This window comes from Bdellovibrio bacteriovorus, assembly GCF_001592755.1.
GTDB lineage: Bacteria > Bdellovibrionota > Bdellovibrionia > Bdellovibrionales > Bdellovibrionaceae > Bdellovibrio > Bdellovibrio bacteriovorus_E.
Map to the genome: position 1 here is coordinate 115,344 of NZ_LUKF01000016.1, position 115,343 is coordinate 230,686.

General features: G+C 46.3%; 103 protein-coding genes and 1 tRNA gene (1 of these 104 only partly in view). 54 read left to right on the top strand and 50 right to left on the bottom strand.

Translation table 11 applies throughout. The features are described 5' to 3' along the window. Positions 1 to 238 precede the first annotated feature (238 nt). On the top strand, positions 239 to 757 hold the full coding sequence (locus AZI85_RS10245) for a GNAT family N-acetyltransferase (RefSeq protein ID WP_063243986.1): 519 nt from the start codon (positions 239 to 241) through the stop codon (positions 755 to 757). 1 nt (position 758) lies between these two features. Here AZI85_RS10245 and AZI85_RS10250 read toward each other — a convergent pair whose 3' ends face one another. Then, positions 759 to 1,424: a DUF4336 domain-containing protein gene (locus AZI85_RS10250; RefSeq protein WP_063243987.1), complete on the bottom strand. Its 666-nt coding sequence runs from the start codon at positions 1,422 to 1,424 to the stop codon at positions 759 to 761. Positions 1,425 to 1,444: 20 nt separating this feature from the next. Further along, a complete protein-coding gene (locus AZI85_RS10255) occupies positions 1,445 to 4,264 on the bottom strand; it encodes a hypothetical protein (RefSeq protein WP_063243988.1) in 2,820 nt (939 codons plus the stop codon). A 154-nt stretch (positions 4,265 to 4,418) separates the two neighbouring features. Between AZI85_RS10255 and AZI85_RS10260 the strand changes: the two genes are divergently transcribed. The 3 genes from AZI85_RS10260 to AZI85_RS10270 all read left to right on the top strand — a co-directional run bounded on the left by AZI85_RS10260 (position 4,419) and on the right by AZI85_RS10270 (position 8,871). After that, a complete protein-coding gene (locus AZI85_RS10260) occupies positions 4,419 to 5,885 on the top strand; it encodes an anion permease (protein WP_063244339.1) in 1,467 nt (488 codons plus the stop codon). A gap of 150 nt (positions 5,886 to 6,035) precedes the next feature. Next, the gene (locus AZI85_RS10265; RefSeq protein ID WP_063243989.1) at positions 6,036 to 8,186 is read left to right on the top strand and encodes a VTT domain-containing protein; all 2,151 of its coding nucleotides are present in this window, start codon (positions 6,036 to 6,038) and stop codon (positions 8,184 to 8,186) included. Continuing rightward, positions 8,176 to 8,871, top strand: coding sequence for an endonuclease/exonuclease/phosphatase family protein (locus tag AZI85_RS10270; protein WP_063243990.1), 696 nt, complete (start codon positions 8,176 to 8,178; stop codon positions 8,869 to 8,871). The genes AZI85_RS10265 and AZI85_RS10270 overlap by 11 nt, the downstream gene beginning before the upstream one ends. Here AZI85_RS10270 and AZI85_RS10275 read toward each other — a convergent pair. Further along, complete coding sequence (locus AZI85_RS10275) at positions 8,868 to 9,623, bottom strand: class I SAM-dependent methyltransferase (protein WP_063243991.1); 756 nt, start codon at positions 9,621 to 9,623, stop codon at positions 8,868 to 8,870. The two genes, AZI85_RS10270 and AZI85_RS10275, sit on opposite strands and share 4 nt — an antisense overlap. Positions 9,624 to 9,780: 157 nt before the next feature. Continuing rightward, complete coding sequence (gene mtnN, locus AZI85_RS10280; protein WP_063243992.1) at positions 9,781 to 10,506, bottom strand: 5'-methylthioadenosine/S-adenosylhomocysteine nucleosidase; 726 nt, start codon at positions 10,504 to 10,506, stop codon at positions 9,781 to 9,783. 177 nt (positions 10,507 to 10,683) lie between these two features. On the opposite strand from mtnN, the gene AZI85_RS10285 reads away from it, so the two are divergent. The 6 genes from AZI85_RS10285 (at position 10,684) to AZI85_RS10310 (ending at position 15,343) form a co-directional block, all read left to right on the top strand. Then, positions 10,684 to 11,055 carry a response regulator gene (locus AZI85_RS10285; protein ID WP_063243993.1) on the top strand — a complete coding sequence of 124 codons (372 nt, stop codon included), beginning with the start codon at positions 10,684 to 10,686 and terminating at the stop codon, positions 11,053 to 11,055. 57 nt (positions 11,056 to 11,112) lie between these two features. Further along, a complete protein-coding gene (locus AZI85_RS10290; protein WP_063243994.1) occupies positions 11,113 to 12,564 on the top strand; it encodes a DNA-3-methyladenine glycosylase 2 family protein in 1,452 nt (483 codons plus the stop codon). Then, on the top strand, positions 12,561 to 13,049 hold the full coding sequence (locus AZI85_RS10295; protein WP_063243995.1) for a methylated-DNA--[protein]-cysteine S-methyltransferase: 489 nt from the start codon (positions 12,561 to 12,563) through the stop codon (positions 13,047 to 13,049). Before AZI85_RS10290 ends, AZI85_RS10295 begins: the two co-directional genes overlap by 4 nt. Before the next feature lie 40 nt (positions 13,050 to 13,089). After that, positions 13,090 to 14,112, top strand: coding sequence for a hypothetical protein (locus AZI85_RS10300; protein WP_063243996.1), 1,023 nt, complete (start codon positions 13,090 to 13,092; stop codon positions 14,110 to 14,112). A 130-nt stretch (positions 14,113 to 14,242) separates the two neighbouring features. Beyond that, positions 14,243 to 14,770, top strand: coding sequence for a hemerythrin domain-containing protein (locus tag AZI85_RS10305; protein WP_063243997.1), 528 nt, complete (start codon positions 14,243 to 14,245; stop codon positions 14,768 to 14,770). 3 nt (positions 14,771 to 14,773) lie between these two features. Continuing rightward, a complete protein-coding gene (locus AZI85_RS10310; protein WP_063243998.1) occupies positions 14,774 to 15,343 on the top strand; it encodes a cysteine hydrolase family protein in 570 nt (189 codons plus the stop codon). On the opposite strand, the gene AZI85_RS10315 is transcribed toward AZI85_RS10310, so the two are convergent. Continuing rightward, positions 15,340 to 16,290: a YeiH family protein gene (locus AZI85_RS10315; protein ID WP_063243999.1), complete on the bottom strand. Its 951-nt coding sequence runs from the start codon at positions 16,288 to 16,290 to the stop codon at positions 15,340 to 15,342. The two genes, AZI85_RS10310 and AZI85_RS10315, sit on opposite strands and share 4 nt — an antisense overlap. 103 nt (positions 16,291 to 16,393) lie before the next feature. Here AZI85_RS10315 and AZI85_RS10320 point away from each other — a divergent pair, with 103 nt between their 5' ends. The 4 genes from AZI85_RS10320 (at position 16,394) to AZI85_RS10335 (ending at position 21,041) form a co-directional block, all read left to right on the top strand. Beyond that, positions 16,394 to 16,912 (top strand): PepSY-associated TM helix domain-containing protein, encoded by a 519-nt coding sequence (locus AZI85_RS10320; protein ID WP_063244000.1) that lies wholly within the window; start codon positions 16,394 to 16,396, stop codon positions 16,910 to 16,912. 111 nt (positions 16,913 to 17,023) lie between these two features. Continuing rightward, entirely contained in the window at positions 17,024 to 18,568 is a 1,545-nt protein-coding gene (locus AZI85_RS10325) for a hypothetical protein (protein WP_253720943.1), read from the top strand. Positions 18,569 to 18,599: 31 nt separating this feature from the next. Continuing rightward, entirely contained in the window at positions 18,600 to 19,205 is a 606-nt protein-coding gene (locus AZI85_RS10330) for an energy transducer TonB (RefSeq protein WP_253720944.1), read from the top strand. 21 nt (positions 19,206 to 19,226) lie between these two features. Beyond that, positions 19,227 to 21,041 (top strand): TonB-dependent receptor plug domain-containing protein, encoded by a 1,815-nt coding sequence (locus tag AZI85_RS10335; protein WP_063244001.1) that lies wholly within the window; start codon positions 19,227 to 19,229, stop codon positions 21,039 to 21,041. On the opposite strand, the gene AZI85_RS10340 is transcribed toward AZI85_RS10335, so the two are convergent. The 3 genes from AZI85_RS10340 to AZI85_RS10350 all read right to left on the bottom strand — a co-directional run bounded on the left by AZI85_RS10340 (position 21,042) and on the right by AZI85_RS10350 (position 25,341). After that, positions 21,042 to 22,568 (bottom strand): chemotaxis protein CheW, encoded by a 1,527-nt coding sequence (locus tag AZI85_RS10340; protein WP_253720945.1) that lies wholly within the window; start codon positions 22,566 to 22,568, stop codon positions 21,042 to 21,044. 13 nt (positions 22,569 to 22,581) lie between these two features. Continuing rightward, positions 22,582 to 24,306, bottom strand: coding sequence for a methyl-accepting chemotaxis protein (locus AZI85_RS10345; RefSeq protein WP_081110981.1), 1,725 nt, complete (start codon positions 24,304 to 24,306; stop codon positions 22,582 to 22,584). Between the two features lie 288 nt (positions 24,307 to 24,594). Beyond that, positions 24,595 to 25,341 carry a murein L,D-transpeptidase catalytic domain family protein gene (locus tag AZI85_RS10350; protein WP_063244002.1) on the bottom strand — a complete coding sequence of 249 codons (747 nt, stop codon included), beginning with the start codon at positions 25,339 to 25,341 and terminating at the stop codon, positions 24,595 to 24,597. Between the two features lie 359 nt (positions 25,342 to 25,700). On the opposite strand from AZI85_RS10350, the gene AZI85_RS10355 reads away from it, so the two are divergent. Continuing rightward, positions 25,701 to 26,924 (top strand): hypothetical protein, encoded by a 1,224-nt coding sequence (locus AZI85_RS10355; RefSeq protein ID WP_063244003.1) that lies wholly within the window; start codon positions 25,701 to 25,703, stop codon positions 26,922 to 26,924. A gap of 2 nt (positions 26,925 to 26,926) precedes the next feature. Here AZI85_RS10355 and AZI85_RS10360 read toward each other — a convergent pair whose 3' ends face one another. The 5 genes from AZI85_RS10360 to AZI85_RS10380 form a co-directional block, all read right to left on the bottom strand. Then, on the bottom strand, positions 26,927 to 27,637 hold the full coding sequence (locus AZI85_RS10360; RefSeq protein WP_063244004.1) for a hypothetical protein: 711 nt from the start codon (positions 27,635 to 27,637) through the stop codon (positions 26,927 to 26,929). A gap of 1 nt (position 27,638) precedes the next feature. Continuing rightward, positions 27,639 to 30,380 (bottom strand): PKD domain-containing protein, encoded by a 2,742-nt coding sequence (locus AZI85_RS10365; protein WP_063244005.1) that lies wholly within the window; start codon positions 30,378 to 30,380, stop codon positions 27,639 to 27,641. A 173-nt stretch (positions 30,381 to 30,553) separates the two neighbouring features. Beyond that, positions 30,554 to 32,422, bottom strand: a complete 1,869-nt coding sequence (locus tag AZI85_RS10370) for a sensor histidine kinase (RefSeq protein WP_081110982.1) — start codon at positions 32,420 to 32,422, stop codon at positions 30,554 to 30,556. 67 nt (positions 32,423 to 32,489) lie between these two features. Next, positions 32,490 to 33,896 carry a DUF1254 domain-containing protein gene (locus AZI85_RS10375; protein WP_063244007.1) on the bottom strand — a complete coding sequence of 469 codons (1,407 nt, stop codon included), beginning with the start codon at positions 33,894 to 33,896 and terminating at the stop codon, positions 32,490 to 32,492. Between the two features lie 75 nt (positions 33,897 to 33,971). Further along, positions 33,972 to 35,405, bottom strand: a complete 1,434-nt coding sequence (locus tag AZI85_RS10380) for a L,D-transpeptidase (protein WP_063244008.1) — start codon at positions 35,403 to 35,405, stop codon at positions 33,972 to 33,974. A gap of 204 nt (positions 35,406 to 35,609) precedes the next feature. Here AZI85_RS10380 and AZI85_RS10385 point away from each other — a divergent pair, with 204 nt between their 5' ends. Beyond that, a complete protein-coding gene (locus AZI85_RS10385; RefSeq protein WP_063244009.1) occupies positions 35,610 to 36,314 on the top strand; it encodes a JmjC domain-containing protein in 705 nt (234 codons plus the stop codon). Positions 36,315 to 36,467: 153 nt separating this feature from the next. Here AZI85_RS10385 and AZI85_RS10390 read toward each other — a convergent pair whose 3' ends face one another. The 5 genes from AZI85_RS10390 to AZI85_RS10410 all read right to left on the bottom strand — a co-directional run bounded on the left by AZI85_RS10390 (position 36,468) and on the right by AZI85_RS10410 (position 42,482). Continuing rightward, positions 36,468 to 37,010, bottom strand: a complete 543-nt coding sequence (locus AZI85_RS10390) for a hemerythrin domain-containing protein (RefSeq protein WP_063204750.1) — start codon at positions 37,008 to 37,010, stop codon at positions 36,468 to 36,470. Positions 37,011 to 37,083: 73 nt separating this feature from the next. Then, positions 37,084 to 37,938, bottom strand: coding sequence for a cyanophycinase (locus tag AZI85_RS10395; protein WP_216635863.1), 855 nt, complete (start codon positions 37,936 to 37,938; stop codon positions 37,084 to 37,086). Then, complete coding sequence (locus AZI85_RS10400; protein WP_063244010.1) at positions 37,898 to 39,055, bottom strand: amidohydrolase family protein; 1,158 nt, start codon at positions 39,053 to 39,055, stop codon at positions 37,898 to 37,900. Before AZI85_RS10400 ends, AZI85_RS10395 begins: the two co-directional genes overlap by 41 nt. Further along, on the bottom strand, positions 39,056 to 41,734 hold the full coding sequence (cphA, locus tag AZI85_RS10405) for a cyanophycin synthetase (RefSeq protein ID WP_063244011.1): 2,679 nt from the start codon (positions 41,732 to 41,734) through the stop codon (positions 39,056 to 39,058). It abuts the gene before it with no gap. Positions 41,735 to 41,933: 199 nt separating this feature from the next. Further along, positions 41,934 to 42,482: a hemerythrin domain-containing protein gene (locus AZI85_RS10410; protein ID WP_063244012.1), complete on the bottom strand. Its 549-nt coding sequence runs from the start codon at positions 42,480 to 42,482 to the stop codon at positions 41,934 to 41,936. Between the two features lie 158 nt (positions 42,483 to 42,640). Here AZI85_RS10410 and AZI85_RS10415 point away from each other — a divergent pair, with 158 nt between their 5' ends. Next, entirely contained in the window at positions 42,641 to 42,844 is a 204-nt protein-coding gene (locus AZI85_RS10415; protein ID WP_155723992.1) for a hypothetical protein, read from the top strand. Between the two features lie 33 nt (positions 42,845 to 42,877). On the opposite strand, the gene AZI85_RS10420 is transcribed toward AZI85_RS10415, so the two are convergent. Genes AZI85_RS10420 through AZI85_RS10430 form a run of 3 tightly spaced genes read right to left on the bottom strand, consistent with a single transcriptional unit; the run spans position 42,878 to position 46,499 of the window. Continuing rightward, positions 42,878 to 44,047 carry a zinc-dependent alcohol dehydrogenase gene (locus AZI85_RS10420; protein WP_063244014.1) on the bottom strand — a complete coding sequence of 390 codons (1,170 nt, stop codon included), beginning with the start codon at positions 44,045 to 44,047 and terminating at the stop codon, positions 42,878 to 42,880. Positions 44,048 to 44,058: 11 nt separating this feature from the next. After that, positions 44,059 to 44,625 carry an SRPBCC family protein gene (locus AZI85_RS10425; RefSeq protein WP_063244015.1) on the bottom strand — a complete coding sequence of 189 codons (567 nt, stop codon included), beginning with the start codon at positions 44,623 to 44,625 and terminating at the stop codon, positions 44,059 to 44,061. A 23-nt stretch (positions 44,626 to 44,648) separates the two neighbouring features. After that, entirely contained in the window at positions 44,649 to 46,499 is a 1,851-nt protein-coding gene (locus tag AZI85_RS10430) for a glycoside hydrolase family 2 protein (protein WP_063244016.1), read from the bottom strand. A 176-nt stretch (positions 46,500 to 46,675) separates the two neighbouring features. Here AZI85_RS10430 and AZI85_RS10435 point away from each other — a divergent pair, with 176 nt between their 5' ends. The 7 genes from AZI85_RS10435 (at position 46,676) to AZI85_RS17870 (ending at position 55,818) form a co-directional block, all read left to right on the top strand. Then, positions 46,676 to 47,860: a glycosyltransferase family 1 protein gene (locus AZI85_RS10435; protein WP_063244017.1), complete on the top strand. Its 1,185-nt coding sequence runs from the start codon at positions 46,676 to 46,678 to the stop codon at positions 47,858 to 47,860. A gap of 30 nt (positions 47,861 to 47,890) precedes the next feature. Then, positions 47,891 to 50,032 (top strand): dTDP-4-dehydrorhamnose reductase family protein, encoded by a 2,142-nt coding sequence (locus tag AZI85_RS10440; RefSeq protein WP_063244345.1) that lies wholly within the window; start codon positions 47,891 to 47,893, stop codon positions 50,030 to 50,032. Between the two features lie 9 nt (positions 50,033 to 50,041). Then, positions 50,042 to 51,190, top strand: a complete 1,149-nt coding sequence (gene glf, locus AZI85_RS10445) for a UDP-galactopyranose mutase (protein WP_063244018.1) — start codon at positions 50,042 to 50,044, stop codon at positions 51,188 to 51,190. An 11-nt stretch (positions 51,191 to 51,201) separates the two neighbouring features. After that, positions 51,202 to 52,224, top strand: a complete 1,023-nt coding sequence (gene galE / locus AZI85_RS10450) for a UDP-glucose 4-epimerase GalE (RefSeq protein WP_063244019.1) — start codon at positions 51,202 to 51,204, stop codon at positions 52,222 to 52,224. A gap of 8 nt (positions 52,225 to 52,232) precedes the next feature. Next, positions 52,233 to 53,339 carry a Gfo/Idh/MocA family protein gene (locus AZI85_RS10455; RefSeq protein ID WP_063244020.1) on the top strand — a complete coding sequence of 369 codons (1,107 nt, stop codon included), beginning with the start codon at positions 52,233 to 52,235 and terminating at the stop codon, positions 53,337 to 53,339. 39 nt (positions 53,340 to 53,378) lie between these two features. Further along, positions 53,379 to 54,128 (top strand): hypothetical protein, encoded by a 750-nt coding sequence (locus AZI85_RS10460; RefSeq protein ID WP_063244021.1) that lies wholly within the window; start codon positions 53,379 to 53,381, stop codon positions 54,126 to 54,128. 310 nt (positions 54,129 to 54,438) lie between these two features. Then, the gene (locus tag AZI85_RS17870; RefSeq protein ID WP_253720946.1) at positions 54,439 to 55,818 is read left to right on the top strand and encodes a murein L,D-transpeptidase catalytic domain family protein; all 1,380 of its coding nucleotides are present in this window, start codon (positions 54,439 to 54,441) and stop codon (positions 55,816 to 55,818) included. Between the two features lie 60 nt (positions 55,819 to 55,878). Here the strand turns inward: AZI85_RS17870 and AZI85_RS10470 are convergent, their stop codons facing one another. The 5 genes from AZI85_RS10470 to AZI85_RS10490 all read right to left on the bottom strand — a co-directional run bounded on the left by AZI85_RS10470 (position 55,879) and on the right by AZI85_RS10490 (position 61,634). Further along, entirely contained in the window at positions 55,879 to 56,565 is a 687-nt protein-coding gene (locus tag AZI85_RS10470) for a response regulator (protein ID WP_063244022.1), read from the bottom strand. A gap of 22 nt (positions 56,566 to 56,587) precedes the next feature. Continuing rightward, positions 56,588 to 59,077: a response regulator gene (locus AZI85_RS10475; RefSeq protein ID WP_063244346.1), complete on the bottom strand. Its 2,490-nt coding sequence runs from the start codon at positions 59,075 to 59,077 to the stop codon at positions 56,588 to 56,590. Positions 59,078 to 59,152: 75 nt separating this feature from the next. After that, positions 59,153 to 59,965 (bottom strand): TIGR02285 family protein, encoded by an 813-nt coding sequence (locus tag AZI85_RS10480; protein ID WP_063244023.1) that lies wholly within the window; start codon positions 59,963 to 59,965, stop codon positions 59,153 to 59,155. Continuing rightward, positions 59,962 to 60,453 carry a Cys-tRNA(Pro) deacylase gene (gene ybaK, locus AZI85_RS10485; protein ID WP_063244024.1) on the bottom strand — a complete coding sequence of 164 codons (492 nt, stop codon included), beginning with the start codon at positions 60,451 to 60,453 and terminating at the stop codon, positions 59,962 to 59,964. The genes AZI85_RS10480 and ybaK overlap by 4 nt, the downstream gene beginning before the upstream one ends. A gap of 47 nt (positions 60,454 to 60,500) precedes the next feature. Continuing rightward, complete coding sequence (locus tag AZI85_RS10490) at positions 60,501 to 61,634, bottom strand: CapA family protein (protein ID WP_063244025.1); 1,134 nt, start codon at positions 61,632 to 61,634, stop codon at positions 60,501 to 60,503. 150 nt (positions 61,635 to 61,784) lie between these two features. On the opposite strand from AZI85_RS10490, the gene AZI85_RS10500 reads away from it, so the two are divergent. Further along, the gene (locus AZI85_RS10500) at positions 61,785 to 63,005 is read left to right on the top strand and encodes an MFS transporter (RefSeq protein WP_081110985.1); all 1,221 of its coding nucleotides are present in this window, start codon (positions 61,785 to 61,787) and stop codon (positions 63,003 to 63,005) included. Here the strand turns inward: AZI85_RS10500 and AZI85_RS10505 are convergent. The 4 genes from AZI85_RS10505 to gloA form a co-directional block, all read right to left on the bottom strand. Beyond that, a complete protein-coding gene (locus tag AZI85_RS10505) occupies positions 62,938 to 63,627 on the bottom strand; it encodes an AlkZ-related protein (protein WP_063244028.1) in 690 nt (229 codons plus the stop codon). The genes AZI85_RS10500 and AZI85_RS10505 overlap by 68 nt on opposite strands. Next, positions 63,611 to 64,024 carry a hypothetical protein gene (locus AZI85_RS10510; protein ID WP_063244029.1) on the bottom strand — a complete coding sequence of 138 codons (414 nt, stop codon included), beginning with the start codon at positions 64,022 to 64,024 and terminating at the stop codon, positions 63,611 to 63,613. Before AZI85_RS10510 ends, AZI85_RS10505 begins: the two co-directional genes overlap by 17 nt. Positions 64,025 to 64,115: 91 nt before the next feature. Continuing rightward, positions 64,116 to 64,862, bottom strand: coding sequence for a monofunctional biosynthetic peptidoglycan transglycosylase (gene mtgA, locus AZI85_RS10515; protein ID WP_063244030.1), 747 nt, complete (start codon positions 64,860 to 64,862; stop codon positions 64,116 to 64,118). A 10-nt stretch (positions 64,863 to 64,872) separates the two neighbouring features. Next, on the bottom strand, positions 64,873 to 65,349 hold the full coding sequence (gloA, locus tag AZI85_RS10520) for a lactoylglutathione lyase (RefSeq protein WP_063244031.1): 477 nt from the start codon (positions 65,347 to 65,349) through the stop codon (positions 64,873 to 64,875). Between the two features lie 185 nt (positions 65,350 to 65,534). On the opposite strand from gloA, the gene AZI85_RS10525 reads away from it, so the two are divergent. The 4 genes from AZI85_RS10525 (at position 65,535) to AZI85_RS10540 (ending at position 68,291) form a co-directional block, all read left to right on the top strand. Then, positions 65,535 to 66,284, top strand: coding sequence for a DUF4360 domain-containing protein (locus AZI85_RS10525; protein ID WP_063244032.1), 750 nt, complete (start codon positions 65,535 to 65,537; stop codon positions 66,282 to 66,284). A gap of 69 nt (positions 66,285 to 66,353) precedes the next feature. Next, on the top strand, positions 66,354 to 66,947 hold the full coding sequence (locus AZI85_RS10530) for a DUF4360 domain-containing protein (protein ID WP_063244033.1): 594 nt from the start codon (positions 66,354 to 66,356) through the stop codon (positions 66,945 to 66,947). Positions 66,948 to 67,040: 93 nt separating this feature from the next. Then, positions 67,041 to 67,523, top strand: coding sequence for a hypothetical protein (locus AZI85_RS10535; protein ID WP_063244034.1), 483 nt, complete (start codon positions 67,041 to 67,043; stop codon positions 67,521 to 67,523). Positions 67,524 to 67,601: 78 nt separating this feature from the next. Then, positions 67,602 to 68,291, top strand: coding sequence for a hypothetical protein (locus AZI85_RS10540; RefSeq protein WP_063244035.1), 690 nt, complete (start codon positions 67,602 to 67,604; stop codon positions 68,289 to 68,291). 16 nt (positions 68,292 to 68,307) lie between these two features. On the opposite strand, the gene AZI85_RS10545 is transcribed toward AZI85_RS10540, so the two are convergent. Next, complete coding sequence (locus tag AZI85_RS10545) at positions 68,308 to 69,492, bottom strand: RtcB family protein (protein ID WP_063244036.1); 1,185 nt, start codon at positions 69,490 to 69,492, stop codon at positions 68,308 to 68,310. A gap of 43 nt (positions 69,493 to 69,535) precedes the next feature. Between AZI85_RS10545 and AZI85_RS10550 the strand changes: the two genes are divergently transcribed. Further along, positions 69,536 to 70,381 carry a substrate-binding periplasmic protein gene (locus AZI85_RS10550; protein ID WP_063244037.1) on the top strand — a complete coding sequence of 282 codons (846 nt, stop codon included), beginning with the start codon at positions 69,536 to 69,538 and terminating at the stop codon, positions 70,379 to 70,381. Here the strand turns inward: AZI85_RS10550 and AZI85_RS10555 are convergent. Continuing rightward, positions 70,287 to 70,934, bottom strand: a complete 648-nt coding sequence (locus tag AZI85_RS10555) for a DsbA family oxidoreductase (protein WP_063244038.1) — start codon at positions 70,932 to 70,934, stop codon at positions 70,287 to 70,289. The two genes, AZI85_RS10550 and AZI85_RS10555, sit on opposite strands and share 95 nt — an antisense overlap. 29 nt (positions 70,935 to 70,963) lie before the next feature. Here AZI85_RS10555 and AZI85_RS10560 point away from each other — a divergent pair, with 29 nt between their 5' ends. After that, the gene (locus tag AZI85_RS10560) at positions 70,964 to 72,004 is read left to right on the top strand and encodes an FUSC family protein (RefSeq protein ID WP_063244039.1); all 1,041 of its coding nucleotides are present in this window, start codon (positions 70,964 to 70,966) and stop codon (positions 72,002 to 72,004) included. Here the strand turns inward: AZI85_RS10560 and aspA are convergent, their stop codons facing one another. Together aspA and AZI85_RS10570 are read right to left on the bottom strand one after the other, a co-directional pair. Continuing rightward, positions 72,005 to 73,426 carry an aspartate ammonia-lyase gene (gene aspA, locus AZI85_RS10565; RefSeq protein WP_063244040.1) on the bottom strand — a complete coding sequence of 474 codons (1,422 nt, stop codon included), beginning with the start codon at positions 73,424 to 73,426 and terminating at the stop codon, positions 72,005 to 72,007. 9 nt (positions 73,427 to 73,435) lie between these two features. Then, positions 73,436 to 74,470 (bottom strand): MBL fold metallo-hydrolase, encoded by a 1,035-nt coding sequence (locus tag AZI85_RS10570; protein WP_063244041.1) that lies wholly within the window; start codon positions 74,468 to 74,470, stop codon positions 73,436 to 73,438. 108 nt (positions 74,471 to 74,578) lie between these two features. On the opposite strand from AZI85_RS10570, the gene AZI85_RS10575 reads away from it, so the two are divergent. Further along, positions 74,579 to 76,129 (top strand): ArnT family glycosyltransferase, encoded by a 1,551-nt coding sequence (locus AZI85_RS10575; RefSeq protein ID WP_253720948.1) that lies wholly within the window; start codon positions 74,579 to 74,581, stop codon positions 76,127 to 76,129. 279 nt (positions 76,130 to 76,408) lie between these two features. On the opposite strand, the gene AZI85_RS10580 is transcribed toward AZI85_RS10575, so the two are convergent. The 4 genes from AZI85_RS10580 to AZI85_RS10595 form a co-directional block, all read right to left on the bottom strand. Continuing rightward, entirely contained in the window at positions 76,409 to 77,077 is a 669-nt protein-coding gene (locus AZI85_RS10580; RefSeq protein ID WP_063244043.1) for an energy transducer TonB, read from the bottom strand. Between the two features lie 119 nt (positions 77,078 to 77,196). After that, on the bottom strand, positions 77,197 to 78,018 hold the full coding sequence (locus AZI85_RS10585) for a penicillin-binding transpeptidase domain-containing protein (protein WP_063244044.1): 822 nt from the start codon (positions 78,016 to 78,018) through the stop codon (positions 77,197 to 77,199). A 451-nt stretch (positions 78,019 to 78,469) separates the two neighbouring features. Then, positions 78,470 to 79,633: a DNA topoisomerase VI gene (locus AZI85_RS10590; protein ID WP_063204787.1), complete on the bottom strand. Its 1,164-nt coding sequence runs from the start codon at positions 79,631 to 79,633 to the stop codon at positions 78,470 to 78,472. Positions 79,634 to 79,641: 8 nt separating this feature from the next. Then, a complete protein-coding gene (locus AZI85_RS10595; protein ID WP_063244045.1) occupies positions 79,642 to 81,399 on the bottom strand; it encodes a DNA topoisomerase VI subunit B in 1,758 nt (585 codons plus the stop codon). A 213-nt stretch (positions 81,400 to 81,612) separates the two neighbouring features. Between AZI85_RS10595 and AZI85_RS10600 the strand changes: the two genes are divergently transcribed. Continuing rightward, complete coding sequence (locus AZI85_RS10600) at positions 81,613 to 84,831, top strand: beta strand repeat-containing protein (protein ID WP_216635864.1); 3,219 nt, start codon at positions 81,613 to 81,615, stop codon at positions 84,829 to 84,831. A gap of 94 nt (positions 84,832 to 84,925) precedes the next feature. Further along, positions 84,926 to 87,424 (top strand): WD40/YVTN/BNR-like repeat-containing protein, encoded by a 2,499-nt coding sequence (locus tag AZI85_RS10605; protein WP_063244047.1) that lies wholly within the window; start codon positions 84,926 to 84,928, stop codon positions 87,422 to 87,424. A gap of 4 nt (positions 87,425 to 87,428) precedes the next feature. Here the strand turns inward: AZI85_RS10605 and AZI85_RS10610 are convergent, their stop codons facing one another. From AZI85_RS10610 to AZI85_RS10620, 3 genes are all read right to left on the bottom strand, one after another. Beyond that, positions 87,429 to 88,103: a hypothetical protein gene (locus tag AZI85_RS10610; protein WP_063244048.1), complete on the bottom strand. Its 675-nt coding sequence runs from the start codon at positions 88,101 to 88,103 to the stop codon at positions 87,429 to 87,431. Positions 88,104 to 88,290: 187 nt separating this feature from the next. After that, the gene (locus AZI85_RS10615) at positions 88,291 to 89,391 is read right to left on the bottom strand and encodes a hypothetical protein (RefSeq protein ID WP_063244049.1); all 1,101 of its coding nucleotides are present in this window, start codon (positions 89,389 to 89,391) and stop codon (positions 88,291 to 88,293) included. Positions 89,392 to 89,487: 96 nt separating this feature from the next. Further along, complete coding sequence (locus AZI85_RS10620; RefSeq protein ID WP_063244050.1) at positions 89,488 to 89,805, bottom strand: HNH endonuclease; 318 nt, start codon at positions 89,803 to 89,805, stop codon at positions 89,488 to 89,490. 116 nt (positions 89,806 to 89,921) lie between these two features. Between AZI85_RS10620 and AZI85_RS10625 the strand changes: the two genes are divergently transcribed. Together AZI85_RS10625 and AZI85_RS10630 are read left to right on the top strand one after the other, a co-directional pair. Beyond that, positions 89,922 to 91,064: a cyclic nucleotide-binding domain-containing protein gene (locus AZI85_RS10625; RefSeq protein WP_063244051.1), complete on the top strand. Its 1,143-nt coding sequence runs from the start codon at positions 89,922 to 89,924 to the stop codon at positions 91,062 to 91,064. Position 91,065: 1 nt separating this feature from the next. Continuing rightward, positions 91,066 to 91,755, top strand: a complete 690-nt coding sequence (locus AZI85_RS10630) for a PilZ domain-containing protein (RefSeq protein ID WP_063244052.1) — start codon at positions 91,066 to 91,068, stop codon at positions 91,753 to 91,755. Positions 91,756 to 91,773: 18 nt separating this feature from the next. Here AZI85_RS10630 and AZI85_RS10635 read toward each other — a convergent pair whose 3' ends face one another. Then, positions 91,774 to 92,181 carry a GFA family protein gene (locus tag AZI85_RS10635; protein ID WP_063244053.1) on the bottom strand — a complete coding sequence of 136 codons (408 nt, stop codon included), beginning with the start codon at positions 92,179 to 92,181 and terminating at the stop codon, positions 91,774 to 91,776. Positions 92,182 to 92,268: 87 nt separating this feature from the next. Between AZI85_RS10635 and AZI85_RS10640 the strand changes: the two genes are divergently transcribed. Together AZI85_RS10640 and AZI85_RS10645 are read left to right on the top strand one after the other, a co-directional pair. Further along, complete coding sequence (locus tag AZI85_RS10640) at positions 92,269 to 93,006, top strand: helix-turn-helix transcriptional regulator (RefSeq protein ID WP_063244054.1); 738 nt, start codon at positions 92,269 to 92,271, stop codon at positions 93,004 to 93,006. Positions 93,007 to 93,115: 109 nt separating this feature from the next. After that, positions 93,116 to 93,496, top strand: a complete 381-nt coding sequence (locus AZI85_RS10645) for a BON domain-containing protein (RefSeq protein ID WP_063244055.1) — start codon at positions 93,116 to 93,118, stop codon at positions 93,494 to 93,496. Positions 93,497 to 93,526: 30 nt separating this feature from the next. Here the strand turns inward: AZI85_RS10645 and AZI85_RS10650 are convergent, their stop codons facing one another. After that, positions 93,527 to 95,476 (bottom strand): LTA synthase family protein, encoded by a 1,950-nt coding sequence (locus AZI85_RS10650; RefSeq protein ID WP_253720949.1) that lies wholly within the window; start codon positions 95,474 to 95,476, stop codon positions 93,527 to 93,529. A gap of 80 nt (positions 95,477 to 95,556) precedes the next feature. Between AZI85_RS10650 and AZI85_RS10655 the strand changes: the two genes are divergently transcribed. The 5 genes from AZI85_RS10655 (at position 95,557) to AZI85_RS10675 (ending at position 99,635) form a co-directional block, all read left to right on the top strand. Then, on the top strand, positions 95,557 to 95,769 hold the full coding sequence (locus AZI85_RS10655; RefSeq protein WP_253696357.1) for a BolA/IbaG family iron-sulfur metabolism protein: 213 nt from the start codon (positions 95,557 to 95,559) through the stop codon (positions 95,767 to 95,769). A 20-nt stretch (positions 95,770 to 95,789) separates the two neighbouring features. Further along, on the top strand, positions 95,790 to 96,092 hold the full coding sequence (gene grxD / locus AZI85_RS10660) for a Grx4 family monothiol glutaredoxin (protein ID WP_063244056.1): 303 nt from the start codon (positions 95,790 to 95,792) through the stop codon (positions 96,090 to 96,092). A gap of 1 nt (position 96,093) precedes the next feature. Then, positions 96,094 to 96,303 carry a YgaP family membrane protein gene (locus AZI85_RS10665; protein ID WP_063244057.1) on the top strand — a complete coding sequence of 70 codons (210 nt, stop codon included), beginning with the start codon at positions 96,094 to 96,096 and terminating at the stop codon, positions 96,301 to 96,303. 8 nt (positions 96,304 to 96,311) lie between these two features. Then, positions 96,312 to 97,694: an FAD-binding oxidoreductase gene (locus AZI85_RS10670; protein ID WP_063244058.1), complete on the top strand. Its 1,383-nt coding sequence runs from the start codon at positions 96,312 to 96,314 to the stop codon at positions 97,692 to 97,694. Between the two features lie 171 nt (positions 97,695 to 97,865). Then, the gene (locus tag AZI85_RS10675) at positions 97,866 to 99,635 is read left to right on the top strand and encodes an NHL repeat-containing protein (protein ID WP_063244059.1); all 1,770 of its coding nucleotides are present in this window, start codon (positions 97,866 to 97,868) and stop codon (positions 99,633 to 99,635) included. 12 nt (positions 99,636 to 99,647) lie between these two features. Here AZI85_RS10675 and AZI85_RS10680 read toward each other — a convergent pair whose 3' ends face one another. Both AZI85_RS10680 and serA read right to left on the bottom strand, forming a co-directional pair. Continuing rightward, on the bottom strand, positions 99,648 to 100,820 hold the full coding sequence (locus AZI85_RS10680; protein ID WP_063244060.1) for an amidohydrolase family protein: 1,173 nt from the start codon (positions 100,818 to 100,820) through the stop codon (positions 99,648 to 99,650). 69 nt (positions 100,821 to 100,889) lie between these two features. After that, on the bottom strand, positions 100,890 to 102,095 hold the full coding sequence (gene serA, locus AZI85_RS10685) for a phosphoglycerate dehydrogenase (RefSeq protein WP_063244061.1): 1,206 nt from the start codon (positions 102,093 to 102,095) through the stop codon (positions 100,890 to 100,892). Positions 102,096 to 102,232: 137 nt separating this feature from the next. Here serA and AZI85_RS10690 point away from each other — a divergent pair, with 137 nt between their 5' ends. The 5 genes from AZI85_RS10690 (at position 102,233) to AZI85_RS10710 (ending at position 107,058) form a co-directional block, all read left to right on the top strand. After that, entirely contained in the window at positions 102,233 to 103,591 is a 1,359-nt protein-coding gene (locus AZI85_RS10690) for a sigma-54-dependent transcriptional regulator (RefSeq protein WP_063244062.1), read from the top strand. Then, complete coding sequence (locus tag AZI85_RS10695) at positions 103,591 to 104,535, top strand: phosphatidate cytidylyltransferase (RefSeq protein WP_063244063.1); 945 nt, start codon at positions 103,591 to 103,593, stop codon at positions 104,533 to 104,535. The genes AZI85_RS10690 and AZI85_RS10695 overlap by 1 nt, the downstream gene beginning before the upstream one ends. Next, a complete protein-coding gene (locus AZI85_RS10700; RefSeq protein ID WP_063244064.1) occupies positions 104,532 to 105,308 on the top strand; it encodes a lysophospholipid acyltransferase family protein in 777 nt (258 codons plus the stop codon). Before AZI85_RS10695 ends, AZI85_RS10700 begins: the two co-directional genes overlap by 4 nt. Then, the gene (locus tag AZI85_RS10705; RefSeq protein WP_063244065.1) at positions 105,289 to 106,197 is read left to right on the top strand and encodes an MBL fold metallo-hydrolase; all 909 of its coding nucleotides are present in this window, start codon (positions 105,289 to 105,291) and stop codon (positions 106,195 to 106,197) included. The genes AZI85_RS10700 and AZI85_RS10705 overlap by 20 nt, the downstream gene beginning before the upstream one ends. A gap of 114 nt (positions 106,198 to 106,311) precedes the next feature. After that, on the top strand, positions 106,312 to 107,058 hold the full coding sequence (locus AZI85_RS10710; protein ID WP_063244348.1) for a YihY/virulence factor BrkB family protein: 747 nt from the start codon (positions 106,312 to 106,314) through the stop codon (positions 107,056 to 107,058). On the opposite strand, the gene AZI85_RS10715 is transcribed toward AZI85_RS10710, so the two are convergent. The 4 genes from AZI85_RS10715 to AZI85_RS10730 all read right to left on the bottom strand — a co-directional run bounded on the left by AZI85_RS10715 (position 106,967) and on the right by AZI85_RS10730 (position 109,190). Next, entirely contained in the window at positions 106,967 to 107,995 is a 1,029-nt protein-coding gene (locus tag AZI85_RS10715; RefSeq protein ID WP_063244066.1) for a phospholipase D-like domain-containing protein, read from the bottom strand. The two genes, AZI85_RS10710 and AZI85_RS10715, sit on opposite strands and share 92 nt — an antisense overlap. A 127-nt stretch (positions 107,996 to 108,122) precedes the next feature. Continuing rightward, positions 108,123 to 108,199: transfer RNA gene (locus tag AZI85_RS10720), tRNA-Arg, on the bottom strand. Between the two features lie 105 nt (positions 108,200 to 108,304). Beyond that, on the bottom strand, positions 108,305 to 108,685 hold the full coding sequence (locus AZI85_RS10725; protein ID WP_063244067.1) for a hypothetical protein: 381 nt from the start codon (positions 108,683 to 108,685) through the stop codon (positions 108,305 to 108,307). Between the two features lie 94 nt (positions 108,686 to 108,779). After that, positions 108,780 to 109,190 carry a bacteriohemerythrin gene (locus AZI85_RS10730; protein ID WP_063244068.1) on the bottom strand — a complete coding sequence of 137 codons (411 nt, stop codon included), beginning with the start codon at positions 109,188 to 109,190 and terminating at the stop codon, positions 108,780 to 108,782. A 275-nt stretch (positions 109,191 to 109,465) separates the two neighbouring features. On the opposite strand from AZI85_RS10730, the gene AZI85_RS10735 reads away from it, so the two are divergent. Together AZI85_RS10735 and AZI85_RS10740 are read left to right on the top strand one after the other, a co-directional pair. Beyond that, positions 109,466 to 109,993, top strand: a complete 528-nt coding sequence (locus AZI85_RS10735; protein WP_063244069.1) for a YceI family protein — start codon at positions 109,466 to 109,468, stop codon at positions 109,991 to 109,993. Positions 109,994 to 110,126: 133 nt separating this feature from the next. Next, positions 110,127 to 110,825: a pirin family protein gene (locus AZI85_RS10740; protein WP_063244349.1), complete on the top strand. Its 699-nt coding sequence runs from the start codon at positions 110,127 to 110,129 to the stop codon at positions 110,823 to 110,825. Between the two features lie 596 nt (positions 110,826 to 111,421). Here AZI85_RS10740 and AZI85_RS10750 read toward each other — a convergent pair. Then, complete coding sequence (locus AZI85_RS10750; RefSeq protein ID WP_063244071.1) at positions 111,422 to 112,342, bottom strand: LysR family transcriptional regulator; 921 nt, start codon at positions 112,340 to 112,342, stop codon at positions 111,422 to 111,424. 220 nt (positions 112,343 to 112,562) lie between these two features. Between AZI85_RS10750 and AZI85_RS10755 the strand changes: the two genes are divergently transcribed. From AZI85_RS10755 to AZI85_RS10770, 4 genes are all read left to right on the top strand, one after another. Further along, a complete protein-coding gene (locus tag AZI85_RS10755; RefSeq protein WP_063244072.1) occupies positions 112,563 to 113,042 on the top strand; it encodes a carboxymuconolactone decarboxylase family protein in 480 nt (159 codons plus the stop codon). After that, positions 113,042 to 113,527, top strand: a complete 486-nt coding sequence (locus tag AZI85_RS10760) for an RrF2 family transcriptional regulator (protein ID WP_063244073.1) — start codon at positions 113,042 to 113,044, stop codon at positions 113,525 to 113,527. Before AZI85_RS10755 ends, AZI85_RS10760 begins: the two co-directional genes overlap by 1 nt. 225 nt (positions 113,528 to 113,752) lie before the next feature. Then, positions 113,753 to 114,301 (top strand): manganese efflux pump MntP, encoded by a 549-nt coding sequence (locus AZI85_RS10765; RefSeq protein WP_063244074.1) that lies wholly within the window; start codon positions 113,753 to 113,755, stop codon positions 114,299 to 114,301. 112 nt (positions 114,302 to 114,413) lie between these two features. After that, a protein-coding gene (locus AZI85_RS10770) for a BamA/TamA family outer membrane protein (protein WP_063244075.1) crosses the window boundary here: on the top strand, positions 114,414 to 115,343 show its 5' portion. It continues 849 nt past the right edge of the window; 930 of the gene's 1,779 nt are visible here — the first part of the coding sequence; the start codon lies at positions 114,414 to 114,416; the stop codon falls past the right edge of the window.

The following is a 115,343-nucleotide window of genomic DNA, read 5'->3' on the forward strand; positions in this document are numbered from 1 at the left end:
CCTTTCAGAGCAAAAATTCGACAGTCAGAATAATGCCACACGCTGAGTAAATATTCATTTGATTTGAGGGCAGAAAGGACAAACCCACTGCCACGGTGGCAGTGGGTTTTAAAAAACTTGGCAGGAAGAAATAGATAATCTGGGTAAACCATCCTCGGCGGCAAACTGTCGTCGCCTTGATGTTTACGCGTAAAGGAAAATTCTTGTATTAGATACTAAACCTCGATAAACCCTTTGCATGAAGAATCAAAACTTCGATTTTCAGCCCACTCTGACTGGAGAGCTTCTCAAGGTAAGACCTTTAAAAAGCAACGAGTTCGACTTGCTTTTTGCCGTCGCTTCGGACCCTTTGATTTGGGAACTTCATCCTCAGCGTGAACGCTACAAGAAAGAAGTCTTTGAAAAATTCTTTGAGCTGGCGATCAAATCTGGCGGGGCCTTCGTCATCGAAGAAAGTGGGAAGGCCGTGGGTAGTTCACGCTACTACGATTATCGTCCCGAGCTTTCTCAGGTCGCTATCGGATATACCTTTTTGGCAAGAGCTTATTGGGGCGGACTCTACAATTGCGACCTAAAAAGGATCATGCTTCTTCATGCATTTAAGTTTGTCGACAATGTGATCTTTGAAATCGGCGTAAACAACCTTCGATCGCGCAGGGCCATTGAAAAATTGGGCGGCCGCCTAACAGGTCACGTGGATCTTGATGGTACTCCGCACGTCGTGTACACAATCACGAAGAGCAGTTTTAATTTTTAAATTAAGAACCAGAGCGACCAAAAACCTGTGTCATCATAGCTTTGCCACCCGTTTCCACGATTTCACCGTGGGCCAGGATGACGCGATCAAAATCAAAAGATAAAACTTTATCCAAGGATCTGTAAAAGGCGGTCTTATCTTTAATGAAAAGACGTTTTTCTGTTTTCGTCCAGCCAAAGTGTCGATAGCTTCCCAAAAGAGTCAAAAAGAACTTCGTCATTGCGGAATCGGAATGTTGAAAATTTGTCGCAAGATCCGAAACGATAAGACTTTTTGTTTTAGGATGATAAAAGACCACTTCATTATAAAATGGTGCGCCTTCGATAAATACGTGATGCAGGTGCGGGTTCCACGGAAAACTTTGTTCGTTGCTAATGACACCGTCAAATTTAAAGTCGCTTCTTTTCTTATCTAATTCAGGCGCACAGAATACAGCGGCTTCGGGAAAACGCTTCTTGAAATCCGCAATATAAAGATGATGCATTTTATTGGGGGCTACGGCCCATCGCACCCTTCCCGTAGCCTGTAGGTCACTGGCAAGATCATCCGTTAATTTGATCGGAGAATGAACGAACACATTTTCGTCCAGACGAACCGCCGTCATGCGAGCGCCGATTTTAACACCATAAAATTTAAGGTCTTGATCTTTAGTCCAAACGTCTGCCATTGACGGTCCTCCATAAAAATTTAGAATCCAAGTGCGGAGGCCAAGAAGAATTGGCCCATCGTTTTGTCATCTTCAAGTCTTTGCAGAACGCGCACTCCGAAAGTCATCGGTAAGAAGCGCAGAATCTTTGATTCAAAATACATCTCGGCGCCATAGCTGTTCAAGGTGGCATTAACATCTTCATCTTTCACAAAAGTCGAATCAAAGAAAGCCGTAGAATAAAGGCGGCGTAGGTAATACCAGCCGCCAAAATTCCAATCAGGATAAGCTAGCGGCACAACGTAGTTCCCCGAGACCTTTTGATAAAACGGGACGTTTTCATAGTCATATCCACGGGAAAACACATAACCCACTACTGTTTCATCGGGAAGAAAACGATACGAGGTCAAGGAAGCATCCTGCTTCTGCTCATCATACGTCACCATAAAGCCGTCGTTATCAGCAAAGGCCGGGGTATTTAAAACGGCCTTCTGGAGCACACGATAAGAAGACATCATCGAGTTGTCGGGTTGATCGGCATCATCATAGCGAATTGTGTAATTTAAAAGCCAAGGAGCAATGATAGAACGCGCTTTAAGACTTTTATTCCAAGTTAAACTTACTACCGAAGAAGTTTTATAGAAGAACGAAGTTTCATCTTCGTTCACGACATCGTTAAACTCATACGACGAAGTGTCCGTGTAGGCGGCACTTCCACTCAAAACCCCCGTGAAATTATAAAGTCCCCACTTTTTAATATAAGGAAGAAGAACCCCCAGTCCGGCCGTATTCTCTGTCCACTCTACTTTGTCATCCGTGTTGAAGTCTTCAACAGAGCGGCCGCGGTTTTCCACTTGCAATCGGAAAATCGGATAGTACTTTTTAATATCAAAGTTCAAATCAGCGAAAGCTTTTCCCTCTTCCGCACTGGATCCCAGAGTCGCTGAAAGACTTAAAGTGCGAAGATAGTTATCGGTTTGTAAGCCGAGCCCGCCGCCGCGACCAACATTAAGGCCCCAGGTATGAGGAATGAATAACTTCTTATCAAAGTCAGGATAGGGCTGCGCCTGATATTGATCTGCATTCTTCGTATAAAGATCGGCTTGATCCGGGAATGCCTGGGGTGCAAATCCATTGTAGTTATCCGAAGGGGATGCCCCTAAGTACTTAAAATCAACCAACTGCGCTGCTTCGAACGCCCCACAAGATGAAAGAGGTGCTGTTGAAACCACCGAACCATAGGTATCTTGATTGCTATAATAGAAATTTTCGCCATCAGATGAAGGCGTGTAGGCCCCTAGCTTCGTCGATGTACAACGAGCAAAACTTTGTCCATCATACTTAAACACTTCCGTGTGACCTTGATATTGCCCCTCGAAAAGCAACTGCCCCTTGGCATCGACAAAAAGAGAATGCAGCATATTGCGGGACGGAGGCAGAATTTCTTTCGTTATCTTTTGCGTTTTTAAGTCCACGATGACCAAGGACTTTAAGCCGGTCTTACCGCCAAGGATCACGACGGCGTTGGCATCATCAAGGTATCTCACTTCGGCCACTTTCGATTCAGGAAGCGCAAAGGATTGCAGAACTTTTCCATTCAAATCAAATTCGGTGATATGCCAGGTTTGATCCGTTTTAAAACGAGTTGTGATAATTTTCGAACCCGCCTTATTAAAGCTCGGATTGTAAATGCGTTCTCCATCAGTGACCTGTTGCTTCTTTCCCGATTTTAGGTTCAGCACCACGAGGTCTGAACTGCCTTTGTGTCCGTAACGTTCGTCGGGAAGAAATTGCGTGTACACCGCATGATCAGCCGTCAGATCAAACCCCATGATTTCGCGATTGTACGGAAATTCCGCCACAACATGTTCTTCACCACCCGCTTGACGAATCAACTGCGGGTGCGTGTCCAAGGTCTGACGGATGAAGTATAAAGAGTCGCCGACTTTATAAGGAGCAGAATGTTCGCGAAAATCCTCTTTCGCCTCCGCACCTGGCATGTCGTCCTTCCACTTCGTGCGAAGATCGTTCATAGCCTCGTTGTAAAAATCCTGGAAGCTTTGGCCTGTTACGTTTTTAAATGCGACATACAAACGCAAAGGAATCGGAAGTCTTGAAACTTCGCGAATCACGTTTTCCCAAATGTCTTCTCCATACTTTTGCGTTCCGTAAGAAATCAAGGCATAGCCGTACACATATTGATTCGGCAGATCCGTCCGATAAGAACCACTTAGGAATTGATCATAGGTGGGAATTTTATCACTAAGGACCAAAGCTTTTAATCGCGCCATAAAACGAGGGGAGCGCCCCCGTCCTCCGTCAGTGTACTTCGTTTCCGTCCATACGGCGTCCCCTTCAAAATACCAAGATGGCAAACTCATCGCCATGGCCAATTGCTCGCCGAATTCACCCATCAAGAAATAAAGAACGCGCGTCCCATGTTGATTGAAAAAATCAAATTGATTGACGTGGCGGTATTCATGAATTGACAGCGTTTGATACCATTCTGTCGAACCGACATAAGGAAAAAACATGGAAGACGTAAACCACTCACTTCTTCTAGGCGCCAAGGCCACATAGCCATTCGGCTCCGCAACTTCAGAACGAATCACAAGATCAAACTTCTTCGGCGTTTCGATGCCGTAGGTGTTTCCTACGACGCGCGAATAATGCTCTACTAGATTTGCGATATAAACGGATTCGACTTGCAGATAATCAGGATAAATAACTCGGACAGATTCGTTCTCAATAGAGTGCCACTGAAGATGTGGCGAGCTCTGCGCCAAATCAGGAATCACATCCACCGCGAAGGCTGTGGATGTCAACAATACAAGGGATGCCAAAGACAAAACAAATCTCATGAAACGTCCTTCCAATTATCAAAAACGCTAGTGTCTTTTTTGTTTAAAAGCACGCACCTTTTATAAGGAAAGCGTTGGTGTCATGGCGGTTTTCATTGAACTCACGGCATCACTGCGTCAGGATAAAAGCATTGTGTTTATAGCTGGAGGCCCCATGAAACTTCCTCACGTCAAAGTTGTTCCCGCCGTCATTGCCTTTATTGTGACATGCATCTTCTGGTTTGTGATTGCGCCGCCAGAAGGGGTCGACATCAATGCTTGGAGGTTGTTAGGTATTTTTGTAGGCACGATTGTCGCCATTATTGGAAAAGCCCTGCCTATCGGAGGCGCGGCGATGATCGGCATCCTGCTAGTCGCCATCACTCAAGTCACGAACCCTGGCAATCCAGGAAAAGCCATGGCCGATGCCTTAAGCGGTTATTCAAATACCTTGATCTGGCTGATCGGGATTTCATTTTTTATTTCTCGCGGATTTATCAAAACGGGCCTGGGCGCTCGTTTGGCCTATCACTTTGTTAAAATGTTCGGAAAAAAAACTTTAGGCATTAGTTACGGTCTTTCTTTCGCCGAACTGGTTTTGTCGCCGGTCATGCCAAGCAACACCGCTCGTGGAGGTGGTGTGATGTACCCGATCAATCGCTCGATCTCTGAATCCATGGGCTCTTATCCTGACGAAACTTCTCGCCGTAAACTGGGAGCTTTTCTAACTTTGGTGGCCTATCAAATCAACGTCATCACTTCCGCGATGTTTATCACCGCCACAGCGCCAAATCCGCTGGTCACTGCGGGCATTCGTGACGTCGCAAAGATCGACGTTTCCTGGAGTGACTGGGCCATTGCCGCTATCGTGCCGGGGATTTTAGCGATCTTGATCATCCCGTTTGTTCTTTACAAACTTTATCCACCCGAAATTAAAGAAACTCCCAATGCAGCTGAATACGCGAAAAAGAAACTGCAAGAAATGGGACCGATTAAACTTGAAGAGTGGATCATGATCGGCGTGTTCTTTTTACTTCTTTTTATTTGGGCGGGCGTCCCGAAGCTGATTTCATCAAGTCCTCTTTTTGATATCGATCCCACGGCAGGGGCCTTTGTAGGTTTAAGCGTTTTGCTATTTTCAGGTGTTCTGACATGGGACGATCTTCTTAAAGAAAAAGGCGCGTGGGATACAGTCACTTGGTTTGCGTCGTTAGTTATGATGGCCACGTTCTTAAACAAGCTCGGCATTATCGCGTGGTTTTCAAATACTGTTCAGACCGATATTGCGAAAATGGGCTTGGGTTGGGTTGAAGCCTCGGCCATTCTGATCGTGTTGTATGTTTACATCCACTATCTTTTTGCAAGTAACACGGCTCATATCTCGGCTCTCTTCGCGTCTTTCTTTGGAGTGGGTGTGGCGCTGGGGGCTCCTCCGTTAATGTTTGGTTTGTTCCTGGGTTTTGCTTCCTCACTTTGTGCTTCCATCACTCACTATGGAACGGGATCGGCGCCCGTTCTCTTCGGAGCTGGTTACGTCAGCATGGGAGAATGGTGGAAATGGGGCCTTGTCGTGAGTATCCTCAATCTGATCGTGTGGGTGATCGGATGTGCGGGTTGGTGGAAAGTTTTAGGTTATTGGTAAAACTCAAAAAGGCGCAGCGCACACTGTGCCTTTTTTATTCTTGTTGAAATGCAAGTTGAGAACTTCCTCTCGTCACGTCGCCCTTGTCAAAATACTCAGCCTCGCTGAGGCCAAATCCTTGTTAGCATGAAGTTCTTAAAAGGAACGTGAATGAGAGGCGATCTAGTTAAATCGTCAGAGAGAACTATTTTTCGTCCGGGCCATAACTGTTGGCGCGTGGATCTTTTTCGCCATGCCACTGTTTTAATTGATTGCGCGGATTTTTACCGGGCTTTGCACTACGCCTTCAGCAAGGCCCAGAAATCCGTTTTCATCATAGGTTGGGAAGTGGACAGCAGCATTCGCCTGCTTCGCAAAGAAGACGAAATGAAAGCCTCGCGGCCGTCGATTCTTGTCGATCTTCTGGCTCAAAAAGCTCAAGAAAATCCGCATTTGCAAATCTATATTCTTCCCTGGGATTCTTCGATCGTTTTTTTAGGCGAGCGAGAATTCATGGGCGAATACACTTGGGCGAATAAGGGGCTTGAAAATATTCACTTCTGTTTGGATCAGACGATCCCCTTGGGTGGAAGCCATCATCAAAAGGTCATTCTTGTTGACGACGAAATTGTTTTTTCCGGTGGTATGGATATCGCCCGTCAGCGCTGGGACGAACGCTCGCACCACATTTACGAGCCCGAACGCTCGGATGCCAATGGTCCCTACGGCCCCTATCACGATGTGCAAATCATGATGGACGGACCGATTGTAAAGCACTTTGCCGAACTGGCGCGACATCGCTGGTTGCAAGCGGCAGGCTATGAAGCCCTTCCTTACGAGGGAAAGTCTGGCAACTCTTCACATCTTTCCCAAGTCTGGCCCATTCAGTTTGATTTTTCTTTTACGGATATGGGAGCGGCGGTCGCACGCCCTCTTCCCGCCACTGAAGAGGATGCAGGTTCGCGCGAGGTCTTTAACATGTACATCGACCTCATCAATCAGGCGAAAGATTTTATTTATATCGAAAATCAGTTTTTAACATCGCAAGAAATTGCTGTTGCTCTTAACGACCGTCTTCGTCGCGAAAAAAATCTGCGCGTGCTTTTGGTAAGCTCTTATGATCCTCAAGGAGTTTTTGAAACAGAAGGGATGTGGGCCAGCCGCATCGACTTTAAAAGAAGTGTGGAAGACGGCATTGCCAAGGGCCGAGTGCAGTTTGCCTGCTCGGGCGTTATGAATGAAAAACGCAAAATCATTCACAAACGCATTCACTCTAAAGTCCTGGTGATTGATGACCAATTCATGGTCGTAGGATCTTCTAATTTAACCAATCGTTCGATGACCTTTGATAGCGAATGCGATCTGATTATTCAAGCCCACGACACCGAAGAACGTCGACGCATATTGCACTTTCGCAACGACCTGATTGCCGAGCATGCCGGACGAAAAATTGAAGACATCGAAACCATTTTAAAAGAACCGTACTCATTCAAAAAGCTCATGCTTCCCTGCCAACCCGGAACTTATTGCCTTTTTGAAATGGACGATGAACAGTTCACCACTCAGAATTTTAAAAAGATTGCCAACAGTGTCGCCGATCCTCAGGTGAGTGAGGGAAAAGCTCTTTTTATATTTCGCAATCCCAGTAAATACATTGTACCGCTGGCTTTATTTTTAATCGTGATTGTCAGTGGCCTGGTCTGGTTCATCAATGAACATATGTCATGGTTCAGTCCTGAATCCGTCGAGCGATTCTTAAGGACCGCGCGCAAGTCGCCATGGGCTTTGTTTTTAGTGTGGGGAATCTACATTGTCGGCGGATTTATTTTATTCCCGGTAACACTCATGTCTTTAATTACAGCAGCGGTATTTGGATCCATTTTAGGTCCTCTTTATGGAATGTCCGGAGCTCTGATCAGTGCTACGATTATGTTCTATTTAGGGCGCTGGATGGGACATCGGGGACTGAAGGGTTTTCTGGGAAACCGCTTACGCAAAATGGACCATCAATTTCGAGAAGCCGGTGTCATCGGTGTGACAGTTCTAAGAATGATTCCCGTGGCTCCGTTCAGTATCGTCAATATTGCGGCAGGAATTTCTTCCTTACGTTTTTCAGATTTTCTTATTGGAAGTTTTTTTGGCTTTCTTCCCGCATTTATCGTCAAAGGCCTGGTCGGAGATTCGATCACGCAAATATTCCTGCACCCCACCCCGCACACGGTGGCCATGTTGGCCTTAGGTATTCTGCTTTGGATGTTGCTTGTTGTGGCTTCTTATTTTCTGACCCGATGGTGGCGCAAAAGGAAGCAATATGATTCTTAGAATCGTCACCTATAATATCCATGGTGCACGAGGTATTGACGGTAAAAGAGATTACCTGCGTATCGGACTCTTTTTAAAACATCAGAATATAGATGTCGCTTTGATTCAGGAAATGGACACTCGTTTTCAAGATCGGGATTCTGTGACCGATGTTGAAGAATTAAAAACAGACCATTTTAAAACTTTTATCGCCGCACCCACGATGGAAAATTCGTTGGGCTGGTATGGTAATGCTATTTTATCACGCTTTCCTATTAAGAATCACAACGTCATCGACATCAGTGCTCCGGGACGCGAGCCACGCAATATTTTGGAAGTTTTTTTAGACACTCCGAAAGGCCCTTTGCACGTGGTAAATACGCACAAGGGTCTGAAACCCTCCGAACGCAATCAGCAAATGAAGAAACTAAATGACCTTCTTGCTAGAAAAAGCGAGGTCCCTTTGATCGTTGGTGGAGACATAAATGAATGGCAGACCTATTCTGGCGCGCTTAAAAAACTAAATACGGCTCTTCATCCGATTCCTTCGGGGCCGACATTTCCCACCCGTGCGCCTTTTTTACGACTGGATCGAATGTGGTGTCGTCCATCAAATTTAGTTCAAAGCTCTGAAGTCTTAAAAACAAAAGAATCCAAGTTCTTTTCCGATCACTATCCCTTGATGGCAGAAATTCAAATCTACTAGCGCGCGAACGCGCTAGTCAGGACGAGTTTCAATCTTGCAGGTCCATGGCCCGCAGGGATTTCAAGTTTGTTCATCAGGATTTTGAAGCCTCTGGACATCACTTCTAAACGGATCTCTTCGGGAGGAGCGATTCTTTTTTGAGCTGTCCAGAATTTGCCTTCCATGGCCATAACTCCCGGAATGTCACACTCAGGTGTTTGTCTCCACAACACATAGTTATTATCTAAGCGCACAGACTCGAAACTGTCTTCAGGATCGTAGTTTTCTGTCCAAACCTCCGTCGTCAGAACAAACTTCCCGCCCGGCGCTAAAGAATTGCGCACCGAATTTAAAAACTGCGCCCTCTCTTGGCGGTTCACGATGTTCGCAAGACACTCACGATCGTGAATAAGATCGAACTTTTCGCGAAGCTCTTCAAGACGAGTCACTCCATTCACACCGAAAGCGATGTCCAACTCTTGCGCCAAAGCCAATTTTTGAACTACCGAAATCGAAGAACGGTACACATCATAAGCCGCGACACGAAATCCCATTTCCGCAAGCGCCATGGCCGCAACTCCACGGCCCGATGAAAGATCCAAAGCCTTGCAACCAAAGGCCTGTGGATAGAACTCCGTCACTACTTTTTGCAGATGAGTGACCGCGTCTCTTTCTGACAAACCACCCAGCATCAGGATATTGTCTAAAGATGTGCTTCCAGGAAGAACAGGAACTGCGTTTGTGTTAATGTAACCTTGATATAGTGCTTTCATATTTGCCTCCAAGTCAGTTGATACCAGACTTAAAAGCACAGGCAGTGCCACGAGGGTTTCGGTCTATAAACGAATAGGATGAACTTGAGTCCTCACCTGTCGAAAGCCCGACAGCGTCTCATGCCGAGACCTCGGTACCTGCCGAAGACTCGGCAGATTAAAACTCTTCAAGATAGGAAACCAACTCAGCACACTTCAAGGCGCTTGATTTAAGAAAGTCCATATATTGATCTGTGGCTTGAGCTTGAACTGTATCCGCCACCGTTTTGACGATCGCAAAAGGAAGGCCTTGTTTCTGACAGATGTACGCGATGGAGCAGGCCTCCATATCGACCAGCTTCGCGGAAGGAACTCGCGACTTCAATAAATTCTTTCGTTCTAACGATCCCACAAATTCACTTCCGGATAACAAGTCACCGCGGAAAACACGGAAAGATTTTTGCCTAAGATGTGTTTCAAATTTTTTATTCAACTCCGAATTTGTCGGCATGAAGATGCTTTTTCTATTTTCTGCGGATACCGAGAGATGCAATTCTCCGCAAGCCATGATTTCCGTACGATCCTCGAAGGTGCAAATAGCATCGTGTTGCACCACCCTTTCTGCAATGACGATGTCACCGATTGAGAGCTCGATATCTAGGCCTCCGCCAAGACCCAACATCAGAATATCGTCATAGGCGGAGTCCGCTAAGATTTGCGTCAGAGTGATAGCTGCATTAATAGGCCCAACGCCGGTCTTCGCCAAAGCAATCGAATTTTGACGGTTGGATTTTTCCCACAGAGTTATTGAGGAGTTTTTAAGTTCACGCGATGTAAAACCCTCTTTGGCGACGAGTTCTGCAAATTCGCTTTCCATGGCTGCTAATACAAGATGCTTTTTCATAGGGGGAATTTTATCAAAAAATTGCGAAGCTTTATTGAGACAATGTCGCGCGTCATTTTGCCATCTATGTCAAAAGTCATTACATAAATGAAACAACTGAAAGGAACCCTTCCCTTCACCGGACTTCACTGGCAAACATTTTCAACAAGTAAGAAAATTGTCCTCAGGAGGACTAGCATGAGCGCAAAAAAAGTATTGATTATAGAGGATGCTAAAGACTTGCTTATGCTTTACAAACGCTATTTGCAAAGTTCTGATATTGAGATTGCAACTGCGACCTCGGCTCATCAGGCTTTGGATTATTTAGCGAACAACACTCCCGACCTTATCGTTATGGACCTTACCTTTCCCGATATGTCGACCATGGATTTTTACGAAAAACTGGCGGCCATCCCCGAAATCGATTCTGTGAAGAAAATTCTAGTTAGCGGACGTGATGACCTAAGCACTTGGTTGGATGTGTTCAATGCGGAAGAGGGGCTACGTAAGCCCGTCGAACGTGCGGCAATCACGAAAGCCGTTTCAGACAGTTTAAATAAAACCCTCTAGGGCGATAATGTCCGAAAATAGCCACATTTTACTGATAACTTAGGATATAGTGTCCTTATGAAAAAGGACGATATCTTTTATCAAGCCATGCTCGCCCGAGATCCCCGCTTTGACGGGAAGTTTTTTATCGGCGTAAAAACCACCGGCATTTATTGTCGTCCTATCTGCCCGGCAAAACCCAAACGCGAAAATGTCGAATTCTTTTCAAATGGCCTGCAGGCTGAAAAAGCGGGCTACCGTCCTTGTCTGCGCTGTCGACCTGAAAGTGCGCCGCATTCACCAGCTTGGGTGGGAAAATCGGCTGTCGTCCAAAGAGCGGTGAAGGTTTTAAATGCCAAAGAAAGCTTGTCCTTTAATGAAGACGATTTTGCAGCCCAGTTTGGAGTCACAGCCCGACATCTGCGTCGTCTTTTTATGGAAGAAATTGGCAAAACACCAAAACAGCTTTCTTTTGAAAATCGTTTAAATCTTGCGCGCAAGCTGATCGTCGAAACCTCGTTACCTATTACGGAAGTGGCCTTCGCTTCAGGATTTGAATCGATCCGTCGTTTCAATGATGCGTTTAAAGATCGTTTTAAAAAAGCGCCTCGAGAAATTCGTCGCAATAAAGTCGCCCCTGGCGCCGGAATTAGAATCAGTCTTTCTTACCGTCCCCCATTTGACTTTCAAGGACTTTTGACTTCGTACCGGAATCATCGAGTGGGAAACCTAGAATGGTTTCACGAAAACACCATGTATCGCCTGGTGGCTTTGAATGGTCACGTGGGTGTCATTGCTATTTCCGACAACCCTGAAAAATCCTGTCTTCAGCTTGAAATTGATTTTCCCGACACGGCTCAGATTCCGGCAATCATCTCTCGCGTTCGTCATCTTTTTGATTTGGATTCAGATCCGGTGATGATAGCCAACACTTTAGAAGCCGATTCTGGAATTAAAAAGATTCTTAAAGTCTCTCCAGGGATTCGTCTGCCTTCGGGTTGGGACCCGTTTGAAATTGCTGTGGCGACAATCCTTGGACAGCTTGTCAGTGTTAAAATGGGTCGAGAGCTTGTGCACGATCTTATTGAGATTGCGGGTGCAGAGAGTGACTTTGAAAAAGAGGGCAGAAAAATAAAACTCTTTCCGTCGGCCAAAGACATCATCAATGCAGATCTAACTAAGTTAAGGACGACCCAGGCGCGCAAGCAGACTTTGATTGAATTTTGTAAAGCCGTCTTAGAAAAAAGAATTTCTTTATCCCCCACTCAAGATGTTGAAATCTTTATGAAGGATGTGCAAAAGCTGCGGGGCATTGGCCCATGGACAGCACAATATATGGCACTTAAGGCCCTTAGACATACAGACACTTTTCCGGCCAGTGATTTGATTTTAGCGCGCACCTTGAAAATTCACGATAGGAAAATAATTGATCAGATGAGCCCTTGGCGTGGATATGTCGCCGCCTTGTTTTGGAAAAACTACTCTTTGGAGTTGACGAAGACAGCTCTACAAAAAAGGACAAAATCATGAATTCGCGAAAACAGTTTTTAATGAAATCGACCGTGGGCCCTTTGCATATCGTGGCGTCCGAAAAAGGTCTGCAAGGTATTTTCTGGAAAAAACAGGATTTACCCTTAGATGCTTTAAACGATATAAAACATCCGGCGGTGCAATTTATTCTGAAAACTCAAAAGCAAATCGAAGAATATCTCAGGGGCGAACGTCAGGATTTTGATATCGCACTCGATATCATCGGAACGGACTTTCAAAAGAAAGTATGGGAACACCTTCAGAAAATTCCTTATGGTAAAACTTGCTCTTATAAAGAAATTGCCGTGGCCCTGGGGGATGCTAACGCCAGTCGCGCCGTGGGCACCGCTAATGGTAAGAACCCGATTTCTATCATCGTCCCTTGCCATCGCGTGATCTCTTCAGATGGCACATTGGGAGGCTATGCAGGGGGACTTCCCACAAAATCTTTTCTTCTTAATTTGGAGCAGAGGTTTTGCAATTAAACATGTTTAAGATCGCACCTTCCCCTTCCATAATGGGTGCATGCTACAGACTGAAAACCTTAATAAAATCTGGCTGAATTTATCAAAAAACTCTTCCTTAAAAAAGAATGTGCAAGAGGAACTTGCAAGTCTTTTTAATGAAGCCGCGTATCGGGAGTGGTGGAAAACAGAGCCACGCACACCCTTTGAATTCAGCCGGCCAGATCTGTACCCGACGCTAAAGCACGTTGGATTTATCGCCGGTGAAAAGCTGCAAGTGAAGGTCAACCAAATCGGGTCTCGCATGTTTGTCACGGATGGAGCGTGGGTGCAAAATCCTATGCGAGTTTTTCCGGATCCAGATGAAGCACTAGTTCTTTTAAAACATGTCGAAAAAAAGGGTCTACACACCTGGGCGGATTGGGTGATCGATCCTGCCGCGGGCTGCGGGCACACGCCGTTAGGTTTTCAAGGTCCCGCAAAAAGAATTTTCTGTGATGCGAATGCGCGAGCTCTCACCTTTGCTTCCTTAAATGCCTTGATCAATGATCTTGCTTCAGAACATTGCTTCGGCCTTTTAAATGACATGAATCGCAAGTTTCCTTCCCCCCTTCGTCTGCAAGGAAAAACCTTGTTCTTAACAAATGTTCCTTTTGCCCCGGCACCAGATGACAGTTCTTTGGCGCTTAATTCTGGCGGAGGAGAACACGGCGCAGATTTACAGATCGCTTCCTTCGAGCTTGTTAAAAAATTTTCTGAACAAAATTCCGTCCCGGTCCGTGCCTGTTTTCTGACTTGGACCTTAGGTAGCGCGGACTCCAACGAATGGGAAGTGCCTCGCCTGTGTCAAAATATTTTTCCGAAGGCGAAGATCCAGTGGACACTCGAGCAACATGATTACGATGCGCCTGACTTACCAAACCCGGCCCCTTTACGATTGATGCTGCGTCATTTAGCAAGATCTCAGTATGTCGTGTCGCATGGAAATAAAACCGTAGAAACCGCTTACGAAAACTTAGCCGACAAACTGCAAGCGCAAGGCTTTACTCACATCGCTTACGGTTTTTTAGACTGCGAGTTGTAAAGGGAAAATCACCACAGGACGGGTGAAGAAAACCCCGTCTGAAAATCGACGGCAGTTTCAATTGGTTTTCGAGTGCGACTTTGTTGGCATCTCTATTGCTGCTTAAGTGTCTATACTTAAGGAGGATCCTATGAGTAAAAAGCAAACGAAAATTTCCTCTGGAAAAAACAGCGATCTCGATATTATCGAAATGATCTTAGAGGACCACAAACCTCTTAAAGAGCTTATCGAGGTGATGAAAGATTCCGAAAAAGAATTTGAGGAACGACAAGAGGCGTTTGCCCAGTTTGCTCCGCTTTTAATCTCTCACGCAAAACCCGAAGAGCAATCTCTTTACCGCTATATGAAAGGCGATGAAGAGCTTCGTGAGGGTGGCTTTGAAGGAGATGTCGAACACCAGCTGGCCGATCAAATGGTCGAAGAAATCATGCGCACGGAAGATGAAGATTTGTGGAGTGCCAGAGTCAAAGTTTTGGCGGAACTTGTAGAACATCACATCGAAGAAGAAGAGGAAGAACTTCTTCCTGATTTTAGAAAACATTCTGAAAGCCGTGATCGTGAAAGACTGGGACAGCTGTTCTTAGAACTTAAAACTAAAATCCTTGAGCGCGGTGGCATGGACGCGCCTCATGAACGAGATTCCCACGCTCGTCACTAATATATGAAACCCAACGACGAGAGCCGTCGTCATTCGACGGCTCTTCTTATCATCGATATGCTCAATACTTTTGATTTTCCTGAGGGAAAAGATCTGGTGCGTTTTACCGTCCCCGTTGCTAAAAAAGTCAAAGCTTTGAAGCAGAAACTCAAAAAGAAAAAAGTTCCGGTTATTTACCTGAATGACAACTTCGGCCAATGGCGTTCCGATTCCAAAGAAGTTTATTTGAATTGCGCGCACGAAGCCTCGCGAGGCTCAGAGATCGCCAAGATTTTAAAGCCCGATGATGATGACTATTTTATTTTAAAGCCGCGACATTCGGGATTTTACTGTACGAACTTGGACATTCTTTTAGAAGATCTGGGCGTAAAAAATTTGGTGCTGACCGGAGTCGCCGGAAATATCTGTGTTTTCTTTACGGCCAACGACGCGCATATGCGAGGCTTTAAGATCTGGGTGCCGAAGGACTGCATCGCCTCCAACACCAAGAAAGACAATGACTTTACCTTGGAACAGATGTCGCTCGTCTTAGGAATCAAGACAGCAGCGTCAACAAAAGCCATTCCTTTTTAGCGAATCCAATTTTCTAAGATCGCGCCCAAAGAACTCGTTGCCATGATAATCCAAAGAACCACGCCCATAACAAAAGGTTTGATGCCCACACTCTTCACGGTTTCACGAGTGAGATTGGCGCCGATCAAGAATAACGTGAGAACTAAAAGACGTTTTGCCACCCATTCAATTCCGTGACCTACAGGTTGCAGTGTTGGCACCCAAGTCATGATTCCGGCCATGATTAAAAAACCTAAAATAAACCAGGGGCGCTTCGCTTTGGCTTCACCCGCCTCTTGCCCTTGGTTTTTATAAAGAAGACCAATTCCCAAAGCGATAGGCACAATCCATAAGGCGCGAGCGAGCTTCACTGTGGTTCCGACCTCTAAGGCATGAGGGCCGTATTGAAGGCTCGCCCCAACAACCGAACTTGTGTCGTGAATAGCCAAGGCACTCCACAGTCCAAATTGAGTTTCGTTCAAATTAAAATAATGACCAATGTGGGGAAAGATAAAGAGAGCTAAAGCATTTAATAGAAACACAGTTCCCAATGCCACGGTGACTTCCGGCGGGCGCGCGCGAATCACTGGAGCCACAGCAGCAATCGCACTGCCTCCGCAGATCGTGGTTCCGACAGTGATTAAGGTCGACGTGTTTTTTTCAACCTTCAAGAAACGTCCAATAATTGTTCCTAACAAAAGGCCAAAAGCAATTCCCACAACCGTGTATCCGATGCCGCGAACACCCACTTGACCTACAGTGATTAAGTTCATGCCCGCGCCCAAGCCGACAACTGCGATGCTTAAAAGCTGTGACGTCCAGGCCTTCGTGCGATTTTGATAAGGATTTCCCAAGGTCAATGCCAAGGCCATTCCGGCGATCAACGCCACCGCTGAAGACACTTGAGGAAGAAAACAAAGGACGGCGAACAAAGGGAATAAAATGCGAGCTATATTATTAGAATTCATGAATGTGATCGTGCCTCCTTATGATTGAACCTGCAACATCGCATTTCGTTTTCATTTAGAATTATTGCTGTTCCGCGACGGCAAGCTGCTTTATGAAACCGCTATGAAGTTTTGGCGCAAATATCACAGATGGATTTCTATTTTTATCACTCTTCCCTTTTTGATGACGATCGTGACGGGAATACTTTTACTTTTTCGCAGCAAGATTGAATGGATCTCTCCAAAAATGCCTGCACCCGCAGCAAAAGAAATGACGATCTCGTTTTCAGATATTTTAAAAGCCGCTCAAAGTGTGCCCGAGCTGCAAGTCTCGACGTGGAATGATGTGGGTCGCATTGATATTCGCCCCGCGGCGGGCGCCATCACTGTTCGTTCAAAACACACGGATTATGAGATCGGTGTGGATGGCAGTTCCGGAGCGGTTTTAGGCCTTGCGAAACGCAACTCCAGTCTTTTGGTACGTATTCATGAGGCGACTTATTTTGGCTTGGGAGATCTGGGTCGCTTCGGGATCGCTCTCCCCATGGCGCTGGGAGTTCTTTTTCTGACTCTTTCTGGAGTCGTGATCTTCTTTCAACCGACCCTCGCCAAACGGAAAGCAAAAAAAAGGGCCTCTGTCTAAAGATCAGACGGCGGCTTGTCTTGAGTTCAAATATACCTGGTTATCGCGGGCTTCATTTTCGGCACGTTCTTTGGATCTAAGCTTCCGAATAAAAATTTTCGGGAGCTGCACGTGAAACGACCCTTTATCTATTCATTAGCTTTAGCCTTGGTTTTCGTCGGCTCGGCCTCGTGGGCGTCGGCACCACGCTGTGATTCCATTTTCCTTCCCAGTGTTTGGTCAGAAAACGGCGGAAAGCCTTTTCCTGATGATTTGATTTCATTGCAAAAGATCGCGCACGAACAGCGCGAGGCCGTCAAAGTCTCTGAGTTTTTAATGCAGGAAATGCGCGCAAAATCACAAACGCTGAAGTCCGAATACAAAAACAAAGTTGTTGAACTGGATGTATTATGCCTTGGTGCGGGACCTCAATGCGCAGCCGCTTCACTCGTCTTAAAGAATACCAAACTGCGCAGCCTGGTCGTCGAAAAGACAGATTTAGTGGCCAAGACTTTCGCCGAAAAAGATTTTTACATCAACAGTCTTGAAGCTTCCCGCGTTTCTATGCACGATTTCCCGGGTGGCCACGGAAGCCTGGCTCACTTTACTTCTCAAGGTTATGCACACTCGTCTCAACTGGCAGCGCATATTCAAAGCCAGCAGTATGTTTCTAAAATTCCAGTTTTATTAAAAACGGAAATCATCGCTGTGAAGAAAGTCCAAGAAGGAGGACGCACGATTTTAGAAGTTCTTACGAACGACGGCATCACTTTCCGCACAAAAAATCTTCTTTTAGGAACGGGTTTAGGAGAGATCGGCACAAAAGTAAAAGATGCCGGTTATCAGAAAGACTTTGCGCATTTCCTGACTGCACATGAAGTTCAAAAAGACTCTTTGCTTCCGATCATGAGCACAGATGCATTTTTGGTTTCTTTAAAAGAAAACCGTTTGAAAAAACAAAATGTGCGTGTGCCTCGCGAAATTATTTTGATTGGCAATGGCGATGGCTCGCGTATCGCCGTGGAAGCCCTTAATGACAAGCACGTGTCTTTACCTGATGGCTTTAAAATTCATTGGATCGGCAATAACTTTAAATCGGCGGAAGAGTACGTGGCAAGTCAAGCCGGTTGGGATCGCTACGTTGATAAGATAGTTCCTCACTATGAACAAGGTCGTATCACCGGCGTTCCGGGTCACGTTGAAAAGGTGGAAGTTTTATCGTCGGGCCGCTATCGTGTCACGGTGAAGGACGCCAAGAATAATATCGTCAGCCAAGCCGAGGGCGATATGATTGTGGATTCGACGGGTTATACCAATCTGAATGGCAAGCTTCTGACCGAGGCCGTAAAAACACCAGAACTTGTGGATGTTGTCGGGCCCTTAAAAGAACTAGGTCTTACGGAAACAGTTCTTGCGCGTCAGTTTCAAGAAGTCGGTGGCGAAAAACTTCCCATCTATGCTGTGGGACCCGCGGCAGGAAGTTTGGCTAAAGAAACTGAACTCGTTAATTCTCCGAATAAAAATCCGGTCGCGATTTTCAACACGGTGGCACGCACGTCTCAGTTTGTATCGCAGCTCTTGGGTGTGAAGGCATTGGAAAGTCGTCGTGGCGACCGTGACGAGCGCCCCTCAACAAAGTCGGCTTCAGAAATTATCCAAAGTTTGAAAGGCATTTGACTTCACATTTTTTTGTGAGAAGTTCAAAGGGTTGAAACTTTCATATTGGATTATATTATCAGTTGTCTTGCATCTCCTGGCTGTCACGGCCTTGCACTGGAGCTCAGCCCCAGTGCCTTTAGATGCCATTGAGGTCGTTGATCTGACGGTGCTGAATATGCCGCGAGGAAGCGATACCGCTTCGAACAAACTGTCGTCTCCGTCCCGTCCTCCAATAAAAATCAATCCTTCCGTAAACGCTCCGTCTTCAGAAAGTGCCGATGCAAAAACATCCTCTTCGGATGGAGCGCAAGAAGGTCCGTCCAATCCGACCTCCACCTCGGGCAGTGAGTTCGGTGGAGGAACAGCGAGCTATAGCGAAATCACGCGGTTTCCTAAGGTCAAAAAAGAAATCAAAGCTCAGTATCCTGAAGAAGCTAAAAAATCAGGCATCGATGGCCCGGTGGTATTAGAAATCATCATCGACAAACTGGGTCAAGTGCGTGAAGTGCAGCTGATAAGTGGGCCGGGACATGGCTTGAATGAATCGGCTATCGAAGCTTTAAAAAAGTTCGAATTTCAACCAGCTTTCAAAGGCGAAGAATCTGTTGCCGTCAAGATCCGCTACACCTATAGATTTAAGTTAGAAGTCAATTAGTCCGCTTAAAGGAAAACATCTGTGAAATACTCAAGCCTGATATTATCCGCGCTTTTGGGAGTGTCTGCCCAAGCGCAAGAAAGCATCCCGTCTTTTGAAACTGTTGTCGAAGACGTCGTTTTTAACACCTCCAACAAAGTCGTTATCGATGAAGAGACTATTAAAGAGTCTCGGGCTCCGAACATCACGACTTTATTATCAAGCCAAGCCAATATCACCGTCACAAGCACACCGTTTCAACCGAATTCGATTTTTATTCGTGGTGGTGACTCTAGTCATGTGATGATCATCGTCGATGGCGTTCCCTTCTATGATGCTTCGACAATCCAACGTACTTTTAATTTGAACTCGTTAGATATTAAATCGGTTCGCCGTATTGAAATCATCAAAGGCGGACAGACTGTTCTTTACGGTGGACAGGCATTAAGCGGCGTCATCAAAATCGACACCATTCCTCAAGAATTTAAAACCAAAACCGGGCTTGAAGGACAAATCGGCACGCAGAACTTCCGTGATATCACGGCGGTGCACACCGAAGCCTTGGATGACAACAATGCCTTCATCATCCGTGGCCACGGAGCTTGGAGAGATGCTGAGTCCCCGGTTTTAGGGTCGTCAGAAACTTACGCTCGCAACAACTGGAACGCGGAAGGAGCTTATGCTTGGAAAGGCGCCGTTGAAGGAAACCTGAAAGCGATGTTCCTTCAGGATTTGAATGAATCGCCAGCCTCAAGCCGTGTGAACAACCGCATTTACGATACCGTCGACTTTGACCAGTTCACTCGTCAAATCGGTGTTTCGTCCAATTTGCGTTTTACCCAAACACCTTGGGAGCCCCGCTTAGCTTTAAGCACGCAGAATAGTTTGCGCGATTATGATTGGCCTACGGTGGTTCCGGTCGACAACCCGACGGGAACAGAAGAAGACTACGGCGCAAATCTTCGCACGGTGCGCTTGGATTTTACTCCTTATAAAGGAGACAATCTGACCATCATCGGTGGCTTGAGTTATATTTACGAAGATTTTGTGTTTAGAAGTAAAGGCGTTGAGCAGGTCAATACTTTCTCTGAACAAAGAGGTCTTTTCTTAAAAGGTGATTACGCCTGGAATAAAGATTTTTCTTTAGCTGTCGGCGGACGCGTTGAAAACTGGAGTGATCAAGATCCCGTGGGTACGTATCAAATCGGTCTGACTTTATTCGAGCACACGAAGCTTGAAGTCGCGTCAGGTTACAAGATCCCATCTTTGTTCCAATTGTACTCGCGTTACGGTAATCCCGACTTGAAAGCTGAAAATGCCAACCAGTACAGTCTTATGCAAGAATGGAATATCAACGAAAGCCAAAATCTTTCGGTGACTTTGTTTTATTCTGAATTTTCAAATCTTCTGCAGATCACCGGGGCTCCGGGCAATATGAAATACAACAACGTCGCAAAAAGTGAAACACGTGGTGTTGACGTGGCTTACACGATTCGCCCCTTTGCAGAGGCGAGCATCGTGGCTACCTACGGATATCAAGAACCTCGCGATTTAGAAAACGACCGTTGGTTGCTTCGTCGTCCTTTAGTGAACGGAAGCCTTAGATACCTTCAAGGCTGGGGCAAACATTCAGGCTCTGTCGAGTTGATAGGGGCTGGCACTCGTTCAGACTTTGGGGCTACAGGCATTGTGACTTTACCAGGCTATGTGACCGCGAATGCCGCTTATTCCTATGCCTTTAATGAGAGACTAACGATGTACACGCGTCTCAATAATCTAGCGGACCGCTATGAAGAAACTTATACATATTATTCTGAAGGATTTAACGGTTCTTTAGGAGCGGAATACTGGTTCTAGCTAAGAGGCCGCGGGAATTCCCGCGGCTTGTGCTTCAATTTTTTTGATGAACTCGGCCACTTCAAAAATCATCAGAGTGCGTTTGTTCCCTAACGCATCATTCATTTCAACGACTTCTTTAATATCCCCTTGCAGATCTTTGTTGGCCTGCGGAGTTAAAACAGCCGGAATACGCAACTTCATTCCTTCATCCAACGTATTAATAGCGTCGACTTCGTCCACCAACAGACCATATTTCGCCTTCTCACCTTTAATAACCAGAATGCGCGACTGACTGCGATCCGTTAAAGCTGTCATTCCATAAAAGACCCGTAAATCGACAACCATCACCACTTCTCCGCGCATGTTCATCATGCCCGCGACGTATTCGGGATAGCCTGGGGGACAGACCATGTCGTCCGTATACTTCGCGATTTCATCCACGGCCCCTAAGCGCGTGGATAGCATGTGTTTTAGCTTAAATGACAGGTATGGTTTTCTGTCACTGGCTCTTTTTTGGTGTGCTTCCTTATCTTCGTCCTTTTTTCCGTACAACGTTTGATGACCCTTGGTGATCGCCACTATTTCCTGATCAGAAAGAATCTTTGTTTCTTTCAAAAGCAAGATGTGCAAATCCGGCTGAGGGCACAACAAGCCTTGCATCATCTCTACTTTTTCTTGCTTAAACATGGGAACCGGCAAAATGTCTTCTTCAAAGAAAGCCACGATACTGTCTACGCTATCGACTAAGAAACCGACTTGAATTTTTTCAAGCTTCAAGATCACAATGCGCCGCTCGTCTAGCTCCGCACCGATGTCGGCCTTAGGAAGCTTTAGAAACATTTGAAAATCCAAAATAGGAATGATCGAACCCCGCAAGTTCACCATGCCGATACAATAGTCAACGGCAAGCACGCTGCGTTTGATTTCTGGAACCTTGATGATTTCACTAATACCTGCGATCTTTAAACCGAACTCCAGGCTGCCGGATTTAAAGGTGATACATTGAGCTCGTCTGGATTTCTTTTTTGCCGTCTCCGTCTGTACGGATGTTTTTGCCTGCTCTAAAATTTGGGGAATATTTTCGATTTGGATTAAAAGTGCCGGATCAATAATTTCAATGATGCGATCCCCGCCATTTAATTTTAGAACGCCTCTCACGACAGATTTAGAACCTTCTATTCTTTCATCCATCCAAGATATATTTTCTTCGCTGACATTGAGCATTTCGGAAGTGGCGTCAAAGAGCAGCCCGATACGTACTTTATCGATATTGACGATGGCGACTTTTTTATTTTCCTGCACTTCACTCGTAGGCAGATCCAAAAGTTTTGCCATATCCACGATGGGCGCCACGAGACCACGAAGATTGAAAAGTCCCGTTAAATACTCCGGCGCCAGCGGTACGCGAGAGACTTTATCCGGGAAGTTCACCACCTCTTGAAGAGAAGAAATGGAAACCGCCAGTTCTGTAGTACCTAAGCGGAAGGATGCGAACATCTGTGTGCTCGTCATCCTTTGCTTTTTTAAGGCAGATACTTCATCCATTCTCTATCCTTGATTAAACCACGAATTTAGAAACTGTCTTATTCAATTCTTCAGACTCTTCAACCAGGGCCTGCGTCGAATTTGCAATCGACTCTGCCGCTGCGGTTGATTTTTCGGATTCGGTAGAAATATTTTGGATGGCGATACTGATGTACTTTGCAGCACTTGATTGCTCTTCGGCGGCGGCATTCACATCTGAAATCGACATGGTTGTCTTTTCGATACCCGCGACGATTTTACCGAAAGCTTCGCCGGCTTGTTTTGAAATGGAGCTACCCTGTTCAACGCGCTTCACGGACTCATTGATCAGCTTTGAAATCTCTTTCGTTGCTTGAGAAGATCTTTCCGCAAGTTTACGGACTTCGTCTGCAACTACTGAAAATCCTAAGCCGTGCTCACCCGCACGCGCGGCTTCAATCGCTGCATTGAAGGCCAAGAGATTTGTTTGGCTGGCGATCTCGCTAATGACTTTGATGATTTCGCTGATATCTTCCGACGACTTGTTGATTAACTCCATGGCTTCAATGGACTTCCCAATCGCTAGGTTGCCCGCTTCCGCTTCTTTTTGCGTCACCTTCGCCAAATCATTAGCCTGACGAGTGTTGTCTGCAATAGAGGCGATCGAAGCTGTAAACTCTTCGATGGAAGCATTGATTTCTTCGACGGTAGACCCTAGTGTAGCCGCGCCTACAGCGACAGAGGAACTTTGTGTCGCGATCACTTTCGATGACGACCCGAAGTTATTGGCTGATGTCACGACTTGGGAAACCACGCTTCGTAAGTCCGACATCATTTTCTTTAAACCATTTGCTAGTTGTCCGATTGCATCCTCGGAATTGACAGTGATCTCAGTGGTAAGATTCCCATTGGCTGCGGCATTCACCACCGTTAAAAGTTGATCCACCTTTTCTTGGTCTTCTTGAGCTTTGCGTTTCACCGCCTGCTCAAGCTCAACTTGTTCTGTGATATCAGATGCAAATTTCACGACTTTATAAGGTCGGCCATTCACATCCATAATGGGATTGTACGTGGCCTGAATCCAGATACGTTTTCCACCCGCACCAATACGAAGATAGCGGCCTGAATCGAACTCCCCGCGATTGAGTTTCTTCCAGAAATTTTCGTAGTCCGTGCTGCGCGCGTATTCAGGCTCACAGAACATACGGTGATGCTTGGTCACGATTTCTGGAGAACTATATCCCACAGTTCTAAGAAAGTTTTCATTGGCACAGATGATCGTACCATCCATATTAAATTCGATGACGGCTTGAGCTTTACCGATGGCAACGATTTTGCCTTCGTATTCGGCAGTTGCCATTTTTGCCTGGGTCACATCCGTTGCGAATTTTACAACTTTATACGGTTTGCCATCGGCATTGAAAATAGGATTGTAAGAAGCATTGATCCAAATTTCTTTGCCACCTTTACCGAAGCGTTTGAATTCACCCGCAACAAACTGGCCCTTCGCCAGGGTTTGCCAGAAGGCTTTATATTCGGGAGTTTTAGCGTATTCAGGATCACAGAACATAGAGTGGTGATTATTTTGAATGTCACTTAAAGAGTATCCTACCGCCCCTAAAAAGTTATCATTCGCATTTAAAATGGTTCCGTCTAGATCAAACTCAATCACCGCTTGCACGCGATGGAGCGCCTTAATTTCCTCTTTAAGCAGAGTCAGTTCGTCAACGCTTGAAGTGTATGAAATAGTGTCTTCTGCAAGTTTCCTAGCAACGCTCATGAGGTCTCCCGTTTATTATTTGTGTTCGATACTTATTTCGGTAGCCTGGGGAATTGCTAAATCATTACAGAAAGCCGAAGATCACTTTAATCGTATTTGGCGAAGTCTTATGAAATTGTAAGTAAGTTCCTGTTTCAGAAACTCTGACATGTGAATTACCTCACGTTCCACGATTAAGATTCTGTTCATTTTTCTTAACAACATGCAAGGGTTCGCAAATAAAAAACGGAGACCGAAGTCTCCGCTTTTTATTTTATAAATGTCGAATCACTTTATTTGATCGCGTATTTATTTGACCGCGTAGATCAAGCTTCCACCTTTGATGTAACCAATCACGTTTTTCAAATTCTGCATAGATACTGCCGGACATCCCCAGCTTCTTCCTTGCTTTACGTTCGTGTCCTGAACATAGTTAGCACCGTGGATAACAACCGCGCGAGAGCGAGCTTTCGAGTTCGTTGAAGACAATCCGTCAAGACGAAGTGAAAGTCCGTGACCACCTTGATATGTTTCAGCTGTGCGATAGAAACCAAGTGAACTGGCATGCGCGCCGGAAGTATTGCTGAACGTTTCTGCATAGCCGTCATGGTTCGCATCAGATCCTTTACCATGAGCCACACGAATCGCCCACACAGCACCCGTCTTCATAGAAATAATGTAGAAACGAGGCTCTGAAGAGTGCTTCGCAAAATCAATCACCGATACATAGTTCTGATTTTTGAAGTTGCTTTTATTCGCATCGAAGTAAACCAAGGCTTTTGCCAAAGCATCCGTACGAACCATACGAGTTGGATCTACGAAATTGTACTTCTGCAGAATACCTTCGCGCTGAGAATCAGAAAGGCTTTCTGAAGCATCGCGAGGGATCGTGGCATTCGCACCAGGATTATCAACGATTTGTTCCTCTGTAGTGTCATCTGGCAGGGCTGCTTCACTGCCGCCATTTCCCGCACAAGCTGCTAGGGATAATAAAGAAGTTACCAATAGAGTTGTTGTGAAACGAGAAAAGAACGATTTGTTAACAGTCACTTGCATTCAACCTCCAAAGTTGTGTGTGATGTGCATGAACAAACCTTAGCGGATGAAAATTACTTCGCAGAAAAAATCGTTACTAAAACACAAAGAATAGGACTAAGTGCCGAGTGAATTTTGAGAGGCATTTTAATAACGCCGCTTTTTTTGTGTGATAGCAAATTTCACTCTGTCAAACCGCAAAGAGACTCTTGTGAATTGACACGGATTTCATGGAAAAATTCGCGTAGTTTTCTCGGGAAATTAAAAATCCTTCGCCGGAATTACCCATTCAGTGTGGAAAGTGGAGTGAATTCTCAATCTGACACAGCAATCATCTTCAGCACCGTCATAGTGAACCGAAAAGCCTTCATGGGGAATTTATGAAAACCGTGGTGACATTTTTATCCGTTCTGTCTTTGTCGTTATCCTCGGTGGCGGACCCTTCGGCCGCTGTCGGCGTCGCATCTGCAGTGGAGCCTTTAACTCCTGATGAGCTTGTCGCTGTCGGCCTTGAAGAAGTGCCGGTCAATCTCAAAGCCATCATCAAGAAAATCGAAGCTCTTCCCGCGTCGGTGGCGGCCATGGATCCGGGTGCAGTCCTACAAATTCCCGAATTCGCGTCTTTCCAAAAGGGTTTTCAAACGTACGAAGCCCATCGTAAAACTTGCATCAACGATCAAACGCGGGCCGCGAAGCTATGCCGAGAGGAAACTTCTCCTAATCTGCAAACAACTCTTCAAGGAGTGAACCTGGTTTTAGCCGGCGTGAACAGCCTCGCGGTGAACGACGCCTGTAAGTCTTTTTCTAAAGCGATGACTTTGGCTCAAGCCGGTATCACGGCGTATACGGTTGCGTGCGGAGCCATGCAAAAGAAATGTGACATGTCCTGTTCAGCGGCTGCAAGTGGCATGAAAGAGATGATTCAAGCTCTGCATGTTTCCAAAGCGACGTGTACACCTGGTCAAACCGGCGCAGGTTGTACTGAGGGAATGAGCCAACTAGAGACCCTTTACAATAAAGCCTATACAGAAATGAAAAAAGAAATCAGTCTGCAAAGCAAAAAGACTTTGCACTCGAAAGAGCAGCTTTGCAAAAAAACCTACGGCCTGCTTTTGGCTTCCTCAGCGGCTTCTTTGGTTTCTATCGTGTCCTCTTTAAAGCAAGGTAAATCCTGCGATGAAGAATCAAACGGAAGCGAAGGCGGCGGCGGTGGAACAGCGGCCGTTGTGGTAAGTGAAAAACAAAATACCTCGTCGTCTCAATCTGCGACACCTTTCCAAACTGCCACAACGCCCGCAAGCACAACGGAAGTTGCGGCCAGCGCACCAACAACTCCTGTTGCCTCTGCGAGTCCTGAATCGGGGAATAGGCCCTCAGACACGGTACCGGTTGATGCGCCCAACTCCCGCAGAGAACTGGCTTCAGCGACAATAGAAACTGCTCCACCGCAAGACTCGGAGTTAAGAAAGTATTTACCTGGCGGCAGCAAAGCCGCTGCCTCCGTCGCCAAAGACCCGCACCCGGATATTACCAGCGCAGGCGGTAAAACGAATTTTGAAAAAATGCGAAATCGTTTTTGGGAGTTAGGGCTGCAAGGCGATTAAGATTACTTGCGAAGTTCCAAAGAGGACTCTGCTAGATTATTTTCCTGTTGGTAGCGAACATTTTCCCAGATCTTTTTACTGACCGGTCCTGGCAGCAGTCTTTCAATCTCGGACTTCTTCTGAGGTTGCAAGGCCGACCATTGATAAAGCACCTCGGCCTTCACTTCACCTAAGGACTTACGGGCTTCCAAGTTATTTGTTTTGTCTTCGATGTAGCCGTTGCTGACAACGTCTTTCAGAACTCCTAAAGCTTCACCATGGGGCGAATCTTGCAGAGACTCTAAAAGAAGATCTAAAGCCACATTCTGTAAAATCACTTCGTCCACAGTCAGCGCCGGGGCCTGTAAAAGATCACTGAGTGACGAAATCACTCGATGATTTTTTAGCAAGTCCTGACGCTCTTTCTTTTCCGCTTCATCCAAGAAAACTTTGCGATGCATGCGGTGAAAGGCACTGAGTTCTTTTTTATAAGCATAGTCTTTCCAGACCGGAGCACTTTCACCCTTACGGGCCTCAGGAACTACCGGCGTTGGATTTTGCACCACAGCCGTAGGCCCTTCTGAAGCCGGAGACGCTGGCGCCTCCGGAGAATGCTGCTCAACACTTGGCTTTTCATTGGGCGTTTCTTTCTTAACAGAAAGAGAAGTCATGACTAGCATGACTCCTCCGACTGCAACCGCCCCCACCGCAATGGCTAGCTGTTTTTTATTCATCTTAGAATGCTCCGCGAGTGAGAGTTTTTCTGAACAAGGATCTATTCAACTCTTTCGCACCGTCATTTTGGAAGTAAGCCGAACCATTCAAGTATCCATTTAACACCAGGATATTGTGATGGATCGCTGTCGACTGTACGAAGATGTTATAAACCTTGCCCGTGTGTTTCATTGGAGTGATCGACACGATCTCATCCAACACACCACCCAATTGCACGAGGTCCTCACCGACTTTGAAGTCTTTTGCTGACTGCATGAAGCCGTTCGACGCTACAAGTGGATGATTTGGGGTTACCTTGATTGAGCGGCCTGACTTCATACGCATCAACAAGATGTCGTGTTCAGTATCAAGAAGCTCAGTCACCCACTGATCCACTTTGGTTTTTTGGATAGCTTTACTTCCCATGCTTTGCGCACTTTGCAATGAGGCTACGAAGGCATAATTCTTCGTCAAAGCTTCAATGAATGGGACGTATTTCATATCCGTGTTACCGGCCTCTTGAGCCAGGATCAACTGTTCAGGAGTCGCACATGAAGACACACACACTGTCGCTACGTATACTGTAGATGGCATTGTACATGCTGCATTTTTTGAAGTCGGTGCAATCCATGGTTTTTCTGGGTTGTAAGCACGATCCATGAATGTTGGATACAAGTGCTGACCGCTTGAATTCAGAGCCACAGATGTCTTACCTGATTTCACTTTCACGTCATCGAATTGAGCCAGGAATTCTTTAATGATTGGCAATTGATCCTGACATTTCACCATCCACTCATAACGGCCTTGTGCTTGAGAATTGCTTAAGCTGTCTTGTGAGCAACGTCTTGCGACGTAGTCGCGGCAGTAGCTTTCAGCCACCCAAGGACCATATTGAGTCTCTGTGCCTTCCAACTGAACTTTGTGATCGATACAAGCGTAAGTGCTGACTTTCGTCACATCACGTTTATTAACAATCACACCGATCTGGTTGGCAGGACATGTCTGTGAACTATTGGCCTCTTCAACGGAAGTCGAAGATTCCTGTCTGCGAACGGCTTCTGGGTTGCCGTCACAAACTCTTTCTTCCACTGGCATTGCTTGGCCGGTACAACGTTCGTTACCGACTTGTGTCCCTTTATCATCGACACACACGAAGATACGTGACTGTTTACCACCACAATCTGCAGAGCAGGCTGTGAAGTTTTCTGTCGGAACGTATTTATATGTAGGACATGCACCTGGAGTCTTAATAGAACCCTGGTGAGTATTTGAACTTACGATTTGACCGTCTTTACAAGTTTGATCTGAAACTTCTGTGAAGATATCAAAGAAACCTGTTTCACCGAAAGCACAAGTCAATGGAACTTTCACCTCCCCAGTCACAACATCTGTTTTCACAGTGCCATGGGAACCGAAGTCACCACAACCATTGTGACAAGAGTTTTGATTGAAGGTATCGGATCCAGAAAGAACTCCGTTATTACAAACTCTTTCTTGAGACACGCTCGCGCAAGAGCCCGCAGGAGTGCTTGTCGAGTACAATACTTTTGATCCACCATGAGGAAGAACGCTTCCATCTGGCAATCTGCAAGATTGGCCTTCACAAGAACCTTCATTAGTAACTTCTTTTGAGCGAGAGATTTCCACCCAGCTCAACTTTTCGCCACTCAATTGACATTGTTCTTTGATCACGTCACGGTAAGAAATTTCTTTCGTACCATTTAATCCGCAGGCCACAGTCTCTGAATAGATGTCACCTTGAGATTCACGGATTTGATCTTTCACTTGGCATGAACCTGGAACTTCGGGTTCTGGCGTTGGTTCTGGTTCAGGCTCTTCAGTTCCTTTAGTCACCGTGATGGAATGTTTCAAGTTGAAAAGAACTTGGTTTGTGTCGCCTTTTAATAGAACAGCGCTCACTTCAAAAGTGCCTTCAGCTGCATATGTGTGCTGAACATTCTGACCGGAAGCAGATCCGCCATCACCAAATGTCCAACGGATGGCACCCACTTGGTCCGCCAAACATTGAGGCATATATAGTGACAAGCTGACCGGAGAACCGACTTTGGCTTCAGAAGGACCTGAAATCGCCGCCGCTGCCGTACAAACCACTTCGTCTTCTTCTTCAGAAATGACGATGGTTTGTGAAAGCATTTTTTCACCACCCGGATTTCCAACTACCAACACTTTTACTGTGTATGTACCTGGTTGAGCGTAAGTATGTTGGATGGCGTCCATAGAACTCACCGAAGGAGTTCCGTCACCAAATGTCCAATAGGCATCTAAAAGAGTCATATTCTCAGGAATGCCCACATCAAATGTCACCGGTTGACCGGCTACACCTACTGTAGGAGCGATCATCACAGGTTCACTGGCGACAACCACTGTTTTAAAAGAGACTTCTTGAGAGGTCGTACCACTCACGTCTTGAACTGACGCCGTCATCACGTAGGTACCGGCCTTTTTATAGACCGATGTTACGCTGGTCGCTGTTCTTGCTGAGCCCCCTGCAGCTTTCCACACAACTTCTTGTGCACTATCGCAGGACAATTGCTCGTTGAGCTTATATCGGATCGCTTCGTTGGTCTGACCTACCGACTCACCCTCGATTTTAAGGTTGGCCGTACTGACCTTTTGCGAACCCGGTTTGCAGGTCAGCGTGGAACTGGATAGATCCATCACTTCGCTGCTCTCTTGAGCCTTCTGACACCCCACCGACAGTAACAACAATCCTGTTGCAACTAAACGCATCCCTCTGTTCATGGAAAACTCCTGGGTTGGTAATTCTTATGTTTAATTCTCAACCCAATCTTCGTGCGGTCTCAACTTTTTTAGGGGTGTTGGATCATCATGACTTAGTGGACTCTCTAAAGATTTGACGCTTTAAAAAGGATTTTTAGAAGTTCATTTTTTTGTCGAAAGTTTGTTCAGGCGCTCTATGTCGTCGAGAGACGTTTGGGGAAGAGCAAAGTCACTGTCGTCCCGGAATCCGCTGCTGCAGCGGAATGCACGGATTCCACTTCAATAACACCATCAAAGAGGCGCATATAATCGCTGACCAAAGTGGTCCCCAGTCCGGTCCCGGTTTCGTTGGCGGTGCCTCGTCGAGAAAAGAGCTTTTTTCCTTTAAAGATGTTTTCAAGTTCTTCAGGAGGGATACCAATTCCTTCATCCTTCACCATAACACCGATGTGCTCATCGCGCTCGACATAGGCTACAGTGATGGACTTTCCTGAAGCCGAAAACTTAATGGCATTGGAGAGAAGATTTAAAAGAACCTGATTCACTAAGGCCGAGTGATCCGCCTTCACGCATTTCCCCGCAGGGACATGACAACGGATCTGTATGTTTTTGTTTTCTAGCTGCCAGGTGCAATGTTCAACAGCCTCTGCACACGCTTCGCTAAGGTCTACAGACTGCAACGGGGACTTGGACTTTAAGGAATAGACGACTTCTTCATTGCGAACAGAATGAAGAATTTTATCCAGGCGTTGAATGGAAAGATTGATCTTTTGGGCGTGTTCACGAACTTTGGGTTGTTCAGTCAGCTCTTCTAGCATCTCAGAGTGGTACATCAAACCTGAAACCGTATTAGCGACATCGTGAGAAAGAACGCGAACCAAACGGTGATAGCGCTCTTTATCCCCGGCCGCTTGCTGCGCTTGGCGTTTTTCACGATCCAGGGTTTTTAGTTTGTATGCGAGTCCCAAAGAAAGAACCAGCATTTCGCCAAGGTTTGCAAAAAGCAAAGAGTACTGGGTGACGGAATTGTATTTCACAATCCCGTGTAACGAGGCGATCCAGAAGAAGGTCCCGATAAAGACCACAAGCCAGCTTGCCAAGAAATAAAGAGCTAGTTTGTTTTTAAATTTCAACAGCGAATAAACACCACAGAAAATAAAAAACAAAATCGCCCCGGCTATCGAAAGATCAATCCAGTATCCAAAGATAAACAATTCACGATGCGTCGGCGCAAAAAAGCTTGCGAGGATGGTCACGATAGCTAAACCGCAAAAAAACCCGGTTCCGTAGTAACCTACAGAAAAGCTTTTTGAAATATTCAAAAACCTGCGAACGAAGACTGACGCGGTAAATAGAGAAATGGAAGAAAAGAGCATCAGGTAGTTCGAAAACACAAAGGCATTTGTAGGAATAAGATACGCATCGAAAACACCATGAAGCACCATGGCTGTCACGCCGAAACTCAATGCAAAGACAGCGTAACTGATGTGGTCTTTCTGAGATGTCGCCAGACCAACAAAGAAGTTATAAATAACCAAAGAAAGAATGCCGCCAATATAGAAAAAGAAAATCGCCCTTGCGGTTTCTTCTGAGTTCAAAAATGTCGCCTCGTCGGTGACTTGTACTTTTGTACTCAAGGCATGATGTGAACTTCTTTTAAGATAAAGCACTTCTTCGCTGTTGGGCGCGAGCTCCAGAGGAAAGGCTCCCAGTCTTGAAGGATAAAGACGTCGACTTAATGGAACACCCGGACCTGATATCTGCGCGATGCCATCAGCGCCATATAAAGAAAGCCGACCCGCTAAAGGAGAATCTAAAAAGAGAATTTTCTTTTCCGTCGTAGGTGAATCATTTCGCAGTTTGATTTGGATCCAGAGATCTTCAGCACTGTAACCCATCGCCAGTTCAGGTTCTCTTAAGTCCACGAAAGAGACATCCGCAGGATTTTCCACCTGAGGAGAACTCGTACCCATGGCTAAATTCATTTGAATGCTTGCAAATGCGTTCACTGAAAAGATCATTAAGAACGCAAAGATGTAATACCGAATTTGTACCCGCGACATGTGGCACTCATTATTGTTTGCGAAGTGATCTAGGTCAACACATCTCCACCGTCGCTTAAACAATCTTCTATTTTTTCGAAAGTGCGGATGGATTTACCGCTGTCATTGCGGGTTTTTTCCAAAGTCCTTCTTGTGCTTCTCTTGTTGGCGCGTACATTCTTAGTACGGCCACAAATGGCCCTGGTGGGGCTGGCAACCAGTTGGCTTCTTTCGCTGTTCCAGGTGAATGTCTTTGAATATACACGGTTAAGCCTCCGTCACTATCGCGCTTTAATTCTGAAAGCGTTCCAGAGTTGATCGCGTAACGGTTCAGGGAGTTTTTAGCCAGAAATAAATTTTCGTCATACATCGTTAAAGACCAAAAAGCTTTTACCGGCGGCAGATTGTTTTTCGTAAATCGCAAAGTATAATTGTATTTCGAAGCATCCAGTCTTTCACCGTCGTTGATTTCGTCTGTTCGCCAAGCCACTGTCACCGCTTCTTCGCGGGAACTCCCATAAAGACCCACGTACGCACCGACGGCACGGTTTAAATAATTCTCTTTAAAAAATTTCCGAGATCCATAAAGGTTGCGTGTGTCGACTGTATTATGGGCGACTTCTTGAATCTCCGCCAAACCTTCCGCGAAACCTTTACGAAGGGCCGCACGTTGTTCGGGATTCAGTCGTGCAAGTTCAAAAGATCCTCCCGGAATCAGTCCCAGACTTTCAAAATCCGCGCGCAATGCTTTTTCACTTTTTAAAACAGGCGCCAGACTGAGAACGAAGTTAAACGCCGAAAAATAAGAATCCGGATCGTTCTTATCTAAGACCGGCGGAAAAACCACAGAAGGTTTTTTCGGAGGAGGCGCTGTCTTTTGATAGGCGCTTAAAGGTAAAGCCCGGTACTGCGACTGCAAAGACAGCACAGTCTCAAGATCTTCGGAATTTATTATTTGCATACGAAATAAAGCCAGAGCAAATTCGGTTTCCACTTTGATGACTCGACGAAATCCCGCGGTGCTGCCACTCCATTGCGGGCCTACAACCAAAAACGGCCCCTCTTCACGGCCATCTTTACGAGTGCCAACATAGTCCTCATTATAGGTGTAAAGATCTACAATTTGGACGGAGTGATAGCGATCCTTCGTGATCTTCGGAAGGGAAATGACAAAAGGTTCTGCTCGCAGGTCCATCAACAGATAGCCGTAACCGACATCCAGATTTAACGAAGGCACACGGAGGTTCGCATTCGGGACGGAGGCCGTTGTTCGCAGCGTATTCACCGAGGCTTTAAAGGATTTTGAGTCTCGATTGTAAAACTGGTCGTAAATCACTCGGGCATTTTCAACCATGGGATAGGCATAGATTGTGGCTTTCTTAGCAAGCATTTCTAAGTGACGCGTGCGAGCGTCTTCAGACTGAGCGTACACAATGCTCGGGAACAGAAACGTCATCACCACCAGCCACATCGCGCACCCCCACACGATATTCATCCTAGCGGCAAAAAAAAAGAGGAGTCCAAAGACTCCTCTTCACACTGAGATTATACACTCACCTGCAGACAAACATTATTTGCCATTTACCGGCGGAATAACGTAAGAGCCCGCACGAGCCGTCAAAAATTCAGGCACGGAGTTTCTGAAATCCGCTAAACCGCTTGTACGAACCGCGCCGTTTGTCGCTTGATAGCTGGGATGGGCGTAATTCGCGAAACGACCTTCATCAATCAGGAAGTAACCGCGGAAGTTCGTGCCATTTTTAACTTTGTCGTCAATCTCGTAACGGTCTCCGGACTTACCAGAAGCCGCTGACTTCGAATAATCCAGCGGTGCCACCGTTGGATAACGATCCACTTCATAAACACCTTGCTCAATCAGATTCACGTTCAGAATCGCACGAATACCTTGAGCACGGATCGTCGCTGCATCCGAAGTCAAACCATTGGATTCGCCCGCGCCATTCGTCAACAGCGTGTATTGCCATTTATACGAAGACGTTTGATTCGCGTAACGACGGTAAGGATAACCTTCACGAGTGGCCTCACGCGCATACACGCGATAAACATCTGTTCCTACAGGCAAAAGATGTCTCATGTAAGCCACCGCACGATTTTCAACACGCGTGCAACCATGAGAACCTGGATTAGCGAAGAAGTTGATCATTTTGCCACGAGTAATTTCAATTGGTTTAGAGCCATCTTTACCCCAACCCATTGTTCCGTGGATCCACTGATAGTTCACGCCACCGTTTTCACCTTCTGGAGTGAGCTTGGCGGCATACCAACCAAAGGCACCATAGGTGGATTTCTTGCCTTGATCGTTTTTAACAATCCATTTTTGCGAACCCATGTAAAGACTCATGCTGTCTGTGATAGGTTTTGGAATTGTGCTGATGTCTTGACCTTTCGTATACCAACGCGGATAAAACCCGAGACCATCTTGATAGAACTTCACCCACTCGGAAATCTTTCCATGTCCTACCCATGTTTTATAAGCGTTGGGATCTTGATCGGAACCTTCTTCAGGACGACCTACGACCATGTCTGTTTCCATCACCAGAGTATGCGGGCAATCCGGCGTGACCGTGCAACGCTCATAGACGCGCGTTTTTTCCGTCGCTACGTTTTGAATCACAAAATACTTAGACAAAGGCAGAACAAATTCTTTTTCTGACAAATAGTCTTTAGAAACATACAGCTCACCTTGATTTGTGATGCTTGAAGACTTCACGATCTTCACTTGTACCAAGGGTGTTGCGGCATTAAGCAGGTCATACACTTCGACGATGTCATTGCGATAAAGCTTGCCAACAATATTACCAGGTGCGGTCGAGTTGCTGGAGCGAACATTCAATGAGTCCGCTGAAATGTAATAGCGTTTTCCTACAACAAGTTGGTCTTTAGAAACCGCCTGTTGAGTCCCTGCTGATTGAGCGTAGGTGACCGCTCCCGCAGCCGTCACAACGAATGCTGCCAGTGCTGCATTGATCAATGATTTTTTCATGTCATCTCCATTTAATTGCACATGGAGGCAAAGCAAGAAACATGGCACGGCTGAAAACCAACCAGTTGGAATTCATGCCCCAGCTCCCCCTTTTTACATGAAGTAATTCCAGGGACTGCCCTAAATTGTAATTAACCGTAATTTGTACTTTCTCGGGTCCCCGATTATTCAATGATTTCCGCTTTTAGACTGAAGGACGCTTTGATGTCGATTCTGGAACAACTCCTGTCTCCCATGACTCTGTCTGATTTTTCGACAACTCATCTTTTTCGTGAGCCCTATGCTGCTCCCGAAAAAGCGTCCTTTCTTCGCAACAGTCTTTCGTGGAACACACTGAATGAAATCCTTTATACCGGTCACAAAAACTGTTGGCTTCCCTTGCAAGGAAAACTCCCATTGGATGAGGATCTTTGCACAGGACAACTCACCTTTTCCCAGGCTCGCAAAGGCTTTGAATCGGGGCGCACTGTTTTGGTTCGTCATGCCGAGCAGGCTCATCCTCTTTTTGCGGCTTTGGCAAAAGACTTTTATCGACTGTTTAACGATCCCGTGGATGTGCAGCTTTACTGCACCCCTGCCGGACAAGAAGGTTTTGATTGGCACTATGATTATGAAGATGTCTTTGTTATTCAAAGTGAAGGTGAAAAAGAATTTCGTCTTCGCAAGAACACGGTCAATCCAGGCGCATCGATAAAGAAAACTTCGCAATTGGAAGACCTGAAAAACGAAACGACTCGCGCCGAACTGCGCTGCTATTTAAAACCCGGAGATTGGTTGTACATTCCTGCGGGCTATTGGCACAAAGCTATGGCACTCACAGATTCCTATCACATCTCAGTCGGAGTTTTGATGGGTCAGGATAAAAAACCTAACGTCGGAAACCTCCACCTCCGAAGCAGAGCCTTCTAATGCAGCCCCGCATTTCCTAAGAAAGCTTCGAAGTGACCCGCAGGACTAGAAATCAAAGAGGTCTGCGCCGAAGGGAAAAAAAAAAGTAAAAGAAAAGTTCGCAAAGCCGCGCAAGAAAGGGCGGTCCTTATCTTGCGCATTTTAAAATAGGTATTATTGAATATGACGGTTGTTATTATTGCGAAGCGCATCGGACATTTCCGGTGGCATCAAGTTCGTGATCATATCCAAGGTTGTTCCCATGAATCCTTTCTCACTGACTTCCATCTTCATATCCAAAAATTCATCCGTCATAGCTTCAGCCTCTTCATCAGTAAAAAGACCTTGGGCGGTGGTGAACATATGTCCTTCTTCTTCTTGAATATGATGTTCCAAAGATTGACGTAACTTTCGCGCCGTCGCCTTCCAAGGCAGATTGGCCTTGTCCTGCACTTGCAACACACGCAAGAGACCTTCGGCCTCCATGTGTTCACGATAAGCGTGCATGGCTTCATCCTTGGATGCTTCTAGCATACGCAGGGAATTGTAAAGCACCGCTTCTTCGGCACGCGCGTGGGGAATCAGCGCTTCAACGATCTGTTCGATTAAATCCGATCGTTCTTTCGAGGCTTCTCGAGTCTCGTCGAGCTCAAGCAAGCGCGCTAAAAGTTCTTTCACATCATCATGATCCTTACGGAGAGCTTCGTAAATAAGCATAGTATCCTCGCTTTAAAAATTAATGATTCAACCGCCCCTATTCGGAGGCAAGTCCGGCGTCATCTATCCTGTGCTAAGACAGGGAAAGTGCCGTGCGTTTTTTCAAATCAAAGACTTCGGGCTCGGACAGAACATGTAGCTTCACATCGTGAATCGACATCGTCTGGTCCGCAGAGGCCTCAGAGATATTCGTATAAGTGACCCCGCGACCGTCCAAAACATAAACCGCATTTTCACCCATGATGCGGAACTTTTCATTTTCAACAATGATGGCGGTGCCTTCATCAATTCCAATTCCTAAAACACCGGGATTAAGAGCGACCGCCCCTAAAAGTCTTCCGATACGCCCCCGTTGCGCGAAGTGCTGATCGATGATCAGGCTTTCCACAAATCTCATTCCCGGCGCCATCATCCAGTTTCCGACTTTGTGAGACTCGGCGTTTTCCCCGCCTACGAGCATGATTTCACCCATGACGCTAGCGCCGGCTGAAGTTCCCGCGAGAGTTCCGCCTTTTTTAAAGACGTCGATGATGTAATCCATCACCAAAGTACCACCGAGTTTACTAGTGAGTTTTAATTGATCCCCGCCGGTGAAAAAAACCACCTTTGCTTTATCAAACATTTTTTGCAGATCCATGTTGCGCACTTCTTCAGGTTGATTGCAGTGAAAGTGCTCAATTTTTTTGACACCGAGTTTTTTAAAGATCTCTCGATATTCGGGAAAGACTTCTTCAGGCACTTCGCTGGCCGCGGTGATAACAATCAGTTTTCCGCCATTCACTCGAGCGGCTATTTCTTTTAAGATTCTTTTTTCTCCTGTTTTATCCTCACGTCCTCCAATGATGATCAGGGTTCCGTGAGGATGGAGTACTTTGACATGTCTGGCTTCAGATCGGCGGATCTTTTTCTTTGCGGATTCCATAAACATCAAATTCCCTTCTTGATTCAGGAGGTCTGTTAATGAAATTTAATTTTCCATCTTTCATCAGGATCTGTCCTCGGGAAATAACATGTTTCATCTCAAAGGTTTCTTTATTAAAGACAGCGATGTCCGCGTCACAACCCACGACCAGTCGCCCTTTGCGACTGAGCTTAAGAGCCTGGGCCGTGTTACTAGTGAAATGCTTCAGCAGGTCCTCAAGCTTAAAACCGTGTGTAAGAACACCCGCCTTCAGTTCGTACCAAAGATCCGCGGGAGGACCTTTGCTGGCGTCAGACGACACAGTCAATTGATCCAAAGGTCCTTGAAGGTCCAAGTAAACTTGATACCAGTAACTGAAATCTCGGTCCCATAAATCCAAGTCCACATAGCAACCCCTTCGCGCCATCTCGACAGCTTCTTTGATCAGAGCTTCGCTGCGACCGATATGGGTGATATGAAAATTGGCAGGCAAGACAACGTGTTTTTCCATGAGATCGCGCAGAGTCTGCATACGCCGAACACCATCGCCGACATGAATATGAGAAACTCCGGGTTTATTGGCCAACATACCGCCGACATAGGCATCGATGCAGGCTTTCGCTAGATCTTTGATATCTGGCTCCGGAGCGCGACGATCGGCAATGGCCAGCTCTCCCACTCCGATGACCTCAGGAATAAAAATCAGATCGTTACGGACTGAATCCGTCAAAGTTTTCGGAGGACAATCATAGCCGCCCGTATAACAGTAAGCCGTCAGGCCTAATTCGTTAAAGGCTTTACATCGCGCAATGAGTTCAGGCATGGACTTCGTCGTGGTGTCCACGCCGATAGTGCCAATTAAAGTCGTTACTCCGCCAGCCACGGCCTCGGAAAGCAGAATACTCATGGACTGTGAATGAAAGCCTCCGATTTCGCCGCTGCCTCCGGCCAAATGCAAATGCGGGTCAATCAATCCTGGAATCAAGTAACATCCTGAGCAATCCAAAACTTCAATATCAAGATCTTTCACTGTGCCGACTTCCAGAGTTCCGATTTTACTAATACTAGTTCCTGAGACAAAAATATCTTGTCCCAAAAACTGTGCACCATCGAAATACTGACCATTCTGCAAATAGACGAACATTTACTGCCACGCTACGTGTGAGTCTTCCTGGAAAGGTCTTTCTTCAGGCTGCGGCAGTGTCAAAACGGAAACGGGATCGTATTCGCGCATGGCTTTCATAACCGCACTGATGTCCTCGTAAAGAATCACAAGAATTTCATCTTCCTGAATTTCTGAAAGGCCTTGGCTGACCGCCTCTTCTTCTTTCAGGCAGATCTCGTGTTCCAAACCCGGGAAGTCTTTGTTGTACATTTCGCTGATAAGCTGGGGAAGCTCCCCCACACCACGCCCACGAAGATCGGCGTCGTCACGTAAAATAACTTTGTCAAAGTACTCGGCGGCCTTTCTCGCTCCTGAAAGAATCAGCTCTGTCGTACGGTCCCCTGGTAATCCCAGGACGACGGTCTTTTTAAAGTTTGTCCAGCGACGAAGCATTTCACCGACGTGGGTGATGGCATCGGCATTGTGACCATAATCCAAAATCGCATATCCCGCTCCGACACGATAAAGATTTAAGCGGCCTTTGTTTTCTGAAGCGGGATGGAAGTTTTGGATGGAATCTAAAATTCTTTCTGCGGGAAGGCCCATAGCAATACCCGCCGCCAAAGCCGCCAGAATATTTGAAATTTGGAATTCGGCCATGCCACCTAAAGTGATCGGCATGTCACTGGCATAGGCCAGGCTTTGCACTCGCCCCTTATAAGACATGACGAGGTGACCATCTTCCAACCAGCAGGCGTCTCGTCCCATCGCCAGTTGTTCGGCAAAAGCAGGACTATCCGGTTTCGTGGAAAAGAGGATGATATTGCATCCATGTTTTTTTACGCGGTTGTTGTTGATCAAAGACAGACAGTGTTCGTCATCGGCATTCAGCACCAGAGTGCCGCCGCGACGGACTCGTTCCGCAACGAGAGATTTAATCCATAAAATATCTTCGACGGATTCAATACCGTCTTGCCCGATATGATCTGCACGAATATTCGTGATAATACCAACATCGGACCAATCATAGGCTAGGCCCCCGCGCAAAAGACCGCCACGCGCTAATTCCAAAACGGCGCAGTCCACAGCTTGATCACTTAAGACCATGTCTGCGGAAAGAGGTCCCGAGCAATCACCCGAACAAATTTTCTTTTCACCAATCCAGATTCCGTCTGTATTCGTCATGCCGACGCACTTTTTTCCATTGTCTGACATAATTTTGTGCAACAGACGTGCGACCGTGGTTTTCCCATTAGTTCCGGTCACACTTATAATCGGAATACGGGCCTCTTCTTCATTCTTATACATCATATCCACAATCATGGAACCGACATGAGGCTCATCTTCCTTTTTTCCCAAGAGGTGCATTCGCAAGCCCGGACCCGCATTCACTTCAATAACGACAAGTCCACCTTCAACAATGGGCTTGGTGATGTCTTTTGCAATGATATCGATACCGCAGATATCAAGGCCTACCAGTCGAGCGATACGCTCACAAAGAATGCGAACTTCCGAAGAGGCCACATCCGTCACGTCGATCGCCGTTCCGCCGCTGGAAAGATTGGCATTTCCCCGCAAAGTGATTTGTTTTTTTGCTTCTGGAACACTTTCTAAAGTCAGACCTTGTTTTGCCAAATATTGAATCAGAATCGGATCGACGACGACTTTTGAAAGATAGCTTTCATGTCCATCACCGCGCAAAGGATCTCCGTTAAGCTTTTCAATTAATGTCGAAATCGAACTTTGACCATCCCCGATAACAAAAGGAGGCACACGCTCTGCCGCCGCCGCGAACTTGCCATCAATGACGAGCACACGATAGTCACGACCTTGCTGCATTTCTTCAATAATAAAACGGGAGGAAAGATCTTTCGCATTCTTGTACGCTTGTTTCAGCTCTTCGACATTCCGAAGATTCAGATGAACTCCCTCCCCGTGATGTCCGTCAAAGGGTTTTAAAACGTAAGGGGCTGAGAGGCCTTCGATCGCAAAGGCAATTTCTTCTTCGTCATAAATGGTTACGCCATGAGGGACCGGTATCAGGGCCCGACGCAGAAGAGATTTCGTCATCTCTTTATCCTGTACCAAATCCGCCGCGATCAGACTTGTGCGGTCCGTGATCGCGGACTGAACTCTTCTTTGCTTCACTCCGTATCCCAGCTGGATCAAACTTTCAGAGCCAATGCGCTTTGTGGGAATTTTCTTCTGACGTGCGGCCTTTAAAAGGCAGTCAGCACTTGGACCTAAAGCACTTCGCTTGTGTGCTTTTTTAATATTGTTTAAGAAATAAGGCAGGTCGACACTCGTGCCATGCAACACATCTTCGACTAAATTGAAAGCCGAACGCAGACATTCCACCATTCCGCCTTCGTTATCAAAGCGAATGATAACATCATAAAGGCCCGGCGTACCGGCATAGCGAGACTTTCCATAGGTGACATCCATTCCACTCATCGTAGAAAGCTCTAATGCCACATGCTCGATGATGTGAGCCATGTACGTGCCTCTCTCAAGGCGTTGAAAAAAGCCGCCAGGGATACCCGGAGAACAAGTGTGATCGTAAAGACTAGGAAGAGCCGCTTTGAGTCCATCGACAAAGCCGGGAATTTCATTGCTGGGCTTATCAGTCCATTCTTCAAGATTCACTTTCATGACCATAACGGGAAGATGATGATAAACATTGGGACCATAAATCGGTTTAAAACTGACGATTTTCATGAAGTAGCTCCATATTGCAACCATTACAATTAACACGTCGTTTTGTAGGCAAGCCAATAGCCGATCTTAAAATTTCTGACTTTTAATTACGCCCCGAGTTTTTTCATTGTCGTTTGTCCACACTGTTTTTTTTCGCTTGATTCGGGACAAAATACTTTCGCAAAAAGCCGTATTGCCAAAAGGCAATACGGCGGTAAATTTAGATTTGTCTTTGATGAGTGCTCGAGTGGCTGCGCTTTTCTGCCATCGGATGCATAAGAATCTCGATATCCTCTTCCAGAGCTTCTTCCACTTTAGATTTGTACTTATCTTTCATTTCTTGCATGTCTTGAGCGATCTGCTGTTCTTGTTCTTTCGTGAACCATTTTTTTGCTTGAGGGAAGATTTCTCCCTCCTCTTCTTCAACGTGATGTTCAACGATTTCGCACAGTACTTTTATTTTTGCCTTCCACTCTTCTTCCTCTGCATCCATGCGAGAAAGCTCATTCAAAAGAAGTGACATCACGTGATGTTCTTCTCCACCTTCCCAAGCTAATTCTTCGCCTTCTTTTTCTTTGGCCGCTGTTTTTAGAGGCTCATAGAAAACTTGTTCTTCGGCTTTAGCGTGGGCTGTAAGTTCGGTTTTCAAAGTGTCAAAAAGATGTTCGGCTTCGGCATATTCTTCGCCGTCCAGACAGTCCTCAATTTTTTCAAAAAGCTTTTCGACTTCGCGGTGGTCTTTTTTTAGCATGTCGTAAATGCTTGCCATATTTACCCCCCTTTTTTCCTATAAACACAACAATACCTGTTCAAAATGTGAGTGAGCACATCCTGTGTCGAATGACCTGGCCGTTTCCGTGTCTTCGTCGAGGGGAAAAGACGAAGAGATTTGATAAAATGAATATTGATAAAACAACAGGAGGTCTTATGCATACCCATGGAAGATCCGTGAAAGGGCACATCAAAGATACAGAACGCGATAAAAAGCGGGACAGTTATCAAACCACTGGCGGAAGACAGAATATGCGCCAAACCCCTGAAAAGAACACCCACAATTTCACTCGAGATGATTTGGGCTATAGCGACCGGGACACGCGCGGTTACGACAAACATCATAAAGGAAATTATTAAAAAAAAGCCCGCGGTTTTCGCGGGCTTTCTGATTTAGTTTTTGATGACAACCTTGACACAGCTGTCTTGTTTATCTTTAAACATTTTATAGGCGTCAGGAGCTTGATCAATGGAAATGCGATGAGTGATCAAGAATGAAGGATCCACGCGGCCTTGAAGAATCAAATCTAAAAGTTCCGGCATATACTTTTTAACGTGAGTTTGTCCCATCTTCATCGTCAAGGCTTTCCCAAAAGCCGCTCCCATAGGAACTTTATCAAGAAGTCCACCATAGACACCGGGAATCGAAACCGTTCCTCCTTTACGACACGCTTGTATCGCCTGGCGAAGAGCAACCGGTCTATCTGTAGTCATCTTCGCCACCATTTTCATATGTTCGTATTTACTGTAAAGATCTGTCCCGTGCGCTTCCATTCCGACAGCATCTATACAGGAATCGGGACCACGTCCCCCGGTCATGATATTCAAAGATTCCAGCACGTCGACTTCTTCATAGTTTAAAGTTTCGGCGTTGCACACTTCGCGTGCCATGCGCAAACGCTCCGGCACGTGGTCAATAGCGATCACACGCTCGGCGCCTAACAGATAGGCACTTTGAATGGCGAACAGTCCGACGGGGCCGCAACCCCAGACGGCGACAGTGTCACCTCTTTGAATATTGCAATTCACAGCAGCCATGTAGCCGGTTGGAAAGATATCACTTAAGAAAAGTAATTTATCGTCGTCCATATCTTTAGGGACGACCAACGGCCCGACGTCACCGTAAGGAACACGAGCGTATTCCGCTTGGCCTCCGGCGTAGCCACCGTACATGTGCGAATAGCCAAAAAGGCCGGCGCCTCCATGACCGTAGACTTTTTCTGCGACTTCCGGTTTCGGATTGCTGTTATCACAAAGGGAGTAATCTTTGCGCTCACAGAAAAAACAATGACCGCAAGAAATATTAAAAGGCACAACGACTTTATCGCCGATCTTTAAGTTTTTCACGCTGGGCCCTAGCTCTACGACTTCACCCATGAACTCATGACCTAAAATATCGCCTTTTTGCATTGTCGGAATAACCCCGTCGTACAAATGCAGATCTGAACCGCATATCGCAGTGGAAGTGATTTTCACCACGATATCACGAGGGTTCAGAATGCGCGGATCCGGAACTTTTTCTACTTCCACGTGGTTGCTTCCTTGCCAACAAACTGCTCTCATCGGAGCCTCCTTTAATGAAGTGCCGTTTTAGTTTCGTGTTCTCGATTGTTGCCTGCAGACTGCCCTTCCACTGTTGGAATCTCTCGGGCTTCAAAAAGGGCGCGCAGTTTAAATAAATTTAAACGCAGGTTTCGGCCCGGACTTTCACCAAGAAGTTTTTCAAAGAGCTCTGTGATTTTCCCCCCGGGAAGATCATAAGCGAGCTTCACTTTCACTTGGGTGCCTCGCCCATATGGCAGCTCTAAAAACTCCACTCGTCCCGAATGCTGAAGGTCTTCGGTGGCTCCCGTGGATTTCCAGGCGATTAAAGAAAAAGGCACTTCTTGAACAATCTCACAGTCCCATTCGATCGTCTTTTTGCCTTTCAGGGCTTTCCACACCCAATGGGATTTCGTCTCTGAAGTCACGACGACGGATTCTAACTGATCCGTGAAAAGAGTGAAGTGAGTCACATCCCGCCAGAAGTTGTAAAGTTCCTGCGCGGAAGCTTTGATGGTGATCGCCTCTTCGGTGTAAATGTCATCCGGTAAGGTGTTGACACGTTGGCTTTCCTTGGAGCTGACTATTTCTTTTTCCATGACTTCTCCTTTCTTAAAGAGAATTAAATATCTAAATCAGGTTCTGGGGGCGGAAGCGGCGGCGGTTGCGGCGTTGATAACAGCTCGCCTCGCGTATATCCGGCACCGCGTGTGGCCCGCGCCATCGCATTGATCGAAAACTTTGGTGTGCGATCGGCCTTAAAAAGTCCGTTCGCCTCTTGAAATGTATCGGTGAACTGCGTGTAACAGAAACCGCAAAAAAGTTCGATGCGATGAATAGCGTCCATCAACTTTTCATACTTTCTTCTAAATTCTCCCGACGATTGCACCGAAGAGTAACCCCACGTCGAGGTGCACTCAGAAGGATCGACAAAAGCAATCCCGCCAAACTCGGTGATCATCACGGGCTGTCCTCCATGCGGATAGCCTTCCACGGTGAGAACTCGGCCCCCGGGACGATACTTCGTCAGTACATCACCGATATTTTGGTGAGACGTGTATTTTTTTAAAAGCCGCTCCGGCTGATCATCATAGTCATGAATTCCTAAAAGATCCGTCGCCGTGCTTTCCCACCCGTCGTTGCCGATACAAGGCCGCGTGGGATCCAGAGTTTTCGTGATATGGTAAAGAGCCTGCACGCAATGTTGATGACTTTCCTTTTCGGCGAGGTCCGGCACCCCCCAGGATTCGTTAAAAGGCACCCACAAAATCACGCTGGGATGATTCATATCGCGACCGATGACTTCGACCCACTCTTTCAGAATTCTTTCAACGGACTCGTGCGTGAAGCGGTAAGCACTTGGCATTTCTCCCCACACGACAAGTCCCAAAACGTCCGCCCAATAAAAGAACTCAGGATCTTCAATTTTCTGGTGTTTACGAACACCATTAAATCCTGCGGCTTTGATCAATTCGATATCTAGTTTCAAAGCTTCCGACGACGGAGGCGTCATAAATGTGTCTGGCCAGTAGCCTTGATCCAAGACCATACGCAGATAATAAGGACGGCCATTTAACATAAAGCGATCGCCGTGAAAGGCGACACTTCGCAAAGCGGTGTAGCTTTTCACTTTATCTAAAAGAAAATTACGATCCCACAGTTCTACATGAACGGTGATAAGTGTGGGCTTTTCAGGACTCCATAAAAGTTCATTACGGAAGTCATCAATACCAGGATCCGAAAAAGCAATGCGACGATGCACTTCTTTGTGAACAACGTCGTAGGAGTCTTGTGCTAAAAGCTTGCCTTCACATTCCATGCGCACGCGCACTTGAAGTCCATCAGCACAAGGACCTGTGACAAAGACTTCGCAGCCCACTTCCCATCTTTCAATCAATGGAGTCAGACGCAGCTTTTCTATATATGTCTCAAAGACTTCTTCAAGCCACACCGTTTGCCAAATTCCGCTGGTGCGTGGATACCAGATGCTGTGCGGATCTTTTTGCCAATCCTGCTTGCCACGAGGTTTCGCGAGATCAAAAGGATCATCATCGGCACACACCGAAATCACTTGATCGCCGCTGTCACTGAGGGCTTCGGTGATATCCAGAGTAAACGGAGTGTGTCCACCTTCATGACAACCCATGTACGAGTTGTTCACCCAAACTTTGGCTTGATAATCAACGGCACCAAAATGCAGTAAGATGCGTTTGCGCGCAATTCGTTGCACTTCAAAACGGCGCTGATACCAACATCGCGGATGAAAGCCCGTGTCGCCAATGCCACTCGCCTTACATTCGGGCACGAAGGGAACCTGGATCTTTAATGGCCATTCTTTAATTTGTGACGGATGTGAAAAGGCCTGTGAGTCATCAAATAAAAAAGACCAAGTGCCGTTGAGTGACATCCAATTACTTCGTTGAAAGTTTTTTCGGGGATACGGATCTAAGGTGATTTCATTTCGTTGTGGCATGAACCCTCCGCGTTAGCTAGAGCGCAACTGTTTCTAAATATGAAAGGGTGTTGTCGGTTTCGCACTATGTATTTAGGCACCGGCCCCGGAGACCTTTTGAAAGCGTGTTCAGATTGGCTTCAAAATAAAAATCACCAAAAAACATTTATCCCTTAACAACTTCCGAAAGGTGCAACATGAGTCTTACTTGTGAAGCTTCAGACTTGCTTGTGTTCTCTCACTTACGCTGGAACTTTGTATTCCAAAGACCCCAACATCTTATGTCGCGTTTCGCGACCTTTCGTCGAGTGTACTTCATCGAAGAGCCCATCTTTCACTCTAATGATGAAGCAGAACTAGAGCTGCATCAGTCCAAAGAAGGAGTGACGGTAGTCGTTCCTCACCTGCCAGAAAAAATCGGATCTAAGGATCATGACTTTGTTCTGCAAAAACTTTTGGACAACCTGATGAATGAAGAAATGATTGAAGAATATGCGGCCTGGTACTACACGCCGATGGCGCTGAACTTCAGTCGACATCTTTCTCCAGCCGTGACCATTTATGATTGCATGGATGAACTATCTAAGTTTCACGGTGCTCCCCGCGAGCTGATTGACCGAGAGCAAGAGCTTTTGAAAAAAGCCGACCTGGTGTTTACAGGCGGCTATTCGCTGTATGAAGCCAAAAAAGATAAGCACGACAATGTCCATCCCTTCCCCAGTGGAATTGACGTTCATCACTTCAACACCGCTCGCGGAAACAAGAACGACCCTGAAGATCAAGAGCATATTCCCCATCCACGCATGGGTTTCATCGGGGTTATTGATGAAAGAATGGACATCGAGCTGGTTCGCAAAACGGCGGAACTTCGCTCGGACTGGAACTTCATTATGATCGGGCCGGTTGTAAAAATAGATCCAGCAAGTTTACCGAAGCTTCCCAATATTCACTATCTCGGTAAAAAAGATTATGCGGATCTTCCTAAATACATGGCGGGGTGGGATTGCGCCTTAATGCCTTTTGCCCGCAATGAAGCGACTCGCTTTATCAGTCCGACTAAAACTCCAGAATATCTAGCGGCCGGATGTCCCGTGGTTTCCACACCTATTCGCGATGTCGTAGAACCTTACGGCAATCGCAGTTTGGTCGCGATTGGCGAAACCGCCGAAGAATTCGTCGCTCACATTGAAGAGGCTTTGGATCGCAATAAGTATGATGCCGAGTGGTTAGGAACTGTCGACGAGTTTTTAAAAGACATTTCTTGGGACGAAACCTGGAAGAAGATGGCGCACTTAGAAACCCATCACGCGCGTTTGAAATCCATGCCTCCGGGAATGACGAATCCTGAAACAATGAACATCAACTTTTTACGGGGAATGTGATTTGTGACCAAACCAGAAATTTGGATAGGTATGGAATGCACGTTGAATCGAGTGGGCAATCGCTATTTCAACCAACTTGATTACAACGGACATCTCTTAAGAGACAGCGATCTGGATATGTTTGCGCAACTTGGAGCTCAACGTATTCGCTATCCTTGTGTGTGGGAACAGGTCTCAAGCAAAGAAGGCGTCTATAGCTGGCACGGCATGGACCAGCGATTGGACGCTCTTCGCAAGCGAGGACTCGTGCCGATTGCAGGACTGCTTCATCATGGAAGCGGCCCGCTTTTTACGAATTTGTTGGATCCCCAGTTTCCCGAAAAATTCGCACGTTACGCGCGTGACTTTGCCACTCGTTATCCTTGGATCAATGACTATACTCCGATCAACGAAATTCTGACGACTTCAAGATTTAGCTGTTTGTACGGGCATTGGTTCCCGCACCGACACGACGACCGCAGCTTTACGAAGGCGCTGTATTTACAATGCAAGGCCACTTCACTAGCTATGCGGGAAATCCGAAAGATCAATCCCCAAGCGCGCCTGATTCAGACTGAAGACATGGGGCGCGTTGAAAGCACCGAGCTGCTTCGCTACCAGCGCGACTTTGAAAACAATCGACGTTGGCTGAGCTTTGACCTTTTAATGGGAAAAGTAGATTCATCACATCCGCTCTATACATATATAAAAAATGGTGTGACCGATGCGGAACTCAAATGGCTGCAGGACCACCCTTGTGTTCCCGACATTTTAGGCATTAATCACTACCAGCTCAGCAATCGCTATTTAGATGAGCGCCTCGAGTTTTATCCTTCATTTCTTCATGGTGGGAATCATCTGCACGCATATGCCGACGTTGGCGCGATTGATACGGGACAACTGGTATCGGCCTCGCCCTATGAAATTTTCAAAGAGGTGTGGGAGCGCTACAAACTGCCAATAGCTGTCACCGAAGCCCACACACGCGGCTATCGCGAAGACCAGATGTTGTGGTTGTCAGAGATTTGGCAGGCCACCACAAAACTTCTTGCGGAACGAGCCGATGTTCGCGCCGTGACGGCTTGGAGCCTGTTGGGCACATTTAATTGGAATTCGCTCTGCACACGTGATGAACGATTTTATGAACCCGGCGTTTTTGATCTTCGCACTCCCGATGGAAGCCCTCGTCCCACCGTTCTAACCAAGATGGTGAAGTCACTTTCTGAAACGGGATCGTTTGAACATCCTTTATTGAATGAATCCGTGCGCTGGCGAAATCCTTCGCGCGCCCTCTATGCGCCGGCGTCCCTTTATTCTGAGCTTTCGACTCCGACGAAAAATCGCAAGGCCGTTTTAATCACCGGTGGTCGCGGCACCTTAGGCCGCGCGTTTGCTCGCGTTTGCGCTATTCGCAATATTCCTTATTTTTTATTAGATCGCAGCCAGATGGATATAACAAACCGTGAAAAGGTGCGGGAAACCTTGAATGACATTAAACCTTGGGCGGTTATCAATGCCGCCGGATACGTCAAAGTAGACCGCGCGGAATTTGAAGCCTTGAAGTGTTTTAAAGAAAATGTCGAAGGCCCGCGTATCCTGGCTGAAGAGTGCGCCAAAGACGGCATCGCATTTCTAACATTTTCTTCCGACATGGTTTTTGATGGACTGCAAGAAAACCCCTACCTTGAAAGCAGTCGAGTTTCTCCATTGAACGTATACGGACGTTCGAAGGCGCAGGCCGAAGAAAAAGTTCTGACGGCCAACGAAAGTGCGCTGGTGGTTCGCACCAGTTCTTTCTTCGGGCCCTGGGACGAATACAACTTCATCACTCGCTGTCTTAAAACGGTGAACCGAAATTTGAATTTCTATGCTCCGGAAGACACGAAGGTGTCCCCCACTTATGTTCCTGATCTGGTGAATGCCAGCTTAGATCTTTTGGTCGACCAAGAAAAAGGGTTGATCCATTTAACAAACGACGCGGACGTCAGTTGGTCGGACTTTGCAGCAATGGCAGTAAGTCACCTTCCAGAAAATAAGTCCGACTACATTATTAAAAAGTCCTATCAAGAATTGGGAGCGGTCGCACGAAGACCTCTGCACAGCTCGCTAAGCAGTGAACGCTTTCGCATTCTGCCCCCTTTGGAAGAAGCCTTGGATAGATACTTTCAACAACTGGAAATAGCGATTCTATAAGGAGACGACATGAAAACGGAAATAGGAATTGCCGGAGCCGGTTTCGCCGGAGCAGTTTTAGCTCGAGAGCTTGCAGAAACCGGTCGCTTCAAAATCACAGTTTTTGATGAGCGCGAACATATCGCGGGGAATTGTCACACCGTGCGTGACCCCGAAACCGGCGTCATGGTGCATGAATACGGCCCTCATATCTTTAATACCAGCCGTCAAGATGTCTGGGACTATGTCAATCGTTGGTCGAATTTCATTCCGTTCACAAATCGTGTGAAGGCTTTCACCGAAAAAGGCGTTTTTTCACTGCCAGTGAATCTTTTGACTATCAATCAATTCTTTCAAAAAAAGATGACTCCTCTTGAGGCTGAAGAGTTTATCAAAGAACAAAGCAAGAAAGATATTTCTGAACCCCGAACATTTGAAGAACAAGCCTTGAAGTTTTTGGGACCGGATCTTTATCACAATTTCTTTTATGGCTACACAAAGAAGCAATGGGGTGTCGAGCCTACAGAACTTCCCGCCTCCATCTTAAAGCGCCTTCCGGTACGCTTTAATTACGACGATAACTACTACAACCAGAAATATCAGGGTATCCCTCAAGAGGGATACACCGTCATTGTGCAAAAGATCCTCGATCACCCCGCAATCGAAGTTCGCCTGAAAACCCGTCTTTCTCCGGAAGATAAATCCAAGTTCCATCACATCTTTTGGAGCGGCCCGATGGATGGGTATTTTAAATTCAAATTAGGACGCCTGCGCTATCGCACGTTGAAATTTGAACGCTTTACGGCCGAAGGAGATTTTCAAGGAAATCCTGTTATTAACTATTGCGAAGAAAAAGTGCCTTACACTCGCATCACAGAGCACAAGCACTTTGCTCCGTGGGAAGAACATAAAAAAACCGTGTGCTTTAAAGAGTACAGCGCTTTATGCACGGAAAAAGACACTCCCTATTATCCTTTGCGGCTCTCTGAAGATATGTCGCTCCTGAAGCAGTACATGGAGCTTGCGGAGTCCGAAAAGAATGTGACCTTTATTGGACGCTTGGGGACCTATCGCTATCTCGACATGCATGTCGTGATTGGTGAATCGCTAGATCTTGCCAAAGTGTGCTTAGACGAAAATATAACAGAATGGCCCCGCTTTAGCCATTCTCCGATTTAAAGGAGGAAGATATGCGTGTACTAGTTACTGGCGGCGCCGGTTACATCGGAAGTCACGTCGTTCGCCAACTCATCGAGGAAGGACATCAGGTGCTGGTCCTTGATGATCTTTCAGAGGGACATTTAAAAGCGGTTCACCCGGAAGCTTTATTTATTCCCGGGAGCACCGCGCACTCCGAACTCTTAGTTAAGACTTTTCAAGAATATAGAATTGAAGCCGTCCTGCACTTTGCTGCAAATATCGAAGTCGCAGAAAGCGTCGAAAATCCCTACAAGTACTATCACAACAACGTCGCCAACACGCTCACTCTTTTGCGAGCCATGCATGATGCCAAAGTTGAAAAGCTGGTGTTTTCATCCACGGCCGCAGTTTACGGCGAACCTCAAGAAATTCCCGTCGAAGAACATCACTTGCGTCAGCCCGTAAATCCGTATGGCAAAAGCAAAATGATGGTGGAAATGATTATCGAGGACTTTGCGAAAGCCTATGGTCTTCAGTACGCCGTCCTCAGATACTTCAACGTCTGCGGCGCGGCTCCGGACGCCTCTATCGGCGAAGATCATCCACATGAAACTCATCTGATCCCGCGTATTTTAAAATCCGCGCTGCAGGCAAAGCCCGAGGTTAAAATCTTTGGCACCGATTACCCTACACCCGATGGAACCTGTGTCCGTGATTATATCCACGTCATGGATTTAGCGACAGCACACACCTTGGCTTTAACCTCACTAAGACCTGGCAATAGCGAAGTCTATAACATCGGAAGTGAAAAAGGATTTTCCGTTCGCGAAATCCTGCAAGCTTGCGAACGAGCGACGCAAGTCGAATTTATCGTCAAAGAAGAAAAGCGTCGGCCCGGCGATCCGGCGGTCCTCGTGGCCAGCAGTCAAAAGATTCAACGCAAATTGGGTTGGCAAAGAATGTATCCGCATATTGACACGATCATTGCTCATGCCTGGAACTGGCATCGCACTCATCCCAACGGATACAGCGAAAAACATGCGGAATTCAAAACACAGTATCAACAACTCTAGGAGGAGTTATGAAAGAAAATCAAAAGATCCGTTATGCCGTCGTGGGACTGGGCCACATCGCGCAGACGGCGGTTTTGCCCGGATTTAAAAATGCAAAAAATTCTGAACTGACCGCTCTTGTTTCGGGTGATGAGACCAAATTAAAAAAATTAGGTAAGAAATATAAAGTGGAAAATCTTTATCACTATGACGACTACGAAGAATGTCTGCGCAGTGGTTTGATCGACGCCGTTTACATTGCAACTCCAAACGTGCATCATCGCGAGTTCGCGGAAAAAGCGGCTTATCATGGCATTCACGTCCTGACGGAAAAACCGATTGCGACCACGGTTGCCGATGCTGTCTCAATGATGCGAGCCGCTGATCGTAATGATGTGAAAATGATGGTGGCGTACCGTCTTCACTTTGATCCAGCCAACCTAAAGGCCATTGAGATTGCACAAAGTGGCAAGTTGGGTGAACTGCGCATTTTCAATTCTCTTTTCTCCTATCAACTGACAGATCCTACAAACATTCGTTTGCAGGCGGAACAAGGTGGCGGACCCCTTTTAGATATCGGTGTTTATTGCTTAAATGCCGCTCGTTACCTTTTCCGGGACGAGCCCGTAGAGTGCTTTGCCTGGACAATGAATAGCTCGGATGAACGCTTTAGTGAGGTTGAGGAGATGATGGCGGTAACACTGCGCTTTCCTGAAACTCGCATTGCCACTTTCACGATTAGTTTTGGCGCCTCTGACACTTCGTCATTTGATCTTGTCGGTACTAAAGGCTGTCTGCGTTTGGAACATGCTTACGAGTATGCCGAAGACATGGAATTGACGACGACAATCAATGGCAAAGAGAAGTCCTACACTTTCAAAAAACACGATCAGTTCGGTCCAGAGCTGGAATACTTCTCCGAATGTATCTTGAAACACAAGCAACCGGAACCTTCCGCTGAAGAGGGACTTCTTGATATTAAGATTATTGAGGCTCTATTTGAATCAGCGCGATACGGTAGACCAGTCAAACTTGACTACTTCAAAAAAATGACTCGCCCATCGGAATCGCAAAAGATTAAAAAACCGGCTCGCGCGGAACCCGATGTCGTTCACGCCCGCAGCCCCCACAATTAATAACTTGGCTGAAATTTCAGCCATAACAAGGAGGAAGACATGGCTACTAGATCAACCAGCTCAAGGAGCTCATCAGGCCGTAGCTCAACTGGCAGAACTCGTTCTTCGTCGTCTGGTTCGGGCTCTCGCTCGAGCACATCATCTTCACGTTCCGGCGGATCAAGTTCCCGCTCGGGAGGTGAATCCACTCGTCGCGCTTCGGGAAGCTCGTCGGGTCGCGGATATGAAGATATCTACGAATCTCGTGGTGGCGGGCGTGGCTCCTATGAAGACTATGGTGGCCAAGGTTCTCGCCGCTATCAAGATTACGGTAGCAGAGACGACATGTATGAGTCTCGCGGTGGTGGTCGCGGTGGTTCTGACGACTACGGCAGAGAAGAATACGGTCGCTATGAAGGCTCACGCAACTATGGCGGTGGTTATGGTTCTGAAAGAGAACCTTCTCGCGGTTACGGAGGCAGTGAGCGCTGGAGTGAAGAACGTGGTTCTTCCAGAGGCGGCTCAGGTCGTTACAGCGATCAAGAGCGTGGCATGAGTCAACGTCGCTATTCTGAAGATTATGATGATGAACGCTCTTCACGTTATGGTCGTGGGGGTTCCAGCTCAAGCCGCGGTCAAGGCACGAACTATAGCAGTCGTGACTTTGACGATGATCGCATGAGCAGAAACTTCAGCGACGATGATGAAGATACAAGATTCGGTCGCAGCAGCCGTTGGGAAGACGAAGATGACGACATGGATGACTATGACGAGGTCAACCGCAGTCACCGTTCTTCAAACACGTACTAAGATTCTTCGCGCAGGAAGACCTAAAAAAATAAAATAGGTCTTCCTGTCGCATCAGCCTCAATTTGAAAACGACATCGTTTTCAATTTTCCACCTTCTTCGGTTACAATTTGGAACTAGCCACAAGAACCGCTCCCCGTGCGGATTCCAAGCCGTTCTCTTTTCTTCCACATCATTCGTCGGGTTTCTTACAAAAGAAGGTCGAGCTTCTTAAATCTCTCGTCCTGATTTTTAAGAACTCGTAACGTTTTTTACACAGTCTGGGTAAGTCCTCCGCTAGTGTTTGTTAACGCACAAATTCATGGAGGAATAATGCCAATTAGCAAAAAGAAAACATTATTCTCACGTTTCAGCACTGCGCTTTTAACTACATCTCTGCTTGCGATGGTTGCCTGTAGCAACGGCGGTGGCGGAGGAGAAGTGACTCTCCCCGATGACCCAACGTCCGAAGGAGCTGCGGAATCTCCTTCAGGTACGGTCGAGAAACCGATCACCGAGACACCTGGAAGTGTCACCGACTCGCAAAGAGAAGCGATTCTTAAAAATTACGATCACGTCGATCCTTCGCATATTGTCCCTTATAAATCTCTGGAAGATGCTCTTGTCTATTTCCACCAGAATAAATCCAGATTCTCGAACCAAAATTATCTTTCCATTATCAACTTTGGCCAAAGCTCAAAAGAAAAACGTTTCTATATCATTGATATGAAAACCGGAAGCGTATGGGCGATGCATGTCGCTCACGGAAAAGGTTCAGATTCAAACCACGATGGCATCGCCGAAAAATTCAGCAATGTCTCTGGTTCCAATGCGAGTTCTTTAGGTATTTATAAAGCGGCAGAGTCTTACAATGGCAGCAATGGTCTTTCGTTGCGCCTAGATGGTCTTTCTTCAACGAACTCCAATGCTCGCTCGCGCGCGATCGTCATTCACGGCGCAAACTATGTTCAAGAGTCCAATGTGATTCAAGGACGTAGCTGGGGATGTCCTGCCGTGGCAATGGAAAATCGTGATGCCGTCATTAAGTATCTTAAAGGTGGCAGTATGGTTTACGCCGTTGTCGATACAGGTGGTACGGAAGCTCCCTCAGTTCCGTCGGTTCCTTCTGACGGCACTTATGCCATGCATGCACTTTCTTGGGAGACTTCAAGCAATCCAGAAAGAAAGCAATGGTCGCAGTACCTCATGAAACTTCTTTTGAACGACTGGAGTTCCTTATTAAACGGCGCCAGCGACATGAAAGATTTCTGTCCTCGCTACGCCTCATTGAGCAATCATGACCGCGCTAACGTGTGGGCCCAGCTTTTCTCAGCAATGACGAAGTTTGAAAGTAATTACAATCCACTTTCCAGAATGCACGAGACAACAATGGGAACAGATCCTATTACTAAGAAACCCGTGTATTCTGAAGGACTGTTGCAGCTTTCGTATCAGGACATCACAGGCTGGAATTTCTGTAAGTTTGATTGGAATAAGGATAAAAATTTAAGTGCGACAAGCCCTAAGAAAACAATTCTTGATCCTTATATCAACCTTCACTGCGGCGTCGGCATCATGGCAAAACAGGTGGCACGCAAAGGTGTCATTAAGTTAAGTACAGGTGCTTATTGGGCGGTGATTAAAACAAACAGTAAGTATCAAAAAATCAGTCAGATCACTTCGATGGTCAGAGCACTTCCGCTTTGTAAATAATCTGTCGAGATCAAACCTTGATAACCACCGCTGGGGCCCCATTTCGGGGCCTTGGCTTTTTTAGTAGCTGCGTTTTGAACGAATCCAAAGACGGATGGGCGATAATTCCTTTTCTGTGATACCCACAAAGTGAGCATGAATCTTATATAACGGCTCAGCTCCTGCCAGCTCTTCGCAAGAATCAATTCGCAACGGAATTTTTGGAATGCCAATTTCTTCAAATAAAGGCGAATTCACTCGCAGGATTTTCCCAACGGGGACCGCGGTCGACGAAGAGATCGTGACACCCAATTCAGACAAAGCGGTGATCTCCGTTTTTGTTTCCCATTCCGCCTTGAAGCTGACGCTGGCCGAAGAAAATTGGATTGTATCTTCAGGCTTTTTCACAAGGAGATTACGAATCTTTGCCAAAAGAAGCTCAGGATCAATGGGTTTTACAACGTAATCATTCACACCCGACTCAATCCCTTTTTCAATATCCGATTTCTCTCTTTTTCCGGTCAACAAAATGACGGGAGTTTTTGCTAAAACAGGTTGTTTACGGATCGTACGGGTCAATGCGTACCCGTCGCCACTTCCTGGCATCACGGCGTCAGTGATGACTAAGTCAAACGTACTTTGCGCCAAGGAATGCAAAGCTTCTACGGCATTAGTGCATGCGGTAACAAGATGTCCATCTTTGCCGAGAAGCGCTTCCAGTGTTAACAAAACACTTCTTTGGTCGTCTACGATTAGAATTTTTGCCATCGCTTCTCCTTCCTGCCCTGATTTAGGCGGCTTTCTTTTCTGCTAAATATGTTTTGAGTTCATTTAAAGAGGCGGCGAATTGTTCTTCAATCTGCGTGATGAAGTCTGCCGCCAACGAAACCTCGGTCAATTGCTCAACGCTTGCGCAAAGTTCTGCCAACCTTTGCGCGCCTAAAGTGGCCGCCGCCGATTTTAAAGCGTGGGCCGCCTCACTTAATCCCGTCACATCAAATTCTTGAAATGACTTTTTCATCGAAGAAATCAAACTTGGGGCAGAGGATTCCAGATCCTCGATCAATACCGCCACCAGATTTTGATCTTTGACGACGTAACTTTCCAATTGTTCTAACGCTTTTAAATCCAGGGTGTTTTCCTGAGTCGGAAGCCAGCGTTGCAGAACCTCTAATAGATGTTGAAGCTCAATAGGCTTCGCTAAAAAGCCATTCATGCCTGACTCTGAATAATTCGTTTTATCGGCGCCGCCAGCGTCTGCAGTTAAAGCAATAATCGGAGTCTGCCCTTTTTCGCCTTCCAGCTGACGAATTCGCTTCGTCGCCTCATATCCATTCAGCACCGGCATCTGGCAGTCCATAAAGATCAAATCATATTTCTGATTTTGGCATTTTTCGAACGCCACAAGACCGTTACTAGCTAAGTCGACCTCTAAGCCTAATTTTCGCAGGTAATTCTGTGCAACACGCTGATTGACCACCTGATCTTCAACGACTAAGACCGAACCTTTAAATACTTTTGCAAATTTCGTATCGCTAAAGCGAGGAATATCCTGTTCATTGGCTACAGGTAAAATCACCGTGAACCAGAAGTTCGACCCCAGGCCCACGACGCTTTCAACTCCGATCTCTCCTTGCATCAGATCCACAAGCTGTTTACAGATGGAAAGTCCCAGTCCGGTTCCACCTGCTTTGGCGCCATTTTTAGTTTGGAAATATTTTTGAAATAAAGAGCGACGTTCTTCTTCTTTAAGACCCGGGCCCGTGTCTTTCACTTCAAATTTCAAAACGTACGAAGCCCCTTGCGGAACGGCGCTGATATCCAAACTGATGAAACCTTTGTCCGTGAATTTCACGGCGTTTCCAATAAGATTTACTAAAATCTGACGAAGGCGTCCCGCATCCCCGACAAAGTGTTTCGGCATTTTGTCCGAGACATGCATCTTTAAGCCCACGTTTTTTTCTGCAACGGCGGCCTTGAACATCTCGGTAATATCGCGCACCAAGAATTTTAAATCAAAAGCTTGCGGGTCTAAACTCACCTTCCCGGCTTCGATTTTTGAATAATCTAAAATATCATTGATCAACATCAACAAAGACTCTGCAGATCTTTTAACCGTGCCCACATATTCTTTTTGCTCTTCATTCAGCGGTGTATCCGCAAGAAGAGTCGTCATCCCGATAACACCGTTCATAGGCGTACGAATCTCGTGGCTCATGGCTGCAAGGAAGTCCGACTTTTTTAAAGAAGCTTCGAGGGCGGCTTCTCGTGCACGAGCCCATTCCTGCTCGATCATTTTTCGGCGACTGACATCACGGAAAACAACCAAAGCCCCGGCGATGCCGCCATCAATATCATTTAAAGAACGGCTGCTCAGAGAGATATACGTCCCTTGAGGATGCGTTTCGTTTTGTACAAAAATCTCAAGGTCATCGACTTGTTCTCCGCGCAAAGCGCGATAGAAAGGAAGATTTTTCTGGGTGTAAAGCTCCCCGCTTGTGACATTGAAAAAACCGATTTCTTCGACACTGACTTCTGTGGCTACTTCCTTCACATGAGTGCCGATGATTCTTTGTGCCGCGGCATTGTAATGTGTGAAGTAACCTTTATCATCCGTCACCACCAACGCTTCGCTCATGCTATTTAAGATCGTATCCAAAAGGATCGAGCGCGTTTGCAGGGACGCTGCCAAAGTTTGCTGCTTGCGCACTTCCTGCTTTTGCCACAGACGACTGAAGATCAATAAGGACACCAAAAGCCCGAGCACGGCCCATAAAAACTCAATTCGTTGCCATACCGGCCCCGAGGAAGAGTTCAGAGGAAATGTCTTCGTCACTTCGGTTAACACAGAAGCACTTGCAGGCACGCGCACCGCGCGCCCTTGTTGTCGTTCAATGAGTACCTTATTTACTGATTCAAAGTGAGCGTGCAAGACCTTGTTGAGTTGAACGGCTTTCTTTTGCAAACTCACTTCACCGACCACAAGCTTCGTCAGCAAGCCCATTTGATAATTCAGCAACAAAACTTGTTGGTTATAGTCTGCCAGATCCTGCGCTTTACGATGATGAATAAAAAGTTTTTCGGAAGCTTCAGCGCGTTCAATGATTTCAGTGATCTTTTGCAACGTAACGACGACTTCGGGGGGTGTTTCTTTCGCAGAAGCCTTTGTTAGAAAGTGTGGATTTTGATAAAGATAAACTCCCAGCGCACAGAACAGAACCAGCGACAGTTCCACGCCCCATCTCGCCACGAAAGTTTTAAAAAACGATGCTGAATTCATAAGCATCTTTTCGGCTTCTTACGTCTTAAAATGAAATGTCTGCGGGCAATCTAGACCTAAGCCAGAGGACTCATTTTACTGAAGGCTTTTATATTTCTTTTGCGCATCCAGGGAGTAGTAACGGTTGTAGACTTTGATGAACTCCTCATCCAGTTTATGTTGCTTGCGCAAGCTCTCGGTCTTCGCAATCACTTCCTTGCCGAATTCAGACTTTTCACACCCCACTCGGGGGTCTAGGACTTCAAGACCGTCCTTAACAAAATAGAACGTGAATTTATCACTGTCGGCTTCAAAGGGATAGCCTAGATAAACGTCAATTCGGCCCAGCCCCAAGAGGGCTTTCAACTCGTGATCAACGTTCAGGCTTTTCTTCTCCACAAGTTTGACTTCATTTTTATGGGCTAAGCTAGCGTTGATTTTCTTTCCGTAAAATCTTTCAGCAACTAATCCCAAAGTCAGACTTTCATCTTTAAGAATACGATCAAAATCCACTAAGCCCGGTTTTACCACGTACTTTAGAATCTTCGGGTCATCTTTCCGCGCAATCACGCCAGCGGGATATCCTTGCAGCAATGGAGTCCCAAATTCGATAAACTTCGAGCGCTCCGGATTTTTTAGAACCATCAAAGAGCACACTTTCATCTTCTTTTTCATTTGCTGCAAGATGCGCAGAAAAGGCACCTCCACCACTTGATGCTTGTACTCTGGCATGTGAGCCGTTAGCAAGCGGTGGATCTCGACCATGTACCCCGGAGGACTGGCGCGAAATTCTACGGCGGGTGGCAGTTCAAAGAACAACCAGTAAATCGTTTGCGTGGTTTTTGCCGGCACTTGCGCTAAAGCTGAAAGAGAACTCAAGATTATTAAAAGCGCGGCGCAGATTCTCATTCGCGAACTCCCACCGTGACCAGTTGTGGATTCAGAAGACGAAGAACTTCTTTCGGTGACAGGGAAACTAAGAAGCCGCGTTTACCGCCGTTGATATAGATAGTATCTAAATCGGCGATGCTCTTTTCCATATAAACCGGCATTTTTCTTTTCGTGCCAAAGGGAGAGGTGCCGCCGACTTGGTAACCTGAATGACGATCCGCCACTTCGGGTTTGCACGGAGAAATAGTTTTCACACCCAGCTCTCGCGCTAACTGTTTTGTCGAAACTTGAAGATCTCCGTGCATGAGCACGACCAGCGGTGCCTTGTCTTCGGTTTCCATGATGAGAGTTTTAATGACGATGTGTTCATCGACTCCCAACTGCTGAGAGGAGTGCTTCGTCCCGCCTTTTTCTTGGTAAGGGAAAAGATGACCTGTGTAGTTCACGTTGTGAGCCATCAGTTCACGTATTGCCAAAGTCATAGGGAACTTATCTTTGTCAGTCATCACCTATGACACTAGCACCGGCCTGACGACAGAAGCAATGAAAGCTTTTACTTACTATTCGCGCAAAGAGCCGGAATCAAAGATGTTGTGGGCTCAACACGAGCACGGGTTCCATACATTTGCGCCGCGTGATTAAGAGCATTTTTGAAGGAGCCACTTCCAACCGGGTACACTTCGTAACCATCGCGATAGGTCGGCGTATAGCCCACACCAAAGATCTTCGCCTTTTGACTTCCTTCTTTGGAAAGCCCGATGTAGGCGACAGTGCCGGTTTTTCTTTGCACGTCTTTTTGGAAAGCCACGAAATTACCTAAAGAGTAAACTATCAAAGTTTCACGACCATCTGCAGTCACGTACTTTTCCCAAGGCTGTAAAACATGGGGATGAGAGCCAATAACGGCCATTGCCCCGGCGTCTAAGAATTTTCGCGCAAAGCTTTTCTGTTTGCTGTCTGGTGTGTGGCTGTACTCAACACCCCAATGCGGCAGTACAATCACGGCATCGACATCCGAGCGCGCCGCCAGGTTTTTAATAATGCTAAGAATTCTTTCCGCGTTGTAGCAGGAAAGAATTTGGTCTTTATGATCAATGCGACCATTCGTCATTTCAGTGCAACCTAAAAAAGCCACACGCACATTGCGTATATTCAAGATACGATGGAATTCAGCATTGCGTTCTTCAGCGACACGCGTTCCCACCACTGGCAAACCGATATTTCGTGCGGCCTGAATCGTACGATCCACCCCGATCGCGTGGCGATCCAAAGAGTGATTGTTAGCTAAGGTCAGTAAATCGTATCCCGACTTCTGCAAATCCGACAGAATACGCGGGTGAAAGTTAAAGACCATGTTCGTGCCTGAGTAAATATTCAAGTCGTAGGTAAAACCAACATCCCCGTGATCGCGGCCCATCTTATCGATGCCTAAGGCGGCCGGTCCTTCTAAATTTCCTACAGAAAAATCTGCTTTTTGCATAAGCCCGTTGGTGCGACGCCAGATCTGAGAGAAATCTTTGCTGCCCGAAACAACGGATTTATAAAGCATGTCGTGAATAAGAATATCACCAACAAAAGAAAGGGTCGCGATCTGGTTGCGAGAGTCGCACGAGGTTGAATAAGTCAAATCGGGTCCCGCATGAGCCGTTAATGCAAATAATAATGAAGAGATAATATATTTTTTCATAACTCTATTCTTATTCCGCTTTCATCAGGGAGGAATCGGCTCTCGACTTCGACGTGAAAATACATTGGAAGGGGCTTTCATGCCTTCTCCACCGCCTTTTTGACAAGGAATTTTACTGACAATCGCTGCGGCCAATTCTAAATTGCAGAGATGTTTATAAATATTTCTCCCTTGAAGCAGTACCGTGATTTCCGTCTTCTTTTCTTTGGCCAAATGATTTCATTTTTAGGGAGCATGGTGAGCTATGTCGCCATCCCCTATCAGGTCTACGAATTGACTAAAGACAACTGGCTTGTAGGCTTGCTGGGCTTAGTTCAACTGGGGCCCGTGCTGATATTCGGGATCCTGGGTGGGACTTATGCCGACCGTTTGGATCGTCGTAAGCTTCTGTTAGTCTCTGAATTTCTTTTAAGCCTGATGATCCTGGGACTGACGTTAAATGCTTGGAGCGACAAGCCCTCTGTGCCTTTAATCTTTATTCTCGTAGCCCTGTTTCAAAGCATCATGGGCTTTCACCGTCCCGCGATGGATGCTCTGACTCAGAAAATCGTAGATAAAAAAGATTACGCGGCCGTGGGTGCTTTAGGGAGCTTCCGCTACTCTGCAGGAGCTATTGTCGGTCCTGCCTTGGGAGGAATTTTAATTGCGAGCTTTGGAATCAAGGGGGCTTATCTTTTTGACTTCATCAGCTTTGTCGCGGCCTTTGTCGCTCTTTATCTGATGTCAAAGATTCCCAATCCTGAAAAACGAGACAATTCTCCTTGGACGGATGCCAAAGAAGGTCTTAAATATGCGGTGTCCAAACCAGAACTTATCGGCACTTATCTGATTGATATCGTCGCCATGGCCTTTGCCTTTCCGGTGGCCCTGTTCCCTTCAATGTCGGAACAATGGGGTGGCGCTTCGGCTGCGGGATTTTTATTCTCGGCAATGGCCGTGGGCTCTTTGGTGATGACAGTTTTTAGTGGCTGGACTTCCAAGGTCTCTCGTCATGGGCGAGCTGTCGTGATCGCGGCCACGCTCTGGGCGGTGTTCATCATTGGCGTAGGCTATGCTCAACATCTTTGGGTGGCCTTGGTTTTCCTTGGTTTAGCTGGAGCCGCCGATATGATGAGTGGTCTTTTCCGCGGGATTATTTGGAATGAAACCGTTCCCAATGAATTGCGAGGTCGCCTTTCAGGAATTGAAATGATTTCTTACATGTCAGGTCCACTGATTGGAAACGCACGTGCCGGATGGATGGCAGCAAAAGTGTCGGTGCCTTTTAGTATCAGTGTCGGTGGAGCGATCTGCGCCGTCGCCGTTATCGTAACGGCGTTCTGTCTTCCAAAGTTTTGGCGCTATCATGGACACGCTTCGCATACTTCATAAACAGATTTTTTTCGCCGAGGGTTTTTAATAAGAATGCCTCGGCTTTTTCTTCTGAAATATCCTGAGACTGCAACCACAGGTCTTCAAACAAAGTCTGCGTGGCCGCCATATTGAGCGAAGGAAAACTAGAGTCATCGACCTCACCAAAACCGACGATAAAAAGATAGTTCCACAAAGGCTTCATCGCGCGATTGTAATGGCTTTCCATCATCTTTCCCTGCCAGCCTAAATTTTCTTTGATGATTTTGGTCGACTGAGGAGAATCCATTAAGAAACTGTCTAACGCTTCTTGCGAAGCTTTGGGTAAATGAATAAGACCCTTAGATGTTCCCAAATAAGCCAATAGATTTATGAATAATTTCTTAGAGAAAAACGTCGCCCGATTGCGGAACCATTTCGCGTAAACGACCTCTTCGCTGCGCGAAAGTTCTTCGCGCATGATCCACATCTCCCCGACACGATTATCGGCATCAGAATCCCAGCCCCACACCATTTCACTGCGCGGATAAAGCTCCGACCACAGACTGGAAGGTTCCTTTTGATTTTGCAAAGGATAAACTAAAAGACACCCGCGGCGCTCGATGGCTTCCACCATCTTTCTTTTTTTACTCTTCGACGTCATAGTTAGAATAGTCTAACTCGGTCTTCATCGGAGCACCAGCTTCTAACCACGCCTTTAACAAACTATATTGGCGCGGGGTCAGACTGGAATTCATCGGCATCGTGCGCTCCACAATCGCCTTTTGATAAATGCGTTGGGCGTTTTCAAGAACTTCTTCATAAACATCGGTCCCGATGCCTCCGCGAATCATACCTTGAGCGCGATTATGACATTCATAACAGCTGGCTGCGAACACTTCGCGACTGACGATAAAAAACTGCAGGTCTTCAGCCGCGACAGGTTTAGAATCCCCCACCGGCGCTAGCGCCCCGTCTTTTTCCTTTTCATCTTTGGAGCCACTGCAGGCACTAAAACAGACTGATAAAAGCAAGACCGCGAAGAATGACGAGAGTCTCATGAAGCCTCCTAAGATTTGCACTTCCCCATTTTGAAAGAGAATGCACTTAGGTCAATGTGTAGTTCGTCACGGGTTTGCTAATTACTAAGAGCTAGTTGATTTCTTCTTCGGATTCAAATTTAAGATCTAAGAAATCTAACAAAGAAGCGTCAGCCGCTTTCGGGATTTCGGGGGCGACACGATTTAAAATACGTCTTTGACGAGCCATCACATAAATTGACGGCCGATCAATGCGGAAACGGCGTGGATTTGGTAACACCGCTGCAATTAGCGAAGCCTCTGCCGGAGAAAGTTTTTTGGCAGTCTTTTTAAAGAATTTTTGTGAAGCGGCTTCGACGCCATAAATGCCAGGACCTAATTCAATCACATTCAAATAAACTTCTAGAATGCGCTCTTTCGGCCAAACGAACTCAATCAGAACCGTAAAGTAAGCTTCAAAGCCTTTGCGAACCCAATCTCTTTGGGGCCATAGGAACACGTTCTTTGCCGTTTGTTGACTGATCGTCGAAGCGCCTTTTTTACGCTTGTGGGTTTTGTTGTATTTCAAAGCCTTTTGAATGGCGTCGTAGTCAAAGCCGTTATGCTCAAAGAAGCGATAGTCTTCGGCTTTTAAAACGGCTCTTTGCACAGAAGGTGAGATTTCTTCTAACGGCACCCAGTCTTTAGAGATGCCGACGAACTTTTCACCCCAGAGGGACTCTACAGAACGGATCACCATCAACGGCGTGATAAAGACCGGTACGAATCGATAAAACAAAACGGCACCTAAGCTGCTTACAAAAAAGAGCAGCACAAGCTTCGTGATCCAATTTCGAATTCGGGGCCAGTATTTTTTCATGAATAACGTTCTAGAGAAGACCTGGTTGCACGATCTCAACCCAATAGTCATCTGGATCTTTAATAAAGGCGATATTTTTCATGCCGCCTTCACCTAATTTCTTCTGAAAACGCACTCCCATACGTTCGAAGCGAGCACAGGCTTCTTGGATATTAGGAACAGAAATGCAGATATGACCAAAACCACGAGGTTCCGTGTTTCCGTTGTGATAAGGCGTCTTTTCTTGCTCTTCCGTGCCCCAATTGTGAGTTAATTCTAGAACGGCTTGACGACCAAACGTGTATTTCGCATTGGCTTCGTTTTCTGAAGGCACATTTTCACCTTCAGGAACATACGCTAGAAAGAAAAGGGAAAACTTCCACTCTGCAAAGTCCAACTTACGAACCAACTTCATTCCTAAAATATTCGTGTAAAATTCCAACGACGCTTTAGGATCTTTAATGCGCATCATCGTATGATTAAATACGTAACCTTTTGTCTCTGACATAATTTTCCTCTTGTGTGGTCAAACTAACATAAATTCGGAACACCATAAAGAACGCATTTGCGAGGAAGGCTAGAAACCCCACCCAAAATGCCACCAGATTCATTTGGCCTAGCCCTTGCTATACCCCTAACCAGGTGACCGATGTCACCACTCTTCGGGGGAAGAGAGTTTAATTGGGGGAAACTATGTGGCGAGGACTCGCGCATCTTACTGGTCTTTTTGTTTTGGCTCTTTCAGCTCAATCCAACGCACAAACTCCACCAGGAGTTCGCATTCAAAGCATTCAAGCTGTTGGCAGCGGATGTCCTGTGGGTTCACACAGTGCTAATATTTCACCAGATGGTCAGACGTTTTCTCTTCTATTGGATAATTTTGTCGCTTCATCGACGATGAAAAACCCGATTGCACGACTGATGTGTGAATTGAAAGTCAGTTTCTATGTTCCTGCGGGATGGACATTTGCAGTTTTAAGCGCGGACTATCGTGGATTTGCTTACGCCGAAGCCGGAACCGTCACGCAACACCAAGCTCTTTATTCTTTTGATGGCAGTAAACCTAAAAACGAAAGACCGGGTTACGAAAACGGCGGCACTTACAACTTCCGCGCGCAAGAATTCCGCGGTCCTTACAACGACAACTACTACATCCGACATAACATTGATCCTCGCGTCGCACCTTGGGCGCCGTGCAGCTCGCAATCTGTACAAACTCTTTATGTCACAACATTCTTGATGGCGCGAAATTTAAATCTGTCTTCACTGGTTGAGTCGACGATCTCTTTGGATAGTATCGATGGCCAAGTGCAGTCACAGCGTTACTCGCTAGCATGGAAGCAGTGTACTCCATCACGAGTGACACCACCACCTCGCGATCCAGGCAATCCGCGCCCAGCGCCACCGCCTCGTGATCCGGGTCGTCCACCAAGATACCGATAATCAAAAACTAAATTTAGAAAACTAAATAACAATTTTTAAATGGAAAAATAAACCATAAGGGGGAAGTGTATGAAAAAAATGATGTTAATGGGTCTTTTAGGCGTGATGTCAGCGCTCAGTCTGCAAGCAAATGCGCAAGTGCGCTTGGGTGAGCCTGCTTACGGTGGTACAGGTTGTCCTGCGGGATCAGCAAGCGTCACTTTGAGTCCCGATCAACAGGCTTTAAGTATCTTGTTTGATAACTATGTGGCTGAAGCTGGTGGCGGTCGTCGCATTGATCGTAAATCGTGCAACATCTCTGTCCCAGTGCATGTGCCTTCTGGATACAGTGTTTCTATTTTCCAAGTGGACTACCGCGGTTTTAACTCGGTGCCTCGCGGAGGTCTTTCTCGCTTTGACGCGGAATACTTCTGGGCAGGTGCACGTGGACCTCGCGTTTCTAGAACTTTCATGGGTCCGGTGAGCGATGTTTACACGATCTCTGATGGTTTGATTGCAAGTGCACAAGTGTGGTCTCCGTGTGGAGCAAGCGTGAACTTAAGAATCAACACGTCGATGATGGCTCAAGCGAATTCTCGCGGTGAGCAAACTTTGGCGACAGTGGACAGCGCCGATGTGACTTCAGGCCTTATCTACCACCTAAGATGGCAACGTTGCCGCTAGATTGAATTTGGCGGGGCTTCCGGGTGGCAAAAGTAGATGTCTTTAAGGCAAAAATGCGTTAGAGTCTGCTTTTAAACACCAGGAGCCCAGCCGATGTCTAAATCGCCTCAACACTCTCAAGCCCTTCAAGTACGCCACGCGTTGTGGGATCTTCAAAAAGAAGTTTTAAATTCTTTAAAAGCAGAATTCGATCAAGAAAACGGTTATCAAGCCGCTCCGACAGAATGGTTCCAAGTTTTAATGACAGCGGATCGCTACACTTGGCTTCGCGAATTGACAACATTGATGGCCGATATCGATATCATGACCGAGCTTGAATTCATCACCGAACAACATTTGGGAACGGCTCGCTCTGAAATTGAAAGAATGTTGATTGATTTGAATTCCGACGACGCTTTCAATAAACAATTCCGCGAACTTCTTATGTCAGGCACTGCCCTGCTTCCTTTGCATTCACAGCTTCGTGCTAGTTTACAAAATTTGCCGAAGTCTGAAATGTCCAAAGATCAAACTCTTGCTGAACGAAAGAATTGGCACGAAGAACACCGTCATCAGGCAAAAAAGCGCCGCAACTAAAGACGGTTTTAAAAAAAACATATCCTTATTCAAACCTCCCCGAGGGTAGTCTTTTTCTGACGTCTTGGTGGAGGTTTTATGTTTCATAGACTCTTCTTCACATCCTTACTTATCGGTGGAAGCCTTTTGTTCCTGGCTCTTTTCGGCTCTCGCCTGGAGCCTGTGATCCGCTCCAACGTCACTGCACAAAAATTTTTGATCTGGGTGAACTCTCCCTTTAGCAGTCAGAAAGTGAATGCCGAAGACCTTGATGAAATGCGCCGCGAGCCTCTTCAAGCCCAGCGCGGGTCTCTTCCATCACCTTCAAAAAAAGTGTGGGAGTTAACACTAAATGAAACCACCGAAGCTCAACTTGCCGACTGGATTCGCCATCGTAAGATCGCTTGTTCGAAAAGCTCTAAAGGCTATAACTATATTAAGTGCAAAAAAGTTCCCTTAGTGGCTCTAGGGCTTCCCTATGTGAATTCTTTTGCGGAACTTGATTTCACCATTGATGCGCACAACAGACTTATTTTCGTCGGCCTTTTACACCGCCAACTGGAGACAGACAAAGCGTTATCACTTCTTGGAAGTATTTCTGCGTCTTTGAATTCGCGCCTGGGTTCTCCCAGTCGGAGCCCGGCTTCTTTGACTCCGGAAGAGTTGGATCATTCTTTAGAGGCTTTAAGTTACGAATATAAATTTAAAGATTATATTGCCCGCGTGACCGCTTCAAAACTTTCGACAACGGGAATTATATTATACGAACAGCATATTTATATTCCGTAGTGGGTTCGCGCGACGGCTAACCCTTCACGCAAAGAACTTGCTTAAGAACGGCAACGACTTCTACCAGATCCTCTTGATTTTTCATCACCTGATCAATGTCTTTATAAGCAGAAGGAATTTCATCAATCACGCCAGAGTCCTTACGACATTCAACACCACTGGTTTGTTCAATCAAGTCAGTGATATCAAAACGACGTTTCGCTTCACTGCGTGACATTCTTCTTCCCGCGCCGTGAGCGCAGGAATTAAATGATTCCGGATTGCCTTTGCCGCGCACGATGTATGAGCGTGCACCCATGGAGCCAGGAATAATTCCCATATCACCGCGTTCGGCGCGCACAGCCCCTTTGCGCGTGACCAAGACATCTTCGCCATAATGAATTTCACGAGTGGCGTAATTATGGTGGCAATTGACCTTCATTGAAAATGGGACAGGAGCGCCCTTCATTCCGATATGGAAAGAAATCGCGTGAAGGACGCGACGAAGCATCTCTTCGCGATTTTCTAAAGCGTATTCTTGGGCCCATTCCAAATCGCGCATGTAGGTTTCGTATTCGGGCGTGCCTTCGACATAGTAGGCAAGATCGGGATCTGGAAGTGCTGTTGCTAACTTCTTTAGTTCGCTTTTAGCGTGGCGGATGTGTTCTTTGGCAAGGCTTTTTCCGACATTGCGGGAACCTGAATGCAACATCACCCAGACGGCTCCATCGGCATCGGTGCAGATTTCGATGAAGTGATTGCCGCCTCCTAAAGTTCCCAGCTGATGAGCGGCTTTGTCTTTCAAACGCAAATTTGAAACAGACTCAGGAATATGTTTCCAGCCTTCCCAGTTTTCGACGGAGGATGTGAGACTTCGGTTGGACTCATGTCCTACAGGAACTGAGCGCTCGATGGAGTGACGAAGTTTATCCAAATCGTGCAGGATGCGGTGTGGTTCGACATTGAGTCTGGCCGCAATCATGCCGCAACCAATATCCACACCGACCGCCGCAGGAATAACAGCACCTTTGGTGGCGATAACACTGCCCACCGTCGCGCCAATTCCTAAGTGGACATCGGGCATGGCGGCGACGTGCTTAAACACGAATGGCAACGAGGCCACGTTTTGCAGCTGAAGCTTAGCTTGTGACTCAACTTCGGCTTCGGGGGCCCAGATTTTTACGGGCTTATTCTCAGATTTTAAGTTTGTTAAAATTGGCATATCGTAACTCACTTCAAGCAGATTTCTGTGTTAATCTTAACATATGATTCAGTCACTCTTTGGTCTTTTTCTTGTTTTACTGGCCTCGGCCTCTTGGGCTGGTTCCAATTCGTCTTCATTGCGAGTTGTGACGGAGTATTGGCCACCAGTGACTTTTGAGGAAGATGGCAAACCTCAAGGCATGGCCGTAGAGCTCACTCAAGTTTTACAAAAACAAATGAACCGCTCCGAGCCTATTGAAGTTCTTCCTTGGCCTCGCGCTTATCACCTTGTGTTGAATCAACCCAACGTTTTACTTTTCACAATGATTGATAATGCCGAACGGAAAAATCTTTTTAATTTCTTGGGTCCTATTGCTCAGGGGGAAATCGCGCTCTTCGCTCGCAGAACAACGGTGCTGGATCTTTCGGATAAAGAAAAATTAAAAAAGATGGCCGTGAGCGTTCATCGTGGCACGGCTTTTCAGGATACATTGACTCGACAAAAATTTAAAAAGATCGTTCCTGTCAATTCGCCCGTGAGTGGTGTGAAAATGTTGATGGCCGGTCGTGTGGACTTGATTTGTGAAGACGTGTTGGCAGTGACCCGCATGATGCAAGAAGCTGGCTATCCTGAAGACGCTTTTGTAAAAGTCGCCACACTAGAGCGCGTGGATTATTATTACGCTTTTTCTAAAAACACCGAACCGGCGATTATTCGTCAATGGAAAGAGTCTTTAGAAAAAACGAAGCGCAGCGGACAATTCAAGGCCATTTATAAAAAATGGTTTGGAAATAATCCGGCGCCGGAAAATGTTATCCTTCGCCTTGCAGAGCAGGATCTTGAAAAACCTGAAGAAAAACTTCTTTGGGCTGAGCTCCTGACACCCCAATTTTCCGATCAAAAATAAAGAACGGCACTCCGCTGATTCCTAAATCATAAGCTTCACCGATCAAGGCTCCGACTTCTTCGCGACCTTGATTGCCTTTTAGGAATGCAGAAACCTCTTCGGGATTAAATCCTAAGGGACCTAGCGTTTTCTGAAGATTTTCTGTCTTCGATAAGTCTAAACCTTCCTCATAGTAAGCAGCGTAAAGAGCATTCGTGACTTCCAATTGCTTACTTTTTTGTCCCGCCCACCAGATCAAGCGATGACAATCCAAAGTGTTGATATGAGTTTTTATTTTCTCCATATCCATTTTTAATCCGGACTTTTCCGCAGCACTAAGCAGCCTTGCTTCGGCCGCTTTAAAGTTATCGTCATTTCCGAATTTATTTCGCAGATACTCTTTACGGGGAACGCCCTCTTGTGGGCTGGCAGGATCTAATTGAAAGGGCAGGACCTTCACTTCGATGTCGATGTCTTTGCGCTCTGCCACGGCATCTAAGAAGTTCTTCTTTCCGACGTAACACCATGGACAAACAATATCGACAACAAGCTCAACGACGATTTTCTTTTTCATAATCCCACCTCGCGCTTATACTAGACATTATGGGTTTACGTCTTCACGTCAACGAACTTCTTAAAATCAACCCGGCGCCTTCACCGTGGCCTCGCATGGTGGTTTGCTCATTCGCGACGATGATTCCTTTGATTGTCGGCACATCTTTGCACCAACTTCCGATTTCGATATTTGGAGCGCTGTTCGGTTTTCTTTTAGTCCTCAACGACCATTTGGGCACCTTAGGACACAGGCTTTGGGTGATCACGCTGACATTCCTGTGTCTACTAGCGGGTTTAACTTTAGGAGTGCTCACCGGAGGACAAAAAGCTTTGCTCATTCCACTGCTCTTGGCGTTAACATATTGGCTCGGACTTATCTCTACACAAGGAGCCGAATTAGAACGCGCCGTTTTGTTTTCGGTGTTTCAGATTCTAGCTGGTGCCTACTCCCCTGCTGTTGCAAAATATCTTTCCCTGAGTTTAGGCTATGCGTTTTTAGGTTATCTTTGCGTGATCGTCGCGCTTTCTATTTTGGTATTTGTTCGCCGTCACAATCCAAATCCATTTGCGCGCATTCGCGAAACGTTTAAAAAGTCGTTAACGAAAGAAAAAAGCCGGCATCTTTATGCTTTGAGTTTTTCTTTAGCTGTTCTAATCACGTTGCTGGTCGTTGATTACTTTCAAATGAGTCATGGCTACTGGGCGGTCGGCACTGTTTTGATTATTATGCGACCGGAAGCGAAGGCTAGTATCTATCGCATCATTCAAAGATTTTTTGGAACGCTGGTCGGCGTGCTAGTGGCAGAAATGATTATTTTAAGTGTGCATTCCGTTTGGATTGCGATTCCTTTGATTGGGTTTATCAGTTTTTGGGGGCCTTGGTCTTTAAGTCGCAGTTACTGGTTGGGATCTGCGGTGATTGTGACTATGCTCTTAGTGCTTTTGGATTTACCGAGTATTGCCACCGGTGACTTACATACACCTTTGATTCGCTTGCAAGCCACAGGCATTGGTTGCTTGTTCGGACTTTTGGGAGTCGTGATGGCCAACCCCCAAGTTTTGTGGCGGGACAACCCGCCACGCTCCTAATTACTTTTTTATTTCGCCGATGTATTTTGGATTTAGTAAATTTTCAATAGAGAAAATTTGATCCAGTTGTTCTTGGGTGACAACGCCTCTTTCCAGAGCCACTTCGGCTACACTTCGTCCCGTCTGTGCACAGATCTTTCCGATCTTATCACCTTCATCGTGACCAATGATAGGATCGAGGAAGGTCACGATACCGATGCTGTTCATCACGTACTCGCGACAACGATCGACATTTGCAGTGATACCAACCACGCATTTTTCTTTAAGCGTGATGCAAGCTTGAGTCATCAAGGTGATGGATTCAAAGATGCTGGAAGCAATCACGGGTTCCATGACGTTTAATTGCAACTGCCCGGCTTCTGCCGCTAATGTAATGGCTAAATCATTTCCCATCACTTTAAAGGCCACTTGATTCACGACTTCGGGAATCACCGGATTTACTTTCGCTGGCATGATCGAGCTGCCCGCCTGCATTTCTGGAAGATTGATTTCTTTAAGGCCCGCGCGAGGGCCTGAACTTAGTAAGCGCAAGTCATTACAGATTTTAGAAAGCTTCACGGCCGTTCTTTTGAGTGCGCCCGAAATAATAATATAAGCGCCGCAATCGCTGGTAGCTTCAATCAAATCTTCGGACTGTTCAAAAGGGTACCCCGTCACTTCAGCAAGCTTCTTCACCGCTAGCGGCGCGTAACCTTCTGGTGCATTGATGCCGGTGCCGATGGCGGTCGCTCCTAAGTTCACTTCTAAAATTAGTTTTTGAACTGTTTTAATAAGACGACTGTCTTCTTTCAACAAAGTTGCAAACGCATTGAATTCTTGTCCTAAAGACATAGGGACGGCATCTTGCAATTGTGTACGGCCCATTTTTAAAACATTTTTAAACTCTTGGCCTTTGGCTTCAAAAGCCTTCGCTAAATCTTCGATGGCCTTTTCAACCACCGTCAAATGTTCGTACAAAGCCACACGGAATGCTGTCGGATAAGCGTCGTTCGTGGATTGGCATTTGTTGACGTGATCGTTTGGATTGATTACGGAATAAGTGCCTTTTTCAAGCCCGCGTTTTTCTAAAGCAATGTTGGCGATCACTTCATTGGCGTTCATGTTCACTGACGTGCCTGCGCCGCCTTGAAATACGTCCGAAGGGAATTGGGCGCCCCACATTTTTGGATCCGCCAAAATGACGTCACAGGCTTCGACAATGGATTTTGCGATGTCGGGAGAAATCGTTCCTAACTCACCATTGGCCATGGCGCAGGCTTTTTTTACTAAAGCCAAGCCGCGAATGAATAAAGCGTCAGCGCCGATAGGAAGGCCCGAGATTTGGAAGTTCTCCATCGCGCGCACGGTGTGCACACCATAGTAGGCTCCTGCGGGAACTCTTTTTTCACCTAACAGATCTTTTTCGACTCTAAAATTCTGCATAACTTCACCTTACTTTTTTAACTTCAATACTTCCCCGTGTTTCATCACACGGAAAGCTTCAGGGCTGACATTCATTTTCTGAAGAGCGATTTTTAAGTCTTCAGGAGGTGCTGCCATCGCCTCATCACTCAATCGGAATGTGCCCCAATGCACGCCGATCGAAAGTTTGGATTGTAGATCCAGGTGCATTTGCACAGCTTGTTCTGGATCCACGTGCTGCTGCTTCATAAACCACTTCGGTTCATAGGCCCCTACCGGAATCATCGCGATATCCGAGGCGCCGAAGCGATTGAACACGTCTAAGAAATCTTTCGAGTATCCCGTGTCACCCGAATAAAAAAACTTCAGCGAAGGCGCTTGAATATACCAGCCTCCCCAAAGAGTTTTATTGCGGTCCCAAAGACTTCGCTGACTCCAATGCTGTGCCGGAGTGAAAGTCAGTGTCACGTTTTTGACTTGCGTGTTTTCCCACCAGTCCAATTCTTTGACGTTGTCGATGTCTTCGGATTTAAGCAGGGATTCTAATCCTAGCGGCACTAAAAACAACAAGGCTTTGTCATTTTGTTTTGCCAGTTTCCGTAAAGTCGGAAGATCCAAGTGATCAAAGTGCGCGTGCGAAATCACGACCACATCAATCGGTGGCAACTCTTCAATAGGAAATGGCAAGGCCACTTGTCTTTTCGGGCCCATGAAACTTACAGGCGAAACGCGATCTGAGAAAACCGGATCGACCAAAATGTTAAGGCCTTCAACCTGTAAAAGAGCCGAGGCGTGACCGATCCAGGTCAGTGTGTTTTCGGTGCGATTTTGTTTTAAATAGGCCGTGTCGGTTTTTAAAACTTCGGGTTGGAAGGGCGGCTCTGTCGGTGCATTGCTCGTCAGGCGCTCCCATTGCCACTTCCAGAAACTCGCTTTTGGCGAATTGTCATAGTTGTTGTAAAACTGAGTTTTACCCCGGTGTGGTTTGTTTGGATCGTAGTATTTGAAGCTTTGACACCCCGAAAACACCAGAAACCCCGCTGCTGCAATGATCGACCATTTCATGGGGCTACAATCTCACACTTTACACTCTCTGTCATATGCGGATGTGTTGCCTTGCGCGCTATGAAATATTAGGACTGAGTCCTGACACTTCGATACAAGGAAACACCCGTGATTCGTGAATTTTGGAAGCAGCAAAGTACATCGCAGAAAGTCACAATTCTTTTCATTCTGGCCTTAATTTTCCGAGCTTTCTTTTCGCTTAACATTGGTTTGATCGATGACGAGGCTTATCACTGGTCTTGGGCCAAGTGGTTGCAGCTTTCTTATTTCGATCACCCGGCAATGATTGCGTGGCTTGAAGCGATCACGACCAGCATTTTTGGCGACACCTATCTGGGCGTTCGTTTACCTGGATTTTTGTGCTTTATCGGTATCACCGTTCTGCTTTACAAACTGACCAAAGATCTTTTCCACGACGAGTGGGCGGCGATCTTTGTGGGCTTTGTGATGTTATGGTCTCCGTTTTGGGGATTTGGTGGTTATGTGGCGTCGCCAGAACCTCCGTTCATGCTTTGTTGGGTCGCCGCAGCCTACGTCTTCTGGCAAGGCGTGCGTGAAGACGACAAACGTTGGAGCACGAAGAAAACTTGGCTGTGGCTCGGTGTTTTGATGGGCCTGGGTTTGAACTCGAAGTTCATCATTGCGTTGCTGGCTCCGGGATTTGGTCTTTATCTTTTGACGACACCTTCTCGTCGCAAGGATCTTTTGACGCCGTGGCCGTGGGTGGGCTTTTTGATCGCGACAGTGCTTTGTTCGCCGATCTTTATTTGGAATATCACGCACGATTGGCCGGGCTTTAAGTTCCAGTTCCATGATCGCCATCAGGGTTCTAGCTTTAGCTTTAATCGTTGGCTTGTGTTCTTTGGCGCGCAGCTTTTGTTTGCGACTCCGTTCTTGTATGTGATGATTGTTTTGGCGTTCATCACTTCGCTTTTGAAATTCAAAGAAGCTCGTTGGAGATTTTTATTCTGCCTAACGGTGCCATCGTTTACGATCTTCTATCCGCAGCCTTTATGGGCGGAATACAAACCGCACTGGAGTGGCGCTGCTTATACGTTGTTGTTAATGGGTGTGGGCTTCATCTGGTCACAAGGTTTGCGCTGGGGTTCTAAGCGCATCGTGAAAGCACGTAGCAAGGTGTACACTTGGGGTATCTTGGGTTTCTTTATCCCGTTGGCTTTGATTGCTTACACTCCGTTCGCGTATCCGTGGGCGCCCAAAGTTTATAAATTCTTTAATCCGTCGGGTGAATGGCAAACGACGTGGGATTTCAGTAACGAGTTCACCGGTTGGGAAGACCTGGGCCGCTACGTGAACCGCCGTCAACGCGAAATCCATGCGGAAAGCGGTCGCAAACCTTTCATCGCGGCTCACCGCTATGAGAATACCGCGCAAACAACCTGGGGCACGAAGCAAAAGGTGTACATGTTAAGTTCCACTCGCAGTCACTACACAGTGATGCAGTCGGAAGAAGAGATGAATAATCTTAAGGGCCAGGATGCGATCTTCGTAAGCACGGAAAAATATCCTGCCGATCCGATGGAATGGGCGAAATGGGATGGCTGTCAGAAGGAAACTTTGAAGACGTTCCGTCATGGCGAGCATGCTCGGACTTTCAATGTTTATTACTGTCGGAATTTTCAGGGGATTACGCAGTAGGCACTCGCAGAGATGGCCTTTTAAAGGCCACTCTATTTCTTATTACGGAAAAAAGAAATCGTATATAGAAGCGGATATGCCATCGTAAATGACACTGAAATAAGTGCATAGATCCAGGCATAGTCTCCGCAAATTTCTGGCACGCCCTTGATACCGATACATCCTGATCTCAAATATGAGAACAGGATGACTAAACTTCCGAGAAAGAAAAGTACTGCGACTAGTGTCTTAGACTCGTTTTTTTCCAACGGCGCTCCAATTTTCGATGGCGAATATTCTTTAATTCAACACATACTCAATCGGAACCGTGAAGCTCCAATTGGCTTTTTGGATTTCTTGCGGGAATGGTTTCATACCGCTGATGCTTTTCACTAGATCGTGCGCGGCTTGATTCAAAGATTCGTACGGACTTTTTTCTACCACTTCACTTGTGACTAGCGAACCGTCCGCTGCCAAAGTGAATCGCATTGTCACGATTCCCGTCTGACCCATTTTCTTTGCCATCGCTGGATAACGCTTACGGCGCTCTAGCAGCTTTTTGATTTCGTAAAGGTATCTTGCTTCCGGCGACACTTCGCTGCCGTTGGCTACGCCTTCTCGGCCTTGCAATGCGCCCTTATCAGAGGTTCCAGCTAGTGAACCGGCACTCTTGCCATTTGTTGGAGCTTGCTCGGGCTGTGCGACAGTTTTTTCGTTCTTCAATGCTGGCGCATCGGAGTTGTCACTCACCACAGCAGCTTTGATTTTCGGCGCTTCGACAACTTCTTCCACTTTCGGAGTACGAACCGTGCCGCCCTCGCCGTACATCAACTCTACGCCTTGCGGAAGTGGAACTATTTCTGGTGCCGCTAAAGAAAGACCCAAAACAAAAAAGCTCCCGTGCAATAGCAACGAGATTGCTACGGACTTATTGATGTTTAAAGAAAATGAGAATCGCTTTTCAGACATGGGTAAGACAGGTTTATAAGATCTTACCCCTTAAAACTCAACGCCCCCGGGCTTTGAGAGCCTGAGGGCGCATTAGTTCGATTTGGCGAGGCCAAATGAAAGTAAAGTGAAAACGCCGACTACCAAAGACCTTCTGATTTCAGAATGTCCTTAGTAATTTGTTTAGCGCGAGGGCCACCGTAACCGCCTTCCGTCGGCGCAAGATCACTCATGTTCGTGACTGCGATATACTCTTGATCATCTTTTTGAACGTGAGCGATGAACCATCCGAAGTTGACCTTGCGCTCTTTATCGTAAAAATTTGAACCGGTTTTGCCGTTGAGTTTGAAACCGTTCGGTGAAGTTTCTAGGTAAGTAATTTCACGAGTCAGCTCCATGGATCTTTCGGACGCTGGCAACTGGTTCGTCCAAAGTTTTTTCATGAAGTCGACTTGCTCGTAAGCCGTGATCTGAAGTCCTTTTTTATGAGGCGGGTTCAGCCACGCTGTCGTGATACCGCTTGAGATGTCCTTATTTCCGTAATCGAAGTCATTCAAATATTTCTGGAATTTCTTTTTACCCAACTTCGGCGTGATTCTTTGAGAAAACCAAACCACCGAATCACTCATCCAAGTTTTCGCATTGTGGTCTTTATTTACTTCAGGACGAATATCTTTACGACCATCCCATTTCAAAACTTGATTTTCGTCTTTAAGAACTTTCGCATCGAAAGCCATCACTGCCAGCGGAACTTTGAAAGTAGAGCAAGCTGGGTAACGTGTCTTACACTCTTCATCCCCGATCACTTTGTCGTACATGCCCGTTTTCATATTGTACAAAAGAAAGCAGCCTTTCTGGTTGGCGAAAAAGTTTTCTTGATCCGTTTTTTCAGAGGAGTTTTTCGACGTCGCCGAACAAGCGGTCATCACAAATGCTGCGAAGATGAGTGAAAGAAGTTTCATGGGTGCTTCCAGATGTAAGGGTTTTAAAAAAGCTAACATCGTTTTTTGATGGGAACAATATGCGGAGAAAATATTTTGAAGGTGGGGAATTTTAGTTTTTGATTTAAAAGATCTGCTTCTCAAAATTACTTCCACTGGCCTGTGGAAGTAAAATCTATGCTTCAACTCACAAAATTTTTATATCGGAAGCAGCTGCACTTCACTGCCACGGTGGCAGTAAGCAAATGCGTTAGAACTAGGCGTTGGTGAAACAAGAGCCTAAAGGATGCCTGAGGAGAACTTAAGAAGTAAAAATACTCTCAACACAAAATCCACCGCCACCGTGGCGGTAAGCCCTTGTGTCAAAACGAAGTCCGGAAATAAAAAGAACCTGGTACCTTTCCCACACAAAGGGAAGCAGGTACCTTTAGACAGAAAAAAACCCGCTTTTTACAGCGGGTTTTCGGAATCACTAAACGTAAGAACCTCTTTTGATCTTTTCCAAGATCAATTTTTCGGTCTTGATCGGATCGTTCGGATCTACAGAGAAGAAAGATTGTTGCTCGCAACGGATCTTTTCCTTGATCAACCAGCGAAGGATGTCCGCCAAGTTTTTGTTCTTTTTATCCAAGAAGAACGGATCGTTTTCCAAAGCGTCCTTAGCTTTTTTCAAAGCGCGGGCTTCGGCCGGATCAGACTCTTTCACTTTGTAGTGAGGAAGATCATACTTTTTCACATCTTCAGGCAACACACCCAAGAATCTTACGTTCGGAGCTGAGAAGTCTGCGTTACGAATCAAAGACGCCGCTGATCCCGCTTTTAAAGTACGGAAGATATTTTGCAATGTGTACGCATCGAGATCTCCGAAGAAGTACATTGGAACATCCAACTCTTCTTGGATCAGTTTTGACCAACCACGAACACCGTTCGACGGAACCCCTTGAGCACCCATCACGATACAATTGTTACGACGAGTGAAACCCATCGTTACCAACGTATTTGCCGTACCTTCAGACTCGACGATCAAGCAGAAATCGATTTTCTTTTTCGCTTTCAACTTCAAAGACTGAGGTTTGTTTTTCGGTTGGAATGGAGACGTACCCAAAGTCGAAAGATCGACAACCGCTTTATCCCCGTCTGGCAAAGTCTCAGTCACAACAAGTTGTTGAGAGTAAGTTTGTCCACCACGGTCATTGGCAAAACAGTTCAATTCTTCACGGTACACTTCAAGCATATCACCGATGAAATCGATGATCGCGTCTGATTCAGGCTGGTCGTCGAAGTCCAAAGGCTTCAAACGAGGGTTCCCTTTAATCAAACCTTTACACATGTAATAAAGCTCACGCTTCGTATTTACTGCGCCTTTTTCAAGATTGTTCAAAAGGATTTCCAATACGAAAACCACACGCGCCAGCTTCTGAACAGATGATACGTTCAGCTCTGTGCGAACAACTTTGTCTCCAGGAGTCAGGTAACCCACTTTAGAGTTGTACAAAGAGTTATCAAGTGAAGTTTTCACCGCTTCTAGAACCGGACGCTTAGAAGACTCAAGGTCTTTAAGCATTTTATCGGCCAAGATGCGGGCTTCTTTGGGAATATCAATTTTTAATTCACGAATGCTGAGTAGTTTTCCCATCGTTCAACCTACTTCTTTTTACCAGTTGTTTTTTTAGTCGTTTCTTTTTTAGTCGTCGTCTTCTTCGTGCCAATCGGCTCTGAAGCTTCTTCGACAAGGTCTTCGCTGCTGATCACGTCTTCTTCGATCTCGTGATCAATACCCTTTTTCTTCTCGCGCTTTTTTTGCTCAAGAAGTTTAGATTCCGCCGCTTCTAGATCGGCAATCGCCTCTTCAGAATCACGGCCCAAAAGTTTTTTCAAACCTTCTTCGGCTTTTTTCTTACGAGCTTCCGGAGCTTTAATGATGCGAGCCAAACCTTCAACCAAGATAGGACCGAACTGCTCAATGTGAGCGAGCTTTCTTTCAAGATCCGCCTCTTTCACTTCTTTTTTGATGTGACGAGACAATCTTTGACCTGCTTGGATCAAGGCCAAACGGATTTCCGCGACCAATTCTTCAGATGCATCGATAGTTTCTTTCGAAGCATTCTTAAACTTGATGAACGGAGAAACCACAGACACGGCAAAGATATAAGGACCTAGCGGCAAACTGTCTTTAGGCTGTCCCAAACCATAGGACTTCCAGTTCACAGACTCAATCGCCCACGTGATCGCACAACCTGATTTATCAAATTGCAAAGGAACACGGTTTGCGAAACGAAGCAAAGTCACTGGGCTGTCTGCTTCTTGGTAACGATCTTTGAAACGCGCCAACGCGACTTCCACCACCACCGGTTTAAAGTCACAAATTGTTGGCTTACGAGTCACAACCGCGAAGAAGTCGATTTCACCCAAGCGAGTGATAGATTTCGAAAGAGACTCCTCACCTACAGTTAAAACGGACTTCGTCGAAGGCGCCATCAAGTCGGTATTTTGAACCGCTTGGAAAACCTTTTTAAAGTCCTCTTCCGTCAATGAAGTCAGAGGTTTTTCCAAAAGATTTTTTGGCAGACCTTTTTTCGTGAATTCAGAGATAGACTGATCAGAAACACGCGAAAATCCTGTTTTTAGGAACTTAGAAAGCGTCGTTTTTCCGAACAAAGTCGAGTGCGTGATGAACTCACCCAGTTTAAAGGTATGAGGATGTGGCAAAGAAGCCTCAGGAACTTGAGGCACATCTTGGCTGACACGGTTCACAGTCACGTAGTCATTTTCCATCAATTTATAAGTGATGGTCATGTGAGGATTCACAAGGATTGTGCCCTCAATGTAAGTCACGATACCGCCGTCACCGTTTAATTGAATACGTCCATCCAGAACGAATTCGACACGAGTTCCGTGGTCACGATCCCAATCGATCGTTTCCTTATTTTTTACTACACCTGTATTAGATTTGATGTCGACATCCACTTGCGCAGAGATCGCTTTACGCATCTTTTTCGTCTTAGAAATAACATTCACACCACGGGCATTGGTCATCTGCGCCCAAGTCGTAGCGGCAGAAATACCGATACCTTGTTGACCGCGCGAACACTGTCCACGACCAAATTTTGAAGAGGCCAAGTACTCACCATAAACTTTGGCAAGGTCTTCAGCTTCGATACCGGGTCCGTTATCTTCGACAACGATGCGAATTAAATCAGTATTTTTAGTAGAACCAGATCCTACTTTTGTGACTTCAACTAGAAGATCAGGAAGAATGCCCGCTTGCTCACACGCATCCAAAGAGTTGTCCACGGCTTCTTTTAAAGTCGTCAAAACGGCTTTCAAAGGAGACGAGAATCCCACCTGTTGGAGGTTCTTCGCAAAATATTCAGCGGTGCTACTTTTGGTAATCTTACTCACGGTCGCTTGATCCTTCACGAGATGTTAACGAATTTTAATGAATGACTTTCATAGGTTAAGCCGAACGCAGGGGGTCAAAGCAAGACTTTAGGCTCGCTGATGCTAAGCGGCAAATTAAAACCAATTGGAGATGGTGACCCGAAATACGAGCCGAGTTCCTCTTACATCCCTTTAACTCAACGAAAATTCTTTGCCTTCCGATAAGTAAAAAAGATGAGAACAGGCACGTACTTTTTTATTCTCATGTCTCTTTTTGGGATGCTCGCCCAAGCTGCACCCAATGCTTTGACGTATCAAGGCCGTATCGTGAAAAGCGATGGCCACCCCCTGGAATATGGAAACACCAGCTTTATTTTCGAGGTCACAAGCCCTAACGGAAGCTGCGTTATTTACCGCGAACAGCGCGATGGCGTGAATCTTTTAAACTCGAACGGCGTTTTTGACGTACCGATTGGATCAGGAACGAAGCTTTTCCCGACAGATCCTCTTTTTACTTTGCTGGATGCCTTTAACAACTCCAAGGTTCATGACTGTTATGGCGGAGCTACTTATACGGCAGCCTCTTCAGACATCCGCCTTTTGAAAGTGCAGTTTCATGACGGTTCCGGATGGAAGGTGATTTCTCCGTCAAACGAAATCCGTTCTGTTCCCTATTCGGCCTATGCGCTTTCAGCAGAAAAGCTTGGAACTCGATCTGCAGATGAATTCGTATTAAAAACCGGCGTCCCTACATGTGCGGCGAATGAGTTTTTAACCTGGAATGGATCGGCCCTTTCCTGTGCTCCGGTTTCGGGAGCTGCGGGAGGAACCGTAACTCAAGTCACTTCGACGAATGCTTATGTTTCAGTCGTTAATAGCACTTCCACACCAGCATTAACTTTAAACGTGGGTTCAACGGCAGGCACAGTGGCCGCTGGTGATGATGCTCGTTTCAGCGATGCAAGAACTCCAAGTGGAACAGCCGGTGGAGATTTATCAGGCACCTATCCGAATCCCTCTGTCGCGAAAATTCAAAACACCGCAGTCAGTTCGGTGGCTCCAACTTCAGGGCAGTATTTGAAGTTCAATGGCACTCAATGGGCTGGAGCTGCAATTGCGATGAGCGATGTGACGAATCTAAATACTACGTTAAGCAACTATCAAACAACGGCGGCATTTAACGCTGCTGTTGGCTCCGCGAACTGTGCCGCCTATCAAACGCCTTATTGGAATTCTGTTTCGGGGAGTTTTCAGTGTCAGGCGATCAATGTCTCGGTCGCAGGCGACATCAGTGGAACTATCGGTGCTGTTTCCGTTGATAAGATCAAAGGTGTGAATGTCGATACAACCGGATTAACTTCAGGACAAGTCCTGAAATACGACGGCACCAAATGGACTCCCGCTTCTGATAGCAATGCTGGCGGAACAGTTACGAATATCGGGACAGGCACGGGATTAACGGGCGGTCCTATTTCTTCGACGGGAACTATTTCCTTAGCTAATACCGCAGTGACTGCGGGCTCCTACGGGTCGGTTACACAAGTCGGAACATTTACGGTTGATGCTCAAGGAAGATTAACTTCTGCTTCCAATACCGCGATCGCGTTTCCCGTGACCAGTGTTGCGACGAAAACAGGCGCTGTGACGTTGGACTACGGCGACATCAATAGTGCCGCTTCAAAGTATCTTACTTATCGCCCTAACAATGTCGCTTGTACCGACGGGCAAACATTAAAATGGATCACGGCAAATTCCCGTTGGGAGTGTGCGAACGACACAGACACTTCTTCCGGAGGGACCGTCACTAATATCGGCACGGGGACGGGCTTAACTGGTGGGCCTATTTCTACAACAGGAACTATTTCGTTAGCGAATACAGCAGTGACTGCGGGATCATATACTCGCGCCAATATCACCGTCGATGCCCAAGGACGCTTAACGGCTGCTAGCAATGGAGCTTCCGTTAATCTTGCAACAGAAGTCACAGGCACTCTTCCTGTCGCTAATGGTGGTACGGGACAAACAACAGCGACGGCAGCCTTTAATGCTCTTTCTCCCCTGACTGCCAAAGGAGACGTTTTAGTCAACGATGGCACGAATGATATTCGTTTACCTACTGGTACAAACGGACAAGTTCTCTCTGTAAATACGTCTCAAACGTCGGGTCTTCAGTGGGTGACACCTACAAATGGAACCGTGACCAACGTTACTGGAACCGCGCCTATTGTCGTTTCCTCGGGTGGAACCACTCCGGCCATTTCAATTAACGATGCAAGCACTTCAGCTAAAGGAGCCGTTCAAGTAGGAAATGGACTTGCCGTCAGCGCCGGTGTTGTGTCTGTGGATCCAGCAAGCTTCCCTTCTGCAGTTCCTGTGAGTAAAGGTGGTACGGGAGCGACTTCAATCACTGCAAATCGTCTTGTGGCTTCAAACGGTACGGGATCAGCTCTAACCACTTTCAACTGCGCTGTGGGACAAATGGTGAGCTTCGATGCGACAGGTATGATGACTTGCTCCACATTTACAACCGGCTCGGTCTTCTTGAATAACGGAAATTCTTTTGGATCTGCGGCCACTTTAGGTACTAACGATAATAATTCTTTGAGCTTTGAAACTAATAACACTGTTGCCATGACAATTCTTCCCAGTGGAAATGTCGGCATTGGGACGACAACACCGGCAACTAGTTTAGAAGTTTTTGAAACAACGGGAAGTACAAGCCGAGGTATTACGTCAACCACGATCGCCACTTCCAATCCTGGAGGACTTATTCAAACTCGAGGGGCTCGCGGTACCGCCAGTGTCCCTACGGCAACACAAATCAACGACACCTTCGGTTGGATGGCCTTCACAGGTCATGACGGCGCTGCCTTTACTACACAAGCACAACCCACAGGTGTCAGTGCAATAGCCACCGAGAATTGGAGCACGGGAGGACATGGTTCTGCTCTTCGCTTTACGACTACAACCAATACGGCTGTCAACGGTGGCGAAAGAATGCGTATTGATCACAATGGAAATGTAGGTATTGGAACGAGCTCACCAACTGCGAAACTGGAAGTGTCTGGCGATGCCAAAGTGACTGGAAATTTAGTCGGCGCTGTGAAAGACGTCGGCGGCGCTTCACTTAGAATGTGTACCGGTTCTAGCGCGAATTCTGGCTGGACCTACTATGCAGTAAATGCAGGAATAACTGGCGCATGCGGAGCGTACATGAACATTGATACTTCAGCATGTGGTTTCTCAACCGTATTTAAATACTTCCCCTCTATCCAAGGCGATGGAGGACACTGGGTCACTACTGGCGCCACATCTGTGTACAATGCCACAGCCACGAGTTTTAGAATTTACATCAACCTCATTGGAAGCTTCGACTCCACGACCTGCAATACGACAACGCTCCCACACAATACAAATCACTATCGTATAGACTGGTTGGCTGTCGGGCTTTAACGCGTAAAATTGGTAATACTCATTCTGAGACACCTTTTCGAAAAATAATCGTTGTTTTCTAAATTCCTCCTCACAAAAATCCGATAAAATAAACATGACTCAGTCGTTCTCAGGTACGTTTCGCGGGCTGGTTCTTTTCTATGTGATGCTTTCTTCGGCCGGATGTACTTTAGAAGCATTACTCGAAAAGCAGATCTCATCTAAGATCACAGATGAGGTCATTCCTATTTCAATCACGATGGACGTTGGTGCCACGAAACTCATTGAACCTTCAGGCGGCACTCCTCCTTTTACCTATCAAGCTTCAACATCGGGATATTTAAATACGTCGACGGGTGCTTACACTATTCCCGTTAACGCTCAGGTGATGAATGAAACCTTCGAAGTCACCGATAGCATGGGAAAGAAATTTTCGGTCACAGTTCGTCGCAAAGGCTTTCGCGAATTTCGAAGAATCGAATTACCGCAGTCCGCATCGCAAGATCAGAACTACGTGACCGATGCGGTCTGGCTTGCTTCCGGTAAGGTGTTAGCAACAGCTATCGGCAGCGATTACGACGGAGAACGATGGGCCACCTATCGCAGCGACAATGACGGTGCCTCTTGGTCTCGCGTCGATCAGTTCATGGGCTACCATTATCATGGAGAGTCCCATCCTTTAGCGATGACAGCTAAAGGCAATACCGTGTTCGTTTGCGGGTATGCTTATAAATACAATTACACGTCTGCAGACCCTTTATCCGGTTGGTTCGTTCGTAAGTCTACGGACGAAGGAACAACATGGTCTACTTCGGATCACTGGTGGGAGGTCCCTCAGATGAACCATGTCTGTTATGATATCGCGGTCTCTCCAACAACAGGTTATATCTATGCCGTAGGTTACACTGAATCCACTTCGGAAATGATCTGGGTGATTCGCGAAAGTAAAGACGACGGGCAAACTTGGAACACAATCTATCAAGCAGCTCCTGTCAGTGGCGGCGGAGAAGAAGTCGCCTACCAAATCAAAGTGACTCCTTCTGGCCACCTTTTTGTGATGGGTGCCGCAAATTCAACTATGTATTTTTTAAAAGGGACGTTCAGTGCGGGTGCATGGACATGGACACCCGCCACTTCTATTCCGGGATCACAAATTTTCGGTGACTATGAACTCAGAGGAAATTTACAAGTCCTCGATGACAGCAATGCCTATTTTTCTTGCCGACATGGCGTTTCGGGAAAGGTCTATCGAACCACCGACGGCGGTGACAATTGGACGGAAGTTTATGTAGGTCAAGATTACCTGCAAGGCATGACGGTGACAGCTTCAGGAAAACTAATCGCCACCGGGGGCAGCAGAAGCTCCACCAACGATTGGAAAGTCGTATCGTCTCCAGATGGAGTCACGTGGACACCGATAGATTTAGATGCCACACTAGCTCCGCCTAATGAGCCTCACGGAATTACAATTGTCGCGCACCCGACCGCTAATAAGGTCTTGGCCATCGGCTCTAACAAAAGACGTTATCAAGCCGCCGTGGCTTACTCTAATGATGATGGCTCTTCCTGGAGTCTTGCGAGTGAAATTAGATTTCAGTGGGCTTTTTATAGCTTTGTTTCGAAAATCATTCGAACTTCGTCAACCCAATTGTTTTCCATTTGGGAAACCGGCGACATGGATGGAAATTGGCCGTGGGTGATTAAAAAGAGCTCTGACAACGGCATCACTTGGCAAGACTCTGATCATATTGTCACAGCTTTAGATGACACCAAGGCCGTCGACATTATTCAAGGGCATGATGACAACCTCTATGTCATCGGCCGGAAGGACGGGAACGCTCTCATTCGGCGATCGGCCGACGGTACAATTTGGGCTGACGTTCACTCTTTCGCGAGTACAGCTTGGGAATATGCACTTGCTACGGTTAAAAACTCGGCCACTTATTTTGCTGCCAAAGAGGGCGTGAACATCATCATTGGCAAAACAACAAATGGCGTGACTTGGTCGGCAATCAAAACATTTTCTCCACCCGGTGGCATCCATGAAATGGGTTTTATTTCTTTGAGTGTCGATACCGTGGGAAATGTGTATCTGTTAGCCATTGAGCGCGTGGGTGCCACTGGAACGGTCGTTCTTCATCGCTCTACAGATGGAGGAACGACTTGGAATGAAGTTTTGCGAGGGCTGTCACAACCCAATTACTGGAATATATCCGCAACTCTTAAAGTTAGTCCCGTTGGTGAAATATATGCTTATGAAGGTGCTAGCATGTTCATATCAACTGACAACGGCGAAACTTGGTCTGCTTACACGAATGTCCCCAGCAATGTCTTAGACATAGGCTGGAGCGGCAACACAGCTTACTTCCTTGCAACGGACCCCACAGAAGGCACGGCCGTCTTCACCGAAGGATTCACTCCAGGCAGTTGGATCCTTATTGAGAGTGTTCAACAAAGATTCAACGTTGGCGAAAGTGTCGGCGAATATGATACAGAACTTACCAAAAAGAATTTCTTAAGCCTTAGTCCGTCTGAGCTAATGCTAAATTATAATTACAACGACCCCTACCTGGGAGCCCGGTCGATCTTGAGAATGATAGACACCTCTCAATAGTGACTCATTTGATAGTGCCAGGGACTCCATCAAACATAAGTCCCAAAGAAAAATATCCACCTGAAAGATCTAATGTGTCGATACTGGTACTTGCAGAACCTGTTCGAGTGAAACCATCGACTTTGTTACTTTCGTAGCCACCTTCAAAAACCAGATAAAACTTTTTATAACCAATAGCGAACGAAGCCCCCGCAGCCGCATAAGGTGTCGCCACCCAGTCACCCGAGGCGCGACGAGTGAACTCTCCGTCTTGGCTCGCAGTTTTCACTTTTAACGTCGTATTACTTCCTCCGACGCCCGCATAAAGATCGAAATATAAAAGATCTGTTTTAAATAAGGGGACACGCGCCAATAGCAACATTGAATCTTGATCTATTTTGGCGCTGTAATCTGTCGAGGCATTTGCGGGATTTTCTTCCACGTCAGCCAAGCGTTTTGTGTATCTGACTCCCACATCTAAATAGCGATGTAACGGATAGGTGATTTCTATTCCTAGTCGATTGATGCTTTCAAATTTTTTAAGCCCTTGAGCTTCGATCGTCTCGTTGACGTTCTTAGGATTGATCGTTTCCATGCCCGCAAAGAGCCGACCTTGGACCGGAATCTCTTTCGCCGACGCCAGATCGAGGGAGGAAAAAAGAACAAAAGCAGCACTGACAACAACATGCGATAGACTCATGGAATTCCCTTACTTTGAGGTCTTAAGGATATGGAGCTTTTTGGGAGAGCTCAAGTCCTGAGACTCTTCCCACTCACCTAAGAGACAGTCCTCAATGGGAAACCTGCGTTTCAAATTCAACCAGTAAAGTAAATTAGATTGGGGACGTTGGGGGCAATCTACTGCCACCGTGGCAGTAGATTTTAAATTAGAACGTATACTTCCAACCAGCCCCAAATCCCGCCAAAGACCCGCGCTTAAAATCGATAGTTCCTGTACTGTCCGCCGCCGTCATTTCCAATCCTACTGAACGGACAAACAATTCTAACGTAAAGTTCGGCGACATAATCATACCCAATCCCAGATACGCACCCAAAGCTCCGGAGACACTCCACCACGTTGTTGAGGAATTGTAAGATAAAAATGGAGCCGAGTAATTCAAGCCGAAAGGAATATAAATATTCTCCCAACGATAGGCGATATTGCCTTCGAAAATCAGCAGCGTGAGTTCCGGAGAGTCGACAAGATCACCAGAAACAGTTCCACCTGGCCCCTCAACTTCGAGGGATTTTATTTTGCGTTTAGGCTCCCACAGAATGGACCCAACAAATCCCCATGATTGCGGATTTAATTTGGAATAACTTACGCCTAAGCCCGCCGAAGAATCCATCGTATAAGTGGTATCAACGTAGCCAGAGCCTGAAGTTGTGGAAACATAGGTGTCTTCGAATCGGGCTTTAGTAGCTGTGGAATAATAAAGCGAAACACTGACACGCGGACCGGTTTTGTCTGCTTCAGGAAGCAAGATGTCCGTGCTTTCAACCGTTTTGCCACTGGCTTTTAAAAGCGCTGGTTCGACAGGCATTCCTACTACCAATCCCGTACAATCCGCTGATTCCATGGTTAAAAGATTAGACTCTATATCTGTAAGCGACAATGAACACTGAGTTCCATCCTTCAATGTCACTAAATAAAGCTTTCCTTTTTCTAACGGGATAGGCTGGCTGGCTTCAACAATAACAACATTGTGACTGCGAATGATCTGCTTCACTTTATACGATACATTCGTAGGGGTTTGGGATGTTGCAACGGCACTATGCACAGGAGCAGAAGCTGAGGGAGCCAATTCCGGAGATGAACTTACACTGGGAACTGACGAGGTAGCAGGTACAGATGCCGCTGGTGCCGGTGCTTCAGGCGAAGGCGATTGAATTTCTTCTTGTCCCACCGCTAATGGAGATGCCGCCTCTTGCGCCATCAGGGGAGACAAAACTAAAAACGCTACTACAAAAGAAAGAACCTTCTTCACACGCCCTCACTACAAAAAATTGTTTAATTCATGATGGCAATGAAAAGGACATGAAGTTAAGTCAAAATAGTTTGTTTAGACCTAAACCTAGCTTGTTTATTCTTCGTCGGTGGTTTCAGGCTTTGAAGTCTGGGACAACTCATCCAAAGCCATTTCGGCGCGGGTTTTGTATCCCTTTTTTGTATTACAGTCTTTGCAGGATGGAACGCAGTTGTTCTTGTTGGACTTCCCACCTCGCGCGATAGGAATTAAGTGATCCATTGTGAGATCGGCAGGCTTAAATCTTTCGCCACAGTGATAGCAAAGGCCTTTACCCAGCTCTTGCTTCCACCATTGGCTTTGGCGCAGCTCGCGGGCCTTTGCTTTCTCACGTTTTTGGTGCTCAGGAGGAGCCGCCGAAAAGAAATAATCCATGGGGCTGTTATAGACTAAGTCCGGTCTGACCGCAAGTTTCTAGACCTTTGAAGAGCCGCGAATACCTTCATTTTTAGGGGATTTTTACCGATATCAACGTGAAGGAGAACGAGCGTATGTCAGTAAAAACCTTTAAAAAGGGCGAAGTGATCTATAAAGATGGCGACAAAATCACGTCCGTCTATCTTATTCAAACTGGTGCTGCCAATCAGTGTCTGATTCGTGGAAAAAAGACCATTGATTTGTTCCAGTTGGGCTCGTCTCACATCCTCGGAGATCAGGTGATTTTGGGTCAAAACACCCACCCTACTTCCGCGATCGCAACTACGGAAACAAAAGTTTTAGAAATCCCCGTTGAAACTTTGAAACAACAGTACGAGGGCGCTCCTCAGATGTTGAAGGTGATCATTAAGTCACTGGCCGACCGTCTTCGTCTGGCAGTGAATGATGTTCGCTCTAGCAAGCTTGAAAAAGATTCTTCTCCTTGTCCTGAAGACCAAGTAGCGAAAGCTTTTGGCGCTGTTTTCCATACCGCCAACCATAAGGGAGATCGCTCGACTCCCGGTCGCGTCGTTGTCGATTGGAATATGATGAAGCAGTACTCTCAACGTGTGATGGGTGAAGGCCCGAAACGTGTGGAGCAAGTCATCAACGTCCTTGTGAAATTGAAGCTCGCACTTTATGAAATGGGTAAAGCTCCAGACAATCCAGATGGACCGGAGGAGATTCAAAAAGTTCACTTCTTGGATTTGGGTCTTTTAGAAAGCTTCTTTGAATTCTATCAATATTACTATTTCAAAAATCGTTCAGATCTTTTGAAAGTCGATGAGCTTTGTCAGCAAATGCTCGACGCTCTTTTAAAACTTTGCGAGAACGAACAACCGGACCGCTTTGGTATCGTGGGTGTGGAGTTCGCAAAATTCAGCGAGCACTGCAAAAGTGAACTCGGTATTAACTTGAACAATGACCACTTTGCCCGCCTTGAAGGTAAAGGCGTGTTCATGAAGCGTAAAACCGGTAGCACCGGTGTTATTCTGCAATTTGAACTGAAAGAATTCCGCTCAGTCTTCCAAAGTTGGAAGATGCTTCGTGAAATTGAAAAATGGAACGAAAAAGGCTTCGTCGATATGGACGAAAAAGAAGACAAACCTAAGAAAAAGACCGTGGGCGGCCCAGCCTGCCCGGCGTGCGCCGTGGAATTGCAAGCGGGCGCGAAGTTCTGCCACGAATGTGGTCATAAAATAGTAGCGGCGGCATAAGATGAGTGAGGCCTTGATCGTTTTTAAAGCAGTTAGTACCGACTCTGATAAGCAAATGCTTTTACAAAAAGCTTTGGCGAAAAAAGAGACTCTTTATCTTCGTGATAAGTTTGATCGCACTATCGCTTTAAAACCGGTGAGTATCAACTCGAACAATCAAATCAAGTGTCATCATCCCGAAGACATGACGATGAACACGAATGAAAAAGACACCTTTACGGCGAGCTTTTCCATCAGCGGAGAGAAATATCTTTTCGAAACTCATCCGGTCGTGTCTGAACACTATGTGACTTTGACGGTGTTAAACCTGTTCCACTTACAAAGACGTCGCAACTATCGCTATGTGATGCCGGAAAATTATTCGGCGGAATTTGTTATTAACTATTTGAACCAGTCCATCTGCTCTCACCCCTGCCGTCTGATTGATTTAAGCACGGAAGGTTGTGCGGTGGAAATCATGCAAGAAAGTGCAAATCTTCACCTAGAAGACTTGGTCGAAGCTGAAATCTTTCTAGGCGATCGTGAACCCATCATGGTTCAAGGTGTGATCAAAAACATCCGCGTGAAGGATGATACACAACTGGTGTTAGGTGTGGAATTCAATCACTTGGCGAACTCCAGTGAAGAAAAAATTGTAACGTCCCTCACAGATCTTCAACGCGAAATCTTTTTTAGAAGAAAAGCGGCTTAAAAGGGGCCAAACCCCTTTTTAAAGATGTCGGATTTCAGCAGGTTTATTAAACCAGTTGTTATTCAAACCATCAAAATACGTCACCGGCGCATCAATCAGCTCTTGAGCATCAACATCATCCAGGCATGCAAGTGCAATAGACACGAATGCTCCGCCGATTTCTTCGACATGCCCCCGACCAAACGGACGACATCCACAGTTTTTGCAAAAAAGATGATGCCCGCTGAAGGTACCAAATTGATAGTCTGAAAGACTTTCTTGGCCCGCAAGCAATTCGAAGTTTTCAGGCTTGATAATGACGCTCCAACTGCGCACTTTGCGGCAATAAGTGCAATTGCACCTTCCGGTCCCTTTGCTAAGATCTATTTTGGCTTTGATCTTGACTGATCCACAATGACAACTGCCGTGATAAGTTTTTTCTGCCATATAAAACGTCCTTTCAAAACTCTTTAGTAATTTCAGTGTAGGTTTAAATATGTCAAAATATGGCATATTTGTTTTTAAAAGAAGATTATGGCTAAAAGCAGTTATCAAAATAAAAAAGATCGAATGGACCGCCTTTTAGGCCTTCTGAAGGCAGAGGATCACTCTACCAGTTTGGCCCTGGCAAAAAAACTGCGTGTGAGTCATCGCACTTTAATGCGCGACCTGGAAGAACTTAAAGCTTCGGGTATACCTGTCGAAGCGGATCGTGGACGCGGCGGAGGCTTGCGTTTAAATGCCCAGTGGGGTTTAGGTCGTCTGCAAGTGAACTACAAAGAATCTTTAGATCTGCTTTTGTCCTTAGCGATTGCGGAAAAATTTAACTCACCGGTACTGCTTTCCAGCGTGAAATCATTAAGAGATAAAGTGTTTCAATCCTTTCCCGAAGAACACCGTAAGAAATTGCAGCTGATTCGAAAAAGAGTCCGCATAACCACTTACGCTGACGAGAGCGTGCGTGCAACGTATGATAACGTTCCCGCCCCTGTACAAAATGCTTTGCATGAAGCTTTTTTTGAAATGCGATGCCTTAAGATTGCCTATCGCGATGAAAAGAAAAACATCACAGAACGTTTGATAGAGCCTCACTATCTGCTGCTCAGTTTTCCCCTCTGGTACGTCATGGCTTGGGACCATCTCCGTCAGGATCTAAGATCCTTCCGCGTGGATCGCATTCAAAAAGCTTCTGTGCACGCACAAGAGACGTTTCACATGCACCATCAGGACCTCTTCCAGAAAACCTTACAGAAATTTTCTGAAAGCCTGTGATCGCACACTGGACGTCATGCTCTTAATCACGCACTCCCCTTTTTTATTCAATTCTCACGTTCTTTGCCGCAACCTCGAAGAAAACGCCCACGTTATCAAAAGGATCGTCATGGAAGAGATGATTGAAGAAGTCGAAGAAATGAATGAAGAAAAATCCAGCCTCTGGCCCTGGTTGATCGCGGGAGCCGCCGTCGGCGCAGCCTACGTCTATTTCACGCAAAGCGAATCCGGCAAAAGAATTACGGAAGATGCGAAAGAATACTTCCGCACCGGAACAACCCGCGACGATCGCCTGCAAATGAAAGTGTTTTCAGAATTAAGCCGAATACTAGGAGCGGGAAAAGAAATTCAAGTGCGGGCTGAAAAAGGCAGCATCATTTTAAGCGGAGCTATTTTAAGTGAAGCGCTTGAAGAAGTTCTTGTCTGCGCCAGACACATTCCCGGCGTCAAAAGCGTCATTAACAATCTCGAAGTTCGCCAGCAGCACTAATTCGCGGCTGTCATCTCAAATGCTTCCGCACTAGCGTGTGGGATAATAAAGCTTATTGTCCCACATACCTTCGTTGAAATACTGAATAGTCGCTTTTAACTTTTGTTCTAAGGCCGATTTACGAGCTTGCTGTTCCTCTGTGATCATAGATCCATTCAGCTCTTTCATGCCTTCACGATCTAACAATGAATACATCTGTGGCTCGCTGTGCCCTGGAGTCCAACGCAGGTAAAAGTCCTGAGCAAAAAGAAGATAGCGGCCATCAATAAAATTCACCGCAGACTTATCCCCGTCCACAAACATCGAACTTCCTAAATAGTTTTTATCCTTTTCAGGAATGCCTAAAAAATCCAAAACCGTCGGTGGAATATCAATTTGCTGAACAATCTTTTCCGTGTCCACTTGCGGAAATTCAAACGAAGGATGGTACAAGAAAAGCGGGATGCGATAACTGCCCAAATCATTTTCGTACTCTTTACGATAGTGCATGGATGTGTGATCCGCCGTTACGATGAAGAGCGTGTCCTTGTACCAAGGTTTTTTGGCAGCCTCTTCAAAGAACTTCTTCAAAGCAAAGTCCGTGTAAGCCACCGTTTTTAAAATCTCAATCGGTCCTTCCGGAAATTGATCCTTGTACTGCGCAGGAACTTTGAAAGGTTGATGCGACGACAGTGTGAAAACCGAAGTCATGAAAGGCTGAGGCACAGAGTCCAACTGCACCAGCATCCATTGCAAGAAAGGCTCATCCCAAATACCCCACACTCCATCATCATCCGACGGATTGTTGTATTCTTTCGAACCGAAGTATTTCTCAACCCCCGCACTTTGCATGAAGGAATCAAAGTACATTGTGCCGTTATGACCACCGTGGAAGAAACTCGTGGAATAGCCCTTCTGCGAAAGCAACGTCCCCAAGCCCAAAAAGTAGTTGGAAGTAAAGTGCGAAGAAATAAAAGGCTCGCTCATCAAAGCAGGGATTCCCGCCATGACCGCCCCGACGCCCTCAATCGAACGACGACCATTGGCATAAGCGTTTTTAAAGACCAAAGATTTTTCCATCAAAGAATCCATAAACGGCGTATAGCTTTTGCCATTCACGGGACCCAGGTATTCTTCTCCGAAGCTTTCTAAAATAATCAAAACGATATTCTGAGGCTTCGGCAAACGAAGACCTTCCATTTTAGAGCCGACAAAAGAACCGTTCAAATGCCTCAACATATCGTCTTTGTTTTCAAAGTACTTTTCTTGCTTCAGCCCTTGAGCACCGTAGCTTTTAATAAAAGTAAAAGACGAATTTAAAACTAGATTGTTTAATAAAGGCGCGGAAAACACATTCGCACTGACAAAATTCACGGGCTTGCTTTGTAAACCTCCGCGAATACCCACCACTGAAATCACGATCGCCATGAAAGACAAAAAGCCATGGGACAGCCAGTAACCCAAAGGTTTCTTTCTTTGCCCGGCCCAGTAAATGCCTTTTTGCTTTTTAAAACTGAACTTAAAAATGGCGAAAACAAATAAAGCCACCAAAGCCGTGTTAACCAGAAACAACAGCCAATAACTGGAAATAAAATTCCATATCTTACCCTGCATCTCGCCCATGATAAAAAGGCTGTCATAGGTAAAGCGGCGGCCGACGAAGTTGATAAACTCGGTATCGCCCAAATTTAAGATGAAAAGAGGGATTTGCAAGACGGTGAAACCCAAAGCCAAAAGCCATTGCCACCCTTTTTGCCAGCTTCGAGGCCAAGGAATCATCGCCAGCAAAATCAGCGGCGCAGAAAGACTTAAGACCGCCGAAATATCAAAGCGCAGACCGACAACGAAGGACCATAGGATGTCCGAGAGCTCCTTGGATTTAAAAAGGCTCCAATTCCATAGCAGAAACTCTACGCGCGCGAAGAAATAAAAAAGCAGGGCTAAGAGCGCTAAAGCAAAGACTTTTAGCAGGCGTGACGTCGGTCCAAACATACCGCCCATAGTACATCGACCGCCCGTGTCATTCAAGTGGACTTAGCTCGGTGCCTCTGCTACTTTCCCCCTCTATGACACCAGAACAAATGAAAGAAAGATTAGAATCTCACTACCAAGGCGCGAAGATCGAAGTTTACGATCTGACAGGCACTCAAGATCACTATGAAGTGTTCGTGGAAAGCCCTGTGTTCGCGGGAATGACTCGCATTCAACAGCATCAGCATGTGATGGCTTGCTTTGGTCCAGAATTAAAGACTGGCGAGGTTCACGCACTCTCAATCAAGACTAAGATTAAGTAAGTTTTTAAAAAGAGGTCCCCATGACAACTCATGAAAGAATTGATTCCATTCTAAACCAAAACAAAATCGTGCTTTTCATGAAAGGCACTCAACAATTCCCAATGTGCGGTTTTTCTGCACGTGCTTGCGCGATCTTGCAAGACATCGGCGTTCAATTTCACGACGTGAATGTTCTTGAAGATGAAGAAATCCGTTCAGGTATCAAAGAGTACGGCAACTGGCCGACAATTCCGCAACTTTACATCAACAAACAGTTGGTGGGCGGAAGCGATATCATGATGGAAATGTACCAATCTGGTGAGTTGCAAGAGCTTATAAAATAACATGAGATGTAATGTTGCCGTTTGGGACCGCATTTTAAGGTTTATTTTTGGCGTATTCTTAACAGCCTACGCCATTGCCGGCGGTCCTTTTTGGGCATACATCGGTTTGTATGGCCTCATCACTGCTGCTTGGGGCTTGTGTCCTGTCTACGCCTTCTTTAGAATAAGAACTCTGAAAGATTATCATCGCGCGATTCCTGACGAAGAATAGGATGTTGTATGTCCACGGCCCTCATCGAACTTGAAAGTTTTTTACAAAAAGACCAAATCAAAACCGACGAGGAAAGCCTCAAATACTGGGGTAAAGACTGGACAACTTATTTCGACATCAAAGCCACGGCGATTGTTTTTCCTCGCAGCACCGAAGATGTCGTTGCCATCGTAAAATGGGCGCGCAAAAATAAAATGGCCCTTGTTCCCTCAGGCGGACGCACGGGTCTTTCCGGTTCTGCCGTCGCCTCTCAAGGTGAAGTCGTTGTCTCTTTTGACCAAATGAACAAAATCAAAGATTTCAGTGCTGTCGATCAATCCGTTGTGATTGAGCCCGGTGTTGTCACTGAAGCTTTGCAAGAGTTCGCTCACTCTAAAAATCTTTTTTATCCCGTAGATTTTGCAGCAACAGGTTCTTCCCAAATGGGTGGCAATATCGCTACCAACGCGGGCGGAATTAAAGTTGTACGCTATGGTTTAACTCGCGAATGGATCATTGGACTTAAAGTCGTGACCGGCGCTGGAGAAGTTTTAGAACTTAACAACGGCCTTGTGAAAAATGCGACAGGGTATGATCTTCGCCACTTGTTCATCGGATCTGAAGGTACGTTGGGATTTATCGTGGAAGCGACAATTCGTCTGGCTCCCGCTCCTCCACCAATGAAAGTTTTGGTGATGGCGGTCAGTGGACTTGATGCTGTGATGAAAATCTTCGCGGAATTTAAAACGAAGACATCACTTGTTGCGTTTGAGATGTTCTCAGACAAGGCGTTGAACAAAGTATTAGAAAATACGGGCCTGCCAGCTCCACTAGAAACGAAAGCTTCATTTTACGTCTTAGCTGAAGTTGAAACTCGCAACGAGCAAGATGAAGAACACGCTTTGGGTGTTTTTGAAAAGTGTTTGGAAGAAAGCTGGGTCCTGGACGGAGTGATCAGTCAGTCGGACGTCCAAGCGGCGACCTTCTGGCGCTACCGCGAAGATATCTCTGAGTCGTTAGCCAAATATTCTCCGTACAAAAACGATATCGCCGTGACTATTTCTAAAGTGCCTCCATTCATGGAAGATTTAGATAAGGTTTTGGCGCAAGCCTACCCAACTTGGGAAGTCGTATGGTTCGGCCACATCGGCGATGGGAACTTGCACATCAATATTTTGCGCCCTTCGGGAATGAGTAAAGAAGAGTTCGTGAACGAGTGCCGCAAGGTCGACATCATGGTTTTTGAAACGGTGAAAAAATATAAAGGATCTATTTCCGCCGAACACGGTGTGGGTATGACAAAAAGATCTTTCTTGAACTACACCCGCTCCGAGGCCGAGATCGAAATCATGCGATCAATCAAAAAAGCATTTGATCCCGACATGATTATGAATCCGGGAAAAGTCATATAAGATAAGAATAGACTCACATCCGAGACTAAACAACGTTTCAACAACGGACTAAAGACGTTACCGCGGATGACAGTGGAGCAACTATCACGATACGGCATAGTTTTACTTCGAGAAATTTTCTGAATATTCCGAAAAGGTTCATAGGGCTAAGAACCTTGTTAGGAAAAATTCATGAGAACTCTACGGTACGTGACTTTATGTGTAGGACTTTCGCTGACTCTGGCGGGATGTTCAATCAACACCTCTCTTTTTGGAAGTTCCAAGGATCTGCCATCTCAAGGCGACAATCTGCAAGCGGTCAAAGGAAACTTCCCGCTGATGACACCTTTCACCGGTCAATTTAAAAACTACCTGCGAGCAGCTCCAAATAAAAAATTCGTGTTCGCAAGCTTTTTCAATGACGTCTACATCGTTTCAGAAACGGGAACCTACTTAAAAAGTTTCACTCCTGCGGATGTCTTCAATATTGAAGGCTTGGCGGTCGATACAAGTGGTAACATCTATATCGCCGGTGCGGCAGCTTCACCGAATGAAAACACTCATCGCTTCGTTAGAAAATACGATATCGACGGAAACTATCTTGGTGAGATCGTGACCTTCGGAGATGAAGATCCGGGTGCTGGCGTCTATGTACCACTTCCTAAACAACCCCGTATCGGTGCCGATGGTTCCATTTACGTAGCCTTGAACGCAGAAATTCGCAAATACAACTCTGCCGGCGTACAACAACTTATTTTTGGTACCGGTGTTCAAGGAGCCAACGACGGAGAGATTAATGGTGCTCCCGTCTTTACAGTGAACAACGACGGAAGTATTTACGTGGCCGATATGTGGTCGGACCGTGTGCAACTTTTTAACGCCGATGGGACGTTCAATTCTAAATTTACTTGGCCAAGGCAAATTGCCATGTCGATGCTAGAAGACCTGCAAAAAAATCCCGATGGAAACTTCCTCCTGACCGAACGCATGGGGAGTGAGGCACGCATTACTTTTTTTGATCCGACGGGGACTCTCTTATTTTCTTTGAATGGTTCCGAAGGTGGCGGCGCGGCTTGGGGCACAAGTGACCTGACGACCGCGACTGTATCAGACACTCGTCTGTACGTCGGCTACCAGGATGGTGTATATGTCTTTAACGCTTCGACTGGAGCCTATGTTAAAGACTATCTTCCAGGCATGAAGAATCCGACAAGCGTGGTTCAAGCTAAAAATGGACATTTCTATGTCGGAACAGATAAGGGTGTAGAGCAGTTTAATGCCAAAGGAGATTGGCAAAGAACTTTCGGTCCCGTGGCACAGATTACATCGCTTGCCGTGACGAGCAAAAACGTTCTTTATGTTGCGAATGCCTCCACCCCGACGACTCTTAATAAATACGATCTTGATGGCAATCTTTTGGGAACGGTTGTTGTCCCGGGTTTGGCTCTCCCCTATAGCATGTCCGTGGACGCCAGTGACAACATCTATATCGCCGATATTGGTGGCGGTGGTCTGCAAATCTTATCAACGGCTTTGGAATCAGCGACAACATTTCCGGGAGTGATCGGAACCCCCTCGGGTGTTCATTGCGCCAAAGACGGCAGCATTTTAGTTTTAGATTTTGATGGAGCCAAGTCGACTCCCAAAAGATTCAGCGCCGCCGGCGCTCTTTTAGACACTTTCGATGCAGCGGGCGCCGATATTGACGTAGGTGTTGCTTTGGGGATTACCCAGGTCGGTAGCGGTCGAGTCTATATTGCCGGCACCATAAAAAACAAAATCTATGAGTACGAAGCCGATGGTACGTACGTCACAAACTTTGGCAGCGCTGGAACGCAGCTAAATCAATTCAACCAACCCTGGAGCATTTTTGCTGACGCCTTCGGAAGTTTATTTGTCGTCGATAAAAGCAACGATGCCGTGAAAAAGTTTAAAACCGACGGCACGCTGCTTTACGAATAGTTTTTTTCCAAACTAACTTTGGAACATTTTTTTGATCTTATCTCGATCCGTGCCGTGATACTGAAATTCACGGCGCGACTGAACTTCATCGGGATTCAGAGTGCTGATTCTGCCGTTTCTCATTAGAACTTTTCCGCGCGCGATCACATCGCGAATAGTGAAGTTCTTTTTTTCAACAATCACCAGATCGGCGTCTTTTTTTACTTCCAGGCCACCTTTGGAATGCAACTTCAGCACATTTGCAGTGTAAGAAGTGAAATGCGGCAGCACATCTTCTAGATTCATTTTATATTTCAGATGGCATTCACGCAGCTGCGCAAAAAGACTGTCGGGTGAGTTTATCGAAGCATCCGTCGACACGGTGATTCGATCTTTCTTCGCTCCGTACCCAAGAATTTTTGTCAGGCATTCATGCAAGTTCCCTTCAGTCGTATCCAGATCGACGAATCCATCTTTTGTCGTGAACTTCGCAGCGTCTTTCATCAGACCCTCCGTTCTCCCGACATGCGTTGGATAAATACAGTTGGAGGGAAGATCAAATTCTTCCATCAACTTGAAAAGAATCTTCATACCTTGCTTTTTGTCCCCCATATGAAAATGAGTGACTCCGGCTTTTTTAGACAACATCCCAGCGACGCGACCATCGCTGACAACACGAGCCAAGTCGTGAGCGTCAGGGTCTCTAGAGCGATCATCGGCAATGGCGACTTCTCCCACTCCTATAATTTCTTTGATAAAAAGAATATCCGTTCGAATGTCCTGAGTGAGGGTGCGGGGCGGAACCTCGTAGCCTCCGGTATAACAAAAAGCACTGATGCCAGCTTCGTCCGTCGCTTTGACCTTGGCCAAAAGATTCGCCATATTTTTGGTGACCGTGTCAGATCCAAGGCACCCCACAACACTCGTAATGCCACCTTTGATCAATTCATAAAATTCGATGTTGGGCGTCTGTGAAGAGAAGCCTTCTTCCCCACTTCCACCTGACAAATGTTCGTGAGGATCTATCAAGCCTGGAATAACCAGGCATTCCGTACAATCAATGATCTGAAGAGCTGGATCTAATTTTTCTAAGGTAAATGGGTCGACCTGAGGTCCGATGTGCAGAATCTTTTCCTCACCAATGACAATGTCCCTGTGACCGAGGAATTGAGGATCATATATTTCAGCATTCCGTATCAGAATCATGATCTCCTCCGTGCAAATGTTGATTATTTCACAGAGGAGATTTTGCTAACAGAAGAGCTTTGACAAAGGCTAGTAAACAACCCGAGTGCGGATGGAACGTGACAACTTACCAATGTCAGCGGCCAAAGCTTGCGCTTGCGCCGAGTGAACGTCCATAACTAGGTAACCAATTTTTTCGTCAGTTGACAGGTACTGTCCTTCGATATTGGCACCCGCTTTAGAAATCAAACCGTTGATTTCACCTAAAACCCCGGGTTCATTTTTGTGAACATTCAAGATACGGGATGCTCCTTGCTTCACTGGCAAATCGACGTTCGGAAAATTCACCGCTCCCGACGAAGAACCAATTTTAAGATAGCGACGGAAACTTTCTGCGACCTCCATGCCGATGGCATACTGAGCTTCTTCCGTGCTTCCCCCGATGTGCGGGGTCAAGATGACATTGGGAACGCCTTGAAGCGGAGACACAAATTTTTCTTTATTCGAAGCCGGTTCTTCAGGAAATACGTCGATGGCACAGCCTGCAAGGTGTTTTGATTTAAGCGCGTCGACCAAGGCTTCAATCACGACCACTGTACCACGGCTGGCATTGATCAAGTGGCTTCCCTTTTTCATCATCTTCAGTTCTTTTGCACCAATCATGTCCTTGGTCTCTGAAGTTTCAGGCACGTGCAAAGTCACGAAGTCAGACACTTTCAATAATTCCTCTAACGAGGATTTAGCGACAGCGTTTCCTAACGGAAGTTTTTTGATCACATCATAAAAAACGACCTTAAGTCCCATAGATTCAGCAAGAATACTGACTTGGCTTCCGATATGACCGTAACCAACAATCCCTAAAGTTTTGCCACGCACTTCGCGAGAGCCGTCAGCGGATTTCACCCACTCTCCGACATGGGCCTTCGTGTTTCTGTCACCCAATTGACGAGAGAGCGAAATCATTTCGGCAATCACTAATTCGGCGACCGATCGGGTGTTCGAATGAGGCGCATTGAAAACGGGAACTCCCGCTTCGCGCGCAGTCATTAAGTCGACCTGATTTGTACCAATACAGAAACAGCCAATCGTTGTCAGATGAGGATTGCTTTTTAAAACATTGGCCGTGATTTCGGTTTTAGAACGAATGCCCAGAACATCGTAATTGGGAAGAATTTTAAGCAGTTCCTCTTCAGAAGGTGCATGAGGAATAAGATCCACTTTGTACCCTTCAGAAACCAAAGTTTGCTGCGCTACCGGATGGATGTTTTCTACAAGAAGAATTCTAAGAGCGCTCACTCGCACCTCCGCTAGATTTAGTTTAATCCGCCGGTTTTATAAGTCATTTCAAAAATGCGCCTGCCACAGAGCCAGTCCTGCTGACGAAGTGCGCAAAGTATAGTCAAAGTCATATTCCCAAGAGAGACTAAACACCTATGGCAACAACTCGAGTATTTTCTCTACTTATCGTCGATGATGACCCGTTAGTTCAACAATCGTTGAAGATGTGTTTGCCGAATCATTGGAAAGTTTTTTCTGCGCCGACTTTGGAAGCGATTCAATATGAACGCTTTTATCATGCCGCTTTCGTCGACATGCATTTAGAACCCGGCACTACCAAAGCCGCGGGTCCGCAAGTTATCGAAAAATTAGTAAAGCATAACAATCAACTTGAAGTGGTGGCGATGTCCGGGGACTTAAGCCGCTCTTTGATGGAAAGCTGCTTAAAGGCCGGAGCCCAACGTTTTCTGGCAAAGCCCTTGATGCCTGAAGAGATCTTACTGATCTTAGAAAAAATTGAAGCCCTGTGGGATTTGCGCAGTGTGGACCCGAGCTCTTCTCGCCACACCACTCGTTGGGTGGGGAATTCTGCCGCTTCCATGAAAATTAAAAAGCGCATTGCTGATCTTCGTGGAGAAACAAACGCTGTTCTTATCGAAGGCGAAACGGGTTGTGGAAAAGAAGTTGTCGCAAGACTTCTGCACGAACAAGAAGGCGACAGACCTTTTATTGCTGTCAACTTAGCAAGTATTCCCGAAAATCTTTTTGAGTCAGAAATGTTTGGCCATGTGAAAGGCGCTTTCACCGGAGCCGATCAAAACAAAGTCGGCCTGACAGAAGCTGCTAACGGCGGGGATCTTTTTTTAGACGAAATCGAAGCCTTGCCTTTATCCCAACAGGCAAAACTTTTGCGCTTTTTAGAAACCGGTGAAGTACGCCGTGTGGGTGCAAAAGAAAGTACGATTGTAAAAACGCGCGTGATCGCGGCCAGCAATCGATCCTTAGAAAAAATGGTGGCGGCCGGTGAATTCCGCGAAGACTTGCTTTATCGCCTGTCTTCTCAGCGCATTGAACTGACACCTTTGCGAGAACGTCTTGAAGACATCGATGAACTCGCCAAACATTTTCTAGAAGCTGAGCGCCCTCGCCGCAACAAGACCATTGCTGACGACGGACTGAACGCTTTAAAAAAATACAACTGGCCCGGGAATGTTCGCGAGCTCAAACGCGTTTGCGAACAACTCAGCCTGACTTCTCCCCTTCCTTTCATTCGCGAGGAAGACGTCGCTGCCTGGTTGAAACCGGCGGCGACCGCACCGGGAGCTCCTTCTTACACAGCTATTGATTTCAACAAAGGACTGAACACTCTTGTCGAAGAGTTTGAAGCTCACACCATTCGCACTTGTTTAAAACAAACCCGCGATGTGGAAGAAGCCGCGAAAGTCCTGCAAGTGTCTCGATCCAATCTTTACAAGAAGATCAAGGACTACAAAATTGACGAGGAACCATCGTAATGGATTTTTTTGATTTTAGTTTTCCCATTCGCATCTCTATGCCCACAGCGTGGGAAAGTCATATTTATCGCCAAACAGTTTTGATCGTTCTTTCTATCATCTTTGTTTCCGGTGCTATCACGTTCTTCTTCCGCAATAAGAACTATTACTTTGTTCAATCCTGGGCGAGCATTAAGAGCTGGTTGGTTGCAGCTCCTTTGATGTTTATTGTGATGGGTCTGCCTGAGCCTTGGCCGTTGGTGTTCTTGACGGCGCTGGCGATTTTGGGTGCCAAGATTTTCTTTCAGATCATGGGGATGTTCCATCGCAGTAATTTCGTCCTGCTTTGTTATGCGGGCATTATTGGATTGGGAATCTGCGCATGGTACGACCGTATTGATATTTACAACTCCATGCCGATGATCGTGCTGGGAGCCAGCTGTCTTGTCCCGTTGATTCGCAATTCTTATAAACGCATGATTCAGTACATGTCTTTGACTTTGCTGGCCTTCATCTTCTTAGGTTGGTCATTCATGCACTTGGGACTGATTCTGAAATTCCCGAATGGCGTTTACCAAGTGATGTATCTTGTGATCCTGACAGAGTTCTGTGACAACACAAACTTAGCTGTGGGTCGCTACATTGGCGGTTGGAGAATGTTCCCTGGAATCAATCCACGTCGTACCGTAGGCAGTACCGCGACGTCGATCCTTCTGACTTTATTCCTTGCAGGCTCGATGCGTTTCTTACTGCCGGACGGATCTGACAAGTATTGGTTGGCTTCAGGCCTGGTCGCTTCTTTAGGAGGCTTCGTGGGGGATCTTGTGATGACAGTGGTTCGTCGTGATGCCGGAATGAAAACAGTGGGCCCTTTCATTATCGGTCGCGGAGATTTCTTACATCGCGTGGACAGACTGATCTTCGTCGCACCTATTTACTATTACGTGATGACGGTCATTCTATGAAGGATTGGAACTACGAAAATGAGCAGTGGACCAAGCTGCCGACTTACTTAAAACACCTCCCGCTGTTCACGCGTCACATCGACATGTTCAGCGTGTTCATGCGTTTTCTGTGGTCGATCTTTCTTAAAAACGTGGCCTTTAAGTTTTACATTCGCCTTCAAGTAAAGGGCACGCCATTTAAAGAAATCTATCGCACACAACCGAAGCTTATTATTATCAGCAATCACGCCAGCCACTTGGATGCGGTTTCTATTGCGGCGTCCATTCCGCGTCGCTACTGGTTGAATCTTTATATCGCAGCGGCAAAGGACTATTTCTTTACCAACGCCCTTTTCACCTTCTTTTCTAAACACTGCTTGGGAGCCATCCCCATTGATCGCAAAGACCGTCGCGGTGAAGCCATCAATTTGATTTTGAAGCTTTTGACAGAGCTTCCGCGCATGTGGTTGATCATTTTTCCGGAAGGAACCCGCTCTAAAGACGGAAAAATTCAGGAATTCAAACGAGGCGTTTCCATCTTTTCAGAACGCACACAAACGCCGCTTTTATTCACATATCTAGAAGGCAATATGGAGCTATGGCCTAAAGGGCAGCCCATTCCTCTTCCAGGAAAACTGGTTTTGCACGTTGGTCCGGTTCATCCCCCCGGCCCGATTCAGCAGGTGTATGCTGCTTATAAGCAGTGGGTGCTGACGATCAATCCAAACGCATTCCATGCTGCGACCACAAGCGAAGGCGAAGGAGAAGCAAAAGATGACTCCGAACAAGTCTGATATCGAAAAGACATCATTGAAAATTGGCCCCTATCAAATCTGCCCTATTCCGACCGGTGAATTCGGCTTAGATGGTGGCGCTATGTTTGGGACAGTTCCCAAAGTATTGTGGGAACGTTCAAATCCGCCGGATGAAAAAAATCGCATTCCCATGGAAGCTCGAGGGCTTTTACTTAAGTCCCAAGGCCTGAATATTTTGATCGATACCGGCAACGGCCTAGGGAAAGACTTCGTCGCAAAATACGGAGAGAAATTAGGAACGAAGTTTGCCGAGATGTACAACATCGACGACAGCGGCCCTTCTCTTTTAAAATCCCTGAACAGTTTTGGTTTGAAACCTGAAGACATTCATCACGTGATTCTGACTCACCTGCATTTTGATCATGCCGGTGGTGCGACGACAGAAAAAGACGGAAAGCTTGTTCCCACTTTTCCCAAAGCTCAATACTGGATTCAAAAAGGCAATTTAGAAACGGCCAGCAAGCCCAATCTTCGCGAGCGTGCCAGTTATTATCCAGCAAACTTCCAACCACTTATGGACGCTGGTGTTTTAAATATCTTAGACGGAGAAAAAGAAATTCTTCCTGGAGTTTCGGTCCTTCTTTCTCACGGTCACACCCAAGCTCAACAAATGGTGAAAGTGACGGATGGAAATGCGACCTTGCTTTACTGTGGTGATGTCGTACCCACAAGCTCTCACGTGAAGATCCCTTGGTTGATGGGTTACGACTTACACCCGTTGACATTGATGGAAGAAAAACAAAAGTACCTAAGTCAGGCGGCGGATCAAAAATGGTATTTGTTTTTCGAGCATGATCCCTACTGTGACGCCGCCGTGATCGAGCGCAATGGTCACGATTTCGCCGTCCAAAAAAGATTTCTGCTTTAGGAAAGAATTAGGCGGACTTCATTAAAGCATGCTATTGTCGGCTTAATGAGTCCGTTGTTCCAATCTTTAAGATTAAAAACCCTTGGTGAAGTCCTGAAGGACACCCTTCAGCAAATGCGCGACGGAGAAATCCAGCTTGTGGCGGCTTCATTGGCATTTTCAACGGCCATCGCCTTGGTTCCATTTATTGCCGTGGTGCTTGCGACTTTTCAATCTATCGGGGGCCTTGAAGCCTTTTATCCGCAAGTCGAGTCCCTGCTCTTAAGAAATATTCGCGAAGCTGCCGGCTCTGACGTCACAAAGTTCATTCGTATTTTTCTAAAAAACATCAGTGCCGGGAAATTGGGAACGACAGGAGCCGTGCTTCTTTTTATCACTTCGATCCGCATGCTTTTGGATATGGAAGTGGGCATTCACCGTGTTTGGAATCAAAAGAACACAAGACCTTTTTATAAACGCGTGATCTATCAGTGGGGTCTCATTCTTTTGATCCCGGTGTTACTTGCGGTGTATGTGGGATTCCAGTCTTTAGAACAATTTCAGTTCGTTCATCGCGTGGTGCCGGCGTTTGTTTCAAACTCTATTGTTTTGGTAGGCTCGTTATTTCTTATTTATAAACTTGTGCCGACGGTTTATGTGAAAAAGAGTGCCGCGTTTATTTCAGCGGTGGTTGCGGCCCTGGTCCTGTATGGCGTTCACAAAAGTTACGCAGCCTTGGCGTTGAAGTTTTTTGCTTACAATAAAATCTATGGTTCGTTTGCGGCCTTGCCTATCTTGCTGTTTTGGATTCTGACGATCTGGTACGTGATCTTAGCAGGCGTGGCTTTATGTGCGTCTCTTCAGAAACGTCACGTTGCTTAGCTATTTGCTTTGCCAGGTGTTTTGAAAGCTGTTGAGCCAGTTCCTTATTTTTCAAATGAATATAAAGCTGCGGATGAATTTCAACGTCTTCAACCAGCCAATTCCCCGTCCCCAAAGCCACTTCTTCCTTATCTTTGATCAAATACTTCGAATGCGTAAAGAAACTGCCCGGAGCAAAGTAAAGACTGTCGATCCCCTCTTCTTGCAAGCGTTCGATAGTTCGGCGGGTTCTTCTGACGTAGCTTAAAGCGAAGGCGGTGTGATGGTGAGCAAAACCTTTGATTTTGACTCCGCGACGGTGAGCTTCGATAAAGGCATCTCGAATCTCTTTATGATCAAAAAAATAAATTGAAAACTCTAAGGTCTTTTTTGCAGAGTGAATCATATCGACCAGAACATTTTTGAAATCTCCGTCGGCCAACATCGGGGGCTTGAGTTCAATGCCACCATGCCCACCACCCTGCCATAGGTATTCAAAGTAGCGATTGAATTCTTTGGCGATGGCTTTGTTGTCGATAAGAAGATTTGTCTCATAGTTTTTAACAATAGATTGGTGCGTGAGATTTGTAGAGCCGAAGAGCACGTAACGACCATCCACGCTAAAACCTTTTGCGTGAGTTTTCCCATACACGACTTCGATTCCGGCTCTTTTTAAGAACTGCGCCGTGACGATGTTTCTGTCCGAGGTGTCACGCACGCCTTCAATATAAAGACGAATGCGCAACTCAGGCTTATCGCGTTTCAGCTCTTTGATTTTTTCGGCAATTGTGTAGGGAGCTGTATTCATGTTCAGCTTTCCCGCGGCACTTCCGATGGCAAACGAATATGCCAGAATATTGATCTCGTTTTCAGCTTGATCCAGAAGTTTTAAAAGGGCGTTGAGATAGTCATTGTCCGTGACCAAGGCAGCGTCGCTGGCGATCTTTTTCTGTGTCATCAAGCCTCCGCCAAAATATTGTCTAAAGCTCGAATTTTAGATGCAAGAAAGAGCGAAACCGTCCGTCATTCGACACGAAAGATGATTAGATGCGTTGCGTAATTTTTAAGGGAATTAAGAGAGAAAATGGTGATTCCGGTACGACTCGAACGTACGACCCTCTCCTTAGAAGGGAGATGCTCTATCCAGCTGAGCTACGGAACCACGCTGTATCACATTGCTGTGAGCCTTCTTTATAGGGGTTTAGCTGAATGATTTCAAGAATTTCTTTGCTAAACCCCGGGGATTTAAAACAATTAGCTAGCTCAGTTAATGAGCCCACACGGAAACAGTCACCGGTTCACCTCTGCGCAGACTTTGCAATTCCAAACGCAAAGTACGCCCTTGAGCTGCCGGATGCGCCGTTAAGCGTTCCATCCCATAGCGATAGTCCCCTTGCAAAGCAAAGAGAGGAAACAATCCGCGATCCGAAATAAGCTCCACTCTTTGCAAGCGAGCCCCCGACGGATTCAAAATTTGCAGACGAAGATGTGTCGTTGTAGGTTTGCCCGGAATTGGACGGAGCATGATTTGTTGAAACGGAGAATGATCCGCGAAAACTGTCGTCTGTGCAACTTGGTGCCACGCCAACGCCGAGGACGTTGCTAATACCAAAGAAAAACCAACTGCAACTTGAGCCCACCATTTCATAGAAAACCCTCCGTTTCCTCAAGAACTAGTCGGCTCGTGCGAGGCTGTCAACTTTCCATCCAGTAAAAAAGCCTGCTTTGTGCAGGCTTTTTTGTTAAGCGGCGGATTTCTTTTTTGCTTCGCTATACTTCACATCAATTCCCATGATGTGAGCGCTCAGCCAAGTTTTCAAGAATTGGAAAAAGGCATCTGTTAAAACTCCACTCTTTTCAAATTCTGTTTTGAAAGTGCCCAGGCGTGCCAAAAGATCTTTGTGGATTTTTTTATGCACATTTGCTTGCGCATACTCCAACGTATCAAAGTATTTTTCTTCATGCTCAAAGTGAGTCACCGTCCAAGAGGCCAACTCATTCACAAGAGCTTTTAATTCTGTCGTCGAAGCTTTCGCCTGATTCTTTTCATAGAGGCGATTCATGATCTCAATCAGCTTCTGATGCTCGCGATCCATAGCATCGACGTGAGTGGTTAAACGTACTGGGTCCCATTGGAAAAATGATTGTGGCATGTGTTGCCTCCTTGATGTCCTCATTTTCGGCCGGGGTTGGAAGAAGCAATATGATGTGGATCATGTCCTTAAAAATTCTCATCTAGAGACGGACATTGGTCTTGCGCTAGGACGCTTGGTTGCCAGAGAAGTGCTTGTCTAATACCGCCTCAGATCGGCACGAAACTATATAATTTATATTTATATAGAACATGAATTCTTAATAATTTTTTTAATCCTGGATATCGACGATAGTAGTTCATGTAGGGCACAGCCAAAACTTAAAGGAGAACACTATGAAATTCCAAGTCGACCCTTCCCACTCAACAGCGAACTTCAGCATTAAACATATGATGATCGCCAAAGTTCACGGGGGCTTTGAAAAGATGTCTGGCACTTTAGAATTCGACGCTGCCAATCCGGCTGCTTCGAAAGTGGAAGCAACTATCGAAGCTGCAAGCATTAATACCCGCGAACCTCAAAGGGATGCACACTTAAAAAGCGCTGACTTCTTTGATGTTGAAAAATTCCCAACTATCACCTTCAAGTCAAAAAGCGTGAAGGTCGCTGGCGATGGAGAGTTGAAAGTTTTAGGAGACTTAACCATTCATGGAGTCACGAAAGAAGTGAACTTGGATGTGGAAGGCCCTACCGCAGAAATGAAAGATCCTTGGGGAAATATCAAGGTGGGTGTTTCTGCAACAACGAAGATCAATCGAAAAGACTTCGGACTGACCTGGAATGCCGCTTTAGAAACAGGTGGTATCTTAGTCGGTGACGACGTGACTATTTCGCTTGATGTGCAATTTGTAAAACAAGCTTAAAGGAGACACGATGAAGCTCCGAGAAAAATTCTTCAACCGACGTTTTTTCCTCTTTGGGCTTTCATCACTAGCGGCAGGCTGGGCCGCAAAAAAATATGGGCCTGGCTTTTTAGTGCCGGACAATGGAGGTTTTATGTTTGAACTACGCAAATCTAACGAACGCGGTTTTGCTGATCATGGTTGGTTGAAATCACGCCATACTTTTTCCTTCGCAGACTACTATGATCCCGAACACATGGGTTTCAGAGCTTTGCGAGTGATCAACGAAGACCGCATTGATGGTGGGACTGGCTTTGGCATGCACGGACATCGCGATATGGAGATCATCTCTTACGTGGTCAAAGGAGCTTTGGAACACAAAGACTCCAAAGGCAATGTGGCGGTGATCAAACCTGGCGACGTGCAAAGAATGAGCGCCGGTGCCGGTGTCATGCACTCCGAGTACAATAAAGCTCCGGATACTGAGACTCACTTTTTCCAAATTTGGATTTTGCCAGATCGTCATGGCACTGAGTTTGGATATGGACAGAAATCTTTTGAAGAAGATTTAAATTCCAAAGACATGGTCTTAGTCATCTCTAAAGAGGGTCGTGAGGGCTCTATCAGCATTAATCAAGATGCCGATCTTTATATCTCACGAATGAAAGCCGGAAAGAATCTTGAATTTAAAATGCGTCCTTCAAGACATGTATGGATTCAAGCCATCAAAGGACAAATCAACGTGAACGGCCAGACTTTAGAAATCGGAGATGCTCTTAAAATCAGCCAAGAACAAGTCTTGAAAATGTCAGCAAACCAAGACTCAGAGTTTATGCTTTTTGATCTAGCTTAAACGGTTTTACTGGCTTTCTGTCGACATCGAAAAGAAGCCCAAGGTCCGCTTTGGGCTTCTTCATTTTTTCAATGGACTATCTTTTCACGGGCGACAAGGATTCTCTTCCTGATACCATCCTGAAGGTCGTCTTTAGCTCTTTGTAGGCTTTGTGTTTCACCGAAAGCGGCTGACTGTATTCCTTCAAGAACAGCCGCCCCGATCTGACTTCTAGAATTTGCGTTGCTGTCGTCTTAGAATGACGATCTATAATTTCCCCAGTTCCCATATGATGTAAACCGGACAACGGGCCGTATGAGGTTAGATTGAATTCGGTTCTCCCTTCACACTTTTTAGCAGAAGTGCAGCTGCGATATGCTGTTACTAAAAGATCGGGACTGATTTCAAGACGGGCCCAAGTAGTATCCCCGGATTGGGATACCCAAGTTCCCACCAGTCGAGACTCTGCCTGGGCAGAAATTAAAAAGAATAGCATTAGGACAAAAGAGCATGAGCTTAATGTCTTCATAGACCTTCCTATTTTCAAATTAGGAAGGTCGAAAACTCATTTCAAATTACGAAAAATCCAGCTGTGACTTAGCAACAGGCGATCTCGCCTATTTGCTCTTTTTTGATTTTTTTGTGTACGTCGGCAAAGACTCACACTGCTTTAATAGCTGCTCCCAGATTATTTTTGCGACCGGCCCCATAGGCTTTAACTTCGAACGCATGATGTGCAAGTTCAGAGTGATGGGAACAATGGAATCGTGCTTAATTTCAATCACTGTTCCCTTACGAAGCTCATTCTGAACTTCGTAAGTCGCTAGGCGTCCCCACCCAAACCCATTCACCACAAGGTTCCGTTTTAGGGTGTGATCGGTGACAAAACATTTCGGCCCTTCGCTAAACATGCCCTTCGCGGCCTTGGACGGATCAAAGTTCTTTCCTCCGGTTTTAGACACGACGATTTGGCGATTATTACGAAGCCATGTGTAATCGACAGTCTCGTTTTTCAAAAGTTTTTTTGCCACTGCGGGAATCATTTTGATTTTAGAAAAAGGGACACTTTCAATTCTTTCGTCTTCGTTTATCTTCGGAGCAATAGCAAAGTCGGCATCGCCGTCCAAAAGAAATTGCATTCCTTCATCCAAGGTTTCCGTCTGAAAACTGAATTCAGTCACACTGGGTAACTGAGCACGTGCTTCAAAGACCGGTTGTACCGACTCAAACTGCACAAGAGGATCTAAGATGATATTCAGACGTGGCTCAATCGCCTGCGTCCCTAACTCTTTGCCTTTGACTTCAAGCTCGCGGAAAGTGCGCAAACAGTTCTGCGCCCAGCGGTAAAAAGTTTTACCTTGCGCTGTCAACGTGGGCCGATATTCATCGCGGTTGAAAAGCAAAACGTCGAATTCTTCTTCCAGTTTTTTAATCGCCACACTCAGGCTGGGTTGGGTCTTATGAAGTGCTTCGGCTGCTGCTTTAAAACTGCCTTTTTCAACAATCATTTCTAATGTGATCAACTGCTCAAACGTCATGGCCCGACAACCCCTTATCACTGGATCAAGGACTTCAGTAGACAATTGAAACACGCGGCTGTCATGAGTCCGTTGCGTATGAAGCTCCGGGCCATAATGCAAAATACAAGACATTCAAGAAGTTAACGCCTCAAACCTGTACAAACGAGGGGATTTTTTTCAAGGCTCTAGACAAAACCTAATTAAGGATATAAATTATCCTTAATTAGGAGGTTGCTCAATGAGCCAACGTATCAACTACAATCAACAATCCGGTCCTGCAGTTCAAAGCCTTATGGGTCTTGAAGCTTACTTAAAGACGACATCCCTTGAAAAAAACTTGATTCACATGGTGAAAATCCGTGTGTCCCAACTAAATGGCTGTGCCTTCTGTGTGGACATGCATCATAAGGAAGCCAAAATCGACGGCGAAAAAGAACTTCGTCTTTACCATTTAACGGTGTGGCACGAGTCCCCTCATTTTGAAAATCGGGAGCGCGCGGCCCTTCGCTGGGCAGAACTTCTGACTCGCATCCCGCACGAAGGCGTGAGCGACGAAGAATTTAAGAAAGTGCGCGAATTTTTCTCTGAAAAGGAAGTCTCTGATTTGACAATGGCGATTGTTTCCATCAATGCTTGGAATCGCTTGGGTGTTGCTTTCCGCTCTACTCCGGGCGCTATGGACAAATTATTTGGGCTGGATAAGGCAGGTTTATCTTAATGGTACTTCGCAATCACGTGGAATGGGCTTTACATTGCTGCACGGTTTTAGCGTCACTAGAACCGGGTCAGTATTTAGCGACTAAAGATTTGGCCGAGTTTCATGGTATTCCCAAAGAATATCTCTCGAAAGCTCTGCAAGCTCTTTCCACGGCGAAGATTGTTGAAGCTACACTAGGGCCGACAGGTGGTTATCGCCTGGCGAAGGCTCCAGATAAAATCACATTCCTTGAAATCGTCGAAGCTGTGGAGGGAAAGTCCTCCACCTTCGAGTGTTCAGAAATACGCAAAAACAATCCTTGCCTGGGAAAATTTAAAATCGGCCCCCGCCCCTGCAATATTGCAAGAGTGATGTACCGTGCGGATGAGGCTTGGCGCAAAGAACTTCGTAATACGACAATTGCTATGATAATGGAGCAGTTGGTTAAAGAACTCCCCGCCGAAGTTCTGGAAAAGAACAAAGCTTGGATGGATTCACGCCGCTAATCCTGAATCCGAGTTGACAAAAATGACTCCCACCCTCTATCTTAGGGCCTCGTTAGGGAGTAATCGTTTAGCTCTGAAAGCTAAAGGTGAGGTCGACATACTGAGTGATGAACTCCGGCCTTTCCGCAAGATCCCAATCTTGTTGATGAGACTGACATTGGTGTTAACAAACGCCGTGTCGTCTCGTATCTAAAGCAGACCCACGGCATTTTCAGTGGGGATTTCATGATCGAAGTTATCGTTTTAGGACTGATTTTAAGTGCGGATTCTTTTTCTGCAGCCTTGGCTATGGGCGGTCGCCCCTTTACCAGAAAAGATGCCTTGAAATTCGCCTTTTCGTCAGGGGGAGCCGAAGCCGTTGTCACCCTCTTAGGATTTTTAGCTGGCGCAAAAATCATTGCCCACATTGCCGACTACGATCATTGGATTGCCTTTTCTCTTTTAGCTGCAGTCGCAGCCCACATGGCGCACGAAGGTTTTACCGCGCTTCGCTCGAAAGAACCCGCTGAAGATGCCAATGAGTTTCACAGCTTCACAAAAGTATTGATTGTTTCTTTCGCCACCAGCCTGGATGCCTTGGGTGTGGGCATCAGCCTGGGGATCGCCAATAAAGATATCAGTTACTACGTTGTCTCGATCGGAATTTTTGCTTTTCTTACGACCCTTCTCGGGCTGTATTTAGCTCGCCATCTTTCGGATAAAATGGGTCCCATCTTCACTTTGATCGGCTCTTTAGTACTCGCAGTTATGGCCGTACAAATGCTTTCCATTTAAGAACCACAAGGTCCGTGTTAATTCACAGCGGATCTTCCCGTGAATGCGAAGCAAATAACTTCTTTTTTTTAGGAAGGGCGTTTATTCTTTCCAAGTAAAAGATTGTTTAGAAATGTTAATTCGCACGTTGGGTTTTGGGATGTTTGTCACGTTTAAGAAAATTCTTCTGGCAGCGGGGCTAATAGGCCTAGGCGCCTCTGCGAATGCAGAAGATGTACACACGGACCATCCCTGCCCGAATATTCAAATTGAATCTCCAGAAAAAATAGAACTAAGCCAAACTGAGCATAAGTGGATTTGTGGAGACAAAGACAGTCACGCCTGGGGAAGCATTCCTCCTTGGCAAGCGCAGCTTTTTTTAAAGTCCTTCTTACAACAACGCGCCTACCACCATCCTCAATTTGAAATTCGCGAAAACAAGCTGTTTGTTAAGACGGGACCCCAAACTTTTCTAAAAGAATGGAAGTTCATTAACGAACCTCGTGAGTTTCATTCCGAAAAAAGACGCAAGCTCAAAGGTCGCCCGCTAACTCCGGAACTTCTGGATGAGGTGGAAGCATGGAGCAAGGCCCACTTACAAAATCTTGGCTATCCATGTCCTGAGGTCACGATTCAGGCTGTTCCTTCCACAGAATCTATTACGGTGACACTGGCACCCGGCGAGATTTACAACTTCCCACCCAACGAAGACGTTGAAGTACGAGGCACAAATCAGAATATCTCGATAGGCCGCTACAGCGCCTTTTTGCCGAACCAGAAATTTGATGCTCGTCTTCTGCAACTGACGTCCAATCGCATGATCACTGACGAATATCACCTGAGTGCATACTTTGAAACTCAATGCCTTCCCGAAGGGGAACTCAAAATCATTCCTCGCCTGGTGACCGGCGATCCTCAATTGGTCTCGGCCGGCGTGGGTTTCAATACCGAGGTTGGAGCCATTGCGCAGATTCGCTACAAGCATTCCCAACTAGACGACTCGGGGAGCACGTTTGAAAGTAAAATGTTTTTATCCTTCGTCGAGCAGACTTGGGACAATGCT

What these genes read in the sequence shown, in the direction of transcription:
- AZI85_RS10320 (WP_063244000.1), top strand. Translation starts at nt 16,394, where the DNA reads ATGAAGTTTTGGCGCAAATATCACAGATGGATTTCTATTTTTATCACT.
- AZI85_RS10525 (WP_063244032.1), top strand. Translation starts at nt 65,535, where the DNA reads ATGTGGCGAGGACTCGCGCATCTTACTGGTCTTTTTGTTTTGGCTCTT.
- AZI85_RS10505 (WP_063244028.1), bottom strand. Translation starts at nt 63,627, where the DNA reads ATGACGTCGAAGAGTAAAAAAAGAAAGATGGTGGAAGCCATCGAGCGC.
- AZI85_RS10490 (WP_063244025.1), bottom strand. Translation starts at nt 61,634, where the DNA reads ATGAAAAAATATATTATCTCTTCATTATTATTTGCATTAACGGCTCAT.
- AZI85_RS10740 (WP_063244349.1), top strand. Translation starts at nt 110,127, where the DNA reads ATGTTTGAACTACGCAAATCTAACGAACGCGGTTTTGCTGATCATGGT.
- AZI85_RS10480 (WP_063244023.1), bottom strand. Translation starts at nt 59,965, where the DNA reads ATGAGAATCTGCGCCGCGCTTTTAATAATCTTGAGTTCTCTTTCAGCT.
- AZI85_RS10380 (WP_063244008.1), bottom strand. Translation starts at nt 35,405, where the DNA reads ATGAAAAAATCATTGATCAATGCAGCACTGGCAGCATTCGTTGTGACG.
- AZI85_RS10290 (WP_063243994.1), top strand. Translation starts at nt 11,113, where the DNA reads ATGAAAAAGGACGATATCTTTTATCAAGCCATGCTCGCCCGAGATCCC.
- AZI85_RS10600 (WP_216635864.1), top strand. Translation starts at nt 81,613, where the DNA reads ATGAGAACAGGCACGTACTTTTTTATTCTCATGTCTCTTTTTGGGATG.
- AZI85_RS10400 (WP_063244010.1), bottom strand. Translation starts at nt 39,055, where the DNA reads ATGTTCGTCTATTTGCAGAATGGTCAGTATTTCGATGGTGCACAGTTT.
- AZI85_RS10690 (WP_063244062.1), top strand. Translation starts at nt 102,233, where the DNA reads ATGGCAACAACTCGAGTATTTTCTCTACTTATCGTCGATGATGACCCG.
- AZI85_RS10295 (WP_063243995.1), top strand. Translation starts at nt 12,561, where the DNA reads ATGAATTCGCGAAAACAGTTTTTAATGAAATCGACCGTGGGCCCTTTG.
- AZI85_RS10420 (WP_063244014.1), bottom strand. Translation starts at nt 44,047, where the DNA reads ATGAGAGCAGTTTGTTGGCAAGGAAGCAACCACGTGGAAGTAGAAAAA.
- AZI85_RS10345 (WP_081110981.1), bottom strand. Translation starts at nt 24,306, where the DNA reads ATGAGCGTTGCTAGGAAACTTGCAGAAGACACTATTTCATACACTTCA.
- AZI85_RS10535 (WP_063244034.1), top strand. Translation starts at nt 67,041, where the DNA reads ATGTCTAAATCGCCTCAACACTCTCAAGCCCTTCAAGTACGCCACGCG.
- AZI85_RS10700 (WP_063244064.1), top strand. Translation starts at nt 104,532, where the DNA reads ATGAAGGATTGGAACTACGAAAATGAGCAGTGGACCAAGCTGCCGACT.
- AZI85_RS10550 (WP_063244037.1), top strand. Translation starts at nt 69,536, where the DNA reads ATGATTCAGTCACTCTTTGGTCTTTTTCTTGTTTTACTGGCCTCGGCC.
- AZI85_RS10640 (WP_063244054.1), top strand. Translation starts at nt 92,269, where the DNA reads ATGGCTAAAAGCAGTTATCAAAATAAAAAAGATCGAATGGACCGCCTT.
- AZI85_RS10590 (WP_063204787.1), bottom strand. Translation starts at nt 79,633, where the DNA reads ATGGGAAAACTACTCAGCATTCGTGAATTAAAAATTGATATTCCCAAA.
- AZI85_RS10340 (WP_253720945.1), bottom strand. Translation starts at nt 22,568, where the DNA reads ATGGATGAAGTATCTGCCTTAAAAAAGCAAAGGATGACGAGCACACAG.
- AZI85_RS10395 (WP_216635863.1), bottom strand. Translation starts at nt 37,938, where the DNA reads ATGTTTATGGAATCCGCAAAGAAAAAGATCCGCCGATCTGAAGCCAGA.
- aspA (WP_063244040.1), bottom strand. Translation starts at nt 73,426, where the DNA reads ATGCAGAATTTTAGAGTCGAAAAAGATCTGTTAGGTGAAAAAAGAGTT.
- AZI85_RS10375 (WP_063244007.1), bottom strand. Translation starts at nt 33,896, where the DNA reads ATGAATATCGTGTGGGGGTGCGCGATGTGGCTGGTGGTGATGACGTTT.
- AZI85_RS10765 (WP_063244074.1), top strand. Translation starts at nt 113,753, where the DNA reads ATGATCGAAGTTATCGTTTTAGGACTGATTTTAAGTGCGGATTCTTTT.
- AZI85_RS10430 (WP_063244016.1), bottom strand. Translation starts at nt 46,499, where the DNA reads ATGCCACAACGAAATGAAATCACCTTAGATCCGTATCCCCGAAAAAAC.
- AZI85_RS10560 (WP_063244039.1), top strand. Translation starts at nt 70,964, where the DNA reads ATGGGTTTACGTCTTCACGTCAACGAACTTCTTAAAATCAACCCGGCG.
- AZI85_RS10585 (WP_063244044.1), bottom strand. Translation starts at nt 78,018, where the DNA reads ATGAAACTTCTTTCACTCATCTTCGCAGCATTTGTGATGACCGCTTGT.
- AZI85_RS10555 (WP_063244038.1), bottom strand. Translation starts at nt 70,934, where the DNA reads ATGAAAAAGAAAATCGTCGTTGAGCTTGTTGTCGATATTGTTTGTCCA.
- AZI85_RS10705 (WP_063244065.1), top strand. Translation starts at nt 105,289, where the DNA reads ATGACTCCGAACAAGTCTGATATCGAAAAGACATCATTGAAAATTGGC.
- AZI85_RS10610 (WP_063244048.1), bottom strand. Translation starts at nt 88,103, where the DNA reads ATGAGTCTATCGCATGTTGTTGTCAGTGCTGCTTTTGTTCTTTTTTCC.
- AZI85_RS10715 (WP_063244066.1), bottom strand. Translation starts at nt 107,995, where the DNA reads ATGACACAGAAAAAGATCGCCAGCGACGCTGCCTTGGTCACGGACAAT.
- AZI85_RS10260 (WP_063244339.1), top strand. Translation starts at nt 4,419, where the DNA reads ATGAAACTTCCTCACGTCAAAGTTGTTCCCGCCGTCATTGCCTTTATT.
- AZI85_RS10305 (WP_063243997.1), top strand. Translation starts at nt 14,243, where the DNA reads ATGAGTAAAAAGCAAACGAAAATTTCCTCTGGAAAAAACAGCGATCTC.
- AZI85_RS10270 (WP_063243990.1), top strand. Translation starts at nt 8,176, where the DNA reads ATGATTCTTAGAATCGTCACCTATAATATCCATGGTGCACGAGGTATT.
- AZI85_RS10540 (WP_063244035.1), top strand. Translation starts at nt 67,602, where the DNA reads ATGTTTCATAGACTCTTCTTCACATCCTTACTTATCGGTGGAAGCCTT.
- cphA (WP_063244011.1), bottom strand. Translation starts at nt 41,734, where the DNA reads ATGAAAATCGTCAGTTTTAAACCGATTTATGGTCCCAATGTTTATCAT.
- AZI85_RS10635 (WP_063244053.1), bottom strand. Translation starts at nt 92,181, where the DNA reads ATGGCAGAAAAAACTTATCACGGCAGTTGTCATTGTGGATCAGTCAAG.
- AZI85_RS10630 (WP_063244052.1), top strand. Translation starts at nt 91,066, where the DNA reads ATGAGTGAGGCCTTGATCGTTTTTAAAGCAGTTAGTACCGACTCTGAT.
- AZI85_RS10425 (WP_063244015.1), bottom strand. Translation starts at nt 44,625, where the DNA reads ATGGAAAAAGAAATAGTCAGCTCCAAGGAAAGCCAACGTGTCAACACC.
- AZI85_RS10735 (WP_063244069.1), top strand. Translation starts at nt 109,466, where the DNA reads ATGAAATTCCAAGTCGACCCTTCCCACTCAACAGCGAACTTCAGCATT.
- AZI85_RS10675 (WP_063244059.1), top strand. Translation starts at nt 97,866, where the DNA reads ATGAGAACTCTACGGTACGTGACTTTATGTGTAGGACTTTCGCTGACT.
- grxD (WP_063244056.1), top strand. Translation starts at nt 95,790, where the DNA reads ATGACAACTCATGAAAGAATTGATTCCATTCTAAACCAAAACAAAATC.
- AZI85_RS10250 (WP_063243987.1), bottom strand. Translation starts at nt 1,424, where the DNA reads ATGGCAGACGTTTGGACTAAAGATCAAGACCTTAAATTTTATGGTGTT.
- AZI85_RS10645 (WP_063244055.1), top strand. Translation starts at nt 93,116, where the DNA reads ATGGAAGAGATGATTGAAGAAGTCGAAGAAATGAATGAAGAAAAATCC.
- AZI85_RS17870 (WP_253720946.1), top strand. Translation starts at nt 54,439, where the DNA reads ATGCCAATTAGCAAAAAGAAAACATTATTCTCACGTTTCAGCACTGCG.
- AZI85_RS10530 (WP_063244033.1), top strand. Translation starts at nt 66,354, where the DNA reads ATGAAAAAAATGATGTTAATGGGTCTTTTAGGCGTGATGTCAGCGCTC.
- AZI85_RS10435 (WP_063244017.1), top strand. Translation starts at nt 46,676, where the DNA reads ATGAGTCTTACTTGTGAAGCTTCAGACTTGCTTGTGTTCTCTCACTTA.
- AZI85_RS10500 (WP_081110985.1), top strand. Translation starts at nt 61,785, where the DNA reads ATGTTTATAAATATTTCTCCCTTGAAGCAGTACCGTGATTTCCGTCTT.
- AZI85_RS10755 (WP_063244072.1), top strand. Translation starts at nt 112,563, where the DNA reads ATGAGCCAACGTATCAACTACAATCAACAATCCGGTCCTGCAGTTCAA.
- AZI85_RS10310 (WP_063243998.1), top strand. Translation starts at nt 14,774, where the DNA reads ATGAAACCCAACGACGAGAGCCGTCGTCATTCGACGGCTCTTCTTATC.
- AZI85_RS10285 (WP_063243993.1), top strand. Translation starts at nt 10,684, where the DNA reads ATGAGCGCAAAAAAAGTATTGATTATAGAGGATGCTAAAGACTTGCTT.
- AZI85_RS10275 (WP_063243991.1), bottom strand. Translation starts at nt 9,623, where the DNA reads ATGAAAGCACTATATCAAGGTTACATTAACACAAACGCAGTTCCTGTT.
- galE (WP_063244019.1), top strand. Translation starts at nt 51,202, where the DNA reads ATGCGTGTACTAGTTACTGGCGGCGCCGGTTACATCGGAAGTCACGTC.
- AZI85_RS10545 (WP_063244036.1), bottom strand. Translation starts at nt 69,492, where the DNA reads ATGCCAATTTTAACAAACTTAAAATCTGAGAATAAGCCCGTAAAAATC.
- AZI85_RS10670 (WP_063244058.1), top strand. Translation starts at nt 96,312, where the DNA reads ATGTCCACGGCCCTCATCGAACTTGAAAGTTTTTTACAAAAAGACCAA.
- AZI85_RS10750 (WP_063244071.1), bottom strand. Translation starts at nt 112,342, where the DNA reads ATGACGTTTGAGCAGTTGATCACATTAGAAATGATTGTTGAAAAAGGC.
- AZI85_RS10625 (WP_063244051.1), top strand. Translation starts at nt 89,922, where the DNA reads ATGTCAGTAAAAACCTTTAAAAAGGGCGAAGTGATCTATAAAGATGGC.
- AZI85_RS10410 (WP_063244012.1), bottom strand. Translation starts at nt 42,482, where the DNA reads ATGGCAAGCATTTACGACATGCTAAAAAAAGACCACCGCGAAGTCGAA.
- AZI85_RS10655 (WP_253696357.1), top strand. Translation starts at nt 95,557, where the DNA reads ATGAAAGAAAGATTAGAATCTCACTACCAAGGCGCGAAGATCGAAGTT.
- AZI85_RS10365 (WP_063244005.1), bottom strand. Translation starts at nt 30,380, where the DNA reads ATGAACAGAGGGATGCGTTTAGTTGCAACAGGATTGTTGTTACTGTCG.
- glf (WP_063244018.1), top strand. Translation starts at nt 50,042, where the DNA reads ATGAAAACGGAAATAGGAATTGCCGGAGCCGGTTTCGCCGGAGCAGTT.
- AZI85_RS10315 (WP_063243999.1), bottom strand. Translation starts at nt 16,290, where the DNA reads ATGAATTCTAATAATATAGCTCGCATTTTATTCCCTTTGTTCGCCGTC.
- AZI85_RS10620 (WP_063244050.1), bottom strand. Translation starts at nt 89,805, where the DNA reads ATGGATTATTTCTTTTCGGCGGCTCCTCCTGAGCACCAAAAACGTGAG.
- AZI85_RS10385 (WP_063244009.1), top strand. Translation starts at nt 35,610, where the DNA reads ATGTCGATTCTGGAACAACTCCTGTCTCCCATGACTCTGTCTGATTTT.
- AZI85_RS10570 (WP_063244041.1), bottom strand. Translation starts at nt 74,470, where the DNA reads ATGAAATGGTCGATCATTGCAGCAGCGGGGTTTCTGGTGTTTTCGGGG.
- AZI85_RS10695 (WP_063244063.1), top strand. Translation starts at nt 103,591, where the DNA reads ATGGATTTTTTTGATTTTAGTTTTCCCATTCGCATCTCTATGCCCACA.
- AZI85_RS10605 (WP_063244047.1), top strand. Translation starts at nt 84,926, where the DNA reads ATGACTCAGTCGTTCTCAGGTACGTTTCGCGGGCTGGTTCTTTTCTAT.
- AZI85_RS10415 (WP_155723992.1), top strand. Translation starts at nt 42,641, where the DNA reads ATGCATACCCATGGAAGATCCGTGAAAGGGCACATCAAAGATACAGAA.
- AZI85_RS10725 (WP_063244067.1), bottom strand. Translation starts at nt 108,685, where the DNA reads ATGAAATGGTGGGCTCAAGTTGCAGTTGGTTTTTCTTTGGTATTAGCA.
- AZI85_RS10245 (WP_063243986.1), top strand. Translation starts at nt 239, where the DNA reads ATGAAGAATCAAAACTTCGATTTTCAGCCCACTCTGACTGGAGAGCTT.
- AZI85_RS10370 (WP_081110982.1), bottom strand. Translation starts at nt 32,422, where the DNA reads ATGTCGCGGGTACAAATTCGGTATTACATCTTTGCGTTCTTAATGATC.
- AZI85_RS10350 (WP_063244002.1), bottom strand. Translation starts at nt 25,341, where the DNA reads ATGCAAGTGACTGTTAACAAATCGTTCTTTTCTCGTTTCACAACAACT.
- AZI85_RS10460 (WP_063244021.1), top strand. Translation starts at nt 53,379, where the DNA reads ATGGCTACTAGATCAACCAGCTCAAGGAGCTCATCAGGCCGTAGCTCA.
- AZI85_RS10455 (WP_063244020.1), top strand. Translation starts at nt 52,233, where the DNA reads ATGAAAGAAAATCAAAAGATCCGTTATGCCGTCGTGGGACTGGGCCAC.
- AZI85_RS10255 (WP_063243988.1), bottom strand. Translation starts at nt 4,264, where the DNA reads ATGAGATTTGTTTTGTCTTTGGCATCCCTTGTATTGTTGACATCCACA.
- AZI85_RS10730 (WP_063244068.1), bottom strand. Translation starts at nt 109,190, where the DNA reads ATGCCACAATCATTTTTCCAATGGGACCCAGTACGTTTAACCACTCAC.
- mtgA (WP_063244030.1), bottom strand. Translation starts at nt 64,862, where the DNA reads ATGAAAAAATACTGGCCCCGAATTCGAAATTGGATCACGAAGCTTGTG.
- AZI85_RS10360 (WP_063244004.1), bottom strand. Translation starts at nt 27,637, where the DNA reads ATGAATAAAAAACAGCTAGCCATTGCGGTGGGGGCGGTTGCAGTCGGA.
- AZI85_RS10710 (WP_063244348.1), top strand. Translation starts at nt 106,312, where the DNA reads ATGCGCGACGGAGAAATCCAGCTTGTGGCGGCTTCATTGGCATTTTCA.
- AZI85_RS10265 (WP_063243989.1), top strand. Translation starts at nt 6,036, where the DNA reads ATGAGAGGCGATCTAGTTAAATCGTCAGAGAGAACTATTTTTCGTCCG.
- mtnN (WP_063243992.1), bottom strand. Translation starts at nt 10,506, where the DNA reads ATGAAAAAGCATCTTGTATTAGCAGCCATGGAAAGCGAATTTGCAGAA.
- AZI85_RS10580 (WP_063244043.1), bottom strand. Translation starts at nt 77,077, where the DNA reads ATGTCTGAAAAGCGATTCTCATTTTCTTTAAACATCAATAAGTCCGTA.
- AZI85_RS10355 (WP_063244003.1), top strand. Translation starts at nt 25,701, where the DNA reads ATGAAAACCGTGGTGACATTTTTATCCGTTCTGTCTTTGTCGTTATCC.
- AZI85_RS10680 (WP_063244060.1), bottom strand. Translation starts at nt 100,820, where the DNA reads ATGATTCTGATACGGAATGCTGAAATATATGATCCTCAATTCCTCGGT.
- AZI85_RS10470 (WP_063244022.1), bottom strand. Translation starts at nt 56,565, where the DNA reads ATGGCAAAAATTCTAATCGTAGACGACCAAAGAAGTGTTTTGTTAACA.
- AZI85_RS10300 (WP_063243996.1), top strand. Translation starts at nt 13,090, where the DNA reads ATGCTACAGACTGAAAACCTTAATAAAATCTGGCTGAATTTATCAAAA.
- gloA (WP_063244031.1), bottom strand. Translation starts at nt 65,349, where the DNA reads ATGTCAGAGACAAAAGGTTACGTATTTAATCATACGATGATGCGCATT.
- AZI85_RS10440 (WP_063244345.1), top strand. Translation starts at nt 47,891, where the DNA reads ATGGAATGCACGTTGAATCGAGTGGGCAATCGCTATTTCAACCAACTT.
- AZI85_RS10760 (WP_063244073.1), top strand. Translation starts at nt 113,042, where the DNA reads ATGGTACTTCGCAATCACGTGGAATGGGCTTTACATTGCTGCACGGTT.
- AZI85_RS10650 (WP_253720949.1), bottom strand. Translation starts at nt 95,476, where the DNA reads ATGGGCGGTATGTTTGGACCGACGTCACGCCTGCTAAAAGTCTTTGCT.
- AZI85_RS10390 (WP_063204750.1), bottom strand. Translation starts at nt 37,010, where the DNA reads ATGCTTATTTACGAAGCTCTCCGTAAGGATCATGATGATGTGAAAGAA.
- AZI85_RS10475 (WP_063244346.1), bottom strand. Translation starts at nt 59,077, where the DNA reads ATGAATTCAGCATCGTTTTTTAAAACTTTCGTGGCGAGATGGGGCGTG.
- AZI85_RS10665 (WP_063244057.1), top strand. Translation starts at nt 96,094, where the DNA reads ATGAGATGTAATGTTGCCGTTTGGGACCGCATTTTAAGGTTTATTTTT.
- AZI85_RS10510 (WP_063244029.1), bottom strand. Translation starts at nt 64,024, where the DNA reads ATGAGACTCTCGTCATTCTTCGCGGTCTTGCTTTTATCAGTCTGTTTT.
- ybaK (WP_063244024.1), bottom strand. Translation starts at nt 60,453, where the DNA reads ATGACTGACAAAGATAAGTTCCCTATGACTTTGGCAATACGTGAACTG.